Annotated in this window: 108 protein-coding genes and 3 tRNA genes; 31 read left to right on the top strand and 80 right to left on the bottom strand. The window is 57.6% G+C overall.

The window, feature by feature from the left end; genetic code table 11:
* From HY308_10235 to HY308_10225, 3 genes are all read right to left on the bottom strand, one after another.
* A partial coding sequence (locus tag HY308_10235) for a hypothetical protein (protein MBI3898659.1) occupies positions 1-798 on the bottom strand: 798 nt, incomplete at its 3' end.
* Between the two features lie 3 nt (positions 799-801).
* Positions 802-1,995 (bottom strand): hypothetical protein, encoded by a 1,194-nt coding sequence (locus HY308_10230; protein MBI3898658.1) that lies wholly within the window; start codon positions 1,993-1,995, stop codon positions 802-804.
* A gap of 43 nt (positions 1,996-2,038) precedes the next feature.
* Entirely contained in the window at positions 2,039-2,500 is a 462-nt protein-coding gene (locus HY308_10225; GenBank protein ID MBI3898657.1) for a hypothetical protein, read from the bottom strand.
* Between the two features lie 187 nt (positions 2,501-2,687).
* Here HY308_10225 and HY308_10220 point away from each other — a divergent pair, with 187 nt between their 5' ends.
* A complete protein-coding gene (locus HY308_10220; protein MBI3898656.1) occupies positions 2,688-2,966 on the top strand; it encodes a helix-turn-helix transcriptional regulator in 279 nt (92 codons plus the stop codon).
* 180 nt (positions 2,967-3,146) lie between these two features.
* Here HY308_10220 and HY308_10215 read toward each other — a convergent pair whose 3' ends face one another.
* The 7 genes from HY308_10215 to HY308_10185 form a co-directional block, all read right to left on the bottom strand.
* Entirely contained in the window at positions 3,147-5,024 is a 1,878-nt protein-coding gene (locus HY308_10215; protein ID MBI3898655.1) for a DHH family phosphoesterase, read from the bottom strand.
* Positions 5,025-5,065: 41 nt separating this feature from the next.
* Positions 5,066-5,665, bottom strand: coding sequence for a hypothetical protein (locus tag HY308_10210; GenBank protein MBI3898654.1), 600 nt, complete (start codon positions 5,663-5,665; stop codon positions 5,066-5,068).
* A gap of 4 nt (positions 5,666-5,669) precedes the next feature.
* Positions 5,670-7,724: a hypothetical protein gene (locus tag HY308_10205; protein MBI3898653.1), complete on the bottom strand. Its 2,055-nt coding sequence runs from the start codon at positions 7,722-7,724 to the stop codon at positions 5,670-5,672.
* Positions 7,721-10,327, bottom strand: coding sequence for a site-specific integrase (locus HY308_10200; GenBank protein ID MBI3898652.1), 2,607 nt, complete (start codon positions 10,325-10,327; stop codon positions 7,721-7,723). The genes HY308_10205 and HY308_10200 overlap by 4 nt, the downstream gene beginning before the upstream one ends.
* Positions 10,320-11,588: a tyrosine-type recombinase/integrase gene (locus HY308_10195; GenBank protein MBI3898651.1), complete on the bottom strand. Its 1,269-nt coding sequence runs from the start codon at positions 11,586-11,588 to the stop codon at positions 10,320-10,322. The genes HY308_10200 and HY308_10195 overlap by 8 nt, the downstream gene beginning before the upstream one ends.
* Positions 11,589-11,691: 103 nt before the next feature.
* The gene (locus HY308_10190) at positions 11,692-12,000 is read right to left on the bottom strand and encodes a hypothetical protein (GenBank protein MBI3898650.1); all 309 of its coding nucleotides are present in this window, start codon (positions 11,998-12,000) and stop codon (positions 11,692-11,694) included.
* Positions 11,997-12,923: a hypothetical protein gene (locus tag HY308_10185; GenBank protein ID MBI3898649.1), complete on the bottom strand. Its 927-nt coding sequence runs from the start codon at positions 12,921-12,923 to the stop codon at positions 11,997-11,999. Before HY308_10185 ends, HY308_10190 begins: the two co-directional genes overlap by 4 nt.
* Before the next feature lie 297 nt (positions 12,924-13,220).
* Here HY308_10185 and HY308_10180 point away from each other — a divergent pair, with 297 nt between their 5' ends.
* Together HY308_10180 and HY308_10175 are read left to right on the top strand one after the other, a co-directional pair.
* The gene (locus HY308_10180) at positions 13,221-15,215 is read left to right on the top strand and encodes a dynamin family protein (GenBank protein MBI3898648.1); all 1,995 of its coding nucleotides are present in this window, start codon (positions 13,221-13,223) and stop codon (positions 15,213-15,215) included.
* 208 nt (positions 15,216-15,423) lie between these two features.
* Positions 15,424-15,909, top strand: a complete 486-nt coding sequence (locus HY308_10175; GenBank protein ID MBI3898647.1) for a hypothetical protein — start codon at positions 15,424-15,426, stop codon at positions 15,907-15,909.
* A 42-nt stretch (positions 15,910-15,951) separates the two neighbouring features.
* Here HY308_10175 and HY308_10170 read toward each other — a convergent pair whose 3' ends face one another.
* The 11 genes from HY308_10170 to alaC all read right to left on the bottom strand — a co-directional run bounded on the left by HY308_10170 (position 15,952) and on the right by alaC (position 27,500).
* Positions 15,952-17,004 carry a chemotaxis response regulator protein-glutamate methylesterase gene (locus HY308_10170; GenBank protein ID MBI3898646.1) on the bottom strand — a complete coding sequence of 351 codons (1,053 nt, stop codon included), beginning with the start codon at positions 17,002-17,004 and terminating at the stop codon, positions 15,952-15,954.
* Positions 17,005-17,051: 47 nt separating this feature from the next.
* Complete coding sequence (locus tag HY308_10165) at positions 17,052-17,651, bottom strand: chemotaxis protein CheD (protein ID MBI3898645.1); 600 nt, start codon at positions 17,649-17,651, stop codon at positions 17,052-17,054.
* Entirely contained in the window at positions 17,648-18,526 is an 879-nt protein-coding gene (locus tag HY308_10160; GenBank protein ID MBI3898644.1) for a protein-glutamate O-methyltransferase CheR, read from the bottom strand. Before HY308_10160 ends, HY308_10165 begins: the two co-directional genes overlap by 4 nt.
* Before the next feature lie 98 nt (positions 18,527-18,624).
* Positions 18,625-20,007 (bottom strand): HAMP domain-containing protein, encoded by a 1,383-nt coding sequence (locus HY308_10155; GenBank protein MBI3898643.1) that lies wholly within the window; start codon positions 20,005-20,007, stop codon positions 18,625-18,627.
* A gap of 148 nt (positions 20,008-20,155) precedes the next feature.
* The gene (locus tag HY308_10150; GenBank protein MBI3898642.1) at positions 20,156-20,650 is read right to left on the bottom strand and encodes a chemotaxis protein CheW; all 495 of its coding nucleotides are present in this window, start codon (positions 20,648-20,650) and stop codon (positions 20,156-20,158) included.
* A gap of 11 nt (positions 20,651-20,661) precedes the next feature.
* On the bottom strand, positions 20,662-22,659 hold the full coding sequence (locus HY308_10145; GenBank protein ID MBI3898641.1) for a chemotaxis protein CheA: 1,998 nt from the start codon (positions 22,657-22,659) through the stop codon (positions 20,662-20,664).
* Positions 22,660-22,662: 3 nt separating this feature from the next.
* Positions 22,663-23,025 (bottom strand): response regulator, encoded by a 363-nt coding sequence (locus HY308_10140; GenBank protein ID MBI3898640.1) that lies wholly within the window; start codon positions 23,023-23,025, stop codon positions 22,663-22,665.
* Positions 23,026-23,041: 16 nt separating this feature from the next.
* On the bottom strand, positions 23,042-24,391 hold the full coding sequence (locus tag HY308_10135) for a methyl-accepting chemotaxis protein (protein ID MBI3898639.1): 1,350 nt from the start codon (positions 24,389-24,391) through the stop codon (positions 23,042-23,044).
* Positions 24,388-24,693 carry an STAS domain-containing protein gene (locus HY308_10130; protein ID MBI3898638.1) on the bottom strand — a complete coding sequence of 102 codons (306 nt, stop codon included), beginning with the start codon at positions 24,691-24,693 and terminating at the stop codon, positions 24,388-24,390. The genes HY308_10135 and HY308_10130 overlap by 4 nt, the downstream gene beginning before the upstream one ends.
* Positions 24,694-24,930: 237 nt before the next feature.
* Positions 24,931-26,295 (bottom strand): homoserine dehydrogenase, encoded by a 1,365-nt coding sequence (locus tag HY308_10125; protein MBI3898637.1) that lies wholly within the window; start codon positions 26,293-26,295, stop codon positions 24,931-24,933.
* On the bottom strand, positions 26,292-27,500 hold the full coding sequence (alaC, locus tag HY308_10120) for an alanine transaminase (protein MBI3898636.1): 1,209 nt from the start codon (positions 27,498-27,500) through the stop codon (positions 26,292-26,294). Before alaC ends, HY308_10125 begins: the two co-directional genes overlap by 4 nt.
* A gap of 248 nt (positions 27,501-27,748) precedes the next feature.
* Between alaC and HY308_10115 the strand changes: the two genes are divergently transcribed.
* Positions 27,749-28,129 (top strand): Mth938-like domain-containing protein, encoded by a 381-nt coding sequence (locus tag HY308_10115; protein MBI3898635.1) that lies wholly within the window; start codon positions 27,749-27,751, stop codon positions 28,127-28,129.
* On the opposite strand, the gene HY308_10110 is transcribed toward HY308_10115, so the two are convergent.
* A complete protein-coding gene (locus tag HY308_10110; GenBank protein ID MBI3898634.1) occupies positions 28,126-29,133 on the bottom strand; it encodes a LysR family transcriptional regulator in 1,008 nt (335 codons plus the stop codon). The two genes, HY308_10115 and HY308_10110, sit on opposite strands and share 4 nt — an antisense overlap.
* A 52-nt stretch (positions 29,134-29,185) precedes the next feature.
* On the opposite strand from HY308_10110, the gene HY308_10105 reads away from it, so the two are divergent.
* The gene (locus HY308_10105) at positions 29,186-29,917 is read left to right on the top strand and encodes an SDR family oxidoreductase (GenBank protein ID MBI3898633.1); all 732 of its coding nucleotides are present in this window, start codon (positions 29,186-29,188) and stop codon (positions 29,915-29,917) included.
* Positions 29,918-29,947: 30 nt separating this feature from the next.
* On the opposite strand, the gene rpoS is transcribed toward HY308_10105, so the two are convergent.
* The 15 genes from rpoS to uvrB all read right to left on the bottom strand — a co-directional run bounded on the left by rpoS (position 29,948) and on the right by uvrB (position 43,503).
* A complete protein-coding gene (rpoS, locus tag HY308_10100; protein ID MBI3898632.1) occupies positions 29,948-31,000 on the bottom strand; it encodes an RNA polymerase sigma factor RpoS in 1,053 nt (350 codons plus the stop codon).
* A 1-nt stretch (position 31,001) separates the two neighbouring features.
* Positions 31,002-31,784 (bottom strand): peptidoglycan DD-metalloendopeptidase family protein, encoded by a 783-nt coding sequence (locus tag HY308_10095; protein ID MBI3898631.1) that lies wholly within the window; start codon positions 31,782-31,784, stop codon positions 31,002-31,004.
* Positions 31,785-31,933: 149 nt separating this feature from the next.
* The gene (locus tag HY308_10090; GenBank protein ID MBI3898630.1) at positions 31,934-32,593 is read right to left on the bottom strand and encodes a protein-L-isoaspartate(D-aspartate) O-methyltransferase; all 660 of its coding nucleotides are present in this window, start codon (positions 32,591-32,593) and stop codon (positions 31,934-31,936) included.
* A 10-nt stretch (positions 32,594-32,603) separates the two neighbouring features.
* The gene (gene surE, locus HY308_10085) at positions 32,604-33,350 is read right to left on the bottom strand and encodes a 5'/3'-nucleotidase SurE (protein ID MBI3898629.1); all 747 of its coding nucleotides are present in this window, start codon (positions 33,348-33,350) and stop codon (positions 32,604-32,606) included.
* Positions 33,351-33,483: 133 nt separating this feature from the next.
* A tRNA-Pro gene (locus HY308_10080) sits at positions 33,484-33,560 on the bottom strand.
* Positions 33,561-33,646: 86 nt separating this feature from the next.
* Entirely contained in the window at positions 33,647-34,006 is a 360-nt protein-coding gene (locus HY308_10075) for a MerR family transcriptional regulator (protein MBI3898628.1), read from the bottom strand.
* A complete protein-coding gene (locus HY308_10070) occupies positions 33,999-34,349 on the bottom strand; it encodes an integration host factor subunit alpha (GenBank protein ID MBI3898627.1) in 351 nt (116 codons plus the stop codon). Before HY308_10070 ends, HY308_10075 begins: the two co-directional genes overlap by 8 nt.
* Positions 34,350-34,384: 35 nt before the next feature.
* On the bottom strand, positions 34,385-36,754 hold the full coding sequence (gene pheT / locus HY308_10065; GenBank protein MBI3898626.1) for a phenylalanine--tRNA ligase subunit beta: 2,370 nt from the start codon (positions 36,752-36,754) through the stop codon (positions 34,385-34,387).
* A 16-nt stretch (positions 36,755-36,770) separates the two neighbouring features.
* Entirely contained in the window at positions 36,771-37,811 is a 1,041-nt protein-coding gene (pheS, locus tag HY308_10060) for a phenylalanine--tRNA ligase subunit alpha (protein ID MBI3898625.1), read from the bottom strand.
* Between the two features lie 338 nt (positions 37,812-38,149).
* Entirely contained in the window at positions 38,150-38,509 is a 360-nt protein-coding gene (rplT, locus tag HY308_10055; protein ID MBI3898624.1) for a 50S ribosomal protein L20, read from the bottom strand.
* Between the two features lie 13 nt (positions 38,510-38,522).
* Entirely contained in the window at positions 38,523-38,720 is a 198-nt protein-coding gene (gene rpmI / locus HY308_10050; protein MBI3898623.1) for a 50S ribosomal protein L35, read from the bottom strand.
* Positions 38,721-38,777: 57 nt separating this feature from the next.
* Positions 38,778-39,296 carry a translation initiation factor IF-3 gene (gene infC / locus HY308_10045; protein MBI3898622.1) on the bottom strand — a complete coding sequence of 173 codons (519 nt, stop codon included), beginning with the start codon at positions 39,294-39,296 and terminating at the stop codon, positions 38,778-38,780.
* 5 nt (positions 39,297-39,301) lie between these two features.
* On the bottom strand, positions 39,302-41,227 hold the full coding sequence (gene thrS, locus HY308_10040) for a threonine--tRNA ligase (GenBank protein MBI3898621.1): 1,926 nt from the start codon (positions 41,225-41,227) through the stop codon (positions 39,302-39,304).
* An 86-nt stretch (positions 41,228-41,313) separates the two neighbouring features.
* A tRNA-Val gene (locus tag HY308_10035) sits at positions 41,314-41,388 on the bottom strand.
* A gap of 63 nt (positions 41,389-41,451) precedes the next feature.
* Positions 41,452-43,503 (bottom strand): excinuclease ABC subunit UvrB, encoded by a 2,052-nt coding sequence (gene uvrB / locus HY308_10030; GenBank protein MBI3898620.1) that lies wholly within the window; start codon positions 43,501-43,503, stop codon positions 41,452-41,454.
* Positions 43,504-43,733: 230 nt separating this feature from the next.
* Here uvrB and HY308_10025 point away from each other — a divergent pair, with 230 nt between their 5' ends.
* The 5 genes from HY308_10025 to HY308_10005 all read left to right on the top strand — a co-directional run bounded on the left by HY308_10025 (position 43,734) and on the right by HY308_10005 (position 47,061).
* Entirely contained in the window at positions 43,734-44,924 is a 1,191-nt protein-coding gene (locus HY308_10025; protein MBI3898619.1) for a pyridoxal phosphate-dependent aminotransferase, read from the top strand.
* A gap of 380 nt (positions 44,925-45,304) precedes the next feature.
* Positions 45,305-45,802 carry a GspH/FimT family pseudopilin gene (locus tag HY308_10020; GenBank protein ID MBI3898618.1) on the top strand — a complete coding sequence of 166 codons (498 nt, stop codon included), beginning with the start codon at positions 45,305-45,307 and terminating at the stop codon, positions 45,800-45,802.
* Between the two features lie 35 nt (positions 45,803-45,837).
* Positions 45,838-45,912, top strand: a tRNA-Asn gene (locus HY308_10015).
* A 119-nt stretch (positions 45,913-46,031) separates the two neighbouring features.
* Positions 46,032-46,574 (top strand): Slp family lipoprotein, encoded by a 543-nt coding sequence (locus HY308_10010; protein ID MBI3898617.1) that lies wholly within the window; start codon positions 46,032-46,034, stop codon positions 46,572-46,574.
* Positions 46,575-46,578: 4 nt separating this feature from the next.
* Positions 46,579-47,061: a Slp family lipoprotein gene (locus HY308_10005; GenBank protein ID MBI3898616.1), complete on the top strand. Its 483-nt coding sequence runs from the start codon at positions 46,579-46,581 to the stop codon at positions 47,059-47,061.
* Here HY308_10005 and HY308_10000 read toward each other — a convergent pair.
* The 11 genes from HY308_10000 to rpoE all read right to left on the bottom strand — a co-directional run bounded on the left by HY308_10000 (position 47,058) and on the right by rpoE (position 56,509).
* Positions 47,058-47,444 (bottom strand): holo-ACP synthase, encoded by a 387-nt coding sequence (locus HY308_10000; protein ID MBI3898615.1) that lies wholly within the window; start codon positions 47,442-47,444, stop codon positions 47,058-47,060. The two genes, HY308_10005 and HY308_10000, sit on opposite strands and share 4 nt — an antisense overlap.
* 42 nt (positions 47,445-47,486) lie before the next feature.
* Entirely contained in the window at positions 47,487-48,227 is a 741-nt protein-coding gene (recO, locus tag HY308_09995; GenBank protein ID MBI3898614.1) for a DNA repair protein RecO, read from the bottom strand.
* Positions 48,227-49,132 (bottom strand): GTPase Era, encoded by a 906-nt coding sequence (gene era / locus HY308_09990; protein ID MBI3898613.1) that lies wholly within the window; start codon positions 49,130-49,132, stop codon positions 48,227-48,229. Before era ends, recO begins: the two co-directional genes overlap by 1 nt.
* Positions 49,129-49,806, bottom strand: coding sequence for a ribonuclease III (gene rnc / locus HY308_09985; protein MBI3898612.1), 678 nt, complete (start codon positions 49,804-49,806; stop codon positions 49,129-49,131). Before rnc ends, era begins: the two co-directional genes overlap by 4 nt.
* Positions 49,799-50,179: a DUF4845 domain-containing protein gene (locus HY308_09980; protein MBI3898611.1), complete on the bottom strand. Its 381-nt coding sequence runs from the start codon at positions 50,177-50,179 to the stop codon at positions 49,799-49,801. The genes rnc and HY308_09980 overlap by 8 nt, the downstream gene beginning before the upstream one ends.
* A 40-nt stretch (positions 50,180-50,219) precedes the next feature.
* Positions 50,220-51,053 carry a signal peptidase I gene (gene lepB, locus HY308_09975; protein ID MBI3898610.1) on the bottom strand — a complete coding sequence of 278 codons (834 nt, stop codon included), beginning with the start codon at positions 51,051-51,053 and terminating at the stop codon, positions 50,220-50,222.
* Between the two features lie 2 nt (positions 51,054-51,055).
* Positions 51,056-52,864, bottom strand: a complete 1,809-nt coding sequence (gene lepA, locus HY308_09970) for an elongation factor 4 (GenBank protein ID MBI3898609.1) — start codon at positions 52,862-52,864, stop codon at positions 51,056-51,058.
* A gap of 131 nt (positions 52,865-52,995) precedes the next feature.
* Positions 52,996-54,387 carry a Do family serine endopeptidase gene (locus tag HY308_09965; protein MBI3898608.1) on the bottom strand — a complete coding sequence of 464 codons (1,392 nt, stop codon included), beginning with the start codon at positions 54,385-54,387 and terminating at the stop codon, positions 52,996-52,998.
* A gap of 3 nt (positions 54,388-54,390) precedes the next feature.
* Positions 54,391-55,365: a MucB/RseB C-terminal domain-containing protein gene (locus HY308_09960; protein MBI3898607.1), complete on the bottom strand. Its 975-nt coding sequence runs from the start codon at positions 55,363-55,365 to the stop codon at positions 54,391-54,393.
* Complete coding sequence (locus tag HY308_09955; GenBank protein ID MBI3898606.1) at positions 55,362-55,919, bottom strand: hypothetical protein; 558 nt, start codon at positions 55,917-55,919, stop codon at positions 55,362-55,364. The genes HY308_09960 and HY308_09955 overlap by 4 nt, the downstream gene beginning before the upstream one ends.
* Before the next feature lie 11 nt (positions 55,920-55,930).
* On the bottom strand, positions 55,931-56,509 hold the full coding sequence (gene rpoE, locus HY308_09950) for an RNA polymerase sigma factor RpoE (protein ID MBI3898605.1): 579 nt from the start codon (positions 56,507-56,509) through the stop codon (positions 55,931-55,933).
* Between the two features lie 212 nt (positions 56,510-56,721).
* On the opposite strand from rpoE, the gene nadB reads away from it, so the two are divergent.
* The gene (gene nadB, locus HY308_09945) at positions 56,722-58,395 is read left to right on the top strand and encodes an L-aspartate oxidase (protein MBI3898604.1); all 1,674 of its coding nucleotides are present in this window, start codon (positions 56,722-56,724) and stop codon (positions 58,393-58,395) included.
* Here the strand turns inward: nadB and HY308_09940 are convergent.
* The 6 genes from HY308_09940 to sdhC are packed head-to-tail and all read right to left on the bottom strand — an operon-like array spanning position 58,349 to position 62,236.
* Positions 58,349-58,798 (bottom strand): hypothetical protein, encoded by a 450-nt coding sequence (locus HY308_09940; GenBank protein MBI3898603.1) that lies wholly within the window; start codon positions 58,796-58,798, stop codon positions 58,349-58,351. The two genes, nadB and HY308_09940, sit on opposite strands and share 47 nt — an antisense overlap.
* Positions 58,776-59,024, bottom strand: coding sequence for a succinate dehydrogenase assembly factor 2 (locus tag HY308_09935; GenBank protein MBI3898602.1), 249 nt, complete (start codon positions 59,022-59,024; stop codon positions 58,776-58,778). Before HY308_09935 ends, HY308_09940 begins: the two co-directional genes overlap by 23 nt.
* Positions 59,024-59,719, bottom strand: coding sequence for a succinate dehydrogenase iron-sulfur subunit (locus HY308_09930; GenBank protein ID MBI3898601.1), 696 nt, complete (start codon positions 59,717-59,719; stop codon positions 59,024-59,026). The genes HY308_09935 and HY308_09930 overlap by 1 nt, the downstream gene beginning before the upstream one ends.
* A 26-nt stretch (positions 59,720-59,745) precedes the next feature.
* Positions 59,746-61,509, bottom strand: coding sequence for a succinate dehydrogenase flavoprotein subunit (locus tag HY308_09925; protein ID MBI3898600.1), 1,764 nt, complete (start codon positions 61,507-61,509; stop codon positions 59,746-59,748).
* Complete coding sequence (sdhD, locus tag HY308_09920; GenBank protein ID MBI3898599.1) at positions 61,506-61,862, bottom strand: succinate dehydrogenase, hydrophobic membrane anchor protein; 357 nt, start codon at positions 61,860-61,862, stop codon at positions 61,506-61,508. The genes HY308_09925 and sdhD overlap by 4 nt, the downstream gene beginning before the upstream one ends.
* The gene (gene sdhC, locus HY308_09915; protein MBI3898598.1) at positions 61,859-62,236 is read right to left on the bottom strand and encodes a succinate dehydrogenase, cytochrome b556 subunit; all 378 of its coding nucleotides are present in this window, start codon (positions 62,234-62,236) and stop codon (positions 61,859-61,861) included. The genes sdhD and sdhC overlap by 4 nt, the downstream gene beginning before the upstream one ends.
* A 173-nt stretch (positions 62,237-62,409) precedes the next feature.
* Here sdhC and HY308_09910 point away from each other — a divergent pair, with 173 nt between their 5' ends.
* Positions 62,410-63,447 carry a folate-binding protein YgfZ gene (locus tag HY308_09910; GenBank protein MBI3898597.1) on the top strand — a complete coding sequence of 346 codons (1,038 nt, stop codon included), beginning with the start codon at positions 62,410-62,412 and terminating at the stop codon, positions 63,445-63,447.
* 527 nt (positions 63,448-63,974) lie between these two features.
* Here the strand turns inward: HY308_09910 and ftsB are convergent.
* The 7 genes from ftsB to dnaE all read right to left on the bottom strand — a co-directional run bounded on the left by ftsB (position 63,975) and on the right by dnaE (position 74,079).
* A complete protein-coding gene (gene ftsB, locus HY308_09905; protein MBI3898596.1) occupies positions 63,975-64,268 on the bottom strand; it encodes a cell division protein FtsB in 294 nt (97 codons plus the stop codon).
* A gap of 26 nt (positions 64,269-64,294) precedes the next feature.
* On the bottom strand, positions 64,295-65,587 hold the full coding sequence (eno, locus tag HY308_09900) for a phosphopyruvate hydratase (GenBank protein MBI3898595.1): 1,293 nt from the start codon (positions 65,585-65,587) through the stop codon (positions 64,295-64,297).
* A 25-nt stretch (positions 65,588-65,612) separates the two neighbouring features.
* The gene (gene kdsA, locus HY308_09895) at positions 65,613-66,449 is read right to left on the bottom strand and encodes a 3-deoxy-8-phosphooctulonate synthase (GenBank protein MBI3898594.1); all 837 of its coding nucleotides are present in this window, start codon (positions 66,447-66,449) and stop codon (positions 65,613-65,615) included.
* Positions 66,446-68,101 carry a CTP synthase gene (locus HY308_09890; GenBank protein ID MBI3898593.1) on the bottom strand — a complete coding sequence of 552 codons (1,656 nt, stop codon included), beginning with the start codon at positions 68,099-68,101 and terminating at the stop codon, positions 66,446-66,448. Before HY308_09890 ends, kdsA begins: the two co-directional genes overlap by 4 nt.
* Before the next feature lie 128 nt (positions 68,102-68,229).
* Positions 68,230-69,603, bottom strand: a complete 1,374-nt coding sequence (gene tilS, locus HY308_09885) for a tRNA lysidine(34) synthetase TilS (protein ID MBI3898592.1) — start codon at positions 69,601-69,603, stop codon at positions 68,230-68,232.
* Complete coding sequence (gene accA, locus HY308_09880; protein MBI3898591.1) at positions 69,584-70,540, bottom strand: acetyl-CoA carboxylase carboxyl transferase subunit alpha; 957 nt, start codon at positions 70,538-70,540, stop codon at positions 69,584-69,586. Before accA ends, tilS begins: the two co-directional genes overlap by 20 nt.
* Before the next feature lie 86 nt (positions 70,541-70,626).
* Positions 70,627-74,079, bottom strand: coding sequence for a DNA polymerase III subunit alpha (gene dnaE / locus HY308_09875; protein MBI3898590.1), 3,453 nt, complete (start codon positions 74,077-74,079; stop codon positions 70,627-70,629).
* Positions 74,080-74,186: 107 nt separating this feature from the next.
* On the opposite strand from dnaE, the gene HY308_09870 reads away from it, so the two are divergent.
* The 13 genes from HY308_09870 to HY308_09810 all read left to right on the top strand — a co-directional run bounded on the left by HY308_09870 (position 74,187) and on the right by HY308_09810 (position 87,025).
* The gene (locus HY308_09870; protein MBI3898589.1) at positions 74,187-75,167 is read left to right on the top strand and encodes a DUF3187 family protein; all 981 of its coding nucleotides are present in this window, start codon (positions 74,187-74,189) and stop codon (positions 75,165-75,167) included.
* A gap of 199 nt (positions 75,168-75,366) precedes the next feature.
* On the top strand, positions 75,367-76,254 hold the full coding sequence (locus tag HY308_09865; protein MBI3898588.1) for a PDZ domain-containing protein: 888 nt from the start codon (positions 75,367-75,369) through the stop codon (positions 76,252-76,254).
* Positions 76,255-76,398: 144 nt separating this feature from the next.
* Positions 76,399-78,525 (top strand): type II secretion system secretin GspD, encoded by a 2,127-nt coding sequence (gspD, locus tag HY308_09860; protein MBI3898587.1) that lies wholly within the window; start codon positions 76,399-76,401, stop codon positions 78,523-78,525.
* A gap of 4 nt (positions 78,526-78,529) precedes the next feature.
* A complete protein-coding gene (gene gspE, locus HY308_09855; GenBank protein MBI3898586.1) occupies positions 78,530-80,035 on the top strand; it encodes a type II secretion system ATPase GspE in 1,506 nt (501 codons plus the stop codon).
* A 129-nt stretch (positions 80,036-80,164) separates the two neighbouring features.
* Positions 80,165-81,391: a type II secretion system inner membrane protein GspF gene (gene gspF, locus HY308_09850; protein MBI3898585.1), complete on the top strand. Its 1,227-nt coding sequence runs from the start codon at positions 80,165-80,167 to the stop codon at positions 81,389-81,391.
* A gap of 8 nt (positions 81,392-81,399) precedes the next feature.
* Positions 81,400-81,849, top strand: coding sequence for a type II secretion system major pseudopilin GspG (gene gspG / locus HY308_09845; protein MBI3898584.1), 450 nt, complete (start codon positions 81,400-81,402; stop codon positions 81,847-81,849).
* Positions 81,850-81,951: 102 nt separating this feature from the next.
* A complete protein-coding gene (locus HY308_09840; GenBank protein MBI3898583.1) occupies positions 81,952-82,440 on the top strand; it encodes a GspH/FimT family protein in 489 nt (162 codons plus the stop codon).
* A complete protein-coding gene (gene gspI / locus HY308_09835) occupies positions 82,394-82,846 on the top strand; it encodes a type II secretion system minor pseudopilin GspI (protein ID MBI3898582.1) in 453 nt (150 codons plus the stop codon). The genes HY308_09840 and gspI overlap by 47 nt, the downstream gene beginning before the upstream one ends.
* Positions 82,843-83,469 carry a type II secretion system minor pseudopilin GspJ gene (gspJ, locus tag HY308_09830; GenBank protein MBI3898581.1) on the top strand — a complete coding sequence of 209 codons (627 nt, stop codon included), beginning with the start codon at positions 82,843-82,845 and terminating at the stop codon, positions 83,467-83,469. The genes gspI and gspJ overlap by 4 nt, the downstream gene beginning before the upstream one ends.
* Positions 83,466-84,434, top strand: a complete 969-nt coding sequence (gspK, locus tag HY308_09825) for a type II secretion system minor pseudopilin GspK (protein ID MBI3898580.1) — start codon at positions 83,466-83,468, stop codon at positions 84,432-84,434. Before gspJ ends, gspK begins: the two co-directional genes overlap by 4 nt.
* Positions 84,406-85,719, top strand: a complete 1,314-nt coding sequence (locus tag HY308_09820) for a hypothetical protein (protein MBI3898579.1) — start codon at positions 84,406-84,408, stop codon at positions 85,717-85,719. Before gspK ends, HY308_09820 begins: the two co-directional genes overlap by 29 nt.
* The gene (locus HY308_09815) at positions 85,716-86,219 is read left to right on the top strand and encodes a type II secretion system protein M (protein MBI3898578.1); all 504 of its coding nucleotides are present in this window, start codon (positions 85,716-85,718) and stop codon (positions 86,217-86,219) included. The genes HY308_09820 and HY308_09815 overlap by 4 nt, the downstream gene beginning before the upstream one ends.
* Complete coding sequence (locus tag HY308_09810) at positions 86,216-87,025, top strand: type II secretion system protein N (GenBank protein MBI3898577.1); 810 nt, start codon at positions 86,216-86,218, stop codon at positions 87,023-87,025. The genes HY308_09815 and HY308_09810 overlap by 4 nt, the downstream gene beginning before the upstream one ends.
* A gap of 816 nt (positions 87,026-87,841) precedes the next feature.
* Here the strand turns inward: HY308_09810 and lpxB are convergent.
* From lpxB to rpsB, 14 genes are all read right to left on the bottom strand, one after another.
* A complete protein-coding gene (gene lpxB, locus HY308_09805; protein MBI3898576.1) occupies positions 87,842-89,050 on the bottom strand; it encodes a lipid-A-disaccharide synthase in 1,209 nt (402 codons plus the stop codon).
* A 154-nt stretch (positions 89,051-89,204) separates the two neighbouring features.
* Positions 89,205-89,975, bottom strand: coding sequence for an acyl-ACP--UDP-N-acetylglucosamine O-acyltransferase (gene lpxA / locus HY308_09800; GenBank protein MBI3898575.1), 771 nt, complete (start codon positions 89,973-89,975; stop codon positions 89,205-89,207).
* Positions 89,972-90,424: a 3-hydroxyacyl-ACP dehydratase FabZ gene (fabZ, locus tag HY308_09795; protein ID MBI3898574.1), complete on the bottom strand. Its 453-nt coding sequence runs from the start codon at positions 90,422-90,424 to the stop codon at positions 89,972-89,974. Before fabZ ends, lpxA begins: the two co-directional genes overlap by 4 nt.
* Positions 90,425-90,429: 5 nt before the next feature.
* Positions 90,430-91,464 (bottom strand): UDP-3-O-(3-hydroxymyristoyl)glucosamine N-acyltransferase, encoded by a 1,035-nt coding sequence (lpxD, locus tag HY308_09790; GenBank protein MBI3898573.1) that lies wholly within the window; start codon positions 91,462-91,464, stop codon positions 90,430-90,432.
* Between the two features lie 6 nt (positions 91,465-91,470).
* A complete protein-coding gene (locus HY308_09785) occupies positions 91,471-92,055 on the bottom strand; it encodes an OmpH family outer membrane protein (GenBank protein MBI3898572.1) in 585 nt (194 codons plus the stop codon).
* A complete protein-coding gene (gene bamA, locus HY308_09780; GenBank protein ID MBI3898571.1) occupies positions 92,006-94,321 on the bottom strand; it encodes an outer membrane protein assembly factor BamA in 2,316 nt (771 codons plus the stop codon). The genes HY308_09785 and bamA overlap by 50 nt, the downstream gene beginning before the upstream one ends.
* A gap of 25 nt (positions 94,322-94,346) precedes the next feature.
* A complete protein-coding gene (gene rseP, locus HY308_09775) occupies positions 94,347-95,705 on the bottom strand; it encodes an RIP metalloprotease RseP (GenBank protein ID MBI3898570.1) in 1,359 nt (452 codons plus the stop codon).
* On the bottom strand, positions 95,702-96,931 hold the full coding sequence (locus HY308_09770) for a 1-deoxy-D-xylulose-5-phosphate reductoisomerase (GenBank protein ID MBI3898569.1): 1,230 nt from the start codon (positions 96,929-96,931) through the stop codon (positions 95,702-95,704). Before HY308_09770 ends, rseP begins: the two co-directional genes overlap by 4 nt.
* An 8-nt stretch (positions 96,932-96,939) precedes the next feature.
* Entirely contained in the window at positions 96,940-97,755 is an 816-nt protein-coding gene (locus HY308_09765) for a phosphatidate cytidylyltransferase (GenBank protein ID MBI3898568.1), read from the bottom strand.
* Complete coding sequence (locus HY308_09760) at positions 97,748-98,509, bottom strand: isoprenyl transferase (protein MBI3898567.1); 762 nt, start codon at positions 98,507-98,509, stop codon at positions 97,748-97,750. The genes HY308_09765 and HY308_09760 overlap by 8 nt, the downstream gene beginning before the upstream one ends.
* 20 nt (positions 98,510-98,529) lie before the next feature.
* The gene (gene frr, locus HY308_09755) at positions 98,530-99,093 is read right to left on the bottom strand and encodes a ribosome recycling factor (GenBank protein MBI3898566.1); all 564 of its coding nucleotides are present in this window, start codon (positions 99,091-99,093) and stop codon (positions 98,530-98,532) included.
* 7 nt (positions 99,094-99,100) lie between these two features.
* Positions 99,101-99,817: a UMP kinase gene (locus tag HY308_09750; protein ID MBI3898565.1), complete on the bottom strand. Its 717-nt coding sequence runs from the start codon at positions 99,815-99,817 to the stop codon at positions 99,101-99,103.
* Positions 99,814-100,662 (bottom strand): elongation factor Ts, encoded by an 849-nt coding sequence (locus HY308_09745; GenBank protein MBI3898564.1) that lies wholly within the window; start codon positions 100,660-100,662, stop codon positions 99,814-99,816. Before HY308_09745 ends, HY308_09750 begins: the two co-directional genes overlap by 4 nt.
* Before the next feature lie 61 nt (positions 100,663-100,723).
* Positions 100,724-101,617 carry a 30S ribosomal protein S2 gene (gene rpsB / locus HY308_09740; protein MBI3898563.1) on the bottom strand — a complete coding sequence of 298 codons (894 nt, stop codon included), beginning with the start codon at positions 101,615-101,617 and terminating at the stop codon, positions 100,724-100,726.
* Positions 101,618-101,929: 312 nt separating this feature from the next.
* Here rpsB and map point away from each other — a divergent pair, with 312 nt between their 5' ends.
* Complete coding sequence (gene map / locus HY308_09735) at positions 101,930-102,697, top strand: type I methionyl aminopeptidase (GenBank protein MBI3898562.1); 768 nt, start codon at positions 101,930-101,932, stop codon at positions 102,695-102,697.
* Positions 102,694-105,393: a [protein-PII] uridylyltransferase gene (gene glnD, locus HY308_09730; protein MBI3898561.1), complete on the top strand. Its 2,700-nt coding sequence runs from the start codon at positions 102,694-102,696 to the stop codon at positions 105,391-105,393. The genes map and glnD overlap by 4 nt, the downstream gene beginning before the upstream one ends.
* A 26-nt stretch (positions 105,394-105,419) precedes the next feature.
* On the opposite strand, the gene HY308_09725 is transcribed toward glnD, so the two are convergent.
* From HY308_09725 to HY308_09715, 3 genes are read right to left on the bottom strand one after another with little or no spacing between them, the layout of a single operon-like run.
* Complete coding sequence (locus HY308_09725; GenBank protein MBI3898560.1) at positions 105,420-106,673, bottom strand: N-acetylmuramoyl-L-alanine amidase; 1,254 nt, start codon at positions 106,671-106,673, stop codon at positions 105,420-105,422.
* Positions 106,670-107,131 carry a tRNA (adenosine(37)-N6)-threonylcarbamoyltransferase complex ATPase subunit type 1 TsaE gene (tsaE, locus tag HY308_09720; GenBank protein ID MBI3898559.1) on the bottom strand — a complete coding sequence of 154 codons (462 nt, stop codon included), beginning with the start codon at positions 107,129-107,131 and terminating at the stop codon, positions 106,670-106,672. Before tsaE ends, HY308_09725 begins: the two co-directional genes overlap by 4 nt.
* The gene (locus HY308_09715; protein ID MBI3898558.1) at positions 107,103-108,611 is read right to left on the bottom strand and encodes an NAD(P)H-hydrate dehydratase; all 1,509 of its coding nucleotides are present in this window, start codon (positions 108,609-108,611) and stop codon (positions 107,103-107,105) included. Before HY308_09715 ends, tsaE begins: the two co-directional genes overlap by 29 nt.
* Positions 108,612-108,771: 160 nt before the next feature.
* Here HY308_09715 and queG point away from each other — a divergent pair, with 160 nt between their 5' ends.
* A complete protein-coding gene (queG, locus tag HY308_09710; GenBank protein MBI3898557.1) occupies positions 108,772-109,833 on the top strand; it encodes a tRNA epoxyqueuosine(34) reductase QueG in 1,062 nt (353 codons plus the stop codon).
* A gap of 83 nt (positions 109,834-109,916) precedes the next feature.
* Here the strand turns inward: queG and orn are convergent, their stop codons facing one another.
* Positions 109,917-110,501 carry an oligoribonuclease gene (gene orn / locus HY308_09705; GenBank protein MBI3898556.1) on the bottom strand — a complete coding sequence of 195 codons (585 nt, stop codon included), beginning with the start codon at positions 110,499-110,501 and terminating at the stop codon, positions 109,917-109,919.
* A 53-nt stretch (positions 110,502-110,554) separates the two neighbouring features.
* On the opposite strand from orn, the gene HY308_09700 reads away from it, so the two are divergent.
* From HY308_09700 to HY308_09690, 3 genes are read left to right on the top strand one after another with little or no spacing between them, the layout of a single operon-like run.
* A complete protein-coding gene (locus HY308_09700; protein MBI3898555.1) occupies positions 110,555-111,796 on the top strand; it encodes a M48 family metallopeptidase in 1,242 nt (413 codons plus the stop codon).
* Positions 111,797-111,810: 14 nt separating this feature from the next.
* Complete coding sequence (locus tag HY308_09695; GenBank protein MBI3898554.1) at positions 111,811-112,146, top strand: 4a-hydroxytetrahydrobiopterin dehydratase; 336 nt, start codon at positions 111,811-111,813, stop codon at positions 112,144-112,146.
* 51 nt (positions 112,147-112,197) lie between these two features.
* Entirely contained in the window at positions 112,198-114,108 is a 1,911-nt protein-coding gene (locus HY308_09690) for an APC family permease (protein ID MBI3898553.1), read from the top strand.
* Here the strand turns inward: HY308_09690 and HY308_09685 are convergent.
* Positions 114,075-114,197 (bottom strand): transposase (locus HY308_09685; protein MBI3898552.1); only part of this gene is annotated, 123 nt, incomplete at its 5' end. The genes HY308_09690 and HY308_09685 overlap by 34 nt on opposite strands.

The raw sequence follows: 114,197 nt of genomic DNA, 5'->3' as shown, positions 1-114,197 counted from the left end.
TCGAGCGACGGCGCGTAACGGCGATTCCCCGTTGGGCATGACGCGCTTGGGTGTTGCAAACCAGCGTGCGGCCCGATGTCGATCCCCTAAAACACTCACGGCGTGGTTGACGATCTCTGGATCCAGCATTTCTAGGCCAGCAAGAACGCGCTCGAAGTGCGCCTCACGCTGAGCTTCATTGTGGTCAACGAGATTCGCGAGAGTTTCCAGAGCCGGGGCACTGGATTTAGAAGTAAGCGTTTCCTGGACATGCAGGCGCCCCTGAGGTTCGAGTTTCTTGATGGCGCGGATCTGCTGTTGCGTCAGCGGGCCCCTGTCCTGCTTGTATTTCTTCCGTGGGCCGAACTTATCCGTTAGTTCTGCCATTTCGCGCTTGGCCGCCTCGATAACGAGTTTTAACTCGCTCAAACAATCCATGGGTGCACGACCTCGTAACCAGCCGTTCTTGGAACCGAACCATGCGGCGATCTTCCAAGGATCGGTCTTTACGCCAGTGAATACTTTTAACAAGCGGGCAATGATCGGCTTTGGCTTCATGCGACTATTGAATTGATAGGCGGGGTAACGATCCTTACCGCGACGGCCGGCTCGGATTCGTACGGAAAATATCTTGCCCTGCTGTTTCCAGGCGCGAACAGGATCAGTCGCCTTCGTGGTAGGTCCGATGGCTTTCGCAATATCATCTGCTGTGAGCCACTGCGTCTGCGCAAGAAGTTGCGCCACGGCGTGCTCGCGCATTCGCTGTTCGGTCGCCGACATGGGCGAGATAGATTTTTCTTTTCTATTTCGACGTGTCATTGCTTAGTCGTCAGTCAGCTGCGCATAGGTGAATCGTTGCTCACGGTGAAGGGATTCGGTTTTGTCGTTCAGCCGATACTTCGCGGATACGGCGATATGGACACTACGCGACCTGGCCTGGTCGGCAGTCAACGTTACCGGGACAAGCTCAGCGGTGCCTGCTGGCGCCTCCATGGCGTAAACCGTTGACTGTCCATTTGGTGGAATGGAGCGGCTGATCGAAGCATTCATAATGTTTTGGTTGATATGAACCGAGACGGCTTCGACGTCCAGATATCGATCCGTTAAGTTCTGAAGCCGATAGCGAACCGAGGTACCGTCGATGCCCGCGATCTCGATTTGTAAATTCCGATCGCTGAAGCCTTGCGGGGGGCGGAGTTGGAGAAGCCGAATCGATCGGATCGTGATGGTCGGCGTCAACGTGACGCCTTCCGGTTTATACGCCACCGGGAAGTATTCGAACTTGTCCACGTCGTAGGTAACTATCCTCTCGACGCTTGACCGCTTGTTGATCCTTACCTGGTAGGTCACATCGCTGAGAGCAGATGGACACTCGGACATGATCTTCTTGGACACCTCGATCAACGCATCCGAGCTCCACCGCTTGTTGAAACCGCTGCGATCCTCGATGCGAGGGACGACGTTCAGCTTATTGCGGAGAAAGTCTTCGGCCGCGGTAAGCGTTGTCTTTGCTTCGTCGGTGTTGCAGGAGGTCAGCGAAATAGCAGCCGTGCTTATTTCTCTGACCTTGAGCTTTACCTGGTAGTCGTTTCCCGGTGAGTTGCCGAAAAAGACTGCTGTCGGTCCTTCATACTTTGCCGGCCCGGTTGGGCGTATATCGACTGCCCATAGCTTCGTATCGCCTTTGCGGCAGAGGAATTCGCCGAGATACGGTTCGGCGGTTGGCGCGTAGACCTCCGGAAACCTGGCCTTTGACGTTCGCTCGAGATTGCCGCCCTGGGTTTGGCAGTAGGTCTGAAGTTTGTCTCTCGGTATGGAGAGATTCTTCGGGTCGGGGTTGGTGTATCGGATGATCAATACCCGGTCCGGCGTATGTAGATTGGCAGCAATGAAGTCTTCGACGGTTGGAGATTTTGCCGCGTCATTCCTTGATACCGTCCCTGGGACACCGGCACATCCATATCCGAAGACACCCGTGATCGCTATCAATCTCCCTGCTACTTTCCACCCGACCATGGAGTTCCTCCCTCAAAAAAATCGACCTACGTCGTAACGCTTTCTAAGAACGCTTGTTCCGCCGCTTTTTGGTCGGACTACGAAACACAAGACAACGATCGAGTAATTCGGTCTCTTTCGTGTCGAGCCCAGAAACCATCAAACGATTACCGTTCCCGAGCACGTAGACATAAGCTTTTTGTCCTTGGGCATGGGGTTCGATGCCTTCCCAAATCTCTACCAGCGGTTCCATCGTCCAGCGATTGGCGCCCGTCATGTGGCTCGGCAATACGACCTGCACTTCTTCGACCTTGACCCCTTCTGCCGCTTGGAATTCGCACAGCTGATAGACCTCGCTTAGAAAGGCGGGCTGCTTTAGTCGAACGTTGTCCTCGGCTTGAAACTGATAAATGAGATGAAACCAGGGAACGTGTAATCGACGGAAAACGTAGGACCAGGCGCGGCTTCCGTCTTCCCGGAACGCTGCTGGCAGATCGATCTCGGCGTAGTCAGTTGTTTCGAACATTTTCTTATGCGACCGCCGCTAAACAGCGGTCATCTCTTGAGATTATGTCGCTAGGTAGCTAGGTCGCTAGGTCGCTAGGTCGCTAGGTCGCTATTTGTGGTCGCGCCTAACAAAATGAACACTATAGATTGTACTCCTATAGTGCGCAATCCACTTAATTGGGTGTCCCTTTAACTGGGACATCCTGGTGAAAACAAAACTTGCGCTTGGTCGGGCCCTTAAGGAAGTACGAAAGGCGAGAGAGCTAACACAGGAAGACTTTTCAGTCGTTTCCAGCAGAACTTACATGAGCACGCTGGAAAGAGGCATGAAGAGTCCTACGATTGAAAAAATCGAAGCGATAGCGGAAACGATGAAAATTCATCCGCTGACACTTCTCACTTTTACGTTTATGAAGGCAGGCAATTACCGAAATGCAGAAGAGTTACTCAAAAAAATTCGAGCGGAGTTGGCTGAGTTTTCATAGTCAATTGGGGATTTGGGCTAGTAGGATTGATCACGGCTGGTCTAGCGAAACGGAAGACCGGTTTTCGTGGGCTGAGACGAAGTGGTCAATTTAGATTTAGAACGGTGCATGAAGCTTAGCCCAGGTCACGACCATTAAAATCAACACGCCGGCATGAGATGGCGTTGTTCGCTTTCACCTCTACCGACTAGAGATTCTGTTTCCGTGTTTAATCATAACCTGCACGGAGCGCCGTCCACCAAAATTATTATCGGCAAGATGGTAAACCAAAAAGATTTCATCCCCAATCTGCATCTCAGCCGCTTCGCGAACGTCGCCTGCCCCGAACCATATCGCCTTAAGCGCTACGTTGCCCTGAATTAAGCCTAACCGTAGATGAGCACCACCGGTCAACGCCGTCCGCTCCGTAATGCGAAAATGACCTTGATAAAGTGGCCGTTCAAAACCACGCCCGAATGGGCCGAAAGCGCTGAGAGCATCGAGCGATTCTAAAGTATGGTTACCGCAGGGAAGTTCTCCATCTGCCCAAACGACGGGGCCAAGCGGCTGCGAACCAAGTTGTTCTATTACCGCTTGCTCATAGGCAGCGGCGAAACGTCCAACGTTTGCAATGGGAACAACAGCGCCAGCCGCTGCGGGATGGCCACCAAACGATATAACTAATCCAGGATTCAGATTGACGACACGTTCAATTGCTCGGCGAACGTCAAAACCGGCGATGCCACGAAACGAGCCAGAGGCAAGGTCGGACGAAGCAACTTCACAACCCACACCAGTCGGTTGCAGTAACATTCGGGCACCTGCCCCCTTGGGTGAAAATATCGCGGCAGGTTTTCCAAACGTTTCAACTAAGCGACTGGCTGTGATGCCATGAACGCCCGAGTGCCCCTGTTCCAAATACACGACGACCGAACTGCCAGTCATGGTCGTCGCTATTTCGAACGCTTGCTGCTGGAGCACCTTTTGGATTTGCTTTCTCTCAGCGTTTTCCTGCTGGAGAGTTCTCCAATGCTGTTGAGCTTCCTGAAGGGTATCGGCAATCAAGAATTTAAATCCAGACTCCGCCCAATCCAGTCGACCTGCTGCAGCAATCGCAGGAGCAAGTCGGAATGCAACATCGTCCGCCTCAACTCTCCCCTTGACCTCTTCAGCGAAGACCGCCCAACACGGACGACGTTTGAGGTTGAGTAGTTCCAATCCCTTTTTTACAAAAACCCGATTCGTGTAGCTTCGGGTCGGCAACAGCGTCACGCAATCAGCAATCGTTGCAACCGCGACCAGATCTAATAAACCGGTTAGTGAAGGTATCTCCGAGCACCAGCCGGTGTTGAGCAGTGCCGTTCGGACTTTCGCCATTGTTAGAAAGGCAACGCCGGCACCGCAGACGTGTGGATCGTAGCGTGATTCTGAACGTGTTGGGTTTAATACGGCATAAGCAGACCGAGGCGGTCCTTCAGCGGGGATCTGATGATGGTCAGTCACTATGACATCAATGTTTGCAGCCGCTAGAAGCGCAATCCGCTGCTCATCGCTACTGCCTTTGTCCGCGGTGATAACCAAGCTCGGACGAAGCTCGATAATCCGCCGCACTACAGGTTCCGTAATTCCGTAACCCTCGGTTAGACGGTGGCTCGTAACGACATGCAAACGATCACGCGAAACCCCGAAATACTCAGCAAAGGCACACCACAGAACGGCGGCTGAGCCAGTGCCATCCATATCGTGATCGCACGCAAAAACTATCCGCTCACCTGTCCGCACTGCCTTCACGATACGGTCGACAGCCATATCCATATCTGGAATGCCCGAAGGATCGGCTACGAGCGTCAACGACGGATTTAGGAGGGCGGACAGATCCATTGGCTGATCCAGTCGGCGCGCCAGAAAGTGGCCAATCCACGGATCTACCTGCTGCTCGAGTAATGTCGCTAATACCTCGGAGTTAATCTCGCGTTGCCGTACCACAGGCGTCGGCAACGCTTGCTGACCGCGTTTCGCTATTGATACCGTGTGTCCTGCGTCTACTACGGGCGCGGTTGCCATCAGTTGCTTCGTCATTCGCTGGTGGGTCGTTGAGATAGAGACGAGTATGCCTCAACTCACCCGTCGTGCAACTCTAGCTTAGGCCCGTTTGTCAGCGCACTCTGTGCGTTCACTTGAGGATCAATAAGCTCGTCCCGTTCATTCTTGACTTTCTGCAATTCACTAGTCATTTGCTCGATATCCCGACGGTACGTGGCTCTTGCAATGTCGAACGCGCCACGTGTTTCATCCAGCTGATCGCAAACTTTCTGCAACTCGATCGCAATAAGCGCGTTGTGATGCAGCGCCCTGCTTAGCTTTTGAGTTAGTTCAGCGACTCGACTCTCGGATGACTGGCCGGCTTCTGTAGTGATAGGTGCTTTTTGTCGCTTTGCGCCTTTGCGATAGCTTTTAACTGCATCGAGCAGTTCGTTAACACTCGTCGGCTCACCTTTCGCCAGCTCCCACTCGCCATACGATAGGTCCTGGGTACTCCGCCAATTTCGTTGCGCTAGGGTATTAGGATGGATTTTCGTAAGACGACCAATTTCAGCTTTGGTGGCTCTAAGTGCCGGGTATTGCATCATCTTCAAGATGACGTTTTCGATCAGCACCGAATATTGCTCAAAGTCCTTTTCATTGCGAGCTTCAAATCCGAACATGCCATCGTGAGCCATACCGTTATCCTCCTTCCTTCACCGGGCGACCACGCGTTCCCAGCTCGACTTCGACTTCACGCTTTATCACCTCTGGCCGCTTTCCCAACTGTCTGAGAAATTTTGCATACTCTGCCTCCTGGTGAACTAAGGAGGCGCAATTAGCGAACTGCGCCCGATTATGAAGCTGTCGCACAACGAAGCTATATTCCTTCACTAATCGATCACCTTGCGTCTCATCAATAATGAGATTTTCACAATCGACGTCACAGCCACTACCGTTGATGCAACCTGGACTGTCATTTTGAGTAAACGACAAAAACGCGCAACGAAACCCATCTACTGTAGGCGGAAGCACAAAACCTTCTCGAGCCATGCGTTGCACATAACGCTCGCGCGCCTCTCCTTCCAATCCCATACCGGCAAAACGCGCCTCGATTTCCTCCTTGATCATTTCCGCAGCAGGACCTGCGAGCTTGGCGCCCTCGCGGAAAATTCCGACGGTCCGCTCCGATTCCTCATCTCGTTTTCGCGCCGCAACAGCTTTTTCATGGTCATGCAACCGGTTTAAGACAACTGAACTGCTTGAAAGACCAAGTTCTCCATAAGCTGTTGCTACGTCACTGACACGAGCGTTCTGAAGCATCCCGCCCAGGTGGTGGAGCTGGCGAGTGATCGCTATAAGGCCTACTCCAAGCCGTGATAGCTCGGCAACGAGCGTATGACGATCGCTGTACTCGGTAATATTTCCGTCGTATTCATCTATTAGCGTTTTCCACCGCGTTCCTTGAAATTCGGGTCGCAGGAAGGATGCGTTGTTTGTCGCGTGCCACGCCCCTGCCGCGGTATCGGCCTTCCCTCTTCTGTGCAGTCCGGAAATCAGATGTACATTGCCACCGATCTCATACTGCTTTGCCAGCAGTCGAACCGCGTCTCGCATACAATCAATGGCTACCCAGCTGTCAACGTTGATCGGACTGTCGTCGGTTCGACCCTTGGTTACCGTGCCGACGAGGTAGTGACGGCCATCTTTGACTAATAAACAACCTCTCATCCTTTCGATATAGTCGTCCGAAACTCGCAGTCGTAGCGTTCGACCTTCGCAACCTCGCATACCCGTGTATAAAAAAATGAGATTTTGTGCAGCATATCGACTACGCCTGAGAACATGCGCAAGCGAATCAATAGTTAATGAAAATTTTCTTTTGTTATAGTTCTCCTGCACATACTCGACATGGCTCAGTCCTAGCCTTCGCCGCTGCGTCATCAATTGGACGTAGTACTGATATGCGACATCGAAGTCCGGGTATCGTAAATCTATTGTCTGGCGGCCATTCTTCATGGCTTGATACACGTCGTTGTCGAACTGCTCATCTTCTGCTTCGATTTTCAGGCCGACTAAGAAGTCATGCACTAACGCCCGACACAGCTCACTGCGGTCACGAAAAAATGCCGCCGGCAATATCTGCTTGGGCCTCGTTGGTTTTTTTCGGTAGTTCCTCCAATCCAAGGTGTCTAAATCACTTCGCTTCCAGCCTACTGGACCGCCTGGGAAATACTTTCCAACCCAGGGCTCTGCCATAAAATAGATAAGACGTTTCGCGTGCTTATCTAGCGATCGACGGGAGAAAGGGTATCGAGCGACGGCACTCCGAAGGTCCTCAACACTAAGGTTAGAAAGAAGCTCGACCTGACCACCCTTCTCCATCTTTAATTGGACAGCAAAGCTCAAAAAATTAAGCACTTCTTTGGCTCGCGTTACCGTCTCTCGGAGCGCTCCATGCATTAGTGCGCGAACCAAGGTACCTGCTTTTATGCCTTCTACGACGGACCGGCTTAGGTTTTCATAACGTGTTTTGTTTGGCCAAAGAATTTCCAACGCATGCGACGAAACCGCTGCGTGACGCACGTTTCCGGGAATCCGAAAACTCCATCGCGCGTCCCCGAATCTCGAAGTCGCTGATACACGCATTTTTTCACTGAACTTAAGCTCGCCTTGAGTGCACCGACGTATATGATTATTGGTAAAGCCAGCGATGGCTAGTTCCTCAGCAACCGCAGATTTTCGTAACGTCTTCATGCCGGCGATTGCCTCCCCTCTTCAAAGAAGAATTCAGCCGGATCTCTGTCTATCCATGCCTCAGCACGCGCTCGCGCATCGTCAATCACTTCCTTGGAGAAGAAACCATTCTTCGAATCAATGATCTCGTCAATGAGCCTTACAGCCTTTCGGACGAGTTGATTGTTGACTCGAACACTTATCAAACCACTACGCAAATCCAATTTTAATTTGGTCTGATACGCAATTAGTCTCGGCAGAGTTACGTCGACGATGACTACGTTGTCGCAAAAGAGGCACATGTTCCACTTGCTGCACGTGCTCTCGCCGTCTATCCAATTGCGATGTTGCTGTTTGATCTTTGTCGACGGATTCTGCGGATCGCGGCAATGAAGACATCCGGGAGTTTGGAATATATAACCATCGCTCGGTTTGTCCTTTGGCGACTTGGCAATTGTCTGACGGAGTTGTTCAACAGAGCCAAGCACTTTTACATGCTTCGACTTTTCCTTCTTTAAGCGGTTAAGCGCCGCTCCCACTTCACTATACAGCGTTGTCTCAAGCTGCAACTTATCGAGGTATCGTTCGGTTGTAAGGAGGCTACTGTGACCCAGCACCGCTTGCACTAACTCTATGGGCGCACCTTGCTTGACAAGGTTTGTGGCAAGCGTCGATCGAAGCCGAGATACCGCGAGGCTCGTGCTCGCGATCTGCCGGCCAATCTTGCGCTCTTCATTGCGCAAGGCGCTATCATCTAAGCCCCCATGTTTTGTTCGTAAACTACGCTTCATAAGTCCGGCGACATGCGGTTTGAAATAATGCCTTACCCAGTCGATAAAATGGTAACGGTTAATATCCGATACGCACGGTCGCTTATGACTATCCCAACGGGACGTCTCGAACAAAAAGAGTTTTTCCCGTAACTCTTTCGGCGCCCTACTACGAAATCGAGACGTCAGCGATTCTGCTAGTTCAATAATTTCGCGGATCCGCTTAGCGTCTGGAAGGAATGCGATTGGCTTCCGGTAGACGGCGTGCTTTCCATCGCTCTCGAAGCCTTGGTATTCGCCGTGGTCCAGCACATCTTTGTCTTCTACGATGAATTCGTCAGCCAGCTCATCTGTAAGGGGCAGCTCTTTACTACCACCCGAGCGCGCTTTGAAGTACTCCAGATAGTAAGTTCGCGTGAGAGGTTCGAATTTTAGGCAACCGAGCTTTAAATCCTTGAGCGACTCGACGTTAAGCCCAGTTAGCTTTGCCAAATATGCCATTAACGAAATTACCAAACTCGAACGCAGTCTCGGCACAATTCCCCAAGAGGCGAGAAGCGCCTTCGTAATTTTTTCCTTATCTGAAACATCATAACTGTCCATCAACCTTTCACGCTCATCACGGTTTCGCAGAAAGTAATGGGAAACATTTTGGGAAAATAATTTATACGACGGTGAACTTCGGTGTGGCGGAATTCGTCCGTTCATTACGTGCTCGAAATACCATCGCCAGTTGTTCTTGTTGGCCCAGCCATATCGCGCCCCATCAGCCTGCTCTCTAAATACCGAATCTGGATCTTTTTTTAAAATTGTGATGCTGTATCCACCTTCCAATGGAAATACTTTCCGCATCACATCGATTGCACCCATCTTCGTTAATGCTTCCAAATCAGATAAAAATCTTTCCAAGACGTGATGCCGGCGCAACCTCTTAGGATATACCTGATGCAAATTTAGGATGCCGACTCCATTTGTGACAAATGCCTGGATACGTTTTTGTAAGTCGAAACGACGTTTGAAAGCCTTTGCTTGGTTGAAGGACCGCGCACCAACAGACTTTTTTAGCTGCAATTTCGTTGCTTTTTTCTTGAAAACGATCACAGCACCACAAAATGGTTGTGATTCAATGTAGCCCTGCGAGGAAAGGTATGCGATCGCATCTTTGGCGACGCGACGCCAATATTGCTTTGCGCGTTTGTCTAAAATCTGCTGAAGCTCCGTTCCGATATCCTGTTCAGTGACAACACCCGAACCCATCAGCAATCTGCGATGAAGTATGCTCAGTACTTCTAGTCGCGCAGTCCAGCACGGATTCCATCTAATTTTAGGATTTTGACCAACTCCTGTAGCGGCGTAAGGCTTTGCGATCGTTCGTAGGAATTGATAATCGTTGATCAACGCTTGCCGGACAAAATGGTATAGATCTTCGCTATACGCAGTATGCGTGTCGCCATGATGTGCATCTCGATGTTTCGTTTTTACCTTTGTAATGATTACGTCGGTCGAAATGTACCCGTTTGATCGACAGTGCCGTATCACCTCGCGCAACGAACTCATTCCTGTAGAGAGATTGTAAATACCACGGCGCAAATGCCACTGATACATTTGAAAGAAAAAATCTACTGAGAACTCGTCCTCCACAAAAATCGGCTTGATGGCTCTTTCGTTTGGGAAGCCGTCCCTATCCAAAATGTAACGGACATGGTTTCGAAACGCTGTCCGATACGTCTCTTTTGTTGCATCCGAGTTCGCCAACTCGGCACGTTCCTCGTAAACGTAACGTAACTGCGCGAGAGGATCATCCAAATTGGGCTGGGGCAGAGAACTAGAATAAGCGATATTTAGATCAGCCACCGATCACCGCCCTATGCCCGCGCTTCTCCTTATGCAGACGCGGCCCCAGGTATGTCGCCAAAACTATTTCGTCCTGTTTTTTGTAAAAAGACGCCCCCTTGGCAAGTTTTTCTAAAGCGACGAGTACGGTAGCCGGCAAGTTCCCATAAATCTCCTCTGTTGTGCTTAGCCAGTTGTGCCCCAATCTTCGCTTCGCCTCCAGCAACCGATCTAGATGATTCGTTCCCATGTCCTCCGATGTCAAAATAGCCAGCACACACCCGTGTCGCAGATCGTGCGGACTAAGCCAATCCGGAAGTGCAGTTCGACGAACGGCGCAATTGAATTGTGATTTCGCGTTTGAATATTTCCATGCGGTTCCATTTGCGGTAAGAAACGCGGGCTTCTCGGGATCGTTTAATGCGTACCCGTGTTGCAGAGCCGCAAGCCTGTATTGCTCGCTCGCGTGGTATCTGGCAACCCGTGCCACAACGGGTCGAGAAATACCAACATAACGTTCTTTAATTATTCCGGCCTGCCCTTTCCGGCCTTTGATTATCATTGGCAGATAGTTCTCGTTATGACGATCGTGTATATGGGGGAAATCTACAAGACGAACATCAAGCGCTTCGCTAATTCTTGCGCCGGCGTCGTATATGAAATGAAAAAGAGAACGCTCGCATTCGTTATGGAACGCATTGAGGAGCTCGATGACCATTGACTGAGATACCAACTCAGACGCGAGCTTTGTCTGTCTTCGAGATGATTTCGTAATTAGGCGAGCATCGAGCTCATATGGATGCGACTCTCTGACGCAACCTGCCTCTTCCGACGTCAACCAGCTTAAAAGTTTCTTTAAAATGCTTTCCCGACGGCGAATCGTTTTACTGCTGATTCCGGCGTGACGCATGGCCTGTAGGACCCTTGGGATATGCCGTCGCTGAATCAATTTAAGGTGCTGATCGATACTTAGGTCTTTGATCGGAGACGTCGCCTCTACGAAGTCGAGCACCCGTTTGAAGTCGTGTCGATACTGGACCACCGTGCTTGGAGCAAGTGACAGGCCCTCTGACCGTCTCAGAGAGGTAAAGAAAGAAGTTACTAGCGGGGATGGACGCCCTTCGGTATCCAAATATACGTGGGAATGAAACCCGGGGGTTGTCTCTACTGAGAGCCAACCGGGAAGGGCGACTTCTTCAACAAAGAGGTTTGGGTCCGCGCTGCTAAGCCAAGCGTGATGGCGATCCTTGGCCTCCTCGTACGTCCCTTTCAGCTTTTGCACGGGCTTCCTTTGCTATCCATCCAACAGCAGGACAGAGGCCGTACTATGTGCCGAAAACTTTAACTTACTGCGCTTATATCGTCACGCAGTTCTCTCTCACTCACTAGCCAGCAATAACCAAGTCCTCTCTTACAGCCTGGGAATTAGATCTTTTTATCTGCATAAAATCAAAATCAGCAACGACCAACAATCGACCGCGATTACGCAACTGCTCCACCAACAGCTCGACCGCGCCGTCGATCCCCTTGAGCTGCGACGGCGACAACATCCGTTCGAACGAGCGGTCGAGCTCGTGCACCGTCGACAATCGGCGCGCGCGATAAATGCGCACCAGCACTGGGTGCAAGTCGGCGGGAAATGTTAGATCGTCGGCACACGGCCGGCGTACGATTAGGCGGCGCGTCGGCGTCATCGATAACTCGCCAACGGCCGGCGGCGGCGCCACCAACGCCGAGCATGGTTTGCCTGCAAGCGAAAGGCACGGCCGCCGTCGCTATATAAATCCACGTAAGCGAGCTCGCGATTCTTCAAGGCTTGGAACATCGGTGCCATCCAGTGATTGTCCAGGCGCTCGATGAACCCGCGCCATTCCTCGGCGTCGCCATATTGCACCACTGTGCGCGCTTGATCGAGTACCACTAAATGCGCACCTCGCGGCAACGACTGTCGCTGCCACTCGTTGAAGTGCGTCGGCAACGCGCGGCTCGGCACGTCCGCCAAACGCGCCAACGATAAGCTGATCGCTTCTTCGCTGTGCACCTGCACCCAATCGACCGGGTGTATCTCCGGCAAGCGTCCACTGCCCCAAAACCATAGGCTATTAATCGGCAATTCACCGCGCTGCTCGCGCTCGACGTTAACCGCAGCGGTGTGCAACAAGATTTGCATCTCGTTCAATACGGTGTGCCATAGCTTGCCGTCCTTTCCTTTCGGCAGATAGGGATGAATGTCACGACCGACGACGTCAGCCAATGGTGTCGTCAAAATCTTTGCCGCTCGCGGCGGCTTGAGATACCAACGCCCCGGCCGCGGCGCCTTTAACACCCAACCGTCATGGGTGTACGCAGCGGCAACTTCGGCAGCGAGCCGAGTCGCCTCGTCCTGCGCCAAGGCAATCACTTGGGTATCGACCAATACCAGCCGGTCACGTTCTGGGCGCAAGTGCACCGGATCGGCTCGCAGCCACCAGCCTTTATCGATTACGCCGACGTCGAGCGCGCGCGTCACGGCTGCCACCGGCAAATCGGCGTCGACCGGCGGCTCTACGTCGAAAAGCTGGAAAACGACGTTTTCAAAGCGGCTAACGGCGACATCGATAGACTCCGCCCGCGCCAACCACATCTCCAAGGCCGGGGGGCGTGGCGCAAAAGCGTCTGGAAGGTCACCCAAGGGGCCAAAGAGGCCAGGGATGCACAGGGTAAGGGATTTAGCCGGTTCCGCCGGATCGGAGGCACTTATCAAGCGGAAGCCCACCTATCACCTAATATGAGAAACGGGGCTGGAACAAACGTGGCCGGATTCTAGGGAAACAGCCGAGATTTACAACAGGCGCCCGGTACCGGCCGAAAATGGCCTGACTTTTGCAAATAGTGAGTTAAGGCCTTCATTTGCCGTTAGAAAGGGAACGCAAAAATGGAACAACGGGCGTACACAACGCCCCAGCCCCCCGGTGGAACCACAACCGCCGCCGGCGATGGATCACTCGCTACCGACTTCGCAACCGCGTTGGCGCGCTATCGCGCTTGGTGCGACGAGCTAGGCACGGCAATCGCCGACTACCAAGCCTGGGTCGAGCAACAAGGCGACGACGCCGACGGTGAACGCGATCTGCGGGTGTATGAGCTTGCCGAGAGTCTCAAGAGCGAGCGCCTGAAAGTCGCACTGATTGGCGAATTTTCGCGTGGCAAAACAGAGCTGTTAAACGCCCTCTTCTTTGCCAGCTTTAAGCAACGCCTACTACCGTCCGCCGCCGGCCGCACTACCATGTGCCCAACCGAGCTGCGATACGATGAAAACCTGCCGGCGTGCGTACGGCTGCTGCCGATCGAAACGCGCAAGACCAGCACGACCATTTCCGAATACAAGGTGACCCCGGTTCACTGGACCACCGTCCATATCTTGCGCCCGGACTCGGCCGACGAAGTTCGCGAAGCCTTCATGGAAGTAACGCGCACTAAGAAGGTCAGTGCTTGGGAAGCGCAAGAGCTCGGCCTGCAGTCGCCCTCTACCGACGGCGCCCGGCCACCGGCGGACGCTGTTGTTGAGGTTCCGGTTTGGCGCCACGCGATCATTAATTTTCCACATCCACTGTTGCGCCGCGGTCTGGTCGTGCTCGACACGCCGGGCCTCAATGCGCTCGGTTCAGAGCCGGAGCTGACGTTCAAGATGCTGCCGGAAGCGCATGCCGTCCTTTTCGTACTCGCCGCCGACACCGGCGTGACCCGCAGCGATCTCGAAGTCTGGAACAGACACATCGTCAGCTCGCGCGGCGTCAACAGCGTCGGCCGGTTCGTCATACTGAACAAAATCGATATTTTGTGGGACGAGCTGCAAGACGAAAAAAAGATCGACGCCACCATCGCCCAGCAAATTCGTGACACCGCCCGCATCCTGTCGGTCGACGACAAACGTGTGTTTCCCCTGTCGGCGCAAAAAGCGCTCACCGGTCGCGCCAAGGGCAATACCGCGCTGGTTGACCGTAGCGGGCTGCCGGCGCTGGAGCAACGCATCATCAACGACATCCTGCCGTCGAAATACGATCTAATTCGCAGCAAGGTGGTCTACGAAATCAGCGCCCGCGTAGGCGACAGCCATAGCTTGGTGAAGGCACGTGTCGCCAGTGTCGACAAACAATTGAGCGAGCTCAAAACATTGGGCGACCGCAACCTCGACGCCATCCAAAAAATGGTGGCACGGATGCGCGACGAGAAACAAAAATACGACCGCGAGCTGCTCGGCTTCGAAGGCACGCGCACGCAATTGTCGACACAAGCCAAAGACCTGCTCGCGCCGATGAGCCTCACCAGTCTCGATGCACTGATTAAAGAAACCCGGCTCGATCTGCAAGACAGCTGGACGACGCGCGGCCTGCAACAAGGCATGGAAACGTTCTTCACCGGTACCCGCAAACGTATGGATCAGGTCGGTAAACGCGCCGAAGCACTCAAACGCGAAGTGGAAGCAATCTACACACGCCTGCACGCGGAATACGGATTTACCAAACTACAACCGGCGCAACTGTCGCTGCTACCCTACTTCGTCGCGTTCAAACGACTCGAAGAAAAAGCCGAGGCGTTCCGCAACAGTCCGATCACGCTCATGACCGAGCAGCGCTTTGTCATCAAAAAGTTTTTTATCACGCTCGTCGCGCAGGCACGCCACTTGTTCATTGAATGCGATAAGACTACCAAGGGCTGGTTCCAGGCACTGGTAACACCGTTATACAAGCAGCTACAGGACCACAAAACGGCGATCGAGCATCAGCTCGAAACCTTGCGCAAGATTCACAAGAACATGGATAACTTGGGCGTGCACATCGCCGACCTGGAGACGGCGAAGAAAGATCTGGCGGGGCAACTGGAACGGCTGGATGGGCTGCTCGAGCGGATACAACGACCGGTCGGATAAGTTCTTGCCGATGTTTTGACTTGCCTCGGCACACCGCCCGTCGCTTCGCCAGCCGCGTAAAAGTAGTGGGATTCCGGCACATCCTCCGCTGTTCTTCGCTACAAACCTAGACGATCTCCGTAGGTAACCCATAGAATCCGTAAACGCTGCTGGCCACTATTGGTTGCCAGCAGCGCATATAAAAACTTATTCAATTAGGGAGCCCCAAATGAAATTCACGACCCCAACGCTCATGGGTGCGGTCGCTGTTGCCGCGCTACTCTGCACTGCTTGCGGTAGCGGCAATAGCGATGATGCAGACTTAACGCTGGATGAATTTACGGTTACTCCGACAACCCCGGATAGCTCTACTAACGAAGTAAAATTTATCTGGAAGGTCAACCGTTCGGACTTGTCGAATTACCGTTTTTCGGTCTACCTCATACCCTCCAGTACGCCGGATGCGGACCGAAAGGACGACAATAGAGTCTTCAACCGCAATTGCACTTCAGGGGTGGCGGAAGCCTGTGAAAACGGCGGCCAGGTAAATTGCGATTACGAACGCGACGGCGATAACAGACGGTTCAAGTGCAGCGACTTCGCCAACAAAGAGTTTTCTATCGGCAGCTATCGCGCCGTCGGCCGCGCCTGCTTTACTGAATCCGATTTCGATGAAAAATGTCAGGAAAAAATCGTCGATGTGACCCTCAACTAACATCGATGCCAAACGAACCGCTCAGATAATGATCAACTAGCGTTACGAAGTACCCGGTTCGACGTCGGCCGACACGCCGGCCCACTCCACCAGCCGCTCGGCCATGCGGTCGAGCGGCAATATTTCGCAAACGCCGCCCTCGCGGATCGCCCGCTCGGGCATACCGAATACCAGACTGGTCTCCTGATTCTGTGCCAGCGTCCAGGCACCGCGTCGGCGCATGTGGCTCAAGCCGCGCGCACCGTCACTGCCCATGCCGGTCAAGATTACACCCAGTGCATTGGCACCGATCGCGCGCGCCGCGGAATCGAACAGCACGTCGACCGAAGGACGATGCAGGCTCACCGGCTCACCCTCATATACCCGCAACCGATAGCCATCGGCCAAGCTGATGAGCTCGGTTTGTTGACCACCGGGGGCGATAAATACCATACCGGGCCGCAGCTGATCGCCGTCGCGCGCCTCCTGCACTTTCATGGCGCAGTGCTCGTTCAACCGATCGGCGAATGGTCCGGTGAAGCGCGGCGGCATGTGTTGGACGATGACGATCGGCGGCATACGCGCCGGTAAGCGTTGCAAGATCTCGCCGACCGCCTGCGTGCCGCCGGCAGACGCGCCGATAGCGATAACGCCACGCTCGCAACGCGCCGCTTGCAGCGGCAACGCCGGCAAACTCGCGGCAACGTTGGACACCGCGCGCATATTGCCGAGTCGGACGTGCGCCGCCGCGCGCACTTTAGCGCGCAGCTCGGTACCGATACGGTGGATGTTCTCGCGCGGATCGCCGTGCGGCTTGGCCACGACATCGACTGCACCGAGCTCGAGCGCACGCAAGGTCGTGGTAGCACCGTCGCGCGTCAGCGACGACACCATGATGACCGGCATCGGCCACAAGCGCATAAGGTTCTCGAGAAATTTCAGGCCGTTCATGCCCGGCATGTCGACGTCGAGCGTTAGCACATCAGGGTGCAGGCGTTTGATCTTTTCGCGGGCAACATACGGATCGGGTGCCGTGCCGACGACTTCGATGGTATCGTCTTCGGTCAACAACGCTGTCAACAACTGACGCATCAGCGGCGAGTCATCGACCACCATCGCTCGGATCTTAGCGCGGGCGTACAACGGCTGCGGTTCACCGGCCACTAGAAAAGCTCCACTTCGCCATCCAGCTTCTGCCGCTTCAAGCTGATGAGATAAACCATTTCCTCTTCGGCGGTACGTTCAGCGTCGCCGCGGCCTAAATATTTGACGAACACCTGACTGGTGTCGGTATGAAACAGCACCCGCCGCGGTTGATAGCCGCCGACATCTTCTTTGACGATCGGAATCTGTTCATTCGCCAGAAAACGGCGGACGAACTCGATATTGCGTTGCGGTACACCATCATCGCGTTCGCTGATTTTCAATACGTGTCCGCCGCCGAATACCTTAGCGCGAAAACGCTTACGGTTGGCGCCGATCTTCATCAAATCGCTGATCAGTAATTCCATCGCGTGCACGCCGTAGCGGGTACTCGTCGGATTGTCGGCATCCATGCCATGCGGCAGCATGAAATGGTTCATGCCGCCGATGGCGGCGACCGGGTCGTATAAACAGGCGGCAATACACGAACCGAGCACGGTATCGAGTACCAGCGGATCGCGGCTCGTACGCAGACCACCGATATGAATCGTGACACGCGGGACATCGGTTCCATCCGCTTGCAGGCGGCCGGTTACGCTCGGTATGCGTTTGCGTGTCATGCCCGCCCCTTATATTGGTAAATGCTCTGACCGACATGACGCACGGCATCATCGGTGCCAATGATCGATTCGGAATGGCCAAGAAAAAGATAGCCTTCCGGTCGCAGCATCCGCATTAGGCGCTCGATCAGACGGCGTTGGGTTTCGCGGTCGAAATAGATGACGACGTTGCGGCAAAAAATGACGTCGAACTGCCCGCGCATGGGCCAGGGATCATCCATCAAATTCAGATGACGAAATTGAACGATCTCGGAAAGCAGCGGTTTGACTCTAACATGTCCGTGATTGGCACCGACGCCGCGATAAAAATAGCGCTGCAGCAACGGCTCGGGTATACGCGATGCCTGCTCGACGGTATATACGCCACGCTCGGCATGGGCCAACACCTGGGTATCGATATCAGTGGCAAGAATACGCACATCCCAGGGGTCGTCGTCGGCCAACGCCTCGCGCACGGTAATCGCCGTGGTATACGCCTCCTCGCCGGTCGAGCTGCCGGCGCTCCAGACGCGCAGCCGCCGCAACGTGCTGCGGGCACCGGCGCGTAACTGCGGAATGACAGTCTCGGTTAGAAATTGGAAGTGATGCGGTTCGCGAAAAAAATCGGTCTTGTTGGTCGTGATGCAATTGATCATCTCGACCATCTCGAGACCTTCGGGATCGCATTCCGTTATTAAGTGGTAGTAATCCGCGAACGTTGACAAATTATGGTGGCGCAAACGCTTCGCCAAGCGCGCACAAACCAACGCGCGCTTGTGCTCGGTTAGCGAAATGCCCGTGTGCGCATAAATCAGATCACGCAGATACCGAAATTCGGCATCGGTGATATGAAATGTGGGCAGGCCGGCGAGAAGTTGCGACGGCAGTGCCGCCATACTCGTCCGCAGGCATAGGCCTGCGCCTCCAAGTCTTAAGAAATGGCGTGCATCGTGCGCGCCTTCGGCTCGCCTCCCTCTCTCGGAGGGAGAGGGCGTTAAAATTCGGTCCAGTCCTCACCACTGCCGGCGGCACGGCGTGGGCGCAACACCTGTACTTTCGAGTCGACGCTCGGTACCGCCGTTTTACCACCATCGCCCGCGTCGGCCTTGTTCGACGACGATGACTTGGTGGTCGAACCGGAACCCGAGCTGGCCAACTTGAATTGCCCGACCAGTTGCCGCAGATGCTCGGCCTGCACCGCCAACGACTGGCTGGTGCCGGTCAACTCTTCGACCTGCGCCGCATTCGATTGCGTGACGCCATCCATCTGCACGATCGCGCGGTTCACCTGATCGATACCCGACGCCTGCTCCTGACTGGCCGCATTGATCTCGGAAATCAACTCAGCGACGTTCTTCACCTTGCCGACGATGCCCTGCAATTTGGCGCCGGTGATGCCCACCAGATGCGCGCCGTCACCGACTTTGTCGACGCTGTCATTGATCAAGCCTTTAATCTCTTTCGCCGCTTGCGCGCTGCGTTGCGCCAAGCTACGAACCTCGGCCGCCACCACCGCGAATCCGCGGCCATGCTCACCGGCGCGCGCCGCTTCGACGGCCGCGTTCAACGCCAGCAAGTTCGTCTGGAAAGCGATCTCGTCGATGACGCCGATGATATCGGCGATCTTCGTGCTGCTGCCGTTGATCAAGTCCATGGACCGCTGCAATGAATTGGCCATGGTCACGCTCTCATTGGCAGCGTCGGCCGATTCGGCGGCGAGCTTGTCGACCTGCACGGCGTTGTCGGCGTTATGCTTGACGGTGCTGGTCATCTCTTCCATCGACGCCGCCGTCTCTTCGAGCGAGCTCGCCTGCTCCTGCGACGATGCCGACAGCTGTTCGCTGGCGGAACTCAGCTCCTGCGAGCCGTGATAAACGATTTCCGCCGCCTCGGCGAACTTGCGCAGACTTTCGCTAAGCTTCTGCACGGTGACATTGAGCAGTTCGGCCACTTCGGCGATTTCATCGTGGCGGCCGGCGCTCAGCTGCATCGACACCGTCATATCGCCTTCGCTGATCCGGGTTAACGCTTCGCGCAGCTGCTGCAACGGTCCAGTGAGCGAACGCGTGAGATAAACCCCGACCAGAAGCATCGCCACCAAGCCGGCAACCATGACCCCACCGGTCACGAGCCGCGCATCGCGGTAAGCGCTTTTGATCTTGTCGTATTCCTCCTGGTAGCCGGCAAACGCTTCGCCGCCGCCCTTAACCGGCGTCAGTTGCACCACGCGCTCATGCGCATTGTCGGCGAAACTCGCCATTTGCATCATCTTGTAGAGCCCGAAGCCGCCGCCGATGCCAAACGTGAGGAACACCAGTCCCGCTGCCAGCAGGAGTCGACCGCGAAGCCGCAACCCTGATTGATTCGATGTACTCATCGTATGTCTCCCAAATAAACAACATCGCCTCCCTCCCCCGCAGGGGAAGGGAACGAGGGTGGGGGTGAGTTTGGCGCTTCGTTTGAACCCACCCCCACCTTTTGTCCTCCCCCTGAGGGGGAGGAGAAGTCGGCGAAAATCTTCATATTTAAGCTGCCGCCTCGACGGCCTCGGCCAACGTATCGGGATTTACTAACCGCTCCACATCAAGTAACACCAATAATTTTTCGTCGATCTGTGCTAGCCCTTTTACGAACTGCCGGTTCGCATGACCCTCGAATTCCGGCGGGGTTTGCCGCTGCTCGGTCGATAAACTAATCACGTCGCTGACCGCATCGACGACAACGCCCGCCAAACGCTGGCCAACGTTGATCACGACGATGACGGTAAACGAGTCATACGCTGCTTCGTTCAAATTGAAGCGCAGCCGCAAATCGATAATCGGCACGATCGTGCCACGCAGATTGAGCACGCCGCGGATATAACGCGGCGAGTTGGGCAGCGACGTCACCTTGGTCCAACCGCGAATCTCTTGCACCTGAATGATCGGGATGCCGTAATCGAGACCATCGAGCCGGAACGTAAGGAATTGCACTAGCTCTTCGGTAGGTATCGCGCCCGGCTTAATCGATTTATCGAGCATCGCTGTTTCCCTCAATGTAACGTCGCCGACGCACCACTCACGCGTCCGACTGTCGGGCCGCTCGCGGCCACGACATTGACCGCGCCATGCGCGCGCCGCACCAAGCTCCCGGCATCGAGGATCAGCGCCACCGTGCCGTCGCCCAAGATCGTCGCCGCGGAGATGCCTTCGAGGCGCTGGCAGTGCTTATCAAGACTCTTCAATACCACTTGCTGTTGGCCGAGCAACTCATCGACAAACAATCCGGCGCGTTTACCGTCCGCTTCGATGATGACGACGATGCCTTCGCCCAAATTGTCGGTGCGCGGCGGCACATTGAACATGCGTCCGAGTCGCAATAACGGCAAATACTCGTCACGCACACATAAAATTTCCGGTCCGCCGGCCGGCTGTGTGACTTGGCGCGGATGAATACGCAACGATTCGGCGATCCATGCCAGCGGCAAAATATAAACCTCCGAACCGACTTGCAGGCTCATACCGTCGACGATCGCCAGCGTCAGCGGCAAGCGAATGGTGAAACGCGCACCCTGACCGCTGACCGAGCTCACCTCGACGCCGCCGCCGAGACTACGAATATTGTTGCGCACGACGTCGAGCCCGACGCCGCGACCGGACACATCGTTGATCACCTCAGCCGTGGAGAAACCGGGGGTAAAAATTAATTCGTCGATCTGCGCTGGCTCGAGCTGAACATCGGCGCTGACCAAACCGCGCTGACGCGCCTTCTGCAGAATGCGCGTACGGTCCAAACCGCGACCGTCGTCCTCGATCTCGACCACCACGCTTCCGGCCTTGTGATACGCATCGAGCTGGATTGTACCGACCGGCGACTTGCCGGCACGTACGCGATCGTCCGGCGACTCGATCCCGTGATCGATGCTGTTTCGCACGAGATGAATCAACGGATCGCTGATGCGCTCGATGATGGTCTTATCGAGCTCGGTGCGCTCGCCGCTCATCGATAGTTCAATTTGCTTGCCCAACGAGGTAGAAATGTCGCGCGTCAACCGCGGCAGCCGGCTGAACACGAAGCCGATCGGCAGCATGCGAATGCCGAGCACACCGTCTTGCAGATCACGACTGTGGCGTTCGAGCTGGGCGATACCGGCGCGCAGCTGCGGCAATGCATCGAGGGTAAATCCTTCGAGTACCTGGCTCAGCATCGTCTGCGTAATTACCAGCTCGCCGACCATATCGACCAATGCATCGACCTTAGCGGTGGCAACACGGATCGACGACATATTCATATCGTCCATCTTCGTCAACGTCGCGACCGACGATGCCGCGAGCACCGGCTTGAGTTCGAGCTCGCAATCGCCGATCACCCAAGCGAAAACCTCGTCCAGCGCTGCCCGCGGTACCGGCGTTTGCAACACCAATTCCCAACCAAGGTAACAAGTCTCCGGATCGAGATCGGCCCAATTCGGCAAGCGCGACAAATCGGTACGCGTGCGACTCTGGCCAAGATCGGCGATGGCGCGCAACAATCGCAACGGATCGTTACCAGTGTGGAACAGTCCTGGATGCGGATAGAAGCGGATGACCCAGCTACTGGCGTCGGCCGCCACCGGCGTCGAAGCGGCGCGCGGCTTGTCCGGTAACGCCTGCGCCCGCTCGAGTTCGGCGCGCAACGCGTCGACACCGGCCGGAGTTTCCGGTGTCTCCGCGCGCGCCGCCTGCAGCAACGTCCGCAGGCAATCCACCGAACGCAGCAATAAGTTGATCGATTGAAAATCGAGAACTCGCCGGCCGGAACGTGCGTCGTCCAACAGCGATTCCATCGCATGCGCGAAATCGGCTACCTGCTGAAACCCGAAGGTACCGCTGCCGCCTTTGATGGAATGGGCCGCGCGAAAAATACGGTTGAGGCATTCGGCATCGACGACGGCGGCGGCATTACGCTGTAACGCCCGCTCGACATCGAGTAATTCCTGCTCCATCAGCGCCACTGCTTCGAGACTCTCCTCGAAGAAGGTCGGGTGGAATCGGCGCAAGTCGACGGCCATCGCCTACCCCAACACTTTTTTGACGACGTTGACGAGTTGTTCCGGATTGAACGGCTTGACGATCCAACCGGTCGCGCCGGCGCGCTTGCCTTGATCGCGCTTGCCTTGCTGTGATTCGGTCGTCAGCATCAAAATCGGCGTGAACTTGTAGTTATCGAGCGCACGGAGCGACTGCACCAGCGAGATGCCGTCCATATTCGGCATGTTGACGTCGGCAATGACCAAGTCGACCTTGCGCGTCTTCGCCAACTCCAGCGCCTCGGCACCGTCGCTCGCTTGGATAACGTCGTAGCCCACGCTGTTGAGCGTGAAGCTAATCATCTGTCGCATGGATGCGGTGTCGTCCACCGTCATGATGGTGGGCATGAGTTCCTCCGTCTCTTTAAAAGAGCTCCACTGTCGGTCCGCTAGTCGGTGCGCCTACCGCGCGCAATTTTCGTAATGCGCCGTCGCTCGCCGGCGATTCTGCCGGCGGATTGGCGGCGGCGCCTTCCGGCAGCGGCAGGGTTCCCTCCACCGCCTCGGGCAGCAAGTATTTATTGACGACCATCGTTTCCTGCATCAAATGGAACAACGTGCGTCGCAACTCATCCATCGGTTCGAGCATGCTGGTCAATTTCTGGCTGGTGATGTCGTGGAACTGCAACGAGATAACGACGTTCTCGACGTCGCGCGTAATCTCGCGGCTGATGGTATTGATGCGGCCGACAGTTTCGGCGACCTCGCGGTTCTTGTCTTCGAGCGCGTGCGTAAGCGCAATGACGTCGTCTTTGATCGTCAGCGCGTGCTCCATGTCGGCAGCCGACAACTTACGCATATCGCCGTAGGTCTTGTTCAAGCCGACCTTAACCGCCTTCAAATGTTGGCGAATACGATCGCTGAACTCGTGCGAGCGTTGGCTCAAACGCCGCACCTCTTGCGCGACGATCGAGAAGCCACGGCCGTGCTCGCCGACGCGCGCCGCTTCGATATCGGCGTTCAACGCCAGCAAGCTGGTTTGATCGGCGAGCTTTTCGACGTCGAGCAAGAACCCGTCGATCGCTTGCGTACGAGTCTGCACGCCGTCGAGCTCTTTCACCATTTGCACCGACAGATCGGCAACGCGGACCACTTCGTCCGCCATTCGCGTCAAGCGCTCGTCGGACACGCGAATAAAGTCCTTCAACGACTGCGGCGCACCATCATCGGCTGCACCCTGCGTACCTTCGAGCAGGTCCATCGCTTGGCGCGCTTGCAATGTCGCTTTATTGATGACCGCTTGGAAGCTGTTCGAGATAGTATTGGCCGCCTGCTCGGTTTGCTGTACGACGGTGTGAATCTGTTTGCGTAATGCCAAGGCGGCTTCGCTGTAACGATGTGCGACATCGACCCAACGACGCAGTAAATCTTCCAACCGACGCCGATGATTATCCGACGCCATCGATTCCAGCATTTGGTCGACTGGCGGCAACTGCGTGATCTCGGCCGATTCGCGCAACAGCGCTTCAACGTCTGCTTCCAGCGAGGCGGCGGACGGTTGTGCAGTTGCGGCCACGGTCGTTGGCGACGCCGCTTCTTCAATCATGCGTCGTTTCATTCCGTAACGGGTCAGCAATAACACGGCGATGATATTGGCGAAGGCGGTACCGACGGCGACACTCAGCGGGATGAATAACAGCGTCCACGCCCATGAGCCGACGATGGCGATAATTGCCCACGCCCACCAACGTTCTGCCGCCAACCGTTGCATCATGTCGGCAACTCCAAGGCACCGGTGATGCCCAACGCTTCACTGCCGTTGCGCAACGCCGTGCTGACCGAACGCCAATGCGGTGCTAAGCCGCGGTCGCGCGCCGTGCGATAAAACGCGAGCAACAACTGCAGGCCGGCGGCATCGACGCGTTCAACATCAGCCGCATGCAGCTCGACGGGCAATGCCCGCACCAACGCTTGGTTCAACGATTGATAAACGGCACGCACCCGGGGCACATCCAGCAAACCCTGGAGAACCAGTTCCGTACGGTCGGCGTGGCACGTCACTTGGACGGATTCCATACATCATCCTTAGTCGTTAGGTGCACAAACATCCATTACTCCTTCACTATGGCGAGGAATTCCTTGTCATAGTTGTAGTAAGTAAAGCAATTGCTATGCCAGCAGGAGGAAGAAAACGCCGAACGGCTCGAATGATCGCGTCGGAATTTCGACGCGATATCAGAAAGACGATGGAAGTCGCTGGATAGGAAAGAAAAAGCGGTGGAAACGCCGAGCCGCCGGTCGGCGGCTCATGCCTTACTGCCAGTTGGCGCGCAGGTGCTCGAGGCGAATGCGGGCGACACTACCGCGGATAGAACCGAGCTGCTCGATCCGTGAAATAGCAGTGTTCATCGCTTGTTCGGCGACACGATGCGTCAGAATGATGATCGGCACCACACTTTCCCCTTCCGCCGGCTCCTTCTGCAGAATCGCCTCGATGCTGATATCGAGGTCGGCAAGGATGCGGGTCACGTCGGCCAAGACGCCAGGACGATCCTCGGCATGCAGCCGCAGATAGTACGACGTCTCTACCTGGGCCATCGGCAGGATCGGCAGATCGACCAATGCATCCGGCTGGAATGCCAGGTGCGGCACTCGATGCGTCGGGTCGGTCGTCAATGTGCGTACGACGTCGACCAAATCGGCGACAACCGCCGATGCCGTCGGCTCGGCGCCGGCACCGGCGCCGTAAAATAGCGTCGGTCCGACCGCATCGCCTTTCACCAGCACGGCGTTCATTGCGCCATCGACGTTAGCGATCAACCGGCGTTCCGGGATAAGTGTCGGATGTACACGCAGCTCGACGCCGCTGCTCGAACGCCGAGCGATGCCGAGCAGCTTCAAGCGATAACCGAGCTCTTCGGCGTAGGCGACATCGGCGCGAGTGACGCGGCTGATACCTTCTACGTAGATATCTTTGAAATTGAGCGGGATACCGAAAGCAATGGCGGCGAGAATGCAAAGCTTGTGGGCCGCATCGATTCCTTCGACATCGAAGGTCGGATCAGCTTCGGCATAACCGAGCTGCTGCGCTTGCGCCAGCACGTCGGCGAAGTCCGCGCCCTTATCGCGCATCTCGGTGAGGATAAAATTGCTGGTACCGTTGATGATGCCAGCCAACCACTCAATGCGATTAGCCGATAATCCTTCGCGCAATGTCTTGATGATAGGAATGCCGCCGGCAACCGCCGCCTCGAACGCGACCATCACACCCTTGGCTTGGGCAGCGCGGAAAATCTCGTTGCCGTGTAACGCGATCAACGCCTTGTTGGCGGTGACGACGTGCTTACCTTGGGCGATCGCTTCGAGCACCAACGTGCGCGCCGGCTCGTAGCCGCCGATCAACTCGACCACGACCTCGACCTGCGGATCGCGCACCACCTGCATGGGGTCGGCCAACAATTCGATGCCCTGCGTCGGACCCGCACGCGGCTTGGTAATATCGCGCGCCGATGCCTTGATAACCTCGATGCGACGGCCGGCACGACGCGTAATCTCTTCGCAATTGCGCGACAACACGGTCAACGTACCGCTGCCGACGGTGCCTAGACCCAACAATCCGATACGAACCGGAGCAGCGCCGGCTTCCGGCACGGCTGATTTTGAAGTGGAACGACTCATGCACTACCCCGCCGTTGTTCTGTCAGTAAACGTTCTTGCCGCAATACGTCGCGTATCGAACGTATCGCCTGGCGAGTCCGATGCTCGTTCTCGATTAGTGAGAACCGCACATACTCATTGCCATATTCACCAAAACCGATGCCGGGAGACACCGCCACCTTGGCCTCGGTCAGTAATTTTTTGGCGAATTCAAGCGAACCCATCGCCCGATACGGCTCGGGAATGCGCGCCCATACGAACATAGTTGCGCGCGGCTTGTCGACCTGCCAACCGGCAGCGATTAGGCCATTGCACAATACATCGCGCCGATTTTGATAGATCGCGCAGATTTCCTGCAGGCAATCCTGCGGACCTTCGAGCGCCCGAATCGCCGCCACTTGAATCGGTGTGAACGTGCCGTAGTCGAAATAGGACTTGAGCTTGGCCAACGCCGCCACCAGCGTTTCGTTGCCGCACATAAAGCCGACACGCCAGCCGGGCATGTTATAGCTCTTCGACAACGTAAAAAATTCGACGGCGATATCTTTAGCGCCGGGAACCTGCAAAATCGACGGTGCCACATAACCATCGAACACGATGTCAGCGTAAGCGAGATCCTGAATCACCCAAATGCGATGCTCACGGGCGATGGCGATGACCTTTGCGAAGAACGCGAGATCGACGCACTGCCCCGTGGGATTCGCCGGAAAATTCAATACCAGCATCTTCGGCTTCGGCCACGAATCGCGAATTGCCTTTTCGAGCTCGGCAAAGAAATCGCCGCCCGGCACGAGCGGCACGTGGCGAATATCGGCGCCGGCGATAACGAAACCATAGGCATGGATCGGATAAGACGGATTGGGCACCAATACCGCGTCGCCCTTGTCCACGGTCGCCAACGCCAAATGCGCCAGCCCTTCTTTCGAGCCGATAGTGACGATCGCCTCGCGGTCCTGATCGAGCTCGACATTAAAGCGGCTCTGGTACCAGGCGCAGATTGCCCGACGCAGACGCGGAATGCCGCGCGAAACCGAGTAGCGATGGGTGTCTTCGCGTTGCGCCGCGTCCACCAATTTATCGACAATATGCTTCGGCGTGGCACCATCCGGATTGCCCATGCCAAAATCGATAATGTCTTCGCCGCGCTGGCGCGCTTGGGCCTTCAACTCGGTGACGATGTTGAAGACGTAGGGTGGAAGTCGCTTGATGCGTGGAAAATCGTCCATTGGATGCCGCGTACTGAAGGCTGCCTTATCGCTAGGTGGTATTTAGTTGAATGATGGGCAATGAGTGCGAAAACCGCGCCCATTATAGGGTGTGGCCAGCGGAACTGGAAACCATCGATCTTATGAATCCGCTGTTGCCCCGCCGGACCCCCACTTCTATCGGAGAAGCCGGTCTAGTTTGACCAAAGCTCCTCCTTTGCTTAATTGGCGCCGACGACGAAAATGGATTACGAGGTAAAATATAAAGTATGAAAATTCAGCTTGAAAACACCGGCAGTCACAATGTTATTCGCTCTTACGCGCCCGGCTGCGTTACCGTCAACCAGGATTCGTACGCCGGTAGCGTAATCGTCACACCCGATCGCATTATCGCCGATTGGCCGCCACAAACGTTGGCCGATTTAACCGCTGAGCATATCGAGGCAATTGCCGCGCTGAACCCTGAGGTCATATTGCTCGGCACCGGTAACCGCCTGCGTTTTCCCGCGTCTGAGGTCACGCGCGCGCTAGCCTCGGCCCAAGTCGGTTTTGAGGTGATGGACACGGGCGCTGCGTGTCGCACATACAATGTTTTGATGGGTGAAGGTAGGCGCGTGGTGGCGGCGCTGTTGCCGATTACCAAAACTTAATAATGACGCTGTAAATCATCTACCAGCGCCGTTATCGACCCAGAATTCCGCGTCGCATGACTCGAATGTCGAAACACCTCTCGCATTAACTCGATAAAGCGTTGCCGCCAGGGTGCGGAATTTCGCTCATCCCAGCTCAACCAAACCGGCACCGTGCAATACGAGTTGTCCCACGGTAAGGCGACGACGGATCCATCGGCCAACGCTGCTTCAGCCGCCACCTTAGGCAATAGCGCGATGCCCATCCCGGTGGCAACGCAACGCACAATGGCAGCGAGACTAGCAAGCTCCACGACCGGTGCGGCGGCACCAACGATGGTTCGAATGGCGCCGTCATATATTTCTCGATAGACGCAGCCTACCGCTGTCGACAGAAACGCCTCGCCCATTAAATCGCCGGCGGCGACGCGGGGTAATCCATTAAGTCGATGTTGTGGATGCGCAATCAAGCAAAGCGATTCCGTACCCAGCATCTCGCATCGCAACCAAGCAGGACCGGTCGGCACATTTCCGAGAACCAGGCTCATATCGGCATCGCCGTCGGCGACCGCGCGCAACAATTCGCCGCGGCTCGCCGGTCGCACTGCCAGCGATACTTCCGAATGCATCGAACGAAAGCGTGCGAGCACCGCTGGAAGTCGACGGGCACAAAAAGTTTCTGGCGCAACGATCGTCAACGACTCACCACCACCGCCGTCGCGGCGGAGGGTTGCATGCGCTTCTTGCACCAACGACAAGATACGATCGGCGTAGTCGAGCAGCTGCTCGCCGGCGGCAGTCAACTCAAGCGAACGTCCGCCGCGGTCGAAGAGCGTGATATCGAAGTCCGCTTCTAAATTCTGGATATGCTCGGTCACGCTCGACTGAGCATAATGCAATTGTTCCGCCGCCCGGCTGAAGTTCAACGTTCGCGCCAACGTGCAAAAAGTCTCTAGCTCTTTGAGCTTCGTTCGCAGCACCGATCGACGAAACCGATAGTGGTTATCGGATTGTCCCGTTTCCATTCCTGCCCTCGCCCGTAGAAGATGGTCTCGTCCGAATGCCAGGAGACCGCACATGAATCAATCTACTAAAACCGTCGAAAGGCTGATAGTTGCCGGCGGTAGTTCCGGGATGGGCTTGGCGGTCGCACAAGCCGCGCTCGCTAAGGGGGTACAAGTCACGATTGTCGGTCGATCCGCCGACAAACTTCATCAAGCCACAAACAAGCTGGGCGCAAGCGCGCCCGTCCAAACGATCGCGGCAGACATCACCGACGAAACAGACGTAATACGCTTATTTAAAACGGTCGGACCCTTCACTCATTTGATTACGACCGCGGCGAGCGTGACTTATCAACCGGTTAAAGAGTTTGATGTTGATGCGGCGCGAAAAATTCTCGACTCTAAATTGATCGGCCCGCTGCTCCTAGCGAAACACGGCGCTCCGCTGATAAACGCCGGTGGATCGATTACTTTTACTTCAGGAATCGCGGCTTATCGACCAGGGGTAAATGCATCTATGGTAGCGGCGGTGAATGGTGGGCTTGCGGCCTTTGCTCGCGCATTAGCCGTCGAACTTGCGCCGATCCGGGTCAATGTTGTTTCGCCGGGATGGGTAGATACGCCCATTTGGACCACTATCGCCGGCAACAAAAAGCGGGCGATGTTCGAGCAGATGGCAAAGTGCCTCTTAGTGGGCAGAATAGGTACGCCTAACGATATAGCGCAGGCAATACTCTTTTTAACGGAGAACCAATATACGACGGGTAGTGTTTTACACGTGGACGGCGGGCATCGCCTGGTTTAGCGCGCCGTCGGCTGCAGTAAAGAGCAAAACTTAAAACAACGAGTCGACCGAGAAACCCGCCTTCTCCAAAATCACGCGCAATCGCTTCAACGCCTCGACTTGGATCTGACGCACGCGCTCGCGCGTGACACCGATGTCGGCACCGACCTCTTCCAACGTCGAAATCTCGCGGCTGTTCAACCCGAAACGGCGCTCGACCACTTCACGCTGCTTGTCGTTGAGCTCGTTCAGCCACGATTCGATCAGCGATTGCAGGTCTTCGCGCTGTTGCGCCTTTTCCGGATCGAGCGTGCGCTCGTCGGCGATGGCATCGAGCAGCGATCGGTCCGGATCGTCGTCGAGCGGCGCATCGACCGAGGCCAAACGCTCGTTCAGACCGAGCATACCTTTGACGTCTTCGATCGGCTTATCGAGCAGCTGCGCCACTTCTTCCGGTGTCGGTTCGTGGTCGAGCTTCTGTGATAGGTAACGCGCGGCGCGTTGGTAAATGTTGATCTCTTTGAGCACGTGCACCGGCAGACGGATGGTGCGCGTCTGATTCATGATGCCGCGCTCGATCGTCTGGCGGATCCACCAGGTAGCGTAGGTGGAGAAGCGGAACCCACGCTCCGGGTCGAACTTCTCGACCGCGCGAATCAATCCGAGGTTACCCTCCTCGATCAGATCGAGCAGCGCCAGACCGCGGTTCATGTAGCGCCGGGCAATCTTCACCACCAGGCGCAAATTACTTTCGATCATACGCCGGCGGGCAGCGGCGTCGCCCTTCTGCGCCTTGCGGGCGAAAAAGACTTCTTCCTCGGCGGTCAGCAGCGGCGAGAAACCGATTTCCTTGAGATAGAGTCGGGTCGCATCGGCAGCGAGATAAGTATCGTCGCTGGCGCTGCTGCTCTCCTCGCTCTCTTCCTTTTCTTCCTTTTCAGCGACCTCGACGGTCGCCTCCTTCTCTTCAGCACCATCGCCGTCTTCGTCAGCACTGGCGGCGGTCTCGCCTTCTGTCTCTTCCTCGTCGGGAGTCGACAGCAGCTTCTCGTCATCCTGCGCTTTACCTTTCTTGCGAGGTGCTCCGGGTTTGCGTGGCGGCATATTACTTTTTCGGGAGGTGGTCGATGGGATCGACGGGGACACCACGTCGACGAATTTCAAAGTGCAATTTTACGCGATCAGTTCCGCTGTTACCCATCGTGGCAATGACTTGACCGGGTTTTATCACACTGCCTTCCTGAACGTAAATCGTTGCGCAATGAGCGTAAGCGCTGAGGAAATCCGCGTTGTGCTTAACGATAATAAGCTGGCCGTATCCGCGAAGTCCACTGCCTTGATACACAACTTTGCCGGCAGCCGCGGCATGAATCGGTTGACCCGCTGTGCCGCCAATGTCAATGCCCTTATTCACACCATTCGTTGTAAAACGGGAAATAATATGACCTTCGGTTGGCCACATCCATTTCACAGCACCGTGCTCATCGGTGGCATCGCGTAAGACTGGCGTCGGCGCAGGCGTCGGTTTCGGTGTGACACTTTCGTTTACAACCGGTTTCTTTACCGATTTAACAGGCGGTGTGAGACGCAGCTGCTGTCCCGGCGTCAACGCATAGGGCGGCTCAATGTCGTTCCATGACGCGAGATCCTGATAACTGACACCGGCCGCTAGTGCGATGCGGTAAAGCGTCTGGCCTTTGACGACCGTATGTTGCGATTTACTGTTCAGTGCAACCTCGATACCGCGTGGAGGTTGTAGGCGAATCCGCTGGCCGGGCTTGATCAGATAGGGCGGATCGATGTCGTTCCAGGCCGCCACTTCGCGAAAATCGCGACCGGACTCCCAAGCGATGCTGTAAAGCGTGTCACCGGCTCGAACTTCGCGCACTGCTGAATCAGACGGACGGGCAAAATAGGCATTTCGTGGATGAACTTCAGCGGCAGGACCGGCAGCGCAGGCACTCAACGCTAATGCGACAACGGCGCTCGCGAAAACGAACCGATTCCGTCGGCGCCGACGCGCATCGACGCCGGCAATCAGGGCCGGTCCTCAATCAGCGGGACGAAACTGACCGCTTCAAGCCGTTCGCGGGCATAACCCGCTTGAGTGCGTTGCAACACCAACAGCTCCTGCGCCAAACCGCTGCCGACAGGAATGACGAGCCGTGCATCGAGCGCGAGCTGTTCCAGCAGCGCCGGCGGAACCGCGACCGCCGCGGCGGTGACGATGATGCCGTCATAAGGCGCATGCTCAGGCCAGCCGAGACTGCCATCGCCAAGCTTGAACTGAGCGTTACGAACGCCGAGACCCAGTAGCTGTCGACGCGCGTTCTTCAACAACGGTTCCAAGCGTTCGACGGTGTAAACCTTGGTGGCAACCTGCGACAACACCGCGGTTTGATAACCGGAACCGGTGCCGATTTCGAGGACTTTATTCAGCGACCGCCCGGCGCGTAACGTCTCGGTCATGCGAGCGACGATGTAAGGCTGGGAGATGGTCTGGCCAAAGCCAATGGGCAACGCGGTATCTTCGTAGGCCCGACTGGAAAGCGCTTCATCGACCAACAAATGACGCGGAACCTTTCGAATTGCCGCTAACACGTCTTCGTCACGAATACCCTCGGTACGCAGCCGCTCGATCAAGCGTTCGCGTGTGCGTGACGACGTCATGCCGATGCCCTTTAAATCGGGTCTCATAATAGACGTACTACAAGGTTTTAAGCCAAGACGAGACCTGCTCGAGGGCAGTATAACGAGTCAAATCGACCTGCAAAGGGGTGATTGACACGAAGTTGCGACGGATGGCATCGAAATCCGTGCCCGGTCCCGCATCCGCCTCGGTACCGGCGGCGCCGACCCAATACACAGGTTTGCCACGGGGATCGATCATACGCACGACTGGCTCGGCCTTATGCCGATTGCCGAGGCGCGTCACTTCGATGCCGGCGATTTGATCGAGCGGCAGATCCGGCACGTTCACGTTCAAGATCGTGTCGGCCGGCAACGGATCGCGCCGTAACTTATGCATGAGACGCACGACGATGTTGGCGGCCGTGTCGTAATTTTCGGCGGCATTGCTAACAAGCGATATCGCGATAGCGGGCGCGCCGAGAAAACGACCCTCGACCGCGGCGGCAACCGTCCCCGAGTAAAGAACATCGTCGCCCAAATTGGCACCGCGATTGATACCGGAAACGACCATATCGGGCTGATGCTCCATCAGACCGGTAACGGCCAGATGCACGCAATCGGTTGGTGTACCGTCGACGCATAAAAACCCGTTCTCACCGCGACGCACACGCAGTGGCCGATCGAGCGTTAATGAGTTGCTCGCACCACTACGGTCGCGGTCCGGCGCGACCACGTCGACATCACCGAAAGCGGCGACAGCGCGCGCCAAGCAGGCAATACCAGGGGCGAGATAACCGTCGTCGTTGCTAACTAATATGCGCATATCCAGAGCTCGAACAAAAAAACATGCAATGAAAACGAGGAACGTACAGCGGAATTTCGAACACCCGTACGTCAGCGTACGGGCTGGGATAGCTCGAAGTCACTAGAGTCACGCTAGGACACGAAACATTGATTGGTCGGGGCGAGAGGATTTGAACCTCCGACCACCACCACCCCAAGGTGGTGCGCTACCAGGCTGCGCTACGCCCCGCATTTGAGGCGGCTATGATACGCGAGACCCCGCTCTACACAAAGCAAATCGAAAGCAGCACACACGTCGAACCGCGCCGCTATCGATCAATGCTCATTGAGCATGCGCAGGACGTTTTCCAGCTCCTGAATCAATCCTTGAATCGCCTGCTCCCGCTCGTTATCGATCGGTTCAGGATGCTCAAGCGCTAACTTATTGCGCGCACCGCTGATGGTGAAGCCTTCGATATAAAGCAACGTACGAATCTGCCGAATCAACACCACGTCGTGGCGCTGATAGTAGCGCCGGTTGCCGCGGCGCTTCACCGGCTTCAATTGCGGAAACTCCTGCTCCCAATAGCGCAACACATGCGGTTTCACCGCGCACAAGTCGCTTACTTCACCGATGGTGAAGTAACGCTTACTGGGGATGGGTGGGAGCTCTAAGTTATCGGCTGGGTCAAGCATTCACTTCAGCCTGGTTATTGGATTTATCGGCTGGCAATGTTCTGTCCGCGCTCGCGCGGGCGTTTTCCTCCACGCGTTCTTTCAGCTTGTGGCTTGCGCGGAATGTGACGACGCGACGGGCAGTGATAGGAATTTCTTCACCGGTTTTCGGGTTACGACCGGGACGCGAATTTTTATGGCGCAGGCCGAAATTACCAAAGCCCGACAGCTTTACCTGTTCGCCATTGACCAGGGCCAAGCGGATCTTCTCGAAGAAAAGCTCGACGAATTCCTTCGCTTCCCGCTTATTCAACCCCAACTCATTGAACAAACTTTCCGCAAGATCCGCTTTCGTTAATGCCATTGGATGCTCGTCCCGTGGTTGTTCTTGCCGGACGCTTAACTCCGCAGCTCCGCCCCCAGCTCTGTCCTTAAAGAGGCGATTACCTGCACAACGAGTGCGTCCACCTCCGCTTCTCTAAGGGTGCGCGAAGAATCCTGTAAGGTCAAGGTCAACGCTAAACTTTTTCTTCCGGAATCAATACCTTCGCCACGATATTCGTCAAATAGCTCAAGGTTAACCAGCAAATTTCCGGCCACTCGCCGTACACCGTCGACGACAGACTGTGCCGATATCGCCTCTTGCACCACAACGGATAAATCGCGACGAATCGCCGGGAACCGGGAGATCTCTTTGAACTCCGGTATCCGCGACGACGTCAGGGCCGAGAGGTCCATTTCGAACAACACCACTCTCTCAAGATCTAGCCGCGCCTGAATCGCAGGATGCAGCGCGCCCACCCATCCAATTCGTTTCTCTTCGGAATGTATAGCAGCACTTTGGCCAGGATGCAGTGCAGAATGAACCATCGGCACAAACTTAAAATCTGCCGGCCGAAGGGTGCAGTGCAATAGCTCTTCGACATCGGCTTTTACATCGTAGAAATCGACGGCACGCTTAGCTATCCCCCACTGCGGATTCCACGCCGTTCCGGTCGCGGCGCCAGCAATGACGGCGTTCTCGCGCGGAACATCGCCGCGCTCGAAACGGCGGCCGATCTCGAATACGCGGATACGTTCCTGCTGACGGTTACGGTTATAACGCAGTGTTTGCAGCAAGCCGGTCCACAACGATGTCCGCATCGCTGCCATATCGGAACTAATCGGGTTAGCCAGCATGAGCGCCGGTGTCGTGGAATCGATCAATGTTTGCAGCTCGGGATCGACAAAGCTGTAGGTAATAACTTCCTGATAATCGCGATCGATCAACAAATCGCGCAACCGACTGGGCACAATGCGTGTCTCGGTCGCATCCGGCGCCATTAGCGGACCACTCGGCAGGCGCGCCGGAATACGGTCGTAGCCGTAAAGGCGCACCACTTCCTCAATCAAATCTTCTTCGATACGAATGTCGAAACGATGTGATGGCGGCACTACCTTCCAGCCATCGGCGGTCCGTCGCACTTGCATGCCGAGACGCTTTAGCATTTTCTCGGACTCAACAGGAGGAATCTCGGTACCGAGCACACGCGCCAAGCGACTACGACGCAGCACAATTGGCGCGATCGTGCGCTTTCCGGGCGCCGATGCCAAGGTAATGGGGCCTGCTTCGCCGCCGGCAATCTCCAGGATAAGTTGCGTCGCCCGCTCGATTGCCTTCACCTGCAGTTCCGGATCGACACCACGCTCGAATCGTTGCGATGATTCCGTTTGCAGCCCAAGCGCACGCGCTCGACCGGCGATGGCATCGGGATGGAAAAACGCGCTTTCCAAAAATATGGACTGCGTATTCGCATCCACTGCCGTCTCTAATCCGCCCATGATACCGGCGAGCGCGATCGGCCCGCGGTTGTCGGCTATCAATAAACTACCGACCGGAATGCTCATGTTGCGACCGTCGAGGAACGTCAGCGTTTCATCGGCCTTGGCCGTGCGCACTTGCACCGCCCCTTTCAGTTTGGCCAAATCGAACGCATGCATCGGCTGTCCCAGCTCGAGCAATACATAGTTAGTCACATCGACCACCGGATGCAGGCTGCGCACCCCGGCACGTCGTAGACGCTCGCGCAGCCAGGTCGGCGTAACGGCGTCTTTGGCGATGTTCTGCACCACTCGGCCGGCGTACCGCGGGCACTCTTTGCGAGCAACCAGTTTAACGGCAACACGCTTCTTCGATTTCACGCGAACCTTCGGAATCCGAACTTCGCGCAACCGGGTGTTGGTAATTGCCGCCACCTCGCGCGCCATACCGGCGACACTGAGACAATCGCCACGGTTCGGTGTCAGCTCGACTTCTAGCGTGACATCGTTCAACGCCAACGCTTCGGTCAGCGCCACACCGATGCGCGCGTTTTTATCCAACACCAGCAAGCCATCTGACTCGGCTTCGAGGCCAAGCTCAGCGGCCGAGCACAACATGCCGGCCGACTCCACGCCTTGAACCGTCGTCGTCTCGATCTTGCGCTCACCTGCCAATACCGCGCCGGCCAAGGCCAGCGGAACCTTCATGCCGACGTTGACGTTGGTTGCACCGCAAACGACTTGGTGCGTTTGTCCGCGGCCCGTTTCAACGACGCAGACATTGAGCTGCGCCGCGGTCGGATGCGGCGTCATCGATTTTAGGCGGCCCACAATCACGCCTTTCAGCGGTGGCGCAATCGGATCGATAGAACCAACCTCTAATCCAGCCGACGTCAACCGCTCTGCCAACACACGCGCGTCCAGCCGCGGTGATACCCATTCCCGTAACCATTGTTCGCTCAGTTTCATACGATCACCGATACCGTTACTTGAACTGCTGCAGGAAACGCAGATCGTTTTCGTAGAACAAGCGCAGATCGTTCACACCGTAACGCAGCATCGCCAACCGCTCGACGCCAAGGCCAAAGGCAAAACCGATATGCTGTTCGCTGTCGATCTTCACGTGGCGTAACACCTCGCGATGAACCATGCCGCACCCGAGCACCTCGAGCCAACCCGTGCCTTTACAGACGCGGCAACCCTTGGCACTGCAGATCACGCAACTGATATCGGCTTCGGCCGACGGCTCGGTAAACGGAAAGTACGACGGCCGAAACCGCACTTTCAGCTCGCGTTCGAAAAAACGATTCAAGAATTCGGCGAGTACGCCTTTGAGATCGGCAAACGTCACCTGCTCGTCCACCATCAGTCCTTCGATCTGATGGAACATCGGCGTATGCGTAACGTCGGAGTCGCAACGGTACACCCGTCCCGGTGCGATGATACGCAACGGCGGTCGATGTTGCTCCATATAACGTATCTGCACCGGCGACGTATGCGTGCGTAACAAGCGATGTGCGTCGAAATAAAACGTGTCGTGCATCGCCCGCGACGGGTGATTGGCCGGAATATTGAGCGCCTCGAAGTTGTGGTAGTCATCTTCGACTTCCGGCCCATCGGCGACGGTAAATCCCATCGCCACAAAAATTTTTTCCAGGCGCTCGAGGGTGCGCGTAATGGGATGCCGACCACCGGTACGCATACCGCGGCCCGGCAACGTGACATCCAACCGCTCGCGCTCGAGCTGGACATCCTGCGCCTTCGCCTCCAGCTCGGACCTGCGCGCTCGCAGCTGCTCCTGCACAGCGTCCTTCGCTTCGTTTACCCATTTACCAAAATTGGGCCGGACTTCCGGCGGCAACGTGCCGATTTGCTTAAGCTGCTCCGTAAGCACGCCTTTCTTGCCAAGGTAATGCACACGGATTTCTTCGATGGCGGCAACATCCGTGGCGCTGTTGGCCGCGGCTTCCGCCTCTGCGGTTAGCCGCGTCAGTTGTTCTTGCGCTGATTCAGTTGTTTCAGACATGGTGTACACCTGTTCCGTAACTACCTGTACCCATACTTGGTCACCTCCGAGACTCCCTCCCCCTCAGGGGGAGGGTCGGGGTGGGAATGGGTTTGCATGCGTCGCTTAAGCTCCGCCCCCTTCGCTTGAACCCACCCCCACCTCTTGTTTCCGCCCAGGGTGCGCGAAACCGTGCGCACCCGCTCGACAGCGCGGATGCACTTAACGTGCATCCGCGAAACCCCTGTCTCGCCCCCCTGAGGGGGAGGAGGAGTTGGTGAGAATCTTCAATAAGAATAAAAAAAGGGAAAGGTCAGGGACCTTTCCCTTGCGCTCCACATTAATCTAGCAGCGAGCGGTTAGCTCGCCAGCGCAGATTTGGCTTTATCGGCCAGTGCGGAAAAGGTCTGTTTGTCGTGCACCGCGATATCCGCCAAGACCTTGCGGTCGACGGTGATCGCGGCCTTTTTCAGACCATTCATAAATCGACTATAGGAAAGACCGCACTCGCGCGCGCCGGCATTGATACGCGCGATCCACAACGCGCGGAACTCGCGCTTGCGGACCCTACGATCACGGTAGGCGTACTGATCGGCCTTCATGACCGCCTGCTTCGCGGTCTTTATGTTTTTGCGGCGGGCGTTGTAAAAGCCCTTCGCGCGCGCCAGAATTTTCTTATGGCGGGCGCCGCTGGTAACTCCTCGTTTAACGCGTGGCATCGTTCACTCTCCTCTACGCGTGCGGCAACAGTTGACGCAAACGACCCACATCGGTCGCGTGGACCATGGTCGTACCGCGCAGCTGACGCTTACGCTTGGACGTCTTCTTGGTGAGGATGTGGCGCAGGTGCGAACGAGCACGCTTGAATCCGCCGCCCGCAGTGGACTTGAACCGCTTAGCCGCTGCGCGGTTGGTTTTTAACTTAGGCATTTCTACTACTCCGCATTCTCGCGCCCACTAAATTATTTTAAGTGGGCACTACAGTGATTAACGCTTTATGGGGCCGATGATCATTACCATCTGCCGACCTTCTAAACGCGGATGCTGTTCAACAGCACCAACCTCTTTAAGGTCCGCTTCGACCCGCTGCAGGAGTTGCATGCCCAGTTCTTGATGGGCCATCTCCCGACCGCGGAATCGCAGGGTGATCTTCGCTTTGTCCCCACTCTCAAGGAAACGTATCAGGTTGCGTAGTTTGACCTGATAATCTCCGATGTCCGTCCCGGGACGAAACTTAACTTCCTTGACCTGAATTTGCTTCTGCTTCTTTTTGGCCGCGTGCCTGCGTTTACTTTCCTCGTACTGAAATTTACCAAAATTCATCACGCGGCAAACGGGTGGAGCGGCCTGAGGAGAAATCTCGACCAAATCCATCTCAGCTTCTTCCGCTGCTCGTAAGGCCTCCTGGATGGAGACGATGCCGACTTGTTGACCATCAGCACCGATAAGCCGAACCTTCGGGGCGTTGATCCGCCCGTTTATACGTAACTCTTTATCCGACGCGATGTTTACTACCCTCCAAAAATATTAACGCCGCGGCCCGCGATGTCTTGGGTGAGACGCTCTCTGAAAGCTTCGAGCGTCATCACGCCCAAGTCTTCACCCTTACGCGTGCGCACGGCAACGGTACCATCGAGCGCCTCTCGCTTGCCTAAGACAAGTAAGTACGGAATGCGCTGCAAGGTATGCTCGCGGATTTTAAAGCCGATTTTCTCGTTTCTCAAGTCAGCATCGACCCTCAGGCCCTGATTTTTAAGATTCGTCTCAATCTGACGGGCATAATCGGCCTGGGCGTCGGTAATAGTCAGAACCGCGACCTGCACCGGGGCGAGCCAAGCTGGGAACAAACCGGCGTATTCTTCGATCAAAATACCGATAAAACGCTCCAGCGAGCCCAAAATCGCCCGATGCAGCATGACTGGGACCTGCTTAGAGCCGTCCTCGGCGATGTAGTGCGCCCCCAAACGGCCCGGCATGGAAAAGTCAACTTGGATGGTGCCGCACTGCCATAACCGGCCGATGGAGTCTTTCAGGGTAAATTCGATCTTGGGGCCGTAAAATGCGCCCTCCCCCGGTTTTTCGTCCCACGGTAGCCCACGGCTATCGAGCGCTTGCGCCAGTGCCTTCTCTGCTTTATCCCAGCTCTCGTCGGAACCAATTCGATTTACCGGGCGGGTGGCAAGCTTGTAGATGACGTCCTTGAAGCCAAAGTCGGCATAGACCTTATGCAGCATGTCGATAAAGGTCGACACCTCCGGCTGGATCTGCTCGTCGGTGCAGAAGATATGGGCGTCGTCCTGCACAAAGCTGCGCACCCGCATTAATCCATGCAGTGCGCCGGATTGTTCATTGCGATGGCAAGCACCGAACTCCGCCAGACGAAATGGCAGATCGCGATAGCTTTTGAGTCCCTGGTTATATACCTGGATGTGGCACGGGCAGTTCATCGGCTTGATCGCGTACAGCCGCTTTTCCGACTCGGTGATGAACATGTCGGCATGGAATTTTTCCCAATGCCCGGACCGTTCCCACAACGAGCGATCGACCAGCTGCGGTGTGCGAATTTCACGATAACTATTCGCGCGCCAAAGCTCGCTCATGTACTGCACGACCGTTTGATACAAGCGCCAGCCGCGTTCGTGCCAAAACACCATGCCCGGCGCCTCTTCCTGCATATGGAACAGGTCGAGCGCACGGCCTAGCTTGCGATGGTCACGCTTTTCCGCTTCTTCGATACGATGCAGATACGTCTTGAGCTGGTCGTCGTTCGCCCAAGTCGTGCCGTAAATACGCGCCAGCATTTCATTGCGCGAATCACCGCGCCAGTAAGCGCCAGCGACTTTCATCAGCTTGAAAGCGCGCAGCTTACCGGTAGCCGGTACATGTGGCCCACGGCACAGATCGATAAAATCGCCTTGGCGGTATAACGATAAATCTTCGTTCGCCGGGATACTCTCGATGATGCGCGCCTTGTACTCCTCGCCCAGGTCGCGGAAGAACTTCACCGCCTCATCGCGCGGCATTACCGTGCGACTAACCGGATAGTTGCGCTTAACGATTTCACGCATGCGCTCTTCGATCTTCGCCAAGTCCTCTTCGGTAAAACCACGCTTGAAGGCGAAGTCGTAGTAGAAGCCATCTTCGATGACCGGACCGATGGTGACCTGCGCTTCCGGAAACAGTTCTTTGACGGCCTGTGCGAGCAGGTGCGCCGTCGAATGCCGCAGGACTTCGATCCCGGCAGGATCACGATCGGTGACGATTGTCACCACCGCGTCGTCATTAACGGTATAAGAGGTATCGACAACCTTGCCGTTGACCTTGCCGGCGAGTGCCGCTTTCGCAAGACCAGCACCAATACTGGCGGCTATTTCGGCGACGCTAACAGGTTGGGGATATTGACGCTGGCTGCCGTCAGGCAGAGTAATAACTGGCATATCAGCAGACCCTTTAACTCAGTGGCGACCGATACGAGGGGCCGCATGTGGGTGAAGATTATTCTCGAACGTATCTTTCAAAAAGTTGGTAGGCGCGAGTGGGATCGAACCACCGACCACTACCATGTCAAGGTAGTGCTCTACCACTGAGCTACGCGCCTATTGGACGGTGGCGAAAATAGCACAACGAGGCAGAGGCTAACAAGAAGCTTAAGCCCTTCGTCTCACTTTTTTCCCGCCGCGGCAGCCGCACCTGGCACCACGCCGAAGCTCTGCTCGCGCACCACCCGAATCTTGTCGCGGACAGCAGCCGCCTGCTCAAACTCCAGATTGCGAGCGTGCTTGTGCATCTGTTTTTCCAGCTGGTTGAGGCGCTTGGCCAATGCCTGCGGAGTCAAACTTATGTACTCAGCACTGTCTTCGGCCGCCATCAGCGACGCATTCGCCCCGCCCTTCGCTCCCGGACGCCCGAAATGTACCCCGTCGATAATCTCTTTGATCTCTTTGACGATGCCACGCGGTGTGATTCCGCGTTCGGCATTATGGATAATCTGCTTTTGGCGGCGCCGGCTAGTTTCGTCGATCGCCGCCCGCATCGAATCGGTGATGCGGGCGGCATACATGATCACCTTGCCATTGATATTTCGTGCGGCACGCCCGGTCGTCTGGATCAGCGAACGAGTTGAACGCAGGAACCCTTCTTTGTCGGCGTCCAGGATTGCAACCAGCGAGACTTCGGGCAGATCCAACCCTTCGCGCAATAGATTGATGCCGACGATGACGTCAAACACACCGGCCCGTAGGTCGCGAATAATTTCGGCCCGCTCGACCGTATCGATATCGGAATGCAGGTAACGCACTTTCACGCTGTGCTCCGACAAGTACTCGGTGAGATCCTCAGCCATGCGCTTCGTCAACGTCGTCACGAGTACACGTTCTTTCGCCGCTACTCGGATTCGGATCTCCGACAACAAATCATCAACCTGGGCCGTAACCGGACGCACCTCGATTTCCGGATCGATCAGACCCGTGGGGCGCACCACCTGGTCGATCACTACGCCGCCACAGTGCTGTAGCTCATACGCGCCCGGCGTCGCCGACACGAAGATAGCTTGCGATACCAATCGCTCGAATTCCTCGAAACGCAGCGGTCGATTGTCTAACGCCGACGGTAAGCGAAAACCGTACTCCACTAACGTTTCCTTACGCGAGCGATCACCTTTGTACATACCGCCAAGCTGCGGAATCGTAACGTGGCTCTCATCGATCACCATGAGCGCGTTATCGGGCAAGTAGTCGATCAACGTCGGCGGCGGCTCACCCGGCTTGCGGCCGGAAAGATAGCGCGAATAGTTCTCAATGCCGTTGCAATAGCCGACTTCGCGCATCATTTCGAGGTCATAAAGCGTGCGGCTCTCGAGCCGCTGCGCTTCCACCAATTTGTTATGCGTGCGCAATTCCGCGAGCCGCAGGCGCAGATCTTCACTGATCTGATTAATCGCCTTGAGAATGGTCTCGCGGCCGGTGACGTAATGGCTCTTTGGGTAGATCGTGCTGCGCGTCAGCGGCGCGGTCGCTTCGCCGGTGAGCGGATCGAACTCGGTAATTTTTTCTATTTCGTCGCCGAACAACTCTACCCGTACCGCAAAGCGTTCCGATTCGGCCGGGAAAATATCGATGACATCGCCGTGCACGCGAAACGTGCCGCGCTGTAACTCGAGATCGTTACGCGTGTACTGCATATCGGCCAGGCGCTTCAGTATCGCCCGCTGTTCCATCGGCGCACCGCGCTTCAGGTGCATCACCATCGCGTGATACGTCTCTGGATCGCCAAGACCATAAATGGCGGAAACCGTGCCGACGATGATCGCATCCGGCCGTTCGAGCAGCGCTTTGGTCGCCGACAACCGCATCTGCTCGATGTGCTCGTTGATCGACGAGTCTTTCTCAATATAGGTATCGGACGACGGGACGTAAGCCTCGGGCTGGTAGTAGTCGTAGTACGAGACAAAGTACTCGACCGCATTGTTCGGAAAGAAATCGCGCATTTCCGAATAAAGCTGTGCCGCCAGGGTCTTGTTAGGCGCTAGGACCAACGCTGGTCGCTGTACCTGCTGGATGACGTTGGCGACGGTAAACGTCTTGCCGGAGCCGGTCACACCGAGCAACGTCTGATACGCCTCGCCGCGCGCAAGCCCGCCGACCAGCGCCGTTATCGCCTGTGGTTGATCGCCTGCCGGCGGGAATGGGCTGGCAAGCTGGAAGGGACCGCTCATCTCTCAAATCCTAAATAGTCGCATCAGCGAACCTACTCCCCCTCTCCCACCGGGAGAGGGATGGGGTGAGGGTTGCTTGAATCAGCACATTGCTGAACCTTGGCATCCCTCACCCTCATTCCCTCTCCCGGTGGGAGAGGGAGGCGAGTCGATGGCACGCACGATGCGCGCCGTTTGTAAGATCGGGTATATTACCGCCGTTTCCCATATAAATCGTTCGAGGAATTACCTTGTCCACCCTACGCCTTGCGACCCGCGTCGGCCGCATCAAGCCGTCGCCCACTCTCGCCGTTACCGCCCGTGCTGCTGCCCTCAAGGCTCAGGGCAAAGATGTTATCGGCCTCGGCGCCGGCGAGCCCGATTTCGACACCCCCGCGCATATCAAAGAAGCGGCGATTAAGGCCATCAACGACGGCTTCACGAAATACACTGCGGTCGACGGCACCGCCGGCTTGAAGCGCGCGATCATCGCCAAATTCGAGCGTGACAACGGTCTGAAGTTCACGCCGGATCAGGTGTTGGTCTCGGTCGGCGGCAAACAGAGCTTCTTTAACTTGGCGCAGGCGTTCCTCGAAGAAGGCGACGAGGTCATCATCCCGGCACCCTACTGGGTGTCGTATCCCGATATGGTCGTGTTGGCCGACGCTACGCCGGTCATTGTTCAAGCCGGCATCGAACAGTCCTTCAAGATCACACCGAAACAACTCGAAGCCGCGATCACCCCGCGTACGAAGTTGCTAGTCATCAACAGCCCGTCTAACCCAACCGGCAGCGTCTACTCGCGTGCCGAACTCGCGGCGCTCGGCGACGTGCTGCGGCGTCATCCGCATGTGTTCATTGCTACCGATGACATGTATGAGCACATCCTTTATACCAAGGAGCGGTTCGTCAATATTCTTAACGCCTGCCCCGACCTGCTGGAACGGACCATCGTGCTAAATGGCGTGTCGAAGGCGTATGCGATGACGGGTTGGCGTATCGGTTATTGCGCCGGCCCGAAACCGCTGATCACGGCGATGACCAACGTGCAATCGCAAAGCACGTCAAACCCGACATCGATTTCCCAAGTCGCCGCCGAAGCGGCGTTGGCCGGCGACCAGAGCTGCATGGTGCCAATGCTGAAAGCTTTTAAAGAACGTCACGACTACGTTGTCGAACGACTGAATCATCTCCGTGGCGTTCGCTGTCTGCCGTCCGAAGGCGCGTTCTATGCGTTCCCCGATTTCCGTCAAGCGATCGCCAATATGGGTGCGGCAAACGATGTCGCCATCGCCGAACAAATCCTCGAGCAGGTCGGCGTCGCGCTAGTGCCGGGCTCGGCGTTCGGCGCCGAAGGCTACCAACGCCTGTCATTCGCCACGTCACTCAAGGCGCTTGAGTCTGCGCTAAATCGTCTGGAGCAGTTCCTCGGTCGTGCTTAACAGCGAGTCACTCATTGCGACGCGCCTTACCCGCGCGTCGCAATGAGAGTAGTTTCTTCTATCCTCCCCACTCCACCATCTTCTTCTCGTTCTTGTCGTAAAAAAATTCTCTGGATCGCAGAAAATAATTTTCACATCGCGATACATCTTCTACAAAAACCGGTTCGTCCAGCACCAAAGTACGATTGATCGAATCCTGTGTGGCAACATAATGCGCGCAGCAGGGAAGATCGCGTCCTGCCGAGTTTCACGCAAACAACAAGCACGCTGACGCGTGCGCCACGGGAGGAACTAGCGTGTTCCGGACCACTTCGAATGTGTCGTATTCATCCCCCTTTTGCCCATCATTCGCCGAACGTGGGTTTACCCTGTCCGAACTGATGACCACATTAGCGATAAGCAGCGCGTTGGCCGTCGGCTCGGTCAGTTTCGCTTCGCTGCTAAAAGACACCGCCATCAGCACATCCGCGAACGGCATCGTCGGTTACATCAATTTGGCACGCAGTGAAGCCATCCGACGCCAAACCGAGGTAAAGATTTGTCCGAGCGCCGGCCACGCGAGATGCGCTTCGACAGATGCCTGGCAACAACCCACTTGGCTAATGTATGTCGATGCTAACCATAACAACGATGCCGACGCCGGTGAGGTAGTGCAGATACACGAGATCGATACGAAACAAATTACGTTTAAGGCAAGCAACAACGAAAAGCAGCTCACCTACCTGCCCTCAGGAACATTGCACGGAAGCGTTCTTAATAGGACTTTCGCGCTGTGCGACCCCTCGGGGAAGGGCCTTGGCCGTTATGTTGTTATCAATGTTGCCGGCCGGTCCTACATTTCCAAAAAAACCGGGAATGAGAAAGTACGTTGTTCTTGACCGTACGAAACCCCTGCCCTTAATATACGCGCCCTTCCTCGGTAGCTCAGTGGTAGAGCAGGTGACTGTTAATCACCTGGTCGGGGGTTCGAATCCCTCCCGGGGAGCCAATTGCCAGTTAAGGGCCGCAATCTTGTGGCCCTTACTTCTCCTCCCAAAAGTCGATCGCTCGACCAATCCCCTGCTCACTACGCCTCAATCGCGCTAGCCGCAACGGTATACTGACGCAATGCGCGTACTGCTGATTTTTCTGCTTCTACTGCTCTCGGCCTGCACCTCACCGTTGCCAGAAACATTGCGTCAGCCGGGGGCAGCAGTCGCCCTGCCGGAAGCCCGCCAGAACACGAGCGCCTACATTGGCCAACGCGTCCGCTGGGGCGGGACCATTGCCGCGGTAGAAAATCGTCCGGAGGAGACCCGGCTCGATATCGTTGCCTATCCGCTCGACCGCTTTGGACGGCCACGAGTCACCCGTGAAAGCCACGGACGCTTTTTAGTGCGGGTCGATCGCTTTCTTGATCCAGCGATTTATACAAGCGGCCGCGAAGTCACCGTCGGCGGCAGCATCGAGCAACCGATGACGAAGCCGATTGGCGAGCATCCTTATAAGTATGTTGTCATTAAAGCGGATGCCGTTTACTTATGGGAACCACGAGTAGACGTACGCGAGCCGTCCTACTATCGCGATCCTTTCGCGTACGACCCTTTCTGGCCGTCACGACCCTACCCGGGTTGGTATGACCCCTATCCGTTTTATCCTTATCGGCGTTGATACGATGCAAAAAGCCTGGATCCTTCTATGTGTTGTCCTCCTAAGCGCGTGCGCGAGCCCACCGTTCGATCTTACGGGCATCGACAAAGAGCTTACGCCCGATGCCGTACTCGCTAAGGGCGATACCACCCGCGGACAACGTGTGACATGGGGTGGAATGATCATTAACAGCAACAATCGCAAGGACGTCACCGAGATCGAGGTATTGGGCTACCCGCTCGACCGCTCGGCGCGGCCCGATACAAATAATGCACCACAACATCGCTTTATTATTTCCAAGGAAGGCTATCTAGAGACGGCGGATTTCCGACCGGGGCGGCTAATCAGTGCGATCGGAACAACGGCAGGTACACATAACGGAAAGGTCGGCGAAGCGGCTTACGTTTATCCGGTATTGCAGGCCGAGCAATTACATCTCTGGCCGATAAGCCAACCACGAGCCGCTGACCCGAATGTGCACTTTGGCATCGGCATTATTTTTCACTAGACTCGAGCGGTTTCGAAGATGACGAAAGCAACCGCATAGTCGCTCTCGTCGCTGATGCTCAGATGTACTGCCTGAATTTTCCTGGCCGCCACGAACTCGAGCGCGCGTCCGCTAAATTCCACTATCGGCTTCCCATTCGCATCGTGCGCTACGCTGATTTGACGTAAGCTCAATCCATCGCGAAAACCGGTACCCATCGCCTTAGCCGCCGCCTCCTTCGCGGCAAAACGGCGCGCCAAAAAGTTTGCCGGTCTGGCATGATCGCGAAACTCGATCAATTCGTTGTCGGACAAAATACGCGCGGCGAATCGCTCGCCAAATCGATCAAGGCCTTGCTGCAGCCGTACCACTTGTACGATATCGGTGCCGATACCGAAGATCACGGCGTCACCGCCTCACACCATCGAAATTTACGCCAAGCTCGATCACGCACTTTCTTCTTGCACCAGCGCCGGCGTGCGCTCACCGAACAGCCGCCGGCTCTGTAACGGCTTGTCTCCCAAATGCGGCGCTAGTGCGGCTCGCATCAACGCTTTGGTCTCGCGCAACGCTACCGCATCGTCGAGCTGCTCGCCGGCGAGCGCCAATAGGCTAGCGCCACGAATTCGTACGCCTTGCACCCGCGACAACAGCTCCGGGTGATGCACGCGCATCGGTCCACGCTCCAAGATGTAATCGTAAACGGCGTTCGGATCGATCGGATCGTGGCTTCCGGCTTCATGCTCAAGCAACAAACCGTAGCCGACCTCACCGAGCAAGTGCTTTTCAAAAACCCGCAACACAGCTTCTGACGGCGACACGCGCAGACCGTCGAGCGCGGCACGATAACGATCGTAAAGCCGCTCATGCGCATCGAGTCGCTGCAACAATCGCAGCAACAACTCATTCAGATAAAAACCGCAGTAGAGTCCCGTACCGATCAGCTCGACACCGACACCCTCTATCTCGGCACCGGTCAACGACATCAACTCACCGCGGCCACTCCAACTTAATAACAATGGTTGAAACGGTTTTAGTACACCGCGCAAGCGGCTAGTCGGGCGACGCGCGCCCTTGGCAATCAAGCCGACACGACCGTGCTGACGTGTATAGACCTCGAGCAGTAAACTAGTCTCGGTATAGTTGCGCTGATGTAACACGAATGCCGGCTGTTGCTGCTCGCGCATCAACCCGAGTCCTCTTGATAACCCAAGCGTTGCATCGCCCGCGCATCGTCGGACCAACCTTCGCGCACGCGTACCCACAACCGTAGATTCACCTTAACACCGTAACGTTTCTCCATCGCTTGGCGCGCGCGTATGCCGACCTGCTTCATACGTTCACCGCCGGCGCCGATGAGAATCGCCTTCTGCCCTTCGCGCTCCGCCCAAATGACGGCTTCTACTTGGAGTTTGCCCTTCACTCGCGTGAAGCGCGTCACTTCGACGGTCGTGACATACGGCAATTCCTGTCCGTAGTTGCTGTAAATCTGTTCGCGCACGATCTCGCTTGCCAGAAACCGCTCGCTTTTATCGGTGCGCTGCTCCGGCGGATAGATTGGCGGCTGTTCCGGAAAGTAAGTTAACAACACACGCTCGAGCTCTTCGACGCCCTCGCCATTGCGCGCCGACAACGGCACGATCTCGTTGAACAACATGCGTTCCGACGATGTCTGAATCAACGGCAATAATTGCTTTTGGTTCTTCATCCGGTCGATCTTGTTGATCGCCAAAATCACCGGGATCGTCAATCGTTGCGCGACCACGAGTGCCGAGTCATCTTCCGGGCGCCAACCCTCGGCACCGATCACCAGCACCACGCAATCGACACCTTCGACACTGCCGCTAGCGAGCTTCGACATATAACGATTGAGCTGTCGGCCTTCCGGTGCATGCAGGCCGGGCGTATCGACATAGACCATTTGCGCCGTATCGGTGGTTTTGATGCCGAGGATACGGTGCCGCGTCGTTTGCGGTCGTCGCGAAGTAATGCTGATTTTTTCGCCGACCAAGCGATTGAGCAGCGTGGATTTGCCGACGTTGGGTCGGCCGATGAGGGTAACGATACCGCTACGGAAGGATGGGTCGCTCACTGCTTAGAAATTCTCTCGTACGCGGTTTGTGCCGCTTGTTGTTCGGCGGCGCGGCGGGTGCTGCCTTCGCCGCGCGTGGTCAGCGAAAGCTCCGGCACCTGGCATTCCACAATAAAAAGCTGATTATGCGGATCACCGGCGATCTGCAACACATTATAAATCGGCAACGGCACCGATTGCTTTTGCAAATACTCTTGCAACCGCGTCTTCGGATCTTTAGGGATGGCGCGCGGATCGAGCCGCCCAAAATGCGGGGCCAGCAACTGCAGTATCAATTCGCGAGCACTGTCGATTCCGCGATCTATGTAGACCGCGCCGAACACCGCTTCCAGCGAGTCGGCCAGGATGGAATCGCGGTCGAAGCCGCCGCTTTTCAGCTCGCCGCTGCCCAACACCAGCGAATCGCCCAATACCAAATCGCGCGCGACCGCTGCCAGCGTTTCTTTTTTTACCAAACTGGCACGCAAACGCGTGAGCTCGCCTTCGCTCAACTCGGGAAAACGTTTATAGAGATCGCCGGAAACGACAAAATTGAGGACACTATCGCCGAGAAATTCGAGACGCTCGTAGTTGTCGCCGCTGCGACTACGGTGGGTCAACGCACGTTCGAGGAGCGCAGGCTCCGCGAACGTGTAGTTCAATCGGCGACAGAGCTCAGACTGCGCCTTATTCATTAACCCCAGCCACCTCGTGCAAGTGATCGAAAGTGAGCAGCACGGATATGTTGTAGAAAAGCGGAATCACCAACTCGTAGTCAAAGCGGATGGCTTTGTTCTTGCCGCGCTTCTCGATAACCAGAGTTTTGGCAGGATTGACCTCGTTAATGTTGTCGATGTCAAAATGCTTGTTTAGGCTTTCGACCATTTGCCCCTTGTCCATCGAACCGATATTGGGATTTTTGGCCAATTCCTTGAGCGCCGCTTCAATCTTAAAGTCGGTCATGTAAGGCGGAAATAGCTTTAAGCCTATAAATATGAAGAACGCAAACACAGCAATGACAAACATTGCGCCCCACATCGTCATCCCACGTTGCCGGTCACGTGACATGCACCTACCTCCCGGGTTGGATTGATTCAATAGTAGCAGCTCAGTGAATGATGTTGCCGATACGGTCAAACGCAACCCGCGGACAAGGCCAAGCGCCCTGGTGCGAGTAGTCACACGAGAACCAGATAAGAAACGCCTTGCCCACGAGATTTTCCTGCGGGACATAGCCCCAGTAGCGACTATCGTTACTGTGGTCGCGATTGTCGCCCATCACGAAATAATGCCCAGCCGGAACAACGAACGGCGGCGGCGTCAAATCGACCCGCGACGATAGGAGTATTTCGTGTTCGACACCATCCAACTTTTCCAGATTCCGGACAGCGCTGTACTGCGGTTCGTCATTTTGTTGAACCGTATATTGGCCGATCGGTTCGTACGGCATTAGACGGCCGTTAACGTAGATTTTTTTGCCTTCATAGACAACGCGATCACCGGGCAAACCGATAACCCGCTTGATATAGTTAACCGACTCGTCGCCCGGAAAGCGAAACACGATCACATCGCCGCGTTGTGGATCGCCAACTGGGATAATTTTTTTATTGATAACCGGCAGACGCAAGCCATAGGAAAATTTATTCACGAGGATGAAGTCGCCAATGTGCAGACTCGGCAACATTGAACCTGATGGAATCCGAAATGGTTCGACCACGAACGAACGCAGCAGAAACACGATCAAGATAACCGGGAAGAACGCGCGCGCGTATTCCACATAAAGCGGTTCTTTAGCAGCGGCTCGGCGCGCCGCATCGTCGCCGTCCGATTGGGCGGCGGCTTTAGCGGCACGCGCACGTGCACCCGCCCACGCAAACCGATCCAACCCCCAGATCAAGCCGGTGGCACACACTAGTACGAACAATACGAGAGAAAAATCCATAGCTATTTGTCGTCCACTCGCAGTACCGCGAGAAATGCTTCTTGCGGAATTTCGACAGATCCTAATTGCTTCATGCGCTTTTTACCTTCTTTCTGTCTTTCCAGCAGTTTACGTTTACGCGAGATATCGCCGCCGTAACATTTTGCCGTAACGTTCTTGCGCAAGGCTTTGACGGTCTCGCGAGCGATAACCTTTGAACCGATCGCCGCTTGAATGGCGACGTCGAACATCTGCCGCGGAATGAGCTCGCGCAACTTCTTGACCAGCTCGCGACCGCGATAGTCGGTCTGCTGCCGATGCACAATCACCGACAATGCATCCACTTTATCGCCGTTGATCAGCACGTCAAGCTTGCAAACATCGGACGGACGAAATTCGATGAGCTCGTAGTCGAACGAGGCGTAGCCGCGGCTGACCGATTTCAAGCGATCGAAGAAATCGAGCACGACTTCGTTCAGCGGCAACTCGTAAGTCAACATCGCCTGGCGGCCGTGGTAGAGCATGTCTTTCTGCACGCCGCGCTTCTCGACACACAGACCAATAACACCACCAACATATTCCTGCGGCACCAAGATCGTGGCGCGAATGATCGGCTCGCGAATTTCTTCGATTTGCGATGGGTCGGGCAACTTTGCTGGATTCTCGACGCGCAACACCTCAGCCTTGGCCGTGACCACTTCGTACACCACTGTCGGCGCCGTCGTGATGAGGTTCAGCCCGTATTCGCGCTCCAACCGTTCTTGGATAATTTCCATATGCAGCATGCCGAGGAAGCCGCAACGGAAACCGAAACCCAGCGCCTGCGATGTCTCCGGCTCGTAATTCAGTGACGCGTCATTCAACGAGAGCTTGCCGAGAGCATCGCGGAAGTTGTCGTAGTCATGCGCCTCGATCGGATAAACGCCGGCGAACACGCGCGGCTTGATTTCTTTGAAACCCGGCAACGGCGTCACCGCCGGCCGATGCGCCAATGTAATCGTGTCGCCGACACGGGCACTGCGTACATCTTTGATACCGGCGATCACATAACCGACCTCGCCCGCCGCCAAGACTTCAACCGGCTTGCGTTTCGGCGTGAAGATACCGATTTGCTCAGCGATATAATCGCGACCGGTAGCCATGAGGCGAATTTTGTCGCGCGGCGCAAGCCGTCCTTCCATGACGCGCACCAGCGAAACGGTGCCCAAGTAATTATCGAACCAGGAATCGATGATCAACGCCTTGAGCGGCGCATCGGCATCGCCGCGCGGCGCCGGGATGCGAGCGATGAGGGCCTCGAGAATTTCCGGTACACCAACGCCGGTCTTGGCACTGACCGGTATTGCATGGCCGGCATCGATGCCGATGATGTCCTCGATCTCGCTGATCGCACGCTGCGGATCGGCCGCCGGCAGATCGATTTTGTTCAGCACCGGCAAAATTTCTAAATTGAGCTCGGCGGCGGTATAACAATTGGCGACCGTCTGCGCCTGCACGCCCTGCGATGCGTCGACTACCAGCAATGCACCGTCACAGGCGGTCAACGACCGCGAGACTTCGTAAGAAAAGTCGACGTGTCCGGGCGTATCGATCATGTTGAGGCGATACAATAGGCCGTCGCGCGCTTTGTAGGTCAGCGCTACGCTCTGCGCTTTGATAGTGATGCCGCGTTCGCGCTCGAGGTCCATCGAGTCGAGCACCTGCGCTTGCATCTCGCGTTCTTCCAATCCACCGCAAATCTGAATGAATCGATCGGCCAGCGTCGACTTGCCGTGATCGATGTGGGCGATGATGGAGAAATTCCGGATGCGTTCTTGATTCCAACCGCTCATAGGGTCTGATAGGAAGTCTTATCGGTCGGGGCATTAAAAAAGGCGCCGCTGGCGCCCCTGCTTCGTTTCGCGGGGCCCGGCCCGGCCGGCCCGTCCCACGCGGCGCGTAGCATAACCGATTTCGGCGTTATCTAGGGAGTCAGCGCCATATACACCGACGATGCCCCACGACGGACCCGCAATACCACCGGGGCGCCGGGCTTCGCCTGGGCTAACAATCGATAAAATCCGCCGACACCGGCGATCGGCCGGCCGTCGATATCAACGATAACGTCGCCGGCATGCAATCCAGCCTCGCGCGCCGGCCCGTCGAGTACGTCGTCGACGCTGACACCCGCTTGGACCTCGTGATGTTTGCGCTGCGTTGCCGTGAGTTCACTCAAGACGATGCCCAGATGTTGGCCATTATTGCCGTCAGTACGTGGCACCGCCGACACCCGCGTCAGCTGCTCTTCCCGCAACTCGCCGACCCTTACCGCCGCTTGTACCGCACCCTGGTTTCGTCGGAACAATTTCATACGCGCTACCGTGCCGGGCGGCGTCAAACCGACCAGCGGCGGCAACTCAGATGACAATGCGATCGGTCGGCCCTCGTACTCGAGCACAATGTCGCCGCTTTTCAGCTCGGAATGGGCCGCCGGACCGGCCGGCAAGATGTCGGCGATCAATGCACCACGCGGTTTATCGAGACCATATGCCGCCGCCAAACCATGCGTCACCTCCTGTAAACGTACGCCGAGCCAACCGCGGTGCACGCCGCCCTCGCGCTTCAATTGCTCGGCGATACGCACGGCGATGTCGATCGGAATGGCGAACGACAACCCCATGAAGGTTCCGGTCTGGCTATAGATTTGCGAATTGACGCCGACGACCTCGCCTTTCAAATTGAACAGCGGTCCGCCAGAGTTACCGGGATTAATGGCGACATCGGTCTGCAAAAACGGTACGTAGTTTTCGCTCGGCAAACTGCGCCCTTTCGCTGACACGATGCCCGAGGTCGCCGAGCTTTCGAAACCGAACGGCGCGCCGATCGCCAACACCCAATCGCCTACCGCAAGATCCGTCGGATTGCCGATTGCCACCGACCGCAAATTGGTGGCATTGATTTTCAACAAGGCAATATCGCTGCGTCGGTCAGCGCCTACCAAGCGCGCGCGATACTCGCGGCGGTCGGCCAGGCGAACCATGATCTCGCTCGCTCCTTCAACAACGTGCGCGCAGGTAATGACATAACCATCGTCGGAAATAACGAAACCCGAACCGAGTGACGTACCATCGCTGGACGGGCCGCCGCGAAATCCGTCGTTCGGATCTTCGTTGTCTTCTTCCTGTTCTTGCATCAATGACGGCGGCCGCACACCCTTCGGCTGGTAGACCGTACTGATGTTAACGACCTCAACCTCGTGCTTACGCACCAAGGTTACGAAGTCAGGCAGATCGCGCGCGTTCGCTAATGCCGGCGCCAGCAAAAATATACCGAGCCAGAGCCAAGTCGACGGAAAACAGCGAACGGGCTGGCGCATGACCTACGGTCCCGGGGCGGGAACAAGCGAATTGCTGATCATGGTAATCGTCTTAGCAGGTACTGCACCGACGACGGTCGCATAGTGGTCGTCGACCGGTCGGCTATGCGCCGACAACGCGCCCACACGCGTCGGCAATTCTCTGATCGGCTCAGCATGCTCGCTGCGCTTCTCCACGAATACCGACACCGCTGCCAAGCCGTCGGTATACACCAACTGCTGCACCAAGCGTCCGCCAAGCGCCATCTTGCGAATAACGGTGCGCGAAAGTTTGAAGCCCTTGGGCAACCGCATCGCCCGCCAGCTCTCGGTCGACGGCGTCGGTACCTCAGTATCGCGGTGCCACTTGAGCTCGGTCGTCGGTGTTTGCGGCAACAGCGATGCGGGCGAGATATCGCCGCCGATATTGACCTGGGTGAACATGAACTGCTCAAGCACCGCACCTTTGCTGTCGGTGATGTCCGCCTTGAGCAGCAACCCGGTTTCGTCGTCCGCCCACAACTGATAACCGTAACGGTAATCGTCACGCGGCCGGATTAACACGCGTTGCACGTTGCGACCGACGACGCGCGCCGGCCGGCCGAGCTCGATGACATAATTCTCACCAATCCCAGGCAACTGATCGGGCAGGATGGCGGGAAAGTTTTTATGGTTGAGCCGACGTGGCTCGACGACAACTGATTTTTGATCCGGCAAATAGCAACGGACCTCGCGTTCGGTACGGATGACCTCACGCGCCGGCCCGGTCAGCGAAACCAACCGCTCTTCAACTCCGCCATCAACGACGCGATGAAGGATACGCATGGTCTCGAGCTGAGCACCGTGCTGATAAACGAACACGCCATCGTAATTCAGCTCACGTGCTGCCCGATTGATCCGTATCAACCAGTCTTGCGCCTCGGCAGCGGCATAAACTGGAATACTTATTAAGAGCAGACAAATCGCGGAAACAGGCGCAGGAAGACCGAGCGGACTCATTTATCCGGAAGATTCCCATCAACGTCATGCGTCACAACGCGGGCATACGGCCAAATGCCACCCATGCCCTCGGTCGAAACAAACTCGCTGTGACCGACGATATAAGCATTGAAGCGCTCGCCGTCAGACGGCACTACCGATGTTGCTGTCGGCGCAATAGCGGTTACCGTCGGCGCAGAGACAGTAGCGACCGTTTGCGTTTCCGTATTCTTAACATTATTAACGGCTACCACCGGTGTCGCCGTATTCAGAAAGCTCTGCAGAGAAACGATAGATACGGTGGCGACCGATGCTGCCAAGGCAAAACCGGCGGCCAATGGGCCGAAACGCAACCGGCGGTTGGTCTCTTCCGGCTCGTCTAGCTGGGCGAGCACACCATCGACGAAACCGGCAGGCGCCACCGCCTCCAGCTGTCGCGTCATTGCTGCGCGAATCAAATGATACCTTTCCCAGGTACCCCGCAGCTTGTCATCACGCTGCAGCGTTTGCAGCACCTGGTGCTCTTCGTGCTCACTCAATTCCGCGTCGATAAAAGCAGACAACTTTTCGCTCATACAGGCTCGGCTCACTTCTCTAACAACGGTCGCAATTGGTTATCGATCGCCTCGCGTGCCCGGAAGATGCGGGAACGCACGGTACCGATAGGACACTCCATGACTTGAGCAATTTCCTCGTAGCTCAACCCTTCGATTTCGCGCAACATGATGGCAGTACGCAAATCTTCCGGCAGCGATTCAATAGCACGACTGACGGTCCTAGCAATCTCATCGGTCAGGAGACTACGCTCGGGCGTCGCCTGGTCGCGAAGATGCTCCCCGCTTTCAATCAGCTCGGCGCCTTCCACTTCCATATCCGTGTTAGGCGGCCTGCGCCCCTGGGAATCGAGATAGTTTTTAGCGGTGTTCACGGCGATCCGATATAACCAAGTATAGAACGCACTCTCGCCACGGAAACCGCCGATGGCACGGTAGGCCTTAATAAAGGCCTCTTGAGCGACATCTTCGACCTCGGCCCGATCGCGCACATAGCGCGCCACCAGCTTGATCACCTTGTGCTGGTACTTCCGTACCAGCAGATCAAAAGCCGCTTTCTCGCCACGCTGCACCCGGGCGACTAATTTCTGATCAATGCTGCGTTCCGACATCAGTAGTGCTGACCTTGTGTCGGACACGTGCAGCGACTCGCTGCCAGTAACAGACCGTTACTAGTCAATAAAGTTCGCGTGTTTGACCGGCATTTACAATTGTTGTTGCGCAATCCCCACCCGGCGCTTGTCTCATCAAGCTAAACCGGGCGCTATGATAGGATAACGCGCCTGTAACAACTACTACGCGTCGCCTCTAAATCAATTCACCCATGTCCTCACCCGCGCATGCAGATGTACTCGTCGTCGGTAGCGGCCTGGCAGGCCTAAGCCTGGCCCTGCGTTTGGCCGAGCGCACGCAGGTCACGGTTCTTTCCAAGGAAATGGCAACCGAGGGCTCGAGCCTATACGCCCAAGGCGGCGTTGCCGCCGTCCTCGATACACGGGCCGACTCGTTTGACGCTCATGTGCAGGATACCTTGGTGGCCGGCGCCGGACTGTGCCGGCGCGACGCAGTTGAATATACCGTGCGTCGCGGACCGGAGGTCGTGAACTGGCTGTTGCAACAAGGCGTGCCGTTTACCACCGATCCGCAGCGATCGACAGCCGAGCACATTGACGATGGCGCTCCTGAATTCCATCTCACTCGCGAGGGCGGCCACAGCCACCGGCGCGTCGTACATGCCGCCGATGCCACCGGCCATGCCGTCGAAACCGCGCTGATTGCCCGCGCCCGGCAGCATCCGAATATTCATTTTCTCGAACATTGGCTCGCGATCGATTTGATCACGAGCAACAAGCTCAGTCAGTCCGGCCCCAACCGCTGCGTGGGTTTGTATGCGCTGCATAAGCAAAGCGGCGAAGTGCGCGCGCTAAGCGCCGGTTGCGTCGTCTTCGCTACCGGCGGCGCTTCGAAGGTGTATCTCTATACCAGCAACCCCGACACCTCTACCGGCGACGGCATTGCCATGGCTTGGCGCGCCGGCTGCCGGGTGGCAAACATGGAGTTCATGCAGTTCCACCCGACGTGCCTTTATCACCCGCGCGCGAAGTCGTTCCTTATCAGCGAAGCGGTGCGCGGTGAAGGCGGTCGTTTGCTGTTGCCGGACGGCGAACCGTTCATGCAAGCGCATGACCCACGCGGCGAGCTGGCGTCGCGCGACATCGTCGCGCGCGCGATCGACTACGAGATGAAACGCCGCGGCCTCGACTTCGTGCATCTCGACATCAGTCATCAACCGGCGGATTTCATCAAAGAACATTTCCCGACGATCTACCAACGCTGCCTGCAGTTCGGCTACGACATGACACGCGAGCCGATTCCGGTCGTGCCGGCGGCGCACTACACCTGCGGCGGTATCGCTACCGATCTGCGCGGTCGCACCGACATCGACCGGCTCTACGCGATCGGTGAATGTTCCTATACCGGCCTGCACGGCGCCAACCGGCTGGCGAGCAACTCGATGCTGGAGTGCCTGGTGTATGGTGCCGCCGCCGCTGAAGATATCAACGCTCGTTTAACTGCTGGGGAGTTAAGCGCCGTCGCCCTAACACGCTTACCACGTTGGGATGAAAGCCGCGTGACCGACGCCGACGAACAAGTCGTGGTGTCGCACAACTGGGACGAGCTGCGGCGCTTCATGTGGGACTACGTCGGCATCGTCCGCACGACTAAACGTTTAGAACGTGCCCACCGACGGATCGAATTGCTGAGCGAAGAAATCCGCGAGTACTACCGAAACTTCCGTGTGACCAACGATCTGATCGAGTTGCGTAATCTCGTGCTGGTGGCCGAGCTGATCATCCGTTCGGCGCTATCGCGCAAGGAAAGCCGTGGCTTGCACTACACGCGCGATTATCCGACGCCGGATCCGCGTTACGCCAATCAGGAAACGGTGCTCACTCCGCCGCGCTATTCAAACGCAACTGTACCCGCAAGCGTCTGAAGTTTTCCGCCGTCACCGCGTCGGCGGGAATAATGACGCTCACCGGCCAACGGCGATCGGCCAACCGCACCACGAGTATCGTCAGCCACGGCTGTAGCCAACGGCTCATCAGCTTGCCGGCATAGTGTGCATTAGAACCGGCAAAACGAATGGTGTACTCCCCCGGCACGCTCGCCGAGGCAATGCCCACCACAGCGTTAGGCCCGCGTCGCCAGACATGTTGGCGTAACGTGCGGTAAAGGCTGATCAAAAGCGTGAATGACAGCGCAACACGAACGGCAACCGGCAGCGGTAACAACAGCGCGAATATCAACGCACCGGTATGCGTTAAGACAAAAACGAGCGCGAGCAGCGGCGACGCGCGCAGTTCGAGGGAAATATTATCGGGCGATTTTTTGTACAAGCGCCTGCAGCGCCGGGTCGTCTAAAGTTACGATACCGAAACAACCATCGAGCAACTCGTTGTCCGGTAATTCCAACAACCGATCGAGTGCGGTGTGCTCGTCTGCCGTCAGCTGCGGATAGTCGCGCTCGAGAAACCTCGCCAACAACACATCGAGCTCGAGCAAACCGCGCCGGCAGTGCCAGCGCACGCGTGCCTCGCGGCGGTCGTCACTCACCGCCGTCATCATGTAACGCGCTTGACCAGCAGTTCTTTGATGTGACCGATGGCCTTGGTCGGGTTCAACCCCTTCGGACACACCTCGGTACAGTTCATGATGGTATGGCAACGGAACAGCTTGTACGGATCTTCCATATCATCGAGGCGCTCGCCGGTCGCTTGATCGCGCGAGTCGGCGATGAAGCGATACGACTGTAACAACGCCGCCGGACCGAGGAATTTGTCCGGATTCCACCAAAACGACGGGCACGCTGTCGAACAACAGGCGCACAAAATACACTCGTACAGCCCGTTCAACTTTTCGCGCTCCTCGGGCGACTGCAGCCGCTCCTTCTCCGGCACCGGCTCCTTGTTGATCACATACGGCTTGACCGAGTGGTACTGCTTGAAGAACTGCGTCATGTCGACGATCAAGTCACGAATCACCGGCTGACCCGGCAACGGTTTCAGCACCACCGGCTCCTTCAAGTCGGCGATACGCGTTACGCAGGCTAGACCGTTCTTGCCGTTGATGTTCATCGCGTCCGAGCCGCAAATACCTTCGCGGCATGAACGGCGGAAGGTGAGCGAATCGTCCGCCTCCTTCAACCGGACAATGGCGTCGAGCAGCATCCGATCGGACGGCTGCAACTCGATGTCATAGTCCTGCATGTACGGCTTGGAGTCGGTCTCCGGGTTATACCGGTAAACGGAGAAACGCATGGTTCGTTTTCCTCGTAATACGCAAATCAGTACGTGCGCGCTTTCGGCTCGAAACCGTCAACGCTCAACGGCTTTAGGTGCACTGGTTTGTAATCGAGCTTGTGGCCAGCCTTGAAGTACAGCGTGTGCTTCAACCAATTGATGTCGTCGCGCTTATGGAAATCGGCGCGATCATGGGCGCCGCGGCTTTCTTTGCGCGCCTCGGCCGACACCAGCGTCGCCACCGCCACCTCGATCAAATTGTCGAGTTCGAGCGCCTCGACACGCGCGGTGTTGAATACCTTCGACTTGTCTTTGATCTCGGTATGGCCAACACGTTCCGCCACTTGCTTGATCTTCTGCACACCGTCGACCAGCAACTCCGGAAAACGAAACACGCCGCAGTGCGCCTGCATGGTCTTGCGCATCTCGGCGGCGACATCGGCGACGCGTTCGCCATTCTGCTGACCATCGAGCCGCGCCAACCGCGCCAGCGTCCGATCGGCCGCGTCTTGCGGAAGGTCCTTGAGACCGGGATTTTCTTTGAGGAAACGGATGACCGAGTTACCGGCTTCACGACCGAATACGACGAGATCGGTCAGCGAATTGGTACCGAGGCGATTGGCACCGTGCACCGATGCACAAGCGCATTCGCCGGCGGCATAGAAGCCCGGCACCGGTACCGCCGGGCTACCACCCTTCGGTAACACCACTTCGCCGCGATAGTTGGTCGGAATACCGCCCATTTGATAATGCGCGGTCGGCACCACCGGGATCGGATCGACCACCGGGTCGACGTTGGCGAACTTCTTGGCGATCTCGCGGATACCCGGCAGGCGCTTCTCGATCTTTTCTTCACCGAGATGATCGAGTTTGAGCAACACATAGTCGGCGTCTTTACCGCAGCCGCGGCCTTCTTTGATTTCCGTTGCCATCGCTCGTGAGACGACATCGCGGCTGGCAAGATCCTTCATGTTCGGCGCGTAACGCTCCATGAAACGCTCGCCGTTTTTGTTCAGCAGAAACCCACCCTCGCCGCGTACACCTTCGGTAATCAGCACGCCGGCGCCGGCAACACCGGTCGGATGAAACTGCCAGAACTCCATGTCTTCGAGCGCGATACCCGCACGCGCCGCCATGCCGAGACCGTCGCCGGTGTTAATAAAAGCGTTAGTACTGGTGGCGAAGATGCGCCCCGCTCCGCCGGTAGCGAAGATGGTCGCGCGCGCATGCAGAATCGAAACATCGCCAGTTTCCATTTCGAGCGCCGTGACGCCGAGCACTTGGCCGCTAGCATCGCGAATCAAATCCAGCGCCATCCATTCGACGAAGAACTGCGTGTTGGCGCGCACGTTACGTTGATAGAGCGTGTGCAGCATCGCGTGACCGGTACGGTCGGCGGCACAGCAACTGCGCTGCACCGGCTTCTCGCCGAAGTTTTGCGAATGACCGCCGAACGGCCGCTGATAGATCGTGCCGTTGTCATTGCGATCGAACGGCATGCCGAAATGCTCGAGCTCGATCACAACCTCGGGCGCGGTCCGGCACAAAAATTCAATCGCGTCTTGGTCGCCGAGATAATCCGAACCCTTGACGGTGTCATACATGTGCCACAGCCAATTGTCTTCGCCCATATTGCCGAGCGCGGCGCCGATACCACCCTGCGCCGCCACCGTGTGCGAGCGCGTCGGAAACACCTTAGACAATACCGCGGTCTTGAGACCAGCCTCGGACAATTGCAACGCCGCGCGCAAACCGGCGCCACCGGCACCAACGACGATGGCGTCGAAACGACGAACAGGAAGTTTCATACCACCCCTCGAATCAAAATCTGCGCGGCCCACAACGACATCGCGATCAACGCGAGCGCGGTCAACAAGCTAACGGTGAAACGCACCCACGTTAGCTTGAGATAATCCATGTAGATGCTGCGCAGCCCGACCCAAGTATGCGCCAATAGGCTGACGATAAAGATCGCCCACGCCAAGCGCACTGCGCCGGCGGAGAAATAACCGGTCCAGGCAGCGTAGTCCTTGATAGGATTCAGCAACAGGTAAACGATCAGATAAATCGTGAAACCGCCGAGATAAAGCGACGTCACGCGCTGCACCAAGAATGCGGTCAAGCCGCGGTGCGCACTTCCGAGCGGACGCGAACGAGTCACAGAAATACTCCGAGCAGGACAACAGTGGTCACGGAAGCAGCGAGCGTCAACCATGCGCTACGCCTGGCGGGAGCCAATTCGACGCCGACATCGACGTCCATCAACAGATGACGAATGCCGGAGTAAAGATGCTGGATCAACACCCACAACATCAGCAACATCGCCGCACGGCCGATGCCCGCGCTCAAGCTCGTTCGCACCTGTTCGAAGCGCTCGGGACTTTCGAGTGACGCCTGTAAGGCGCACAACGCGAAGGGGATCAATAACGCCATGACAGCGCCGGTAATTCGGTGAATGATCGACACAACGCCGCCGATCGGCAACCGAATTTGTAATAAATTTAAATAAACAGGACGCTTCGCGTTTTTCCGCATGAATGTATAGTTGTGTGTAGTTTGAGAGCCGAAAAAATCCCATCCATGAAATTTTTTCCGATCGCTACGCGGCGGCGTCTGCCCCGACCCGCACCCGTACCCCGAACGCAAGAAGCGCGGGCTGAGTATTATAGAGGAAAACAACTAGGTGTGAAGACGCCGGAGCGACTGAGATGAGCGAGAGTTGGATCCAATTTCTGCGGGAGCATGGTGCCATATTCGATGATGGCGGTGTGCGCGACTTCGGCGACGCCGATCACGAACGACGTGCAGCGATCGACAGCAACGTGCTGGTCGATTTGTCGCATCTTTCGCTTATTCGCGTCAGCGGACCGGACGCCAAAAATTTTCTCAACGCGCAACTCACGAACGACGTCGCTCTAGTCGACGCGGGTCGTAGCCAACTTGCCGGCTGGTGCAGTCCAAAGGGGCGGCTGCTCGTTCTACTCCGCGTCTTTCAAATCGCTGATGACTATCTCTTGCAGTTTCCGTCTACGCTGCGTGACGACATCATCAAGCGCCTGCGAATTTATGTGTTGCGCGCGAAAGTTAAGATCGAGAACGCGGACCAATCGTTCGTACGTATCGGCGTCGCTGGGGCCGACGCCGTAACGGTGGTAAAGAACGCGACCGGCGTGGTTGCCGACGACATCGATAGCAGCGTCGCCAGCGAAACATTCGTGGTACTGCGATTGCCGGGTATTCAACCGCGTCTCGAAATCATTTGCTCGCCGGCAGAGGCGCCGTCGTTGTGGGCGAAATTGAAAGCAGGCGCTGTGCCGGCAGGACGTGGTGCATGGGCCTGGCACGACGTTATGGCGGGCATACCGACCGTGGTGCCGGAAACGAATGAGGCATTCGTTCCGCAAACCGTGAATCTCGAATTGATCGGCGGCGTTAGTTTTACCAAGGGCTGCTACCCGGGTCAGGAGATCGTTGCGCGTGTGCACTATCGCGGGCGTTTGAAGGAGCGGATGTTCCGGGCCCATGTCGCCGTCGCCGATGCGCCGCGTCCGGGCGATCCGATTTATGCGCCTGATCTTCCCGGGCAGGCTGCTGGGACGGTGGTCAGCGCGCAGCCCGGCGGGAACGGTGGTTACGATTTATTGGCGGTGATTCAATTGAGCAGCGTGCAAACTGGGGAATTGCATCTGCGGCAAGCGGATGGGCCGCGATTGGAATTGCGGGCGTTGCCTTATTCGGTTCAGTGATTGAATCGCCCCGTTGGGGCGATGTCTGTCGATGTAATAAATGTAATCAGCGGGATGCTCCGCCCCGCAACCCAGGGTGACTTTCTCTTGCTGGTGCAAGAGAAAGTCACCAAAGAGAAGCACCCCCCGGGGTGGCGCAAAGCATCCTGCGCTTCTCACTTTTGGCTCACTAACTATGTCTGGCACAACCCATCCCTGGGTTGAGCCAGACGCGCGCTTCCTGCGCGCTCGAGGCCAAAAGCGCCGATGCTCGGAATGCGCGACACGGGGATTAACCGCAACTGCAACAACAACTACCCATTTCACTCACCCCCCACCCTAACCCTCCCCCGCTGTTGCGGGGGAGGGAATGTGGCTGTTGTAGGGTGGGCAACGCTTTTTTGCCCACGCGGATTCGAATACAGCGTGAACAGCAAAGCTGCCACCCGACATCACGGCGGGCAGGTTTTTGGTTTTGCTTTTTTATTCCCTCCCCCGCCTTTGCGGGGGAGGGTTAGGGTGGGGGCGGTTGTTGTTGTGGTTGCTATTCACTTCTTATCCGGACTAACCGCCGGATCCACCACCTGATAGAACGTCTCGCCCTTCTTCACCATGCCGAGCTCAGCACGCGCCCGCTCTTCGATCGCCGCCAGACCTTGCTTCAAATCGACGACTTCCGCTGCCAAGGTCTGATTGCGATCGTTCAAGCGCGCGTTTTCCTGGACCTGCGCGGCGATCTCGCGTTGCAGCTTCCAGGTCACGAACACGCCGCCGTCGCTAAACCACAGCGCGTACTGCAACATGACAAACAGTGCGGCCAGCACCACGATCACCAGCCGCAGGGGTCGCACGCTAAGCACGGTCAGAATTAGCCACCGGCAATGCTTTGCCGAAACGCGGCACGGCCGGGGTAGCGCGCGTCGCGGCCGAGCGCTTCTTCGATGCGCAGCAGCTGGTTGTACTTGGCGACGCGATCCGAGCGCGACAATGATCCGGTCTTGATCTGACCGACACCGGTTGCGACCGCCAAATCGGCGATAACGCTGTCTTCGGTTTCACCGGAACGGTGCGACATAACACCGGTGTAGCCGGCCTGCTTGGCGATGCGGATGGCGTCCAAGGTTTCGGTCAACGTGCCGATCTGGTTGACCTTGATGAGGATGGAGTTGGCGACGCCCTTGTCGATGCCGCGTTGCAAAATTTTCGAATTGGTGACGAATAAATCGTCGCCGACCAATTGCACGCGCTTGCCAAGACGACGCGTGAGCTCGGCCCAGCCGTCCCAATCTTCTTCGGCGCAGCCGTCTTCGATGGAGATGATTGGATAACGATTGGCCCAGTCTTCGAGCATCGCGACGAACTCGGTCGACGTCAGCTTCTGTTTGCCGCCGTCGAGCTCGTAACGACCGTCGCGGTAAAACTCGGAGCTGGCGACGTCGAGGCCAAGAAATACGTCGGTGCCGGCGCGATAACCGGCCTTGCCGATGGCTTCGAGGATCACCTGAATAGCCGACTCGTTCGACGGCAGGTTAGGCGCAAATCCGCCTTCGTCGCCGACGGCGGTGTTGAGCTTCTGGCTGTGCAGCACTTTCTTCAACGAATGAAAAATTTCCGCACCGGCACGCAAGGCTTCGGAAAAGCTCGGCGCACCCACCGGCAGCACCATGAACTCTTGGAAGTCGACGTTATTATCGGCGTGCGCGCCACCGTTGATGATGTTCATCATCGGCACCGGCAACAGATACGGACCGTTGGGATTGAGGTAACGATACAACGGTTGCTGGTGATCGGCGGCGGCCGCACGGGCACACGCGAGCGAGACCGCCAGAATGGCGTTGGCACCGAGCTTCGATTTATTGTCGGTGCCGTCGAGCGCCAGCATCGTCCGATCAATCGCTGTTTGATCGTCGACGTTCTGCCCGAGCAGCTTGTCGCGGATCGGACCGTTCACATTGGCCACCGCTTGCTTGACGCCTTTGCCGAGATAACGCTTGGCATCGTTGTCGCGCAGCTCGACCGCTTCGTGCTTACCGGTCGACGCGCCGGATGGAACGGCGGCGCGACCGAAAGCACCGGACTTAAGGGTGACGTCGGCTTCGACTGTCGGATTACCGCGCGAGTCGAGAATTTCACGAGCATGAATTTCACTGATGACTGACATGACGCATTTCCTTGTTTTTTTAGGCTTACAGCGACGCTTCGGCAAAGCCACGGCGCTTCACGGCGAGATCGAGCTCTTTCAAGGTCTCGAGCAAGTCGCGCATGCGACCGAGCGGCCAGGCGTTCGGGCCGTCGGAGAGAGCCTCGTTCGGGTTTGGATGGGTCTCCATAAAAATACCGGCAATACCGGCGGCAATCGCCGCCCGCGCCAGGACCGGGACGAATTCGCGCTGACCGCCGCTCTTCGTGCCCTGCCCGCCCGGTAACTGCACCGAGTGCGTGGCATCGAATACCACCGGACAACCGGTCTCGCGCATGATAGCAAGCGCGCGCATGTCGGAAACCAGATTGTTATAGCCGAAAGACGCACCGCGTTCACACACCATGATCCGGTCTTTACCGCCGGCAGCGATCGCTTTATCGACCACATTCTTCATGTCATGCGGTGCCAGAAACTGGCCCTTCTTAATGTTCACCGGCTTGCCGCCGCGGACGACCGCTTGAATGAAATCGGTCTGCCGACAGAGGAACGCCGGCGTTTGCAGCACATCGACCACGGCCGCGACCGGCTCGACCTCGGGAGCGTCATGGATGTCGGTCAGGACCGGCACACCGATGTCACGCTTCACGCGTTCGAGGATGGCGAGACCTTTCTCCATACCAAGACCGCGGAACGACGTATGCGCACTGCGGTTGGCCTTGTCGAACGACGACTTATAGATGAACGGAATGCCGAGCTTGGCGGTGATTTCCTTGAGCTGACCGGCTGTGTCCAAGGCCATCGTCTCGGACTCGATAACGCACGGTCCAGCGATGAGAAAAAACGGCCGATCGAGGCCAACCTCAAAACCGCAAAGCTTCATGGGATCGCTACCTGGGGTTTCGATGCGCGCGCTGCGCGATGCTCTCTGGCCGCCAGGATGTAACCGCTAAATAACGGATGGCCGTCGCGCGGGGTAGAAGTGAATTCCGGATGAAACTGCACGCCGACGAACCACGGATGATCTTTGAGCTCGACGATCTCGACCAGATTACCGTCGACCGAGGTACCGGCAATGACCAATCCTTTCTCTTGCAACAACGCCCGGTGCTGGTTGTTGAATTCGTAGCGGTGCCGATGGCGTTCGTTGATCGATTCTTTGCCGTACAACTCGCGTACGTGCGTGTCGGGCGCGAGCTTACATTCCTGACCGCCGAGACGCATGGTGCCGCCGAGATCGCAACCGACCAAGCGCTTTTCACGCTCGCCCTCGGCCGTGACCCACTCCGACATCATGGCGATTACCGGATACGGCGCTTTCGGATTGAACTCGGTGCTGTGTGCGTTCTTGAGGCCGGCGACGTTGCGCGCGAACTCGATGACCGCCACCTGCATGCCGAGGCAAATGCCGAGATACGGAATGCGCTGCGTGCGCGCGTAGTTGACCGCGCGGATCTTGCCTTCGATGCCGCGCTCGCCGAAACCGCCAGGTACGAGGATCGCATCCATGCCTTCGAGCAACTTCGTACCTTCGGTCTCGATGCGCTCGGAGTCGATGTAATTAATGTTGATCTTGGTGAGCGTGTGAATGCCGGCGTGCCGCAGCGATTCTGACAACGACTTGTAGGCTTCCGTCAGGTTGATGTACTTGCCGACCATGGCGACATTCACCTCGCCGGTCGGATGCTCCTGGGCGTACACCGCCTTGTCCCACTCGCTCAAGTTGGCGCGACGGGCGTTGATGTGCAGCTTCTCGACGACGATTTCGTCGAGGCCCTGCTCGTGCAGCAAGCGCGGGATCTTATAAATGTTGTCGACGTCCGGCGCCGAGATCACCGCCCGCGTTGGCACGTTCGTAAACAACGCGATCTTGCGGCGCTCGTCGTCCGGCAATACTTGATTAGCACGGCACAGCAGCACGTCCGGCTGAATGCCGATCGACAGTAATTCTTTGACGGAATGTTGCGTCGGTTTGGTTTTCAATTCGCCGGCGGCGCCGATGTAAGGCACCAACGTCAAATGCAGGAATACGGCATTGCTCGAACCCTGCTCGATACCCAACTGCCGGATCGCTTCGAGGAACGGCAGTGATTCGATGTCGCCGACCGTGCCACCGATTTCAACCAGGGCCACGTCGGCGTTGCCGGCACCTTCTTCGATGCAATGCTTGATCTCGTCGGTAATGTGCGGAATCACCTGCACCGTTGCACCGAGGTAATCACCGCGCCGCTCCTTGCGAATGACGTTCTCGTAAATCTTGCCAGTAGTGAAATTGTTGCGCTTGTTCATCGTCGTGCGGACGTAGCGCTCGTAATGGCCGAGATCCAAATCGGTTTCAGCGCCGTCTTGGGTGACGAACACTTCGCCATGCTGAAACGGGCTCATCGTGCCCGGATCGACGTTGATATAAGGATCGAGCTTGAGCAGCGTAACCTTCAGGCCACGGGCTTCGAGCAAAGCAGCGAGGGAGGCGGAGGCGATTCCCTTACCGAGGGAAGACACCACGCCGCCAGTGACAAACACGTATTTAGTCATGGGGGAGCCCGTTAGAATCGGCGTCCGCAGTGGACACCGGAACGGAATCGCAAGCTACCAGATGGCACTGGGGCACACAATCAGAAATTGAAGGCATTCTTTGTTTCTCAGACGCAACAACAGCGATTTCAGACAATCTGTTCAAGCACTAACGCGAATCCCGGCTCGCCAGCACGCGCGTTGAACGGCTCGCATATCCAGCGATCACCGATAGCCGCGAGATCATCACCAAGATAAATGAGCGGCAACCGCGCCCGCTCCCACGGCGGCACACCCGCTTCTTGCAACAATTTCCGCAGCTCATGCCGGTGGCCGCGCAACTGACAATGCTCGCCGCCGCGCCGCAACTGCACGCGTACGGTCTTGCCGGCGAGGCAGGCGCGCGCCAGGCCCTCACCGACGGTCGACCGGGCACGTAAATACCAACCGGTGTCGGCAATGGCGAGCGGCTCACTCGGTTGCCACAACGCTTGCCAATCCGCCGGCGGCGCAGATGTCGGCGCCATCAATACCAAACGATCACGATAACGCCGCACTTCGGCACCGCGCCAACACACGATGGCGTGCCGCGTTTCCGGACAATGGCGCACATGTCGCAAAATTTGTTGGAGCACCGGCTCGGACGGCACGTCCAGTTGTTGCGCGCGGATCCAATACCGCAACAAATTCGACTGACGCGCGGCGGAAAGCGATTGCACAGCGCTAATTTTCAACTCGCCGGCGTTGTCGCTGGCGTGATCGAGATCGGCGCATGCCAACTCGTCGAGCAACTCCGCCGCCTCAGCGTGATACCGCGCGGACCGAGCGATACGCTCGACACTCTGCGGCCAACGTTCGGTCAACACCGGCGACAAACGCTGACGCACGAAATTACGCGCGAACCGGGTATCGACGTTGCTCATATCTTCGACCCAGTGTAGCCCATGAGCAGCGGCATACTCGGCCAATGCCGCGCGCCGAAATCCAAGTAGTGGTCGCAGCAAACGACCGCCGGCGAACGCAACACTCACCGGCATGGCGGCGAGCCCGTGGACACCGGCACCGCGCAACAATTGCAACAACACCGTCTCGGCCTGATCGTCTTGATGATGCGCCGTCAGCAAAACAGCGCCCGCCGGTAATCGATCGGCCAACACCGTGTAACGAGCGCGGCGCGCAGCGTCTTCCAGACCGAGCTCGTCGATGCGCTGCACCTGTACCCGATCCGACTGATACGGCACACCCAACGCGGCGCAGACAGCGGCACAGTGGCGCGCCCACGCAATCGACATCGGCTGCAACCCATGATCGACATGCAACGCGTGCACACGCCACGGCGCCTGTGCGCGCCACGCCGCCAACGCATGCAGCAACACATGCGAGTCGAGGCCGCCGCTGTAAGCGACGTACAGAGGCACATCGGGGGTCAGCGCGAGATCGACCGTGAGCACCGCCGCGAGCGCGTCGATGGAAAAACGGCGCTCACTCGATACCGGTGTCTCGCTATTCTTGGAATTCTCCATACTGCATCAGCCTGGCGTAGCGACCATCAAGCAGCTGATCGGGCGCGATCGTCGATAGATCGCGCAGCGTGTCGTGCAACGTCGTCTTCAAGCGGCGGGTCATGTCGTCGATGTCGCGATGCGCGCCGCCGAGCGGCTCCGGCACGATCGTGTCGATTAGCCCGAGCTGTGACAAGCGCTCGGCGGTAATGCCCATCGCTTCGGCCGCCAACGTCGCCTTATCGGCCGCGCGCCACAGAATCGATGCACAACCTTCCGGCGAGATCACTGAGTAAGTCGCGTACTGCAACATCAGCAATCGATCGCAGACGCCGATCGCCAGTGCGCCGCCGGAGCCGCCCTCGCCAATGACGACGCTAATAATCGGTGTCTCCAGCCGCGCCATCTCGTACAAGTTACGCGCGATTGCTTCACTCTGTCCGCGCTCTTCGGCGCCGACGCCCGGATACGCGCCCGGCGTGTCGATGAACGTGATCACCGGCAACCGAAACGTCTCGGCCATGCGCAGCAGACGCAACGCCTTGCGATAACCTTCGGGCCGCGGCATACCGAAGTTGCGCCGCACCTTCTCGCGCGTATCGCGGCCTTTCTGATGACCGATCACGACCACCGGCCGGCCCTCGAGCCGGGCGAGACCGCCGACGATTGCCGGATCATCGGCGTAGCCGCGGTCGCCATGCAGCTCTTCGAAGTCGGTGAACATACGGCCGATGTAATCGAGCGTGTAGGGTCGAAGCGGATGACGCGCGAGCTGCGAGATCTGCCACGGCGTCAACGAGGTAAAAATCGATTCGGTCAGCCGTCGGCTTTTTTGCCGCAGCTTTTTAACCTCCTCGCTGATATTCAAATCTTTGCCGTCGGAGCTTGAAGACAGCGCTTCGATCTTCGCTTCCAGTTCGGCGATGGACTGTTCAAAGTCCAAATAATTATGGTTCATTCTCAGACTCAGGCGCCGTGCTGCGCACGCGCCGTTGAAATTGTTGGTTGGGAGCCCGCATTGTCGCGGCCGCCAGCGGGCGACCTTCAGCGGTACTCGAGACGAACGTTGTTATTACCCGCTAAGCGAGTCAGTCGCTCGAGTACCGCAGCGTTAGGATTGATCCTCCACTCTTCGCCCAAAACGATATCCGCTTCGGCAATGTCACTGCGATAGCGTAACCACACCGGACACGGTCCCTGGCTCGGCGCGAGGATTTCTTTCAGCTCATCCATAAAACCATTTGCCGCCTTGGCGGCATCGACGTGGATAACGAGTCGAGAACCAAAAGCGGCGCGCGCCTGGTCGATATTATAGATCTTCTCCGCGGACATTTTGAATCCGCCGGTGTACTCGTCGACCGAGACATGCCCCTCAACCACCAACAGCGTGTCCTTGACCAGCAACGCACGATACCGCTCGAATAGCTCGGAGAAAACCGCCAGCTCCAGGCGCCCTGTGCGATCGTCCAGGGTAATAAAGGCCATACGGTCGCCGCGCTTCGTTTGCATGGCACGCATGGCGACGACCAGGCCGGCGACGACCACCGCCCGGTCCGCGGTCGGTTTGAGCTCGGCGATGGTGGCGCTGGTGAAGTGTTTCAGCTCGTCGCTGTAGCGGGCGATCGGGTGGCCGGTCAAGTACAGCCCGAGCGTTTCCTTCTCGCCGTCGAGGCGCTGCTCTTCGGTCCATTCCGGCACGACCTCATAGGTCGGCGATTCAAGCGGCGGCGCATCGCCGCCGAAAATGTCGACCTGCCCGGCCTCGCGATTACGGCCGTGTTGGTCGGCTTCGGCCAACGCCTTGGTCAACGACGCTATTAACGCGGCGCGGTGGGTACCAAGGCCGTCGAGCGCGCCGGCATTGATCAGCGATTCGAGCACACGCCGATTCACCTTGCGCGAGTCGATGCGCTGACAAAAATCGAATAGATCGCGGAACGGACCGTTGCTATTGCGCACGTGCAGGATCGAATCGATGGCCGATTCACCAAGACCTTTGATCGCCCCAAGGCCGTAGAGCACGGTCTTGTCGTCGATCGGCACGAACTCGAATTCGCAGCGATTGATATCGGGCGGCAACACCTTCAACTTCATGTCGCGGCACTCGGCCGTCATGGTCACAACTTTGTCGGTCTTGTCCATATCGGACGACAACACCGCCGCCATGAATGCCGCCGGGTAATGCGCCTTGAGCCACGCCGTTTGATAGGCGATCAACGCATACGCCGCCGAGTGCGAGCGGTTGAAACCGTAGCCGGCGAACTTCTCGATCAAATCGAAAATTTCGGCGGCGAGCTTCGGATCGACGCCGCGATCACGGGCGCCGTCGACGAAGCTCTCGCGCTGCATCGCCATCTCTTCCGGCTTCTTCTTGCCCATGGCGCGCCGCAACAGGTCGGCGCCGCCAAGCGAGTAGCCCGACAGCACCTGCGCGATCTGCATTACCTGTTCTTGATACAGAATGACACCGTAGGTCGGCTTCAGGATCGGCTCGAGACTCGGGTGCGGATATTTGACAGCGACACGCTTGTGCTTGCGATTGATGTAATCGTCGACCATACCCGACTGCAACGGACCGGGGCGGAACAGCGCCACCAACGCCACGATCTCTTCGAACTGATCCGGCTTCAGCCGGTTGATCAGGTCCTTCATGCCGCGCGATTCGAGCTGGAACGTCGCCGTCGTCTTACACGACTTCAACAACGCGTAGGTCGCCGGATCATCAATCGGCAACTGATCTATTACGACCGGCGCCTCGCCAATCTTGGCGCGCTCGCGGTTGATCAGCTTTACCGCTTTATCGATGATCGTCAGCGTGCGCAAGCCCAAAAAGTCGAACTTCACCAGCCCGAGCTTCTCGAGGTCTTCCATGTCGAACTGCGTGACCGCTTCGTGTCCACCCTGCTCACAGTAGAGCGGCATGAAATCGGTCAGCGGGCTCGGCGCGATAACGACACCACCGGCATGCTTGCCGGCGTTACGCGCGAGGCCTTCGAGCATGCGCGCGGTGTCGAGCAGCGACTGCACGTCTTCTTCTTTGTCGTAACGCTCTTTTAGCAGCGGCTCGACTTCGAGCGCACGATCGAGCGTCATGCCGATCTCGAACGGAATCAGTTTCGCCAACTTGTCGCAGAATCCATACGACTGGCTGAGCACGCGGCCGACGTCGCGTACAACCGCGCGCGCCGCCATCGTGCCGTGGGTAATAATTTGCGCGACTTTATCGGCGCCGTAGCGTTGTTTGACGTACTCGATCACCTCGTCGCGCCGCTCCACGCAGAAGTCGATGTCGAAGTCCGGCAACGACACGCGTTCCGGATTCAGGAAGCGCTCGAACAGCAGCTCGTACTGGATCGGATCAAGCTCGGTGATGCCGATGGCGTACGCCACCAACGAGCCGGCGCCGGAACCGCGGCCGGGACCGACGGGAATGCCGTTACTTTTCGCCCATTGAATAAAGTCGGCGACGATCAAGAAGTAACCGGCGAAGCCCATTTTCGCGATCACGCCGATCTCGAGATCTAGCCGTTCTTGATAGCTCGATAATTTCGCCGCGCGTTCGGCGTCGGCCATGCTCGCCATGCGCTGCGCCAACCCTTCATAACTATTGCGGCGCAACACATCGTTGACGTCTTCACCGCCGCTGCTGCCGGCGGCTTCGAACTTCGGCAGGTAATACTTACCGAACTCCAGGCGGTAGTTGCAGCGGCGGGCGATTTCGACGGTGTTCGCCAGCGCTTCCGGCACATCGGCGAACAACTGCTGCATTTCCGCCGCCGATTTGAAATATTGATTGGGCGTAAACCGCCGCGGCCGGCGGCTGTCCGACAGCACCCGCCCCTCTTGAATGCAGACACGGACTTCGTGCGCCTCGAACTCTTCACGCTTCAGAAACATCACTGGATTGGTCGCCACCACCGGCAATCCGGCGTCAGCGGCGAAGGCAACGGCGGCGTGGTTGTATTCTTCTTGGCGCGACTGTGCGGTACGCTGCAGCTCAATGTAAAAACGATTCGGGAACCAGCGCTGATACGCGACCGCCAAGTCACCGACGGTAGCGCGATTCGCGCCGAGCAAGGCAATGCCGAGTTCGCCCTCGTGCGCGCCGGAGAGCGCGATCAATCCGTCGGTCGCATCGTCCAGCCATTCGCGGGCGACGCAGGCGCGGCCGGTTTGTTGGCCTTCGCGGTAGCTGCGGGTGATTAATCGGGATAAGTTGCGATAGCCGTCGAGGTTCTGGCACAGCAAGGTCAGCCGATGCGGCTTGTGCGGATCGGTATGCGTGAGCCAAAGATCGGCGCCGATGATCGGCTTTACGCCGGCGGCGACCGCGTCTTGATAAAACTTGGCGGCACCGAAAACATTGGCGAGATCGGTCAGCGCGACCGCAGGCATGCCTGCCGTAGCCGCGGCAGCAGCAAGATCCGGTGTGCGGACAATGCCGTCGGCTAAGGAAAACTCGGAATGAACACGCAAATGAACAAACGGTGAGGTCACTTGGCTATTTCACCCCAAAAGCGTTGTGGTCCGCAATGCAAAATCGTCTACCGGTCGGCACCGCACATCGCCGCACTCTATACTGGCGAGGTTGCGAGTAAAAATAAATGCGACGACTAATACGACTCTTCCTACTTATTACCACGGCACTACCTATCGCCGCGCACGCGCGCGACACCGATCCGCTGCCGATGTACAACCAAACACCGTTCGCGCAAATTTTCGGCTTACCCGCGCTCGGCGCCGCGCGTGTCTTAGCCCGCGACAAGCGCACCGCCGGCGTTGGCTACGAGGTCGCCAACTATTTCGTGCACGAGCAACGTGGTAACGAACAACTCATTATCGACGGTGAGACCCATCGCACGAACGTCAACTTTTCCATTGGTACCGCCTATGGCGAATTCGGCATCGAGATTCCGCACTTATCGCACAGCGGCGGCTCGCTCGATAGCTTCATCGAGTCGTGGCATGACACCTTCAACCAAAAGCAAGGTGGGCGCCCCCAGGTCGAGGACAATCAACTGATCTACAGCTATCGTCGTGACGGCGTCGACCTGCTGAATTTCCGCAACGCAACCGACGGCGTCGGCGATGTGCGCTTAACCGGCGCCTGGGCGCTAGCCAGTGGCGGCAGTGTCGATGTCGCGCTGCATACTAGCCTCAAGCTACCCACCGGCAATGCCGACAAGTTGCTCGGCAGCGGCGCCGCTGATGCGGCCATCTGGTTCGCCGCTGGCTGCGGCGTCTGCACCGGCCGTTGGAGCGGCCATGCGAACGGCGGCCTACTTTGGCTTGGCGACGGTGAAGTTTTGTCGTCGTTGCAGCGCCGGGTTGTCGCCTTTTTGGGTACCGGTGTTGGCTTGACTGTATGGGAGCCCGTCACCTTTAAAGCCGCGCTGTATGCCCATACCCCGTTTTACGACGACACGGAAATGCGGCCCTTGGGTCTATCGACCGTACAGCTGATCTTTGGCGGCTCTTGGACCGCGTCTAAGGATGTAACGGTGGATCTCGGTTTTTCGGAAGATATACGGGTCTATACCGCGCCGGACATTAGCATCTTACTCAACATGCGTGCCGGCTTTTGAGCGGGCAAAGTGACCCTTCTTTAAGCCCGTTTACTGTGCAGGTTTTGTCGCCTTATCAGCTAGGCGCCACTCCGGATCGCAACTATCCTCACGGACGGTAGCGATGACCAGATAAGACGGAAAAAGTGAAAAGTATTCTGTAAGGGTTTTCAAAGGGATGCGTAGTATACTTCCGACCATGGATTTATCGGCTCAACCCATGTCGCCAACGTCTGATGCTGCTGTGCCGCATTTTCTCGAGCAGCTGGAGCATTGGCTTGCTCGGCGCTGGGTAATCGTCACACTCAATATCCTGCTGCTCGCGTTGCTAGCGTATAGCGCCGCGCAATGGACCTGGCGCCTATTGGCCCCGCCGATGGCAACACCCGCCGAGTCGTTGGCAACGGCAAATGACATCACCGCCGACTACGATCTCACCGCTCTGTTATCCACTAATATCTTTGGTCAGGCAGCGCCTGTGAACAACGGCAAGGTGTCGCTGGAGAACATTCCGTTGAGCAGCTTGAACCTCGTCTTAAGCGGCGTTCTCGCGACACCGAACGGCAGCGTTGCCCTCATTAGCGCCGATGGCGGACCGGAAACCCCGTTTGCAGTCGGCCAAGACATTATTCCCGGCGCAACGCTATATGCGGTCTATTCCGACCGCGTGCTGATTCAACGCGGCGCCAGGACCGAAAGCCTGATGCTTAAGGATATTGGACCGGCGTTAGCCGACGGCTCGATCGTCGCCGCCGGCCCATCGAACGCCGACAACGCCGTGCAACGTATCGACCAGCGAAACTTTACGGTCGATCGTCAGTCGATGAATCAACAAATGCAAAAACCTGAATTCCTCAGCCAAGCGCTGATGGTGCCGCATGCGAGCGGCGGGTTCCTGGTACGGGAGATTCAACCGGGCAGTATGTACGAAAAACTAGGCTTGCGTGTAGGCGATGTCATCAACACGGTCAACGGGCAACCGGTGAACACGGTCGAAGACGTCATGAAGCTTTACCAACAACTCGGCAGCAGCGGCGGTGCCGCACAGGTGAGCCTGCAGATACGCCGAGGTGGTAGAACGGAAACGCTTCAATACAACCTTCAATAACTAAGAGCGTACATTTTTAATATAACAATGATCAGATTCAGGCACGCTGGATGGCGCCGCGCGTTCTTCGCGTCAGCGCTGGTAGTTTCAAGTCTTGTTCAAGCGGAATCGCAAGACGGCGAAATCGTTGATGAAGCACCATCAATGGCACCGCCTCCGTCCGTGCCTGCGCCACCGCCGGTCAATAACCGCAGCGCGACACCATCGGCACAACCCGGTGCGCAACCTGGGGCACCGGCCGGCACGGTACCGATAAACGGCAATCAGATCTTGCTGAACTTTCAGGGGGCCGACATCCAGGCAGTGGTGAAAGCGGTCTCGCAGATGACGGGGCGCAACTTCCTACTCGATCCGCGGGTGAAGGGTCAGATCACCATCATCTCCGCCAAGCCGGTATCACGGTCGTCGGCTTACCAAATTTTTCTGTCAGCGCTAAAAGCGCAAGGCTTTACCGCGGTCGAAGGTTCGGGGCTGGTGAAGATTATTCCGACCGGCGAAGCCAAGATGAGCGCCGACGTCTTCAAAGATGCGCCGAAAGGCGGCGAACAAATCACGACGCACGTAGCGGTATTGCAGAACGTCTCGGCCACGCAAATGGTGCCACTGCTACGGCCGCTGATGGCGCCGACCAGTCAGCTTTCCGCTTATGAAGGCGCCAATGCGCTCATCCTCACCGATTACGCCGACAACATTCGGCGCATGCTGAAAATCATCGAGCGCATCGATCAACCGACGTCGAGCGATGTCACGGTCGTGCCGGTACAACATGCGTCAGCGCTCGACCTCGCCGACTTGATCGCACGTTTGGCGGCGGCGCCCGGCGCCAACATCCCCGGCCAACCGGGCATGCCGGGTGGCGGTGGTGGCGATCGCTTCACCATCATCCCCGACCTGCGCACCAACAGCTTGCTGATTCGCACCGACAATCCGGGGCGGCTGGAACAGCTGCGTACGCTGATCACCAAGCTCGATGTGCCGGCGACGACCGGCGGGCAAACGCGCGTGATCTATCTGCGCAATGCCGAAGCAATCAAGCTCGTTGAAGTCCTACGCGGCTTGCTCGCCGGCGAGGCGCGCTCGCAACAAGCTGCGGCTACCGCCGTGGCCGCCACGCCCGGCGTCGGCGTCGCGCGTCCGGCGAATCGCACCGCCGAGTCGTCGTTGATTCAAGCGGATGAGTCGACCAATGCACTCATCATCAATGCCTCCGACGCGGTTTATAACAATTTGCGCGCTGTTATCGAAAAGCTCGACGTGCGCCGCGCACAAGTGCTGGTCGAAGCGTTGGTCGCCGAGGTGAAAAACACGAACTCATCCGAGCTCGGCATTCAGTGGGCCAGCGGCGGTAAAGCCGGTGAAGGTGCCGTCGTCGGCGCGACCAACTACACGAATGGAGCCAGTCTTTTCGGCACTGTCATCGACCCCAAGTCCTCGCTCGGCAGCGCCGCGGGTTTCACGCTCGCTTTCCTCGGGAAAAAGATCACGCTTGCCGATGGCACCGAAATCCGGTCGCTCGGCGCCCTCGCCCGCGCGCTCGAAACCCGCAGCCTGGCCAACGTCCTATCAACGCCGCACTTGATGACGTTGGACAACGCTGAAGCCACCATCACCGTCGGCGACAATGTGCCCTTCATCACCGGCTCGACCACGTCGACCACCGGTGGCACGACCAATCCGTTCCAAACGGTCGAGCGTAAAGACGTCGGTATCAAGCTCAAGATCAAACCGCAAATTTCCGAAGGCGGCGGCGTCAGAATGGATATCGCGCAAGAGATTTCCGCCGTTACCGCCACCGGCAGATCGGTCGGCGCGGCCGATCTCATCGTCAGCGTGCGCAAGGTGGAAACGAAGGTGCTGGTCGATGACGGCAATACCGTTGTCCTCGGTGGCCTACTCGAAGAAAAATCGAACGACGCGCGCCAGGAAGTGCCGCTATTGGGACGTATTCCACTCCTTGGCGCACTCTTCCGGTCGAAGACCACCGACAAAACCAAAACCAATTTAATGGTGTTCCTGCGACCCAGCATTATTCGCACCGCTGAAGACGGTTATCGCCTGACGACCGACCGATACAACGCCATCCGCGCGCAGAGCGACAAGAACAACAACGGACCGGCCGAGTTGCTCGATCGTTTCGAACCGACACGACCAAAACCGCCGGAAGAAAAGAAACCGGAAGAAAAGGACGAAAAGAAGGACGACGTGCCGAACACATCGTCCTTGCCGAAAAAAGAGCAAGACGTGCCGCAAAGTACCGCACCGTCGAATTAAGCCCATGCAAACCCAGGCTGAATCGCCAACGCTCGATCCGCAATGGACGGATCGACTGCCTTATCACTTCGCTAAACGCCACGGTGTCATCGCCGCGCGCCAAGTCGATGCTGGCCTTGAAGTATGGGTGCGACCGGGCGTGTCGAGCTCGGTGTTAGCCGAGTTGCAACGCGCCCTCGGCCAGCCGATCCATCTGCTGGAGTTGAGCCCCGAAGCCTTCGACCTGGCGCTCAACCGCGCCTACGAGCGCGGCACGCATCATGCGATGGAGATCGTCGACGGTCTCGACACCGATCCCAATCTGTCCGACATCACCCTTCCGAAAGTCGCTGACCTGCTCGAGAGCGAGGACGACGCGCCGATCGTGCGCCTCATCAACGCATTGCTGTCGCAGGCCGTGCGCGAAGGTGCGTCCGATATTCACATCGAGCCGTTCGAATCGCGCTCGGTCGTGCGTTACCGTATCGACGGCGTGTTGCGCGATGTCATCGAACCGCCGCAAGCGGCACATGGCCTGGTCGTGTCGCGCGTGAAGATCATGGCCAAGCTCGACATCGCCGAAAAGCGTATGCCGCAGGACGGTCGCATTACCTTGCGTCTTGCCGGTCGACCGGTAGACGTACGCGTATCGACGCTGCCGACGGCGCACGGCGAGCGCGTGGTCATGCGCTTGCTCGATAAACAAGCGGGCAAACTGACACTCACCGCCATCGGCATGCCGGCCGAGACCTTGAACATTTTGGATGGCCTGATCCACCAACCGCATGGCATCTTGCTCGTCACCGGCCCGACCGGTTCCGGTAAGACGACGACGCTGTACGCCGGGCTGTCGCAACTCGACACGACGACGCACAACATCATGACGGTGGAAGATCCGATCGAGTACGACCTCGACGGCATCGGTCAGACGCAAGTTAATATGAAGATCGAGCTGTCATTCGCGCGCGCGTTGCGCGCGATCCTGCGGCAAGATCCAGACATCATCATGATCGGCGAAATTCGCGATCTCGAAACCGCGCAGATTGCAGTGCAAGCGTCGCTCACCGGCCACTTAGTGCTGGCGACGTTGCATACGAACGATGCTGCCGGTGCAGTCACGCGCCTGGTCGACATGGGTATCGAACCGTTCTTGGTCGCATCGAGCTTGATCGGCGTACTGGCGCAACGATTGGTGCGCAAGCTCTGCCCGCAATGCAAACGCGAGCACATTCCTGATGCCGCCGAACGCCAGTTACTACAAGTGAATGACGCCGCTAAAAACGTGCGCATCTACCTGCCCGTCGGTTGCCCGGCCTGCTCCAATAGCGGCTATCAGGGCCGTACTGGTGTGTTCGAGCTCCTCACGGTCGACGACGCCATGCGTTCCCTGGTCCACGATGGCGCCTCAGAAGAACGTATCCGCGAGAACGCGCGTGCGCGCGGCTTACGCTCGATTCGTGAAGACGGTTTGCGTTGGGTGCTCGCTGGCGAAACCAGTCTTGACGAAGTATTGCGTGTGTCGCGCGAGTAAGCGTCGCTCCGAGCAGGACGATGCAATTAAAAAAATATAGCGCTGGCGATGCGCTCCGATTGACTCCCCCTCTCCCCACCCCTTTCTCGCGCGGAGAGTGGGACCGGGCGAATAAAGGAGTCATGTAGATTGGCTGGCTTCGAATACCAAGCATTAGATTCCCATGGCCGCGCTGTGCGCGGCGTCATCGACGGCGATGCCGAACGGCAGGTCCGTGGGTTGCTGCGCGAACGCGGTTTAACGCCGCTGTCGGTCGCTGCCATCCGCGATCAACCAAACACCACCGCCAGTGGTACACGCACGCGCTCGTTCTCGCGCCGCGGCATTTCCGGCAGCGAGCTCGCCCTACTCACCCGGCAGTTCGCCACCTTGGTGCGCGCCGGTATGACGTTGGAAGAATGCTTGAACGCGCTCATCGAACAGTCAGAGAAAGCGCGCACGCGTAACGTACTGGCCGGTGTCCGCGGCCGTATGCTCGAAGGCCAATCGCTCGCCCGCAGCATGGGTGCATTCCCACAGGCGTTCCCCGATATCTATCGCGTGATGGTCGACGCCGGCGAACAATCGGGCAAGTTGGTCGAAGTCCTCGAACGACTGGCGGATTACACCGAAAACCGCCAGGCATTACGGCAAAAAGTGATGCTGGCGTTTATTTATCCGGTCATTCTTGTCTTTGTCGCGATTTCCGTCGTTTCGCTGTTGCTGGTCTACGTAGTACCGCAAGTGACACGCGTATTCCAAAACACCGGTCAAGTATTACCCCTCGCCACCCGCTTGCTAATCAGCGTCAGCGACGGTGTGCGCGCCGGTGGATCGTTTATTCTGTTGGGCGTTATCGGCAGCGTGATCGCTTTTGTCCTCGCCTTGCGTAATCCGGTGCTCAAGGAACGCTGGCATCTGGCGATGTTAAAGCTGCCGGTCGTCGGCCGCATGGCGCGCGGCATTAACGCCGCCCGGTTCGCCGATACGCTTGGCATCCTTACGGCCAGCGGCATTCCCCTGCTGCAAGCCCTGCAATCGGCGGTGCCGGTGGTTAATAACCTGCCGATGCGCCGCGGTGTCGAAGACGCGCTCAAACAAGTGCGCGAAGGCGGCAGCCTGTCGCGTGCGCTCGCTAAGAGCAAACTATTCCCACCGCTCGTGGTCCATTTAGTCGCGAGTGGCGAAACCAGCGGCAGGCTCGACGTCATGCTGCAACGCGCCGCCGAGGCCCAAGCGCGCGAGCTCGAGAACTGGGTGAAAGCGCTGACCGCATTGCTCGAGCCGGTGATGATTTTGGTAATGGGTGGGCTCGTGCTGTTTATCGTTATTGCTATTCTGTTGCCGATTTTCGAAATGAATCAGTTAGTCAAATGAGGTTTGTCATGTCACCCACAAAAACGATTCGCCGTACACGCGCTCGCGGTTTTACCCTGATCGAGATCCTCGTGGTGTTAGTCATCCTCGGTATTCTCGTCGGCCTGCTGGCGCCACGCGTCATGGACCGGCCCGATCAGGCGCGCGTGGTAGCGGCAAAGAACAACGTCAACGTCGTTATCAATGCGCTCAAGATGTATCGCCTCGATAACGGCGGTTATCCGACCAGCGAACAGGGTTTGACGGCGCTGGTACGCCGTCCCGAGACCGGCGACGTTCCGCGCAACTGGAAGAGCGGCGGCTATCTCGACAACGCCGCGCAGCTGAAGGATCCCTGGAACAATGATTACCTTTACGAGAACGTCGGCGGGTCGATCCAAGTGATCAGTCTTGGTGCCGACGGTCAACCGGGCGGCGAAGGTTACAACGCCGACGTCAGCTCCGAGAACGCGCAGTAGCGCGATTCCGGTCTGACACCTCATCTCGGGAGAGCGGCCGCGGTGACTAACCCATTGTGCCGAACAGCTAGCGTAAACGCTCGGCTCCCAGCCCGAACGGCATTGGCCGCGCGCGGGTTTACGTTAATAGAAATCGCCGTTGTGCTGCTGTTGATGGTGATCGTGCTTGGCTTTGTCGGTGTCCGGCTCGAGCGTGACGACAACGATATGGTGCACGACGAAGCCAGCCGCTTGGTGTTGGCATTGCAGGGCGCTCAACAGCAAGCGATCCTCGAGGGTCGCTTATATGCGTTCGAGCTGCGGCGCGATGGCTATGGATTTCTGCAATTCGATGCCGACGGCAAGCCGGCGAAGATCGGGTCTGCCGATCCGCTCGGTCCCCATGCGCTGTCATATCACATAACACTCAACCCGATTAAATCCGCTACCAGCGACGCAAAAAAACGCACCGATATCGTTTATTTCGATCCTAGCGGCGCACTCGATCCATTTACCTTCGTGCTCGAGCTCCATGACAGCGTTTGGTACGTCCAAGGGCAAAACGATGGCCAGATACGGGCATCCCGGTCCATTGAACCCGCCGCGGCATAACAACGCACTCAAAAAGTCCGGCACCGGACTTTTTCGAGGAGCGACAACAACGGCTGGCTTTACGCTGATCGAGGTGCTCGTCGCCCTCGCCGTGCTCGCCATTGCCATGGCCGCCGCATTAAGTAGCGTGGGTCAATCCATTAGCCTCAGCATCAGCATGCGCGAGCGCACCGTTGCGCTGTGGGTCGCGGAAGAACGGGCGGCACACCATCAGCTGGAATCATCCGTCTGGCCCGGCCTCGGCACAACCGACGGCACGCTCGACCTCGCCGGGCAAAAATGGCGTTGGCATGAACGCGTGTACGGCACCGAAACCGCCGATCTACGGCTGGTGGATATCGAAGTGCGAACCGTCGACTCCGAGCATGTGCTGGCGCAACTTACAGCCGCCTTACCCAAGCCATGAAGCGCGCACACGGGTTCACGCTGCTGGAAGTAATAATCGCGATTGCCGTGTTCGCCATTTTCTCGGCGATGGCTTACGGCGGCTTGATGCGACTACTCGAGAACCGCGATCGAGTCGACGCCGAACGCGCATTCTGGCGCGAGATCTCGCTTTGCTTCGTGCGCATTCGCCAAGATGTTTCGTTGGTGCGCAATCGCCCGATCCGCGACACGAATAACGAAGAGCTCAAACCCTTTCTCGGCCACGCACCCGATCCGCGCGCCTTGGCAGCGCCGGACATGGAGTTCACGCGCGGCGGCCTGCTGGTGCTATCGGACACAACCGGCGATCTCCAGCGCGTCGGGTACCGCCTGCAAGAAGGAAGACTGATGCGTCTGACGTGGCCGGTGGTCGACCGCGCACCGCTGACAAAAGCGGACGCGACACCGGTACTACAGAACGTCGAGGAATTCGCAGTGCGCTTCCTGGACGAGGGCTCGACCTACTCCGATTGGCCGCCGCCGCCACAAACCACCACCGGCAATAACACCCCCTCCGACTTTCCCGACGGAGTGGAGGTGACTGTAGTCATCAAAGACCACGGCAAATTCACGCGCACGTTCGTCGTCGGAGCCCAAAATTGAGCGCCTACCGCCAGCGCCAACAGGGCATCGCGTTGGTAACGGCGTTGCTGATCGTTGCCATCATCGCCGCTGTGGCGACATCCGTCGGCCTCGGTCAGCAAGTTTGGTTGCGGCAAACCGAGAATCTCACTCAACTAACGCAAGCAGAAGCATTCCGTCGCGGTATGCAAGCGGCGGCCGGCGTCATGTTGAAGAAAGACGGCAAAGACGCCCCGCAAACCGACAATCTGACCGAAGACTGGGCGAAAGCGACGTTGGCTGTTAGCGGCGGCGTTGCCAAGATCAGCGACGCTCAGGCGCGCTTTAACCTTAATAATGTCGTTGACGATAAAACCCGGCAGGTCAATAAAGAGGAAGCGGCGGTCTTTCGCAATCTGCTTACCGCCGACGGTCTAGATCCGGCGCTGACCGAAGCATTGATCGACTGGATAGATCCGAACCCGGATTTGTCCGCCGGCGGCGCCGAAGATCTCGAATATCAAAACGAGAACCCGCCACGCCGCGCCGCCAATCGACCGCTGACGAGCGCCAGTGAATTGCGCATGATCAAAGGCTTCAATAAAGACAAAGAAGCGCTCAACCGGTTGTTGCAACATGTCATCGCGCTGCCGAAAAAGACGCCGGTCAACGTCAATACCGCGTCACGCGAGGTCATCGCCGCACTCGCCAATATACCGGTGCCGCAGGCTGAGCAAATCGTGCAATTAGCGAAAACCCAGCCTTTCAAAAATAAAGGCGAGTTGGACGCCCTTTTAAAATTAGCGCCCGATGCAAAAACCGCTGCCTATGATGTAACGACCAGCTATTTTATAGTGACGGTCAAGGTGAGCATCGGGAACATGAAACAAACCACCGAAAGCCTGATCGAACGCACTACCGGCGGTAGCAGCAGCACAAAAGTTTTGTGGTACCGCCAACCACCGCTTGAGATTCCCGATGAAGATAAAGATAAAGACAAAACTTAAAGAGGGACTGTCGCGACTCAACGCGCCGAACGTCGGTCCGCGGCGTATCGCCTTGCATTTGCCGCGCGGTTGGCCGGAAACCGACGCATCGGTTTATTGGCACGCACCGACCCGCGATGCGAGTGAGCGCAGCGGCCGCGCCGCCGATCTAACGCAGCTGCCTAATTTCGTACGGGCTGCGCCGGTGCATATCTGGACGCCGGCAGCAGAAACATTGCTGACGCGGGCAACGATCCCAACGAAGGCGCGCGGGCGCATTCTGCAAGCGTTGCCGTACGCGTTGGAAGAGCAACTGCTCGACGAACCCGATCAACTTCATTTCTCTTATGTCCGCGAGGCCGACGGCACGTTGGCGGTTGCCGTGACGCGACGCGCGCGCTTAACGCTTTGGCTCGATACATTACATAGTGCTGGCATACGACCCGTCAGCCTTTGCCCAGGACACCTAGCATTGCCGCTGCAATCGCACGCTTGGTCGGTGGCGTTCGTCGGCACTGAATTATGGGTACGAACCGGCGCCTTCGCCGGCTTTACCGTCCTCGCCGTGCGCGACACACCGACGCCGTTACTGGTGGCAGCGATCAAAGAGGCGGTCGCGCAAGAACGCGCGCCGCAAAGCCTTATGATCTACGGCGCACCGGCGACGCTCGACGTCGAGGCCTGGAGCAACACCCTTGGGCTGCCGGTTGGTGTGGACGGTTACGATTATTGGCCGGCGGCCACTGTACCGGCACTCAACCTGATGCAGGCCGAGTTCTCGCCCGGCGGCAGTCATTTGCAGCAAGTCGTGCAGCCGTTACGGCCGGCGATCATCATGCTGTGTCTTTGGCTGATTGGCATGTTGACCGTCGATGTCATCGAATGGGTACGGTTGCGGCAAGCGCATAGCGCCATCACCGCCGAGATGCGCGATATTCTGCAGCGCAGCTTTCCTGAGGCAAAGGCAGCTATCGACCCAGCTGCAACCATGCAAAAACATATCGATGCACTGCAAGCGCGTAGTGGCGGCCCCGCCGATTTGTTGCCGCTGCTCGCGCGCGTAGCACCGACGCTGCAAGCCGCGCAAGGAACCGCCAAGCTGCAAGGCATTCGCTACGGCGAGCGCAGCCTGACGCTCGACATCACGCTCCCCAAATATGAAGCGCTCGATGCCATGAAAAATACGCTGAAAGCCGCCAGCCTCGAAGTCGAAGTGCTGACAGCCAACAGCCGCGGCAGCGAAGTCGAAGGGCGATTACGTATCCAACCGGCCGGCGCCAGGTTGAAACCGAGGCAACGGACATGAAGGCTCAACTCGATCAAATCAGCAATTATTGGCGCGGCTTAAGCGCACGCGAACGTTTGCTCGTCGGTATCGGCGGCGGCGTCGCGGTGATTCTATTGTTCTACGTACTGCTGTTGGCACCGTTACAAAAAGACTTGAACCGACTACGGGTCGAAGTCCCGCGCGCGCAAGAACAGTTAACGTGGATGCGCACGCAGGCGAACCGCATTCAACAGTTGCGAGCGGCGACACCCGCCGCCGTACCGGGTGGCAGTTTATTGAGCTTCGTCGAGCAATCGGCACAGTCCTACGGCGTACAGCAAAATATGAAGCGCATGGAGCCGCAGGGAGCGAACGCCGTCAGCGTCGCCCTCGACGGCGTTACTTTCAATAATCTGCTGAGTTGGTTGTCGCATCTACACAAGCAAGGCGGTGTGCGCGTCGACAACGGCAGCCTTGAACCGCAGTCGGCACCCGGCGTCGTCAACGCCCGACTCGTACTGCGCGTCGCCAATCCATGAGCGACAGTCGCCGGCTCGCCGGCGTGGCGGGCTATGTCGTGCTCGCCGTCATTTGTTATTTACTATTTTTGGTGGTTACGTTGCCGGCGACGTTACTAGCTACCGTCGCCCAACGTTTCAGTGACGGCGTGGTCACGCTCAATGGCGCCAGCGGCACCATCTGGCACGGCGAAGGCGAGATCTACGCTGGCACGCCGGCCGCGAGCGTGCAGCATCTGGGCAGGCTCCATTGGCACATCAATCCGCTGCGGTTGTTCATCGGTCAGGCCGAGCTGTCCTTGAAGCTGGACGGCGCCGCCATGCGTGGCGAGGCACAATTACGTCTCGCCCGCAAAGCGTGGGCGGTACGCGAGCTCAAAGCGACCTTGCCGGTACACCTCGCCGCGCTACTTTATGCACCTGCCTCGTTCTTCGAGCCGACCGGCACCATCGAGCTGCAATCGAACAGTCTCGACCTCAACGCCACTGGACTAACAGGCCAAGCCGAAGCTGTCTGGCGCGGGGCCGGCGGCCGTTTCGTCGGCCCCGCGGGCCTCGGTGACTATCGTTTGCATATCAATGGCGCCGGCGAAAACGCCGCCATTCAGTTGAGTACCGAACGGGGCGATCTACAACTCAGTGGTCAAGGTCAATGGCACGTCACCGGCGACGGCGAAATTCGTTTTACCGGTAGCGCGACACCCGCCAGCGATAGCGGCGCGAAGCTCGAACCGGCGCTGCGCGTACTCGGACGCGATCTCGGTGGTGGTCGACGTGAGCTGCGCTTTAATAGTCGATTGCCGTTGGTGAAGCAGTTGGGGCTTTGAATAGGAATCGCCCTCTTACGAGGGCGATGATGGTCGAGGTAATAAATTCTAATCAGCGGGATGCTCCGCCCCGCAACCCAGGGTTACTTTCTCTTGCTTGTGCAAGAGAAAGTAACCAAAGAGAAGCACCCCCCGGGGTGGCGCAAAACCTTCCTGCGCTTCTCACTTTTGGCTCACTAACTATGTCTGGCACAGTACATCCCTGTACTGAGCCAGACCGCGCGCCTCCTGCGCGCGTCGAGGCCAAAAGCTCCGATGCTCGGAATGCGCCACACGGGGATTAACAGCAACAACAACTGCAAAAACCCATATCACACACCCCCCACCCTAACCCTCCCCCGCTAGAGCGGGGGAGGGTTAGGGTGGCTGTTGTAGGGTGGGCAACGCTTTTTTGCCCACGCGGATTCTAATAACGGGTGGGCAGCAATGCTGCCCACCCGACATTTATCCCCTCCCCTGCGCAGCGGGGGAGGATTAGGGTGAGGGCGGTTGTTGTTGTGGTTGCCGTTGTCGTTGTCGTTGCGGTTGCCGTTAATCCCCCTGTGGCGCATGCCCGAGCCTCGCAGGGTTTAGGCAGAAGCCCGAAGGGGAACCGGCAGGAGCCGGTTCCTCTCGCTCACGCCAGGGATGGCGTGTGCGAGTGCGCCGGCCTAATCCCGAGAAGCGCAGTGGCATGTCTGCGCCACCGGGGGGGGTACTTTCTTTTGGTTACTTTTCTTTGCACAAGCAAAGAAAAGTAACCCTGGGTTGCGGGGCGGAGCATCCCGCTGTTTACATTTATTACCTCGACCAGCATCGCCCTCGTAAGAGGGCGATTCAACTACCCCCCAACCGTACCGCCAAAATCCGCACCACCGCCTCCGCCGCCCGCACATCCGCATTCTGCTTGAGCGATGCATGCATCTCCGCTAACGCGATCTGTACTGACTGCGCTTGCTCCGGATGTTCTAAATATTGTTCGATGGCGCGTCCCAGTTTCTCCGGTACCGCATCACTTTGTATCAGCTCGGGCACAAGCTGTCGGCCAGCAAGGAGATTCGGCAACGCATAGTGGCGCACGCGCACAAAAAGGCGCGCGAATCCATACGTCAGCGCCGACACCCGATACGTCACTACCATCGGTTTCCTGAGCAACGCCGCTTCCAGCGTCGACGTGCCGGATTTTGCCAGCACCACGTCGCTCGCTGCCAATGCTTCGCGTGAGCGATGCAGCAAGCGCGTGATCGGCAAATTAGTCGCACCCTCTTCTATCAGCGCCTGTTCGAACAACATTTGTGTATCGGCGCTGGCAAACGGCGCGACGAAATGGAGCTCTGGATGACGCGCATATAGCCACTGGGCGCTGCGCACAAATAAGGCCGCATGCCAGCGCAACTCACCGCGTCGACTACCGGGCAGCAATGCAACGAGAGTGCCGGCGAGCGGTAAGCCGAGGCGCTGGCGCATCTCCCGCGGATCATAGTCTTCGGGAATTTCATCAGCCAGTGGATGACCGACGAACGTCACCGGGACGTGATGCTCCTCGTAATAACGCGCTTCGAACGGGAATATCGTCAGCATGTGATCTACCGCGCGTTTGATCTTGCGCAGTCGATAACGACGCCACGCCCATACTGTTGGGCTGACGTAATGCACCGTGGTAATACCGGCAGATCGCAAGCGTTGTTCCAGCGTGAGATTGAAGTCCGGGACATCGATACCGATAAAAAGATCCGGCGGCGTCTTCAGGAAACGTTCGGCCAATTGCCGACGAATGCGAAGAATCTCCGGGATCTTGGCGATGCCATCGAGGCCCATGACCGACAGGCGCTCCATCTCATGGTGTGAGACACAGCCCTCGGCCTGCATGCGCGGACCGCCGATACCTTCGACGATCACGTTCGGCAACCGCTTCTTGAGTTCGCGGATTAGGCCGGCGCCGATCAAATCACCCGACGTTTCACCGGCGACAATGCCCAACCTTACAGGAGCCCCTCGCTCCTCGTGGGAAACAAGGCCGGGCTGGCGCGAATGTTCAGTGAACATTCGCGTCGCCAAACGGGTACATACATGGTCCGCACACCCAGGTAGGAATGGGTTGAGGAAAGGGGGAGCCGGAGTCTTGTTCGATATTTTTTGACGTCAAGACAAAGGATCCCCTCACCCCTATCCCTCTCCCGAAGGGAGAGGAGCTTTCGTATTATCGAACGATACCGCGACTGGAATTTTTTACGAACTCGGCGAACTGCAGAATCTGCGGTTGATCGTGTGCGTCGCGCTCGATTTGTTCGATCGCCTCTTCCAACCGCAGGCCGGAGCGATAAAGCAGCTTGTACGCATGCTTGATGGAATTGATCGTCGTTTCATCGAAGCCACGACGCTTGAGCCCACGCAGATTCAAACCGTACGGGCTGCCGCCAAAGCCGGACGCCATCACGAACGGCGGCACGTCCTTGAAGAGGACCGTGTTCGCCGCCGTCATGCACGATTCGCCGATGCGACAATGTTGATGCACTAACGTGAAACCGCCGAGCACGGCACGATCGCCGATATGGACGTGTCCTGCCAGGCTGGAGCCGTTGGCAAAAATGGTGTTGTTGCCGAGATGGCAGTCGTGCGCCACGTGGCAATACGCCATGATGAAATTATCGTTACCGATGGACGTCAGACTATCGCCTTGTACAGTCCCGCGGTTGACGGTGCAGTATTCGCGTAAAACGTTGCGATCGCCGATCTCCACCCGCGTCGGCTCATTTTTGTAAGCCAGGTGCTGCGGCGCGTCGCCGATAGAGCAAAATTGATAGATACGGTTGCTCTTGCCGATGCGTGTCGGCCCTTGGATGACGACATGCGGCCCGATCCAGGTGCCATCACCGATTTCGACATCAGCACCGATAATCGAATAGGCGCCCACTTCAACACCTGTTGCCAACGTAGCGCGCGGATCGACGACAGCGGTCGCATGAATCATACCGTTGCCCCTGCGGTTCCTTTTTTATAGGCGCACATGAGCTCGGCGCTGCAGCACTCTTCGCCATCAACCGTAGCAGTCACTTCAAACACCCAAATGCCGCGCATCTTGCGCTTGATCGATACGTTAATGTGCAACTGATCACCCGGCTCGACTGGCCGGCGAAAGCGTGCCTTGTCGATACCGGCGAAGTAGTAGAGCGATCCATCGTTCGGAATCTGATCCAACGTTTTCATCGACAGGATGGCGCACGCCTGCGCCATCGACTCAAGAATCAGTACACCCGGCATCACCGGCTGCTGCGGAAAGTGGCCGGGGAAAAATGGTTCATTGATGGTGACGTTCTTGAGCGCCGTTAACGTCGCATCGACCTTGTAGTCGAGGACACGATCGAGCAACAGAAACGGGAAACGGTGCGGTAGGTACTTACGCAACTCGTGTATATCCATCGAGTTCAAGGCGACTCACCTCTCAATTTTTCAATGTCTTGCTCAAGCTGCCGCAAGCGTTGCGCCATCTCGTCGAGCTGTCGCAAGCGCGCGGCATTGCGGCGCCACTGTTTCGCTTCATCGATCGGAAGTGCCGATGAGTAAGTGCCAGCATTGCGGATCGGACCGGCGACTAACGATGTGCCCAATATCTGCACGTCGTCAGCGATCTCTAGGTGGCCGGCGACACCGACTTGACCGCCGAACGCGCAACGGCGGCCGATCGTGACGCTGCCGGCGATACCGACACAAGCTGCCATGATGGTGTGCTCACCGATACGAACGTTGTGGGCGATCTGAATCAGATTGTCGAGCTTCACACCGTCGCCGATCAGGGTGTCGCCGAGCGCACCGCGATCGACCGTGGTGTTAGCGCCAATTTCGACGGCGTCGCCGACGACGACTCGTCCAAGCTGCGGCACTTTGACCCAACGCTCGCCGTCTTTGGCATAACCAAAACCGTCGCCGCCGATGACTGCGCCTGGCTGAAAAATGCAATCACGCCCGATTAGGCAACGCTCGCCGATCCAAACATGACCGATCAGCTGCGTGCCCGAGCCGATGACAACATCGCGGCCCACGTAACAACCGGCGCCGATCGTTACATCGTCGGCAATAACTACACCGGCGTCGATCACAGCATTCGGCCCGATTGCCACCGTCGGCGCCACGCGCGCGGTCGGGTCGATCACGGCACTAGCATGTATACCGACCGGCGGCGTTATCGGCGGATGCAGAAACGCGGCGATATGGGCGAAGCAAAGCTGCGGCGAATCGACTATTAAGGCATTGCCGTTGTAGCCCGTCGCATCGGCCTGACTCAACACCACGGCGCCGGCCTTAGTTGTGGTCAACTGCGGACGGTACTTGCGGTCGTTAACATAAGCGATGTGCTGCGGACCCGCCTGATCGAGCGGCGCAACGCCGACGATTTCGATCTCGCCGGCGCCGTGCACACGGCCGCCGAAACGGCGGGCCAATTCTGCGAGCGTAGCCGGCATGGGTGACTACTTCTGGCCCAACTTCTTGAGGACCTTATCGGTCAGGTCGACTTTTTTGCTGGCGTAGATCGTACCCTCGTGCAGGATCAGGTCATAATTCTCCTGCTGAGCGATATCGACGATGACCTTGTAGACGATCTTTTGCAGCGCTGCTAATTCTTCGTTGCGCCGCAAATTGTAATCTTCGCGGAATTCTTGAGTCGCGCGCCGCAAATCGCGCTTCAGCACGACGATCTCCTGCTCTTTCGCGCGGCGGTCGGTGTCTTTGAGCAACAATCCGTTCTTTTCTAAATCGTCTTCGAGCTGCTTGATCTTAGCCTGCATCGACACGAGCTTTTTGTCGCGCGGCCCGAACTCGGCCTCGAGTTTCTTCTTAGCGGCCTCGCCTTGCGGCGCCTCTTCGATGACCTTAACCGCGTTCACGTAACCGACTTTTAAGTCAACCGCACTGGCCGTGCTGGTGCACACCCAGAAACCGGCGGCAACAAGCACAGACAGCGCGCGGTAATAGAAGCTAGTGCGTTTCACAGCAGACTCCTCGTTATCGGAACGGAACGCCCAGCGTAAACTGGAACTTCTCGAGATCGTCATCCGGTTTGTCGTTGAGCGGAACGGCGTAGCTAAAGCTCAACGGACCGACCGGCGAATACCAATTAAACGCTAAACCCGTGGAATAGCGCAATTCGCTCGTATCGATAGGCTGGTCGGTGCCATATACCATACCAGCATCCACAAACCAGCTCATGCGTATGGACTTATCGTCGGTGGCAGTGCCAGGCATCGGGAACATCAATTCGGCATTGGCGAGCAAGCGCTTATTTCCGCCTACCGTCGCTGTGTCGGTATGCCGTTCGCTGTCGCTGGTCGTCCAGCTAATGACTTCTTCAGGACCTAATGATCGCGACGAAAAACCACGTACCGTCGAGCTGCCACCAGCGAAGAAATTTTTGAAGAACGGCAAGCGCTCGGTATCGCCATAGCCGTTGCCATAGCCAATCTCACCCTTCAAGCGAAAACTGGTTCGGGCCGAAAACGGCCAGAAATGGGCGGCTTGATAAATGATCTTGTAATATTCGGTATCGCTACCCGGCACCGATGCTTCGGTAGTAATGCTCTGCATGCCGCCCGCTGTCGGAAAAATGGCGTCGTTAAGGCTGTCTCCAGACCAGCTTACGGTCACTTTACCCAAGCTCACCTGATCGCCCTCTTCTTGGACGAAGGTAACGGCGGACGGTGAACTCCTGTCGGTGGTATCGATCTCGATACTTTCGAAGTCGAGCGCGACCTTCAAGCGGTTGTACTCGCTCAACGGAATACCGTAGAACACACCGGCGCCGACGGTCTTACTGTCGTATGCCGCCGTGTTTAAGTCTGAAGTATCGACCGAGCTGGAAAATACGTTGAAGCCGCGGCTGATACCGCCCGGTGTGTAGTACGGATTCGTATACTTCAACGAAAAGTTCGTAACCGATTTGCTGTTATCGAAACTAAACGTCAGCTCGTTACCGGTACCGAACAAATTATTCTCGGTGATGCTGGCGTTGAACGTCACTTGATCGCCGGAGTAACCGACACCGACCATCATGTTACCGCTCATGCGTTCCTTCACCGTCACCAGCAAATCGACTTGGTCGGATACGCCCGCAACCGGCGGTGTCTCGACCGTGACATCTTCAAACAATCCGGTCTTCTGTAGCCGCTCGCGCGAGCGTTTGATTTTTTCCGCCGAGTACCACGCGCCTTCGAGTTGCCGCATCTCGCGTCGCAATACGTCGTCGCGCGTTGCCGTGTTGCCGGCGAAGTTTACCCGCCGCACATAAATACGATTGCCCGGATCGACGAAGAAGGTGAAGCTCACCGTGCGCTTTTCTTTGTCGACATCCGGTACAGCGTTGACGTTAGCGAAGGCATAACCGTCGTTGGCTAGACGGTCGGAAATTCGCTTCGACGATTCCGTCAGTTCTTTGCGCGAAAATACATCGCCCGGTTTGATACTGACTAGCTTGCGCAGCTCGCTTTCGGCGACCGGAAACTTGCCGACTAACTTGAAATCGGTAACTTTGTAACGCTCACCCTCGGTCAAATTGACCGTGACGTAAATATCTTCCTTGGTCGGCGTGATCGCAACCTGGGTCGAATCGACGTTGAACTCCAAAAAGCCCTGATCCTGGTAGAAATTGCGTAGGCGTTCGAGATCGCCGGCCAATTTCTGCTTCGAGTATTGATCACGACTAGAAAAGATCGCCCACCATGGCGCCGGGCCAAGGGTAAATTGGCCGAGCAATTTATCGTCGTCGAATTTGCTGTTACCGACCGGAATGATTTCGCGGATACGCGCCGGCGGTCCCTCGATGACGGCGATATCGATGCCGACGCGGTTACGTTCGAGCGGTGTCACCGTCGGCTTGATGTTGACGGCATAGAAACCACGGCTAAAGTATTGCCCGCGCAATTCCTGCTCAACTCGGTCGAGCAATGAACTATCGAAGATGTGGCCTTCGCTCAAGCCGATTTCTTTCAGGCTCTTCTTCAGGTCGTCTTCGGAAAATTCTTTGGTCCCTTCGATATGGATGCTGGCGATCGACGAACGCTCGACTACCGAGACGATTAACACATCGCCCTGCTGTTCGAGTCGGACATCTTTAAAGAAGCCGGTTTTAAAAAGCGCACGTATTGCCTCTTGCGCGCTCTTCTCGGTTATTTTATCGCCGACTTTGACCGGTAAATAATTGAATACCGTACCGGCAGCAATGCGCTGTAGGCCCTCGACCCGTATGTCTTTGATGGTGAACGGCTCGATGGCGTAAACGAGCACAGGCGTAACAGCGGCGACTAGCGCCGCGAGTAAGCGATTCATTGAGATATATCGTCGGCGTTAATTGTTATTGGAATACCCGCGTCAGGTCGTTATAGAAGGCCAGCGCCATCAGCGCCGCCAGCAGCGCAATACCGATGCGATGACCCATCAGTACGGTGCGCTCAGACACCGGGCTCCCCTTGATGGCCTCCATCGCATAGAACAATAGATGGCCGCCGTCCAGCACCGGCACCGGCAACAAGTTCAATACTGCGAGGCTGATGCTGATAACGGCGAGGAACATCAGGAACGGCGTCAAACCAATCTTGGCCGATTGGCCGGCATATTGGGCGATCGTAATCGGGCCGCTGATGTTCTTGCTCGATATTTCCAGCGTGACCATGCGATACAGGATGTCGAGCGTCAGCACCGACATGCTCCAGGTATTCGCCGTTGCCTCGACCAATGCGTCCAGCGGGCCGAGGCGCACCTTCTTATACATATCCGGCGGCAGCTCGACGACCCGCGGGCCGACGCCGATGCGGCCGATAGTCTTGCCGTCGCGGGTGAATGCGTCGGGCGTCACGGCGAACGACAACGGCTTACCGTTGCGCTCTACCGCGATCTGCACTGGCTTGCCGGCGCGGTCGCGCAAAAACACCAGCACATCGTGCCACTCGTGCACCGGCTGACCATCAATGCTGATAACGCGATCGCCGACTTGCAGGCCGGCACGCTTGCCGGGGCCGTCTTCCAGACTACCGACCTCCGGCAACACTAGCGGATAACCCTGCAAACCGATCCCGTGCTCCATCAGATCGGTATCCAGCGCCGACGCCGCCAGCTTCTGCAGATCGAGCGTCCGTGAATAGACTTTGCCGTCAGCGTCTTTCGCGTCGATGGTCACTGACTCGCGATCCAGCGCCCGACTCAACAGCTCCAACCGGCGTTGACCCCAGCTCTGCACTTCTTTGCCATCGATCGCCAAGATTTCATCGCCGGCATGGAAGCCCGCTTGTTCGGCGATCGAGCCGGCGGCGACCTTCGCTATCACCGGACGAATGCCGTCGATACCGATCAGATATACCACCCAATAAATAAGAATGGCGAATAGGAAATTGAAAATCGGGCCGGCCGCCACAATCGGAATTCGCTTCCACAGCGGTTGCCGATTAAATGCGCGCGCCGCCTCCGCCGGTTCCACCGGTCCTTCGGTCTCGTCCAACATCTTGACGAAGCCGCCGAGCGGCAATGCCGCAATCACCAGCTCAGTTTGATCGCGGCCGAACGTCCGCTTGTACAGCGGCTTACCGAAACCGATGGAGAAACGCAGCACCTTTACACCGAGGCGCTTGGCTACCCAGAAATGACCGAACTCGTGCACCACGATTAGAATGCCGAGGGCGACAACAAACGCGACTATATATAACGGGATATCGGTCATAGAGCCCCCTGCTGTTTGCGCGGTGCCAGCCCGCCGATGAAATCGGTGGCGACTGCGCGCGCCCGTGCGTCGTCCGCCAACACCCATTCCAAAGATTGATCCACGCGCGTTGGCACATCGCGCAATGCTTGCGCGATCACGCGCGGAATATCGGTGAAGCTAATTTGTCGATCGAGAAATGCCGCGACCGCCACTTCATTGGCCGCGTTCAAAATTGCCGGGGCCGTACCACCAGTGGCGGCCGCTTCATAAGCGAGACGTAGGCAGGGAAATCGTTCGGTATCGGGTGCGGAAAACTCAAGCCGCGCAAGCTCGTAGAGATCGATCGGTCGCGCCCCTGAATCGATGCGTTCCGGCCAACCTAATGCGTGGGCGATCGGAATGCGCATATCGGGATTGCTGAGCTGCGCCAACACCGAGCCGTCGGTGTACTCGACCATGGAATGAATCACGCTTTGCGGATGAATGACCACTTCCACCTGCGGCGGCGACACATTGAAGAATCGACACGCCTCGATCAACTCGAGCCCCTTATTCATGAGCGTCGCCGAATCGACCGAGATCTTTCGACCCATGGCCCACTTCGGATGCGCACACGCCTGCTCCGGCGTCACCTGCCCTAAGCGCTCGGCCGCCCATGTCCGGAACGGACCGCCGGAACATGTCAGAAAGATACGGCGTACACCGCGCGGCGTATCGCCGGCGCTGTATCCATCCGGCAAGCATTGAAAAATAGCGTTGTGCTCGCTGTCGAGCGGCAACAACACGCTGCCGGCGGCGCGCGCCTGCTCGATCAACAACCGGCCGCCGATGACTAGCGGCTCCTTGTTCGCCAGCAACACGCGCTTGCCGGCGCGCACCGCCGCCAACGTCGGCAACAGACCGGCGGCGCCGACAATAGCGGCCACGACTACCGCTGCATTGCTAAGCGTCGCGACCGCTTCGAGGCCATCGATGCCGGTGCGCACGTCGATCGCAAGACCGGCGGCACGCACGCGCCGCGCCAGCTCCTCGGCGGCCGCGACATCGCACATAGCGACCATGCGCGGACGATAACGTTGGCATTGTTCGAAAATGAGATCGACTTGGCGGTTCGCCGTCAGTGCGACGATTTCAAATCGATCGGGATGGCGCGCCAATACATCGAGCGTGCTGACGCCGATCGAACCGGTGGAACCGAGGATGACGACGCCCTGGCGCTCTGTATTTTGATTTGTGGTTTTCATCATGCGCGTCAATCGAACCAAAGCAACCAACCCAGAGCAAACACCGGCGCTGCCGCTGTTATCGCATCGATGCGATCGAGTACTCCCCCATGCCCGGGCAATAAGCTGCCGCTGTCTTTAACACCGGCGATGCGTTTGAGCTTGCTCTCGGCGAGATCGCCAACCACGGAAATCAGGGCGACGACAAATGCCAGCACCAACCAGACGACGAGATCTAACCCGTCCCACTTCCACAGAATTGTCCCACAAAAATATGCCAGCAACAGCACAACCAGCAACGCGCCGATCACGCCTTCGACGGTTTTGCCCGGGCTGATCGATGGCGCCAACTTTGTGCGACCAAAAGCGCGGCCGGCGGCGTAAGCGGCAGTATCGGCGAGGCCGACCAATACCAATACAAACAACAGCGCCAACGGTCGTTGCGGGTCGACCGCGTGCAACACACTGACCGCAACCCAAGCTGGCGTCAGCACCAAAAATCCGGCAATAATTTTTCCGACGCGCGCGTGATAGAAACTGCTCACATCGCGACGCAAATCGACGACGACCCACAACCACCAAAGCGCCGCAACCGCAAATACGACGGTCGCCAAGTCAGAATTGTGGAACGTTAGCGCCAGCAACGCGCTGCCGATCGCCAATACCGTCGCTACATATCCGACCCGACACATGCCGCGCAATTCTGAAAGGGTCGCCCACTCCCAAGCACCGACACCGACGAACACGCCGAACAAAGCGGCAACACCGACCGATGGCAAATAGAAGAGCGCGGCAATTAGCGGCGGAACTAGAACCAGTGCCGTGAGGATGCGTTTTTTAAGCATTACCGGCAGCTTCGATCTGCTCGCCCGTCAAACCAAAGCGACGTTGCCGGCTGGCGTAATAAGCGAGCGCGGCGTCGAACTGCTCGCGATCGAAATCGGGCCATAACACCGGCGTGAAATAGAGCTCGGTGTAAGCAAGTTGCCATAGGAGAAAGTTACTCACTCGTTGCTCGCCGCTGGTTCGAATGAAAAGGTCCGGTTCCGGTAAATCGCCTGTCGCTAGAAATTGTTCGATGGTCGCGGGCGTCACTTGTTCCGCGGTCATTTCGCCGGCCGACACACGGCGGGCGATCTCGGCGCACGCCTGGGTGATATCCCAGCGGCCGCCGTAATTGGCGGCGACCGTGAACGTCAGACCGGTATTAGCACGTGTAAGAGTTTCCGCAGCGTGAATCCGCTCGACCAGCTGCGCGCCGAAACGGGCAGTATCGCCGATCACTTGGAAGCGGACATTGTTTTCGTGCAGCTTGGCGACTTCGCGGTCGAGCGCATGCAAGAACAAATCGAGCAGCATTTTTACTTCTTGTGCCGGCCGACTCCAGTTCTCACTAGAGAACGCGAACACCGTGACATAGCGCACACCGCTTTCACCGGCGGCGGCCACCAGCTCACGTACTCGTTCTTGACCCTTACGGTGACCGGCGATGCGCGGCAACGCCCGCCGGCGGGCCCAGCGGCCGTTGCCGTCCATGATAACGGCGATATGGCGAGGAACGGATTTTAGATCGGCCGACCGGGCCGCGGGGGTTGTCATTAGCAGAGAGCGCGCAGGTGCTAGACCTGCATGATCTCCTGCTCCTTGGCAGCGGTGAGTTTGTCGACTTCACCGATGAACTTGTCGGTCATTTTTTGCACGATGTCTTCGGCGCGCTTGTCATCGTCCTCGGTGATCAACTTCTTCTTCAGCAGATCTTTGAGATGCTGATTGCTATCGCGACGCACGTTACGGATGGCGATCTTGGCGTTCTCGCCTTCCTTATGCACATGCTTGGTCAACTCACGGCGCCGCTCTTCGGTCAGCGCCGGCAGCGGTACGCGCAGAATGTTGCCGGCAGCCGCCGGATTGAGCCCGAGATCGGACTCACGGATGGCCTTCTCGACCGCGGCGAATGAGCCTTTGTCGTAGGGCGATACGGTCAAAGTGCGCGCGTCCGACACCGAGATATTCGCTACCTGACTTAGTGGCGTCTTCGTGCCGTAGTAGTCGACACGGACTTGATCGAGTAAACCGGCATGGGCGCGTCCGGTGCGAATCTTGCTGAGATCCACCTTCAGCGCGTCCAGCGATTTGGCCATGCGCGTTTCCGCGTCTTTCTTGATTTGATCAGCCGTTTGCATCATCGCTCTATCCTTTTACTAGCGTGCCCTCGACTTCTCCCTGCAGAATCCGCAGGAAACTGCCGGGCTTGTTGATGTTGAACACCCGCACCGGCAGGTTTTGATCCCGACACAGTGCGATTGATGTCGCATCCATCACCCCGAGACGGTCTTCGAGCACTCGACTGTAACTAATTTCATCGTACCGCTTAGCGTCGGCGTGCTTCACCGGATCGCGGTCATAGACGCCGTCGACCTTGGTCGCCTTGAGCATGATATCGGCGCCGATCTCCATCGCCCGCAAGCTCGCTGCGGTATCCGTCGTGAAAAACGGATTGCCGGTACCGGCACCGAAGATGACGATGCGGCCGCGCTCGAGATGGACGATGGCGCGACGGCGGATGTAAGGCTCAACCACTTGATCGATGCGCAATGCCGACTGCACGCGCACCGGGACATTCATTCCTTCGAGCGCCTGTTGCAATGACAGCGCATTGATAACAGTGGCAAGCATGCCGATGTAGTCGGCCGATGCCCGATCCATTCCGTGCGCCGCACCGGCAACACCGCGAAAGATGTTGCCGCCGCCGACGACGACTGCCAACTGCACACCGATGGCAACCGCGTCCTTAAGCTCTTGCGCGATGCGCTCAATGACTTCGCGATTGATGCCATGGGCATCCTTGCCCATCAGCGCTTCGCCACTTAGCTTCAGCAAAACGCGCCGGTAGGCTGCCAAGGTCAGCTCCCAGCCACTTCGGCGATACCCTCGCCTACCTCAAAACGCGCAAAGCGCACAACCTTCGCACCTGCACCCTTGAGCAGCTTCTCCACCGTTGTATCGGGATCTTTTACGAACGGCTGACCGAGCAGCGTGATCTCGCCGAGATACTTATTAATGCGGCCTTCGACCATCTTCTCGATGATGTTATCTGGTTTGCCGGAGGCCTTCGCCTGTTCAGTGAAAATTTCCTTTTCTTTCGCGATTAAATCGACCGGCACCTGGTCTTTCGACACGCATTCAGGACGGCTGGCAGCGATGTGCATGGCGATATCTCTCGCCAAACTCTCATCACCGCCTTCGAGCTCGACGAGCACGCCGATCTTGCGGCCATGCACGTAAGCGCCAATGTGACCCTTGGTCGAGGCGTAGCGAGTGAAGCGGCGCACACCGATGTTCTCGCCGAGTTTCATCACGATCCACTCGCGCTTCTTCGCCACCGTCTCGCCTTTGTCAGGCGTCGACGAAGCATACAAAGCGTCTATGTCGATGGGGCTGTTGGCAGCCGCACTGGCAGCGGCGACATTCGCAAATGCAGAGAAATCGTCGCCCTTGGCGACGAAATCGGTTTCGCTATTCACCTCAGCAATAGCGGCAAGTTTACGATCGGCGCTCACATGCAAACCAATCGCACCCTCGGCAGCCGTGCGCCCAGCCTTCCTGTCGACCTTGGCGCCGGCCTTCTTGCGCAACAAATCTTCCGCGGTCGACATATCGCCCTTGGCTTCGACCAGCGCTTGCTTACATTCCATCATGCCAAGGCCGGTGCGCTCGCGCAGCTCCTTGACCTGTTCTGCTGAAATACTCATGAGCTACCTCATCAATGCGGCAACAGGCGCTGCCAGAAGCAACGCCCGTTTACCATCACTCTTACTCGTCGCCCTTCTTACCGCTAGGACGCGCTTTGTTACTACGTACCGGACGCTTGGCTTTGGCCGGCGCTTCGACTTCTTCCGCGACGGCTTCACCGTCGGTACCGTCGGCGCGCGTGGAACGGCGCTTCGCGGCAACCTTCACTTTCGCCGGCTCGTCTTTCAACTCGACGAACTCTTCGTCATCGCCTTCACCCATCGTTTCGACGTGACCGCGACCTTCAACGATGGCGTCGCCAGCAGCACCGGCATACAACCGGATCGCACGAATCGCATCGTCATTGCCGGGGATCACGTAATCGACACCGTCGGGCTTGCAGTTGGAATCGACTACGCCGACCACCGGAATACCGAGCTTGTTCGCTTCGGAAATGGCGATGTACTCATGACCGACGTCGATAATGAACAGCGCGTCGGGCAGACCGCCCATGTCCTTGATGCCGCCGAGACTACGCTCAAGCTTCACGCGTTCGCGTTCGATATCGAGCAGTTCTTTCTTTGACAACTTTTCGGCGCTTTTTTCGTCTTGCAGCGTCGCTTCGAGCAGCTTCAAACGCTCGATCGACTTCTTAACAGTGCGGTAGTTGGTCAGCATGCCGCCGAGCCAACGATGATTGACGTACGGGCAACCGGCGCGGACGGCTTCTTCCGCCACGATTTCCTGCGCTTGACGCTTGGTGCCGACGAACAGAATGGTGCCGCGATTACCCGAGAGACGTTTCAGGAACTGCATCGCATCTTGAAACAGCGGCAGCGTCTTCTCGAGATTGATGATGTGGATTTTATTGCGCTCGCCGAAAATGTACGGGCGCATCTTGGGATGCCAAAAACGGGTCTGGTGGCCGAAATGAACACCGGCCTCCAGCATCTGGCGCATTGTCACAGAGCTCATGATTTCTCCTCGGGTTATTCCGCCATGGATCCCATGCGTCAACTCGCCCCATTCTTAGAACGGGCAAGCACCCAGACGCACGTGACGACCCATGTGTGGGTTGAAGTTACAGTTCTTGGACTCAGACGACGCGTTCAAAAGCTGAAACGCGGCCGTGTTGAGGCCCGCTCTTATACCACAGCCGGCCGCGGTAAAACAATGAGATACAAGGGCTTTGCCGGCAAATTCGGCCAAGCAAGGCCTTTTTAAATAAGCCAAGATCGCCCAGAATAGGCGCCGCTCGCGAACACCATCGCTTTTTTTGGATTTACCATGTCTGTGACCCTAAAAACCCCAGCAGAAATCGAAAAAATGCGCACTTCCGGTCGCCTAGCGGCGGAAGTGCTCGATATGATCGGGCCGCATGTCGCCCCCGGCGTTAGCACCGGCGAACTCGACCGTATTTGCCACGATTACATCGTCAATGTGCAAAAGGCGATCCCTGCCCCGCTCAATTACAAAGGATTCCCCAAATCCATCTGCACCTCGGTCAATCACCAGGTGTGCCACGGCATTCCGGGCGACAAGGTCCTTAAGAAAGGCGATATCGTCAATATCGACGTCACCGTCATCAAAGACGGCTTCCATGGCGATACCAGCCGGATGTACTTCGTCGGCGAACCCTCGGTGCAGGCACGCCGGCTGGTGCAAATCACGCGCGAGTGCATGGAACGCGGCATCGCTCAGGTGCGGCCGGGCATACGGCTCGGCGACATCGGCCACGCCATCCAGACACATGCCGAGCGTCACGGTTTTTCGGTCGTACGCGAATACTGCGGCCACGGCATTGGCCGCGTGTTTCACGAAGACCCGCAAGTCCTGCACTACGGCCAACCCGGAACCGGCATGACGCTCGCCGCCGGCATGACCTTCACCATCGAACCGATGATCAATGCCGGCCGGCCGGAAGTGAAGTTGCTACCGGATCAATGGACCGTGGTCACACGCGATCACTCGTTATCGGCGCAATGGGAGCACACCGTGCTCGTAACCGACAACGGTTATGAAATCCTTACGCGCTCGTCTGCCACGCCCTCGTGACCACACGCGTCGGTAAAGACGAAGTCTTCAACGCCGCCAAATTCGAACACGCTCTGCGCGAAACCGCCGATGTGCCGAGCACACTGGCCGCCTTCCGCACAACGCTACGCGACGGCCGCGAAGCGCTGAAACGGCACTATCTCTCGCACCCACGACAGGCCACGCACATCATCGCCCTGCACGCCTCGCTGGTCGACGAGTTGCTGATCCGCGCCTGGCAACATCATCAAAGCCTCCTCCCTGCCCATGCCGCGCTATCGCTAATCGCCGTTGGCGGCTATGGACGCGGCGAGCTGCATCCGGGATCGGACGTCGACATTCTGCTGTTGTTGAAAAAAGCCGGCGCCAACGACGTGCTCATGTTCGCCGAGACGTTCGTGCGTTTCCTCTGGGATATCGGTCTCGAGATCGGCCACAGCGTGCGCACCCTGAAGGAATGTACACAGCAAGCTAAAGGCGACGTCACCATCGCCACTAATTTGATGGAGACGCGCCTGCTCGTCGGCGATGCCGCACTATTCCAGCAATTGCGGGTTGCCACTCATCCGAAAAAAATTTGGCCGAGCAATAAATTCTTCGCCGCCAAGCGCGAGGAACAACGCGAACGTCATTTACGTTTCGACGACACTGCATACAACCTGGAGCCGAACATCAAGGAAGGCCCGGGCGGACTACGCGATATCCAAATGATCTCGTGGGTGACGCAACGCCACTTCGACACGCAATCGTTACACGAGCTGGTTGAACACGGCTTCCTACACGAACCGGAGTATCGCGCGCTCGTACGCGGCCGTGATTTTCTGTGGCAGGTGCGCTGCGGCTTGCATTATCTGGCCGGCCGGCGCGAAGAACGCCTGTTGTTCGATCATCAGCGCGCGCTCGCCAAACTGTTCGGCTACGTCGATCAAGACGGCGCGCTCGCGGTCGAGCAGTTCATGAAGCGCTATTACCGCGCGATCAAAGAACTGTCGCTACTGAACGTCATCCTGCTACAACATTTCGAAGAAGCGATTCTCACGCGTGGTCGCGCCAAAATCGAACCAATCAATCGTCGGTTCCAATCGCACAACGGCTTTCTCGAAGTACGCAATACGCGCGTCTTCCAATATTCGCCGTACGCCTTGCTCGAGCTGTTTCATTTGATGCAGCTGCATCCGCAGTTGAAAGGCGTACGTGCCAACACCATTCGGCTGGTACGCACCAACCTGCATCGCATCAACGCGTCGTTCCGGCGCGACATCGCCTGTCGCAGCTTGTTCATGGAGATCTTGCGCCAACCGGCCGGCATCACGCACGAGCTGCGGCGCATGAATGCCTACGGCGTGCTCGGTCGCTACATTCCGGCGTTCGGTCGGGTCGTCGGGCAGATGCAACATGATCTGTTTCATGTATATACCGTCGATCAACATTCGCTATTCGTCGTGCGCAATCTGCGGCGATTCACCATCGCCCAGCATCAGCACGAATTTCCGCTCGCCAGCAGCATCATCCAAACGCTGACGAAACCGGAACGGCTCTATCTCGGTGGCTTGTTTCACGATATCGCCAAAGGCCGCGGTGGCGACCATTCGGTGCTCGGTGAGCAAGAGGCCGAGCACTTTTGCCAGCAACACGGAATGAGCGAGTACGATACGCACTTCGTCATGTGGCTGGTGCGCCATCACTTGATCATGTCGGACACGGCGCAACGGCAAGACATCATGGATCCCGAGGTCGTGCGTCGTTTCGCCGAACGTGTCGGCGACAAAGAGCACCTCGATAATCTTTATCTGCTGACCGTCGCCGATATGCGCGGCACCAGTCCCAAGGTTTGGAATGTTTGGAAGGGTCGTCTGCTATCCATGCTCTACCACGCGACGCTGCACGAGCTACACCGCGGCGTCGGTCAACCGCTCGACCATGAGGCGCGCGTCAACGACTTGCGCGCCGACGTCATGCGACGACTGACAGACAAAAAAATCGCCGCCAACCTCGTCGAGGAACATTGGCAACGCATGGACATCGATTATTTCTTACGCCACGAGGCCGACAGCTTGGCATGGCATACGGAGATGATCACGCGTGCGTCAGCGTCGGAATTGCCGTTAGTCGCCGTGCGCCATCACCCAGAAGCCGGCGGTACAGAAATTTTGGTATACGGACCCGACCGCGATGGTTTGTTCGTCGATCTCACTGCCGGTATCGACCGGCTGAACTTGTCGATCTGGGATGCGCGCATCCACACCACGCGCTTCGGTTTCGCCCTCGATACCTTCGTCGTACTCGATCATGCCAATCAGCCGATCGCCGAACCGGCACAACTCGCGCGTATTCAAACGGCGATGCGCGAGCAATTGTTAAATCCGCGCCCCGGCCGTGACCTGCATCACGCCCATCTATCGCGAGCGCTCAAGCATTTCCCGATTCGCACCCACGTGGCCTTCGATGTATCGGTCAATGGCCAAACGACCGTAATGGAGGTCACGGCGCAAGATCGTCCCGGTCTGCTGTATCAGGTGGCGCTCGCCCTCGCCGCCTGCAACGTGCGATTGGTCACCGCGAAGGTCGCGACGTTCGGCGAGCGTGTTGAGGATATTTTTTATGTCGTGACACGTGACGGACGACTGGTGAGCGATCCGGCGCAACAGCAACATCTTGCAACCGAGATCGGGCAGCGACTCGATCCGCCAGTGGAGCAAGTCCAAGCGGCGATGTGAGCCGCGAACAACCGATTAACAGCGCTTCACTCGTGAAGCGCGATACGCCGCCGCGCTGTCGGCGACGGCTCGTCTTCCCGCTCCCGCGCAATCGCCGCCGTCCCTTGCGGTGTGCGCGCCAGAAAGCGCTTAACCCCTTTGTAAATACCGTCGGCCATCTCCTGCTGAAAGCTCGACGAGCGCAGCTTTTTTTCTTCCGTCGGGTTGGAAATAAATGCGGTCTCGATCAACACCGACGGGATATCCGGCGCCTTGAGCACGGCGAAACCGGCTTGGCGCACGCGTGTGCCATGCAACGGACCGACGCGATGAAGCTCGCCTAACATATCGCTGGCGAACACCAGGCTGTCTTGAATGGTCTTGGTGTGCGACAAGTCGAGCAACACCTTCGCCAAAATCTCGTCTTTGTCGTTCAGGCTGACACCGCCGATGAGGTCGGACGCGTTTTCACCGTCGGCCAAGTACTTCGCCATGGCGCTGGTCGCGCCCTTCTCCGATAACGCATATACCGACGAGCCGCGTGCCGCACGTCCCGGCACGGCGTCGGCGTGGATCGAGATAAACAGATCGGCCTGATGTTTACGTGCCTTGGTGAAGCGCTCGCGCAAGCCGACGTAGTAATCGCCGTCGCGAATCAGCACCGCGCGCATGCCGGGCGCCTGATTGATTCGGCGGGCCACCTCACGGGCGATGGCGAGCGTCACATCTTTCTCACGCGTGCGATAACGACGGCCGAGCGCACCGGGATCTTCGCCGCCGTGACCGGCATCGATCGCAACGATGATGGGTTTCGGTTTATCGGTGCGTTTGGCTTCACGTTTGGATTCGATCACCGGTTCCGGCTCGGCTATGGCCTTGTCGTCGTCGACCACCTGCGCCTTCGGGTCGTACAGATCGAGCACCAAACGGTGGCCGTAGGGTCCAGCCGGCTTCAGCACGAACGAACGCGGCTGCACCGCCATCTTCAGATCGAGCACGACCCGCAACGATTTGGCGTCCGCCCGACCCGTGCGCAAACCGGCCAACACCGGGCCGTTGAAGTCGAGCTCGGACAACTCGTCCTGCCACTCGGCATCTTCCAAGTCGAGGACGATCCGATTCGGATCGGTCAGCAACGACAATCGATGCTGGACCGGCCCGCTAACGTCGAATACCAGACGCGTGTGATCGGGTGCGCGCCACTCGCGGACGTTGTGCACCGACACCACCGCCTGAACGGGGGTAACGGAGAAAATACTGAGGAGTAAAAATAAAAATAAACGGATTCGGTGCCGGCTCATCGAAACCCGCCGAGCACGGCTTCCCCTTGCCGGGAATGAGACTGCAACTGCACGAGACGGCCCTGCTTGTCGTTGAGTTGAATCATAACGTCTAGGTCCGGCGCCGGCAAAATACCACCGGCGCGCTCAGGCCATTCGACGATACAGATGTTATCGCCAGCGAGATAATCACGTAGTCCAAGAAATTCCAACTCTTGTGGCTGTGTAAGCCGGTATAAATCGAAGTGATACAACGACACTTCGCCAAAATTATAGGGCTCGACCAATGTGAACGTCGGGCTCTTGACCACCCCTTCATGACCCAACCCGCGCAACAATCCGCGCACGAACGTCGTCTTGCCCGCGCCCAACGGCCCACGCACAAAAATCAAACGCAGCGGCGGTAACAACGCCGACAAGCGCATGCCGAACGCTTCGGTTTCGGCCGTATTAGCGGCTTCGAGTGTCAGTGTCGTCATAGCTAGCGAGTTGGTTAATCCGACGGCGCAGATGCGGAATTAGATCGGACGCGAGCAAACCGATTTCACCGTCGCTCGCCGCATCATCGCTGGCGGTCGCGTGCAGCCATACGCCAGTACGCGTGGCAACGTCAGCCGCCAAGCCCTGCGCCATCAGGCCGGCGATCGTACCGGTGAGCACATCGCCGGTGCCGCCGCTGGCCATGCCAGGATTACCGCGGTCGCACAAGGCAACGGTAGCATGCCCGGCGGTCATGATCAGTGTGCCCGATCCTTTCAAAACGCAGACTCCCCCGTAACGTTCGGTCAGTGCGCGCACCGCGGCAAAACGATCGCGTTGAACGGCGATGACGGTCGTATCGAGCAGCCGCGCCGCCTCGCCGGGATGCGGCGTCAACACCCAGTTGGCGCGCCGCAGTGGATGGGCCGCGAGCAAATTCAGCGCGTCGGCATCGACCACCATCGGCATGTCGGCGGCCAATGCCGCCTGATAAATGCTGCGCGCCCAACTGTCTTGCGACAACCCAGGACCGAGCGCCAGCACCTCGGCGCGCGCCAACAGCGGCGCCAGATCGGCCGCCGTGGTCGCACCGTATGCCAATAGCTCGGGCCGCACCTGGTTAATAACGTGCGCATGCGCCGGATGGGTGACCAATGTAACGAGGCCGGCGCCGATGCGATACGCCGCTTCGCCGCACAATCTCGCCGCGCCCGGCATGCCATGACCGCCACCGATCACCAGCACATGACCGAAGCTACCCTTGTGCGCTGTGCGCGCTCGCTGTCTGACCGCACCGCGCAGTGAACGTTCGACTAAGCGCCGCGCCACCGGAACGATACCGGTGTACACCTCGCTCGGCACACCGAGATCGTCGAACACAATTTCACCCGCCTGCTCGCGCCCGGCGGCGGTGAACAATCCCGCCTTGAGGCCGATAAAACAAACCGTCATATCGGCGCGCACGGCGAGCCCCATCACCGCACCGGTATCAGCGTGTAGCCCCGACGGAATATCGATGGCGACAATCGGGCGACCGCTGGCATTGATCGCCTGAATCGCCGCCTGCCACTCGCCTTCCACTGGACGTTCCAGACCGATGCCGAGCAACGCATCGACAACAACATCGGCATCGTCGAACGCGGCAGCGGTCAAGGGTCGCGTAACGATGCCAGCCGCCTCGCACTGCGCACGCGCCTGGACGGCATCGCCCGGTTTGGAACGATCGCCGACAACGAAGACGTGCGGCTCCAGTCCCGCCGCTCGAACCAAGTACGCGACAATATAACCATCGCCGCCGTTATTACCCGGACCACATACCACCGCAATCCGACGCGCTCGCGGGTAACCTGCCCGCAACGCACGGAATGCGGCGGCACCGGCGCGCTCCATCAGCTCGGCGCCGGCAATGCCGCAGACGTCGATGGCGCGCCGATCGAGCTCGCGTACTTGTGCCGCACTATATAAAGAAGGAGGTAGCATCTTGCTTGGTAGTGTAGCCCGACCGCGCCCTCGGCCGCGCCCGAACTATCCTTGAGCGAGCGAGTGCTTCCGTCATCCGTCCACCGCTGCAGTTGCAGAGAAGGACCAGGCTAGGGGTAATATCGAGTACTGCGAGCTGAAACAATTCCCGTCTAACCCTATGAGCAACACGCCTGACCCGGATTTCGCCCAGCTCGCCCATGACATCAAATCATGGGGCCGCGAGCTCGGGTTTCAGCAAATCGGCATTACCGACACCGATCTCGGCGAAGCCGAATCGCATCTGTGGAACTGGCTCAACGCCGGTTATCACGGCGAGATGGCCTACATGGCAGCGCACGGCACGCGCCGCAGCCGGCCAGCCGAGCTGGTCCCCGGCAGCATCCGCGTCATCGCCGCGCGACTCGATTACTTGCCATCCGCCGCCGATGCCCAGCACGTGCTCGACGACCACGCGCTCGGTTACATCTCGCGTTACGCGCTCGGCCGCGATTACCACAAAGTCATGCGTAGCCGTCTGCAGAAGCTGGCCGATCGCATCGCCGCGGTAACAGGTCCATTCGGTTACCGCGTGTTCAGCGACAGCGCCCCGGTGCTGGAGAAACCGCTGGCGCAAAAGGCCGGCCTCGGCTGGATCGGCAAGCACACGAATCTCTTAGCGCGCGATGCCGGCTCGTGGTTTTTTCTCGGCGAGATGTACACCGATCTACCGCTGCCGATCGATACACCGGCCACCGAACACTGCGGCAGCTGCCGCGCCTGCCTCGATATTTGTCCGACGCAGGCGTTTATCGGTCCTTACCAACTCGACGCGCGCCGTTGTATCTCCTATTTAACCATCGAGCTGAAAGGATCGATTCCGGAAGAACTACGACCGCTGCTCGGCAATCGCATTTATGGTTGTGACGATTGCCAGTTGGTTTGCCCATGGAATCGATTCGCCCGTCTCACGAGCGAACCTGATTTCGCCAAGCGCCATGGTCTCGATGCGCCGCAACTCATCGAGTTGTTCGGCTGGAGCGAAGCGGAATTTCTAAAGCGGACCGAAGGATCGGCGATGCGCCGCATCGGTTACGAACAGTGGTTGCGGAATGTCGCCGTGGCCCTGGGAAACGCGCCGACAACCGCGGCGGTGATCGATGCGCTCAACGCACGCGCGGTACACCCATCGGCACTGGTGCGCGAACACGTGGTCTGGGCGCTGGCCCGTCATGCCATGTAGGGTGGGCAGCGCTTTTCTGCCCACGCCGGATATTTAAAAAATACTCGTGCGCAGAAAAGCGCTGCCCACCCTACCCATCTTTTTTATTTATTACCGACGTTCAGAAATTTCTCGCGGTAATAACGCAACTCATCGATCGATTCGCGAATGTCGTCGAGCGCCTTGTGCGACGCCTTCTTGGAAAATCCGCTGGCGAGGTCCGGGCACCAGCGTGTGACCAGTTCCTTCAGCGTGCTGACGTCGAGGTTACGGTAGTGGAACCACGCTTCCAGGCCCGGCATATAGCGCGCAAGAAAACGCCGATCCTGGCAAATACTGTTACCACACATCGGCGAGCGCTTCGCCGGCACATAGCGGCTCAAAAATTCGAGCGTCTGCCGCTCGGCATCGGCCTCGGTAACGAGCGATGCCTTCACGCGTTCGATCAAACCAGTGGCACCGTGCGTGCGCTTGTTCCAGTCATCCATGCCATTGAGTGCGGCATCGCTCTGACGCACGGCCAGCACCGGTCCTTCAGCGATGACATTGAGGGCGCTGTCGGTAACGATGGTAGCAATCTCGATGATGCGATCCGCCTCGGGGCTTAACCCCGTCATCTCAAGGTCAATCCAGATCAACGCATTTGGATCCGGCGACGCCGATACCGGCGGCGGCATTTGCTGCGACATTAATGAACTCCCGGGTTAAACTACTGGTGCCTGCAAATCATAGCATCCCGCGAATGCACACCTTCACACTAATATTCCTTGGATTGCTGGTGGCGACACTAGCAACGCAACTTTGGCTAGCGCGCCGCCATATCCGTCATGTACGCGCGCATCGCGACAGCGTTCCGCCCGCGTTTGCCCAGCGCGTACCGTTGGCAGCGCATCGCAAAGCCGCCGACTACACCGTCGCCCGCGCCAGCCTCGGTCAATGGCAAGACGTCTTCGGTGCGCTGTTGTTACTCGCCTGGACACTCGGCGGCGGACTGGCCGTACTCGACCAGTCCTGGCGCGGCACTATTACCTCCGGATGGTTGGCGGGAACGCTGTTTCTACTCAGCGTTTTGCTGATCAGCGGCGTGCTCGAGCTACCGCTGTCGGCCTACCGCACGTTCAGCATCGAGCACCGCTTCGGGTTCAACCGCATGACCTTTGGCCTGTTCATTGGCGATCTCATAAAAAAAACGCTACTGAGTCTCGCATTCGGCATACCTCTTATCCTGGCGGCGTTGTGGTTCATGCAAAGCGCCGGCAATCTGTGGTGGCTGTACTTGTGGCTGTTGTGGATGGGTTTCAGCTTGTTCATGGTTTGGGCGTACCCGACGCTGATCGCGCCGTTGTTCAACAAATTCAAACCGCTCGAGCGCGACAGCTTGCGCCAACGCCTGCAAGCGCTGCTCGAACGTACCGGTTTTCGTAGCGAAGGCATCTACGTCGTCGACAGCTCGCGCCGCACCAGCCACGGCAATGCCTATTTCACCGGCTTCGGCCGCGCTAAACGCGTGGTGTTCTTCGATAATTTATTGGAGCAATTGGCCGAGCCCGAGATCGAAGCGGTAGTCGCGCACGAGCTCGGCCATTTCAAGCTACATCACATCGTCAAACGCATCGTGTTGCTGGCGGTGTTGAGTTTGGCCGGGCTCGCCGTGCTCGGCTGGCTGACGAATCAACCGTGGTTCTACCAGGCACTCGGCGTGCAACAACCGTCGAATCACGCCGCGCTTGCGTTGTTCATGATGGTCAGCCCGATCTTTACCTTCTTTTTGAGCCCGCTGTTTGCCCGCGGCTCGCGCCGACACGAATACGAGGCCGATACGTTCGCCGCCAAACAAAGCGATGCCAACGAACTGATCAGCGCGCTGGTCAAGCTGTACCGCGAAAATGCGACCACCCTGACACCCGATCCGCTGTATTCGGTGTTTTACGATTCGCATCCGCCGGCGACCGCGCGCATCGCGCATCTGATGAATCAAACCTGAACGGAGATACGCTCATGTCCGAGCTCAAGCAAAAGCACTGCGTCCCCTGCCACGGCGGCACACCCAAGGTCGATCGGCATACCGCCGAATCGCTGCTGAGCCAAGCAAAGGGTTGGGCGACGAACAACGAAGCAACCGAAATCGCTCGCACTTACAACTTCAAAAATTTTTACGAAACCATGACGTTCGCCAATGCCATCGCCTGGATTGTCAATCGCGAAGATCATCATCCCGATTTAGAGATCAGCTACAAACGTTGCCACGTGCGTTACAGTACGCACGCCGTCCATGGCCTCACGGAAAACGATTTCATCTGCGCCGCCAAAATTAACGACCTCTTCGGCGACTGACATTCAATTAAACGCCGAGGGCCATTGTCGGTCCTCGGTCTATTGGTCCGCATGCCTTCCGCAAAAAATTGGCGAGACCTAAAGACGCGCGTACGCCGTGTCGTCATCGGTCCACCGCGCGATCCAATGTCGGCGGAAACGCGCAGCCGCATTACGCTGATCGCGTTTCTCGCTTGGGTCGGCCTCGGCGCCGACGGCTTGTCGTCCTCGACCTACGGCCCTGAAGAAGCATTCAAGGCACTCGGCCCGCATAGCAGCCTGGCGCTATTCCTGGCAATCGCGACCGCGGTGACGGTGTTCGTCATCGCCATTTCCTATAACCAAGTCATCGAGCTGTTCCCCAGCGGCGGCGGCGGTTACAAAGTCGCGACCCGGCTGCTCGGTCGACGCGCCGGGCTCGTCTCCGGCAGCGCCTTGGTGGTCGACTACGTTCTCACCATCACTATCTCGATTGCTGCCGGCGCCGACGCGCTGTTCAGTTTTTTACCGCCGTCGTGGGCACCGTTAAAGATGGAGATCGCCGCCTGCATGCTACTGATTCTGGTGGTACTGAATCTGCGCGGTGTGAAAGAGTCGATCACTTTTTTGCTGCCGATCTTCTTCGGCTTCGTCATCACCCATGCATTTCTAATCCTCTATGGCGTCGGCCGGCGCGTCGATCAACTCGATGCGCTGCTGCCGCAATCGATCGAGCATTTTTCCGCGCTATCGAGCGAGACCGGCATCCTGTTCGCAATCGCGCTGTTCTTACGCGCCTACGGCATGGGCGGCGGCACCTATACCGGCATCGAGGCGGTATCGAACAGCATTAATCTACTCAAGCCACCGCGCGTTCGGACCGGCAAGTGGGCCATGTTCTACATGGCGACGTCGCTGGCGTTTACCGCCGGCGGCATTATCTTGCTATACCTGCTGTGGGACGCGCACCCGAGCCCCGGCCAAACGCTGAACGCCGTCACCTTCTCCGCCATCGTTCACGATTGGCATTGGGGCAACATCGATATCGGTCACGGCGTCGTGGTAACCACGCTGATCTTCGAAGCCGGTCTGCTGTTCATCGCCGCCAATACCGGCTTCCTCGGCGGACCGTCGACGCTCGCTAACATGGCGGTCGATCATTGGGTGCCGCATCGCTTCGACCAACTCTCCGACCGCCTGGTAACCCGCAACGGCGTCATGCTCATGGGCCTGGCGGCGCTGATCGTGTTGTTATGGAGCCGCGGCCAAGTCGAGTTACTAGTGGTGCTTTACAGCATCAGCGTGTTTCTGACGTTTTCGCTAACGCTGTTCGGTTTGTGCGTCTATTGGTGGCAACATCGGCGCGAACGAAGTGGTTGGTGGCGACTGTTCCTAAGTCTCTGGGGCCTGCTCTCGACCGCGAGCATCTTGCTGGTCATGGTCGTCTCGAAATTCGTCGACGGCGGCTGGGCGGCGATTCTGGTGATCGGCAGCCTCATCGTCTTTTGCGCCGTCATCCACCGACACTACCAAAACGTTCGCCGGCAACTACTCGAGCTCGACGATATCCTGTCAAAATTACCGACCCCGCCGGTCGTCTCCATACCCCGCCTAACCGAAGGCGAACCGGCCGCGGTATTTTTCGTTTCCAGCTTCCGCGGCATCGGCATGCACACCCTGCTCAACACGCAACGACTGTTCCCCGGCCGCTTCAAGAATTTTGTTTTTATCAGCGTCGGCGAAGTCGATACCACGCGCATCAAAGACCACTCGATCGCCGAACTGAAACAACGCGTCGAGGAGCAGCTAAAAAAATACGTCGACTTCTGCCACCGCCACAACATGGCCGCCACCAGCGACAGCGCCTTCGGTACCGACCCGGTCGCGCAAACCGTACGCCTCGCCGAACAGACGCTAAAACGTTTCCCCGGCAGCGTATTTTTTGCCGGCACCTTAGGGCGTGTCACCAATTACGCCAACCACACCCAAATAGCCGCACAATAAATACCCGCCAGGAAGTTACGCGCCCGTTTGTCATAGCGCGTGGCAACGGCGCGGAATTGTTTGAGTTTGGCAAAGAAGTTTTCGATGAG

This window comes from Gammaproteobacteria bacterium (assembly GCA_016199745.1).
In the GTDB taxonomy this organism is placed as follows: domain Bacteria; phylum Pseudomonadota; class Gammaproteobacteria; order Acidiferrobacterales; family Sulfurifustaceae; genus JACQFZ01.
Note: the sequence above shows the minus strand (reverse complement) of the source record. Positions and strands in the feature narration are given on the sequence as shown.

Bases quoted from the DNA above. Each gene is read 5' to 3' on its own strand.
- HY308_10230 (MBI3898658.1), bottom strand. From the start codon at position 1,995: ATGGTCGGGTGGAAAGTAGCAGGGAGATTGATAGCGATCACGGGTGTC.
- HY308_10225 (MBI3898657.1), bottom strand. From the start codon at position 2,500: ATGTTCGAAACAACTGACTACGCCGAGATCGATCTGCCAGCAGCGTTC.
- HY308_10215 (MBI3898655.1), bottom strand. From the start codon at position 5,024: ATGACGAAGCAACTGATGGCAACCGCGCCCGTAGTAGACGCAGGACAC.
- HY308_10210 (MBI3898654.1), bottom strand. From the start codon at position 5,665: ATGGCTCACGATGGCATGTTCGGATTTGAAGCTCGCAATGAAAAGGAC.
- HY308_10205 (MBI3898653.1), bottom strand. From the start codon at position 7,724: ATGAAGACGTTACGAAAATCTGCGGTTGCTGAGGAACTAGCCATCGCT.
- HY308_10190 (MBI3898650.1), bottom strand. From the start codon at position 12,000: ATGACGCCGACGCGCCGCCTAATCGTACGCCGGCCGTGTGCCGACGAT.
- HY308_10180 (MBI3898648.1), top strand. From the start codon at position 13,221: ATGGAACAACGGGCGTACACAACGCCCCAGCCCCCCGGTGGAACCACA.
- HY308_10175 (MBI3898647.1), top strand. From the start codon at position 15,424: ATGAAATTCACGACCCCAACGCTCATGGGTGCGGTCGCTGTTGCCGCG.
- HY308_10170 (MBI3898646.1), bottom strand. From the start codon at position 17,004: ATGGTGGTCGATGACTCGCCGCTGATGCGTCAGTTGTTGACAGCGTTG.
- HY308_10165 (MBI3898645.1), bottom strand. From the start codon at position 17,651: ATGACACGCAAACGCATACCGAGCGTAACCGGCCGCCTGCAAGCGGAT.
- HY308_10160 (MBI3898644.1), bottom strand. From the start codon at position 18,526: ATGGCGGCACTGCCGTCGCAACTTCTCGCCGGCCTGCCCACATTTCAT.
- HY308_10155 (MBI3898643.1), bottom strand. From the start codon at position 20,007: ATGAGTACATCGAATCAATCAGGGTTGCGGCTTCGCGGTCGACTCCTG.
- HY308_10150 (MBI3898642.1), bottom strand. From the start codon at position 20,650: ATGCTCGATAAATCGATTAAGCCGGGCGCGATACCTACCGAAGAGCTA.
- HY308_10145 (MBI3898641.1), bottom strand. From the start codon at position 22,659: ATGGCCGTCGACTTGCGCCGATTCCACCCGACCTTCTTCGAGGAGAGT.
- HY308_10140 (MBI3898640.1), bottom strand. From the start codon at position 23,025: ATGCCCACCATCATGACGGTGGACGACACCGCATCCATGCGACAGATG.
- HY308_10135 (MBI3898639.1), bottom strand. From the start codon at position 24,391: ATGATGCAACGGTTGGCGGCAGAACGTTGGTGGGCGTGGGCAATTATC.
- HY308_10130 (MBI3898638.1), bottom strand. From the start codon at position 24,693: ATGGAATCCGTCCAAGTGACGTGCCACGCCGACCGTACGGAACTGGTT.
- HY308_10125 (MBI3898637.1), bottom strand. From the start codon at position 26,295: ATGAGTCGTTCCACTTCAAAATCAGCCGTGCCGGAAGCCGGCGCTGCT.
- alaC (MBI3898636.1), bottom strand. From the start codon at position 27,500: ATGGACGATTTTCCACGCATCAAGCGACTTCCACCCTACGTCTTCAAC.
- HY308_10115 (MBI3898635.1), top strand. From the start codon at position 27,749: ATGAAAATTCAGCTTGAAAACACCGGCAGTCACAATGTTATTCGCTCT.
- HY308_10110 (MBI3898634.1), bottom strand. From the start codon at position 29,133: ATGGAAACGGGACAATCCGATAACCACTATCGGTTTCGTCGATCGGTG.
- HY308_10105 (MBI3898633.1), top strand. From the start codon at position 29,186: ATGAATCAATCTACTAAAACCGTCGAAAGGCTGATAGTTGCCGGCGGT.
- rpoS (MBI3898632.1), bottom strand. From the start codon at position 31,000: ATGCCGCCACGCAAACCCGGAGCACCTCGCAAGAAAGGTAAAGCGCAG.
- HY308_10090 (MBI3898630.1), bottom strand. From the start codon at position 32,593: ATGAGACCCGATTTAAAGGGCATCGGCATGACGTCGTCACGCACACGC.
- surE (MBI3898629.1), bottom strand. From the start codon at position 33,350: ATGCGCATATTAGTTAGCAACGACGACGGTTATCTCGCCCCTGGTATT.
- HY308_10075 (MBI3898628.1), bottom strand. From the start codon at position 34,006: ATGCTTGACCCAGCCGATAACTTAGAGCTCCCACCCATCCCCAGTAAG.
- HY308_10070 (MBI3898627.1), bottom strand. From the start codon at position 34,349: ATGGCATTAACGAAAGCGGATCTTGCGGAAAGTTTGTTCAATGAGTTG.
- pheT (MBI3898626.1), bottom strand. From the start codon at position 36,754: ATGAAACTGAGCGAACAATGGTTACGGGAATGGGTATCACCGCGGCTG.
- pheS (MBI3898625.1), bottom strand. From the start codon at position 37,811: ATGTCTGAAACAACTGAATCAGCGCAAGAACAACTGACGCGGCTAACC.
- rplT (MBI3898624.1), bottom strand. From the start codon at position 38,509: ATGCCACGCGTTAAACGAGGAGTTACCAGCGGCGCCCGCCATAAGAAA.
- rpmI (MBI3898623.1), bottom strand. From the start codon at position 38,720: ATGCCTAAGTTAAAAACCAACCGCGCAGCGGCTAAGCGGTTCAAGTCC.
- thrS (MBI3898621.1), bottom strand. From the start codon at position 41,227: ATGCCAGTTATTACTCTGCCTGACGGCAGCCAGCGTCAATATCCCCAA.
- uvrB (MBI3898620.1), bottom strand. From the start codon at position 43,503: ATGAGCGGTCCCTTCCAGCTTGCCAGCCCATTCCCGCCGGCAGGCGAT.
- HY308_10020 (MBI3898618.1), top strand. From the start codon at position 45,305: ATGACCACATTAGCGATAAGCAGCGCGTTGGCCGTCGGCTCGGTCAGT.
- HY308_10010 (MBI3898617.1), top strand. From the start codon at position 46,032: ATGCGCGTACTGCTGATTTTTCTGCTTCTACTGCTCTCGGCCTGCACC.
- HY308_10005 (MBI3898616.1), top strand. From the start codon at position 46,579: ATGCAAAAAGCCTGGATCCTTCTATGTGTTGTCCTCCTAAGCGCGTGC.
- recO (MBI3898614.1), bottom strand. From the start codon at position 48,227: ATGCGCGAGCAGCAACAGCCGGCATTCGTGTTACATCAGCGCAACTAT.
- rnc (MBI3898612.1), bottom strand. From the start codon at position 49,806: ATGAATAAGGCGCAGTCTGAGCTCTGTCGCCGATTGAACTACACGTTC.
- HY308_09980 (MBI3898611.1), bottom strand. From the start codon at position 50,179: ATGTCACGTGACCGGCAACGTGGGATGACGATGTGGGGCGCAATGTTT.
- lepB (MBI3898610.1), bottom strand. From the start codon at position 51,053: ATGGATTTTTCTCTCGTATTGTTCGTACTAGTGTGTGCCACCGGCTTG.
- lepA (MBI3898609.1), bottom strand. From the start codon at position 52,864: ATGAGCGGTTGGAATCAAGAACGCATCCGGAATTTCTCCATCATCGCC.
- HY308_09965 (MBI3898608.1), bottom strand. From the start codon at position 54,387: ATGCGCCAGCCCGTTCGCTGTTTTCCGTCGACTTGGCTCTGGCTCGGT.
- HY308_09960 (MBI3898607.1), bottom strand. From the start codon at position 55,365: ATGAGTCCGCTCGGTCTTCCTGCGCCTGTTTCCGCGATTTGTCTGCTC.
- HY308_09955 (MBI3898606.1), bottom strand. From the start codon at position 55,919: ATGAGCGAAAAGTTGTCTGCTTTTATCGACGCGGAATTGAGTGAGCAC.
- rpoE (MBI3898605.1), bottom strand. From the start codon at position 56,509: ATGTCGGAACGCAGCATTGATCAGAAATTAGTCGCCCGGGTGCAGCGT.
- nadB (MBI3898604.1), top strand. From the start codon at position 56,722: ATGTCCTCACCCGCGCATGCAGATGTACTCGTCGTCGGTAGCGGCCTG.
- HY308_09935 (MBI3898602.1), bottom strand. From the start codon at position 59,024: ATGACGGCGGTGAGTGACGACCGCCGCGAGGCACGCGTGCGCTGGCAC.
- HY308_09930 (MBI3898601.1), bottom strand. From the start codon at position 59,719: ATGCGTTTCTCCGTTTACCGGTATAACCCGGAGACCGACTCCAAGCCG.
- HY308_09925 (MBI3898600.1), bottom strand. From the start codon at position 61,509: ATGAAACTTCCTGTTCGTCGTTTCGACGCCATCGTCGTTGGTGCCGGT.
- sdhC (MBI3898598.1), bottom strand. From the start codon at position 62,236: ATGCGGAAAAACGCGAAGCGTCCTGTTTATTTAAATTTATTACAAATT.
- HY308_09910 (MBI3898597.1), top strand. From the start codon at position 62,410: ATGAGCGAGAGTTGGATCCAATTTCTGCGGGAGCATGGTGCCATATTC.
- eno (MBI3898595.1), bottom strand. From the start codon at position 65,587: ATGTCAGTCATCAGTGAAATTCATGCTCGTGAAATTCTCGACTCGCGC.
- kdsA (MBI3898594.1), bottom strand. From the start codon at position 66,449: ATGAAGCTTTGCGGTTTTGAGGTTGGCCTCGATCGGCCGTTTTTTCTC.
- HY308_09890 (MBI3898593.1), bottom strand. From the start codon at position 68,101: ATGACTAAATACGTGTTTGTCACTGGCGGCGTGGTGTCTTCCCTCGGT.
- tilS (MBI3898592.1), bottom strand. From the start codon at position 69,603: ATGGAGAATTCCAAGAATAGCGAGACACCGGTATCGAGTGAGCGCCGT.
- accA (MBI3898591.1), bottom strand. From the start codon at position 70,540: ATGAACCATAATTATTTGGACTTTGAACAGTCCATCGCCGAACTGGAA.
- HY308_09870 (MBI3898589.1), top strand. From the start codon at position 74,187: ATGCGACGACTAATACGACTCTTCCTACTTATTACCACGGCACTACCT.
- HY308_09865 (MBI3898588.1), top strand. From the start codon at position 75,367: ATGTCGCCAACGTCTGATGCTGCTGTGCCGCATTTTCTCGAGCAGCTG.
- gspD (MBI3898587.1), top strand. From the start codon at position 76,399: ATGGCACCGCCTCCGTCCGTGCCTGCGCCACCGCCGGTCAATAACCGC.
- gspE (MBI3898586.1), top strand. From the start codon at position 78,530: ATGCAAACCCAGGCTGAATCGCCAACGCTCGATCCGCAATGGACGGAT.
- gspG (MBI3898584.1), top strand. From the start codon at position 81,400: ATGTCACCCACAAAAACGATTCGCCGTACACGCGCTCGCGGTTTTACC.
- gspI (MBI3898582.1), top strand. From the start codon at position 82,394: ATGGCCAGATACGGGCATCCCGGTCCATTGAACCCGCCGCGGCATAAC.
- gspJ (MBI3898581.1), top strand. From the start codon at position 82,843: ATGAAGCGCGCACACGGGTTCACGCTGCTGGAAGTAATAATCGCGATT.
- HY308_09820 (MBI3898579.1), top strand. From the start codon at position 84,406: ATGAAGATAAAGATAAAGACAAAACTTAAAGAGGGACTGTCGCGACTC.
- HY308_09815 (MBI3898578.1), top strand. From the start codon at position 85,716: ATGAAGGCTCAACTCGATCAAATCAGCAATTATTGGCGCGGCTTAAGC.
- HY308_09810 (MBI3898577.1), top strand. From the start codon at position 86,216: ATGAGCGACAGTCGCCGGCTCGCCGGCGTGGCGGGCTATGTCGTGCTC.
- lpxB (MBI3898576.1), bottom strand. From the start codon at position 89,050: ATGTTCACTGAACATTCGCGCCAGCCCGGCCTTGTTTCCCACGAGGAG.
- lpxA (MBI3898575.1), bottom strand. From the start codon at position 89,975: ATGATTCATGCGACCGCTGTCGTCGATCCGCGCGCTACGTTGGCAACA.
- fabZ (MBI3898574.1), bottom strand. From the start codon at position 90,424: ATGGATATACACGAGTTGCGTAAGTACCTACCGCACCGTTTCCCGTTT.
- lpxD (MBI3898573.1), bottom strand. From the start codon at position 91,464: ATGCCGGCTACGCTCGCAGAATTGGCCCGCCGTTTCGGCGGCCGTGTG.
- HY308_09785 (MBI3898572.1), bottom strand. From the start codon at position 92,055: ATGACGATCTCGAGAAGTTCCAGTTTACGCTGGGCGTTCCGTTCCGAT.
- bamA (MBI3898571.1), bottom strand. From the start codon at position 94,321: ATGAATCGCTTACTCGCGGCGCTAGTCGCCGCTGTTACGCCTGTGCTC.
- rseP (MBI3898570.1), bottom strand. From the start codon at position 95,705: ATGACCGATATCCCGTTATATATAGTCGCGTTTGTTGTCGCCCTCGGC.
- HY308_09770 (MBI3898569.1), bottom strand. From the start codon at position 96,931: ATGAAAACCACAAATCAAAATACAGAGCGCCAGGGCGTCGTCATCCTC.
- HY308_09765 (MBI3898568.1), bottom strand. From the start codon at position 97,755: ATGCTTAAAAAACGCATCCTCACGGCACTGGTTCTAGTTCCGCCGCTA.
- HY308_09760 (MBI3898567.1), bottom strand. From the start codon at position 98,509: ATGACAACCCCCGCGGCCCGGTCGGCCGATCTAAAATCCGTTCCTCGC.
- frr (MBI3898566.1), bottom strand. From the start codon at position 99,093: ATGCAAACGGCTGATCAAATCAAGAAAGACGCGGAAACGCGCATGGCC.
- HY308_09745 (MBI3898564.1), bottom strand. From the start codon at position 100,662: ATGAGTATTTCAGCAGAACAGGTCAAGGAGCTGCGCGAGCGCACCGGC.
- rpsB (MBI3898563.1), bottom strand. From the start codon at position 101,617: ATGAGCTCTGTGACAATGCGCCAGATGCTGGAGGCCGGTGTTCATTTC.
- map (MBI3898562.1), top strand. From the start codon at position 101,930: ATGTCTGTGACCCTAAAAACCCCAGCAGAAATCGAAAAAATGCGCACT.
- HY308_09725 (MBI3898560.1), bottom strand. From the start codon at position 106,673: ATGAGCCGGCACCGAATCCGTTTATTTTTATTTTTACTCCTCAGTATT.
- tsaE (MBI3898559.1), bottom strand. From the start codon at position 107,131: ATGACGACACTGACACTCGAAGCCGCTAATACGGCCGAAACCGAAGCG.
- HY308_09715 (MBI3898558.1), bottom strand. From the start codon at position 108,611: ATGCTACCTCCTTCTTTATATAGTGCGGCACAAGTACGCGAGCTCGAT.
- queG (MBI3898557.1), top strand. From the start codon at position 108,772: ATGAGCAACACGCCTGACCCGGATTTCGCCCAGCTCGCCCATGACATC.
- orn (MBI3898556.1), bottom strand. From the start codon at position 110,501: ATGTCGCAGCAAATGCCGCCGCCGGTATCGGCGTCGCCGGATCCAAAT.
- HY308_09700 (MBI3898555.1), top strand. From the start codon at position 110,555: ATGCACACCTTCACACTAATATTCCTTGGATTGCTGGTGGCGACACTA.
- HY308_09695 (MBI3898554.1), top strand. From the start codon at position 111,811: ATGTCCGAGCTCAAGCAAAAGCACTGCGTCCCCTGCCACGGCGGCACA.
- HY308_09690 (MBI3898553.1), top strand. From the start codon at position 112,198: ATGCCTTCCGCAAAAAATTGGCGAGACCTAAAGACGCGCGTACGCCGT.